Origin of the sequence: Rhodococcus sp. IEGM 1406 (assembly GCF_030056745.1) — a bacterium.
Classification (GTDB): domain Bacteria; phylum Actinomycetota; class Actinomycetes; order Mycobacteriales; family Mycobacteriaceae; genus Rhodococcus_F; species Rhodococcus_F erythropolis.
In genome coordinates this window covers 1,375,072-1,490,414 of sequence record NZ_JASHKO010000001.1, presented here as the reverse complement: position 1 = coordinate 1,490,414, position 115,343 = coordinate 1,375,072, and the positions used below count along the sequence as shown (strand labels likewise).

Here is a 115,343-nt window from a genome sequence, read left to right as displayed (position 1 = left end):
CTGATCGCCCACTGGCCCAAGGGGATCGACAAGCCAGGCATCAGGGAGCAATGGCATCACTGCGTCGACATCACGCCGACAATCCTGGAAGCTGCCGGCATTCCGGCACCGACCAGCGTCGACGGGGTCACCCAGAAACCGATGGAAGGCGTGGCGATGAACTACACCTTCGCCGAGCCCGACGCCGAAGAGCGCCACACCACACAGTATTTCGAGATCTTCGGCAACCGCGGAATCTACGATCACGGTTGGACCGCAGTCACGGCCCACCGCGCACCCTGGCTGATGGCCACTCACGGCCTCGAGCTCACACCGATGAGCGAAGACCGCTGGGAGCTGTACGACACCTCGGTCGACTGGTCGCAGGCCCGCGATCTCGCGGACGAGCATCCCGAGATCCTGGCCCGGCTCAAGGAAAAGTTCCTCGTCGAGGCGGCCAAATATCAGGTGTTGCCGCTGGACGACAGAACGGTCGGTCGCCACGCCACCGCGGAATCACGACCCCCGCATCCGATGATGGGCCGCAAGACCCTCACGCTGTACCCACACATGAACGGTCTGGTCGAGAAAGCCGCGCCGACGTTCTTCAACCGCTCGTACACGCTGACCGCGAGTCTGGGTAGCGTCGCCGACGGCATGCTGGTCAGCCTCGGTGGCCGGTTCGGCGGATTCGCTTTGTACATACTCGATTCCGTCCCCGTCTACTGCTACAACTTCAGCGGCGGTGGTCGGACCTTCGTGCGTGGGCGCAACCCGCTGGCACCCGATGCGCGCGAGGTGTCCGTCCACTTCGAGTACGACGGCGGCGGAATCGGCAAGGGTGGAACCGCAACCCTGAGCGTCGACGACGAGGTGGTCTCCGAGGGTCGGATCGAGAAGACCACTCGGGCGATCTTCAGCATGAACGAACAGCTCGACGTCGGCATCAACCGGGGAAGCCCGGTCGCGGAAGAGTTCGCGGACAAGGGCGCGTTCCGCTACGGCGGCAAACTCAACAGCGTGACGATCGACTTACGCTCCACCCGCGACGTGGTGTCCGCGGAGGAACGGGAGAAAATCTCACTCGCCGTGCACTGATCGAACAGGCGACGCTCGCCGATTGTGCAGCCGCGCGCGATATCTGCCGTGCGGCTGCACAATCGCCCTGCGTCTATCCGGCCGTGTACATCTGCAGGCACGGCCCGACCGGGCGAGCTTCCAGGATGTCGCGCGCCTTCTCACGCGCTGCGTTGAACTCCCAGGGCGCAGTGGTACCCGGCACTCCGAATCGATATCTGCTCAAGGCACATGAACGCTGCGGTTCCGGTAGACGATCCAAGGCAGGTACCGCGTCGACGGAGAGCCCGCGTAAGTAGGAAACGTCGATGCTCTTGCCGCCCTCGAACCGCTCCACGTTCTTTTGCGCGATGTACGCATCGGGGTTGAACACCGCGAAGGCCAGCAGCGCGACGGCCGAAGTGGCGAGAACGGCTGTGGGCAGCCACTTCCCGGACATCCGAATACCTGCGACGAGCAACAACACGAACACGAAGCCCAGAAGCAGCTCTGTCGCGAAGACGCTGACCCGGAGCACCGTGAAACCGTACTGATTCTCGTACAACCACATCCGGTGCACAGCGGATGCCACGATCACCAGACTGAAGAGGCACAGTGCACCCAACAGTCCGCGGGCAAGACGCCTCGATCCAGCGTCGCGGCGGTCGATGTACCGCACTGCGACGGCGATGACGAGCAGCGTCAGCACGGTAACCGCCATGAGCTGCCAGAAACCCTCACGCGCGTAGTCCGCGTAGGTCAGTCCGTCGGTCACCTGTACGTGCTCGTCTCCCCCGAACAGCGTCTTCGTCTGTACTGCAACAAAACCGAGGAACAGCACGTTGAGCACTCCGAGCGGGACCGCCCACTCCCACATCGGCAACGGCGTCGCCGGCGCAGGTGCAAACGCGTCCACCGTCGGCGTTCTGCGACGCAGGTACACCGCAACCAGCGTGCCGAACGCCATCACGACGCCGGCAAAGATCCGTGCTCCCGGGTTCGACACCGAGATGGCAGGAGCGAAGCCGCCGAAGATCTTCGCGAACTCCGGATCCGCACTCACGAACAAAGATCCGAAAATCAGCAGGAGAAGAATCGACACTGCGCTCACGACGACAACTCGCGCCGCCGGCACCCGCGGAGCGGAGCGGGTAGCAAGTTTTCGACGACGAACGAAGTTGACCGTACGGTGGGGTGCCCGCCAGGGAGCGACCGTTCCCAGAAGTATTCCGGTCCACGTCCGCCCGCCGATCAGAGTCCACGTGAACAGAACCCACGCAGCTACGACGCAGAGGAACACCAACCACTCCGCACCGCGAACGGCGGCAACGCCCAGAAGTGCGAGCATCCCCATCGCGGCGGCCCACTGCGTCGTAGACATCCGCGGCGGCGTCAGAATCCCGAACACGATCACCACGCCGACACCGACGATCACGTACGCGATACTCACGAACCCTGGATCGAGGATCAGGGCCGCCAGCGCCCCAACGCCGCTCGCGCCGACGAGCATCGAGCGGGTGGCCATCGACGTGCGATCGGGACGCCAGAACCGGCTGGGTCGCTTGGGTTTTGCAACCGGTATCGGCGCTTTCGGCGGAATGACTATTGGAGCGCTCATGTGATCTCCCATGTTTCGGGTTCAAATTTCGGGTTCGGAACTACGGGCGAATGCCTGATGAAGGCATGCGCCATCGCGAGATCTCTCGATCTCGTTGGAAACTTTGATTCAGCTCTGCGGCAGCACTACTCGAATGCAGCAGCCCGACGGGGCATCGACGACGGCGATCCTGCCGTCATGTAATTCGACCGCCCACTTCGCGATCGCGAGGCCGAGCCCGGTACCCCCGTCGGTCGATCCGCCGCGGATGAAGCGGTCGAACACTCGCTCACGGGCTTGTGGCTCGATGCCGGGGCCGTCGTCGTGGACATCGAGCACCAACTCCCCTGCACTGCCGGTACGCACTCGGATGACAACTTTCGTGTCGACGTTCCCGTGCTGAACCGCGTTGTCCACCAGGTTGGTCACCACCTGATGGAGGCGATCCGGATCTGCTACCACGGACAATTTCGGAGGCTTGACGTCTATCTCGATGTCGCCCGCACTCACACTCGACAGCTCACGTAGGAACGGCTCGACCTCGAAACGGCGGCGCTTCAACGGCATGGCGCCACCCTCGAGTTTCGAGAGGTCGAGAAGGTCGGCCACCAGCGCTCCCAGTCGTTCCGTCTGCCGCAACGCCGATTTCATCATCGCCGGATCCGGTTCTTCGACACCGTCGACGACGTTTTCGAGCATGGCTTGCAAAGCGGTGATGGGCGTCCGTAATTCGTGGGAGACGTTGCCGATCAACTCGCGGCGGTACCGGTCGTCGGCCCCGAGGTCCTCGGCCATCCGATTGAACGCATGGGCGAGTTCGCCTACTTCGTCGCGGGAAGTCGCTCGTACCCGCCGCGAATAATCGCCGCGCGCCATCGCCTTCGCCGCGGCTGTCATCTCGCGAAGCGGTGACGTCATTCCGTGTGCGAGCACTTGTGTAACTCCGAGAGCGACAACCAACGCCGTCAGGAGAGCAAAACGAAATGGTTGTTGCGACGTCAGCCAGAAACCGCCCGCGGCGAACAACAACGCTGCGACAACCAGGAGGCCGACCTTCACTTTGAACGATCGCATCGGGTCCAGCGGCCGCGGCCACCGTGCAAAGAGTCGGTCGACGCCGCTCATCGCGGCACGTCCCAGGCGTACCCGACGCCGTGAACGGTCCGGATCACGGAAGGTCCGAGCTTGCGTCGTAGAGCCTTGACGTGGCTGTCGACGGTCCGACTACCCGCTCCCTCACCCCAGCCCCAGATCTCCTCGAGCAGCGACTCCCGCGGGATCGCCGCTCGCGGCCGCTCCGCCAGGTAGGCGATGAGATCGAATTCGGTGCGAGTCAGGTGGACTTCCTGCGTATCACGACGCACTCGACGTTCGGTCAGGTCGATCACGACGTCGCCGAACTCGAGCAAGTCGGCCACCGGGCGAGCAGCGTGCTCCGCACGATCAGCGCGCCGAAGCAATGCCTGAACACGGGCGACGAGGACACGCATGCTGAACGGCTTGCTCAGATAATCGTCGGCCCCGACGCCGAGACCGATCAGCATGTCGGTTTCATCGGCACGAGCGGTCAACATCAGCACGGGCACCGGGCGCACGGCCTGGATGCGGCGGCAGACTTCGAGGCCGTCGAATCCCGGCATCATCACGTCGAGCACCACTAGGTCGGCGTCCATCTGCTCGCAGCGGGTCACAGCACTGGGACCGTCGAATGCCAACTCGACGTCGTAGCCCTCGGCACGCAGCCTCGCTGCGATGGACTCGCAGATACTGACCTCGTCGTCGACCACGAGCACTCTTCGCTGACTCATGGAACTGACTGTATTCGGCCCTCGTGGATGAACCTGGGAGGACTTGTGAAGGTTCTGTGCAGGTTCTAGAACCTGCGGATGTTGTTGATCGGCAGATCCGCCAGCGGCGTCAGTCCGGTCGGAACACCAACTCCGTAGGCGTTGAACACCATTCCGAATCCGGCGTAGATGCCGACGTGCGTCGCACCGGGGTAGAAGGTGATGACATCGCCGGGCGCGAGGGCCCACCGAGGAACCGGCTGTCCGACGTTGGCCTGCTGTTGGCTGGTCCTTGGCAGATTCACTCCCGCCTGCCGAAACGCCCATTGCACCAGCCCGGAGCAGTCCCACGAGTTCGGCCCGACTCCGCCCCATTGGTAGGGCTTTCCGGTCTGAGTGCTCGCTGCTGCCAGCGCGATCAGGCCTGCCGGACTCGGAATGGGGAGGGCGGCTGATCCGCTGCTGATGCTTCCTGCGCTTCCCAGGCTGCCGGAGCTCCCGCTACTGCCGCCGCTACCGAGGCTCCCCGGGTCGGCCGAGGCGGGGGCAGCGGAGAGCAACAGGACGCTTCCGGTCAGCAGAGCAGCGACCGTTCCCGTGCGGAGTGTCGACTTCTTCATGCATCCGTCCTTCGTGGGAGTCGTTTCGGCGCGCGGCAGCGCACCTCGATAGCCGTGAACTGGTAAGACACGTGAAAACAAACACTTCGTTCGGATGTTAACGGCGTAGACGTGGTGTTCGGACAGGAATCATTGATCCCATTTGTCGGTTTTCGACAAACAGGCCTTACGTCCCGGCCTGGCAAAGATCAGGGAATGATCGGGGATTTCCTGGATCCGTCGGAGCCGGCGGATCCCTAGATTCGAAATCATGCGCTCATACGTCCTTGTCGCCGCGGTCATCATCGGAGCCACCACGGCGCTGATCGGTTGCTCGACGCTCCAGCGCGCAGTGGAGATTCAATCGGATCTCGACGGACTCACCAGGTCGGGTGTCGTCGGGTCGATCGCAACACTCGACGACGGCACCACGACGGCTGTCATGACCAGCGGCGTACCCAATCGGACCAACGGCGATTCGATCGGCAAGAATGATCGGGTCCGGATCGGAAGTGTGACAAAGACATTCACCGCTTCACTCGTCCTGCAGTTGGTGGCCGAAGGCAAGGTCGACCTCGACGCACCGATCGAGCAGTACCTCCCGGGCCTACTGCACGGCAGTGACATGGACGGCAGTGACATGGACGGCAGTGGCACAGACGGTAGCGCAATCACCGTGCGGCAACTGTTGCAACATCGCAGCGGCCTACCCGAGTTCGCCGGAGAACCCGGCGCCGACGAATGGATTGCCGCAAACGAGGACCGAACGCTGACGCCGTCCGCCGCGGTCGCCATCGCCCTCGGCAAACCGGCGCAATTCGTCCCCGGAACGTCGTTCGTCTACACCAACACCAACTACATCGTTCTCGGAATGCTCGTCGAATCGGTGACCGGCCGCAGCTACGCCGACGAACTTCAGTCTCGGATACTCGACCCGCTGGACCTGGAAGACACGTACCTCCCGGCAGCCGGTGAGCGCGACATCAGGGGCGATCACCTGACGGGCTATCAGGATCTCGATGGTGGCCTGACCGATGTTTCCCGCACGGAACCGTCGATCCCCTGGTCTGCCGGAGCGATGGTCTCGACAGGCACAGACCTGAACGCCTTCTGGCGTGCGCTACTCGACGGGCAGGTGGTGCCGGCCGAGCAGCTTGCCGAGATGACCACCCTTCAGGTCGGCGCCACCGAAGCCGAGGGGCTCGGGTACGGGATGGGCGTCGGCGCCACCGAACTTCCCTGCGGCGTCACCTATACCGGCCACAGTGGCGGGATCTACGGGTACTACACGCTGTCCGGTGCGACGCCGGATCGTGCGTTCACCGTGACGCTGACGTCGACGCCGAAGGACCAGCCGGACACCGTCGCGATACTCTCGCACGCGCTCTGCCCCTGACGCTGTTACCAGTACTGATGACGCTGCCCGTCGGTATCCGCGACGAAGATGACCGCGTCGGCGCCGTCCAACTCCGAAGGTTTCAGCGGCAGATGCCCTGGCAGGATCGCTTCTCCCGCGGTGATCGACGGGCCGAGCGCGGCTCGCAGGGCCGGAGTCGAGAACAGGGCACGCCGACCGGTCGCATCGGCCAACGCTCCCTGAAGCGTGCCCGGATCACTGTCGGGGTTGGCGTCGGTTGCCAAAAATACGTAACGCTCCCCGAGGAGAAGTCCGACAAGTGAGCCGGCGCTCCCCCAACTGACCACGTTGCCGTTGACCGGCATGTCGGACGGCATTCGCAAGAGATGGGCATTGTGTGCGAACAGCAGGCTAGGCCCGCGTCGCTGCTCCTGGGCGATGACCGCCAGCAGGTTCTCGGCCATCATCTCGGCACGCAGACTGAGCAGTGTTCCAATGCGATCAGGAGCGGAACTCGCCATCGCGGAGTGATACCGCAAGAGCCCCAGAGCGGTGCGTGAATGTGCAAGGGCCAGGTCGTACCCGGCAGGGTCGGCGGGTCGCAGCACTGGTGCGGCGCGCCGAAGGACGCTGCCGAGGTCGTCCGCAATGATGCGCAGGGCGCGAGCATGATCGGAGTTGCCGACGGACGCAGCCGGATCGAACATCGCCGCCGGGTTGGTCCAGTCGGCGTCCTGCCCCAGGAAGAGGTCGGCGTCGTCGAGAGATTGTGGCCGCAACGCGGCGGGCAGGAAGTCACCTGCCGCAGACAGTGCGCGGCGCGGGCTCGGTGCACCGGAGTACTCCACCGGAGCGTCGAAGCCGTAGAAGCGAACTCGGTCAGCCGGAGCGCGACCGTCGTTGTACTCGCGTAGCCATTCGACGAGTTCGCGGTTACCCGGTACCGCACCGAATCCGTGGCTGAAGCCTGTGGCGAGCACCTTCTCGATGTCCGCCTCTCCCCCGTTCACGTAGCCGTCGACAAGCAATGCCGCAAAGGCATCTGTTTCGAGCACGATCGACCGATATCCTCGTTCGACCAGTTGGCCGAGAAGTTCGTTGCGCAGCAACGGAAAAGCCTTGATCCCATGAGTCGGCTCGCCGAGAGCGAGCAGAGCCGGCACCTCGGTTCGTGCTGCGAGCACTTCGTCGACGGCACGACCAAGACTTGCCGCGTCTTCGAGTTGGCGGCCGAACTCACTCAGCGCTGGGGCAGTGGACATGATCATCCCTTTCGAAGGTGGACTGCCTTCGAAAGTATCGTTGAAGATTCGAGTGAAACTTTTACAACAATTACCTGGGGTATACCGTGAAAAGCCTCAATCGGAGGTGATCAGTGCGGCCCATCGACCTTGCCCGTGAACACGGGTTGTCCGCACAGGCGATCCGCAATTACGACGACGCCGGCGTCCTTCCTCCGACCGATCGCAGCAACGCCGGCTACCGGCGATACACCCCAGTGCACGCGCAGGCCCTGCGAACTTTCCTCGCATTGCGCGGCGGTCACGGCCACCAGCGGGCCACGGAAATCATGCGTGCGACCAACCAGGGCGACACCGAGTCCGCCTACCGCCTGATCGACAGTGCACACGTGACACTGCTCGCCGAGCGAGGAACTCGCACCGAGGTAGCCGCAACGCTGGGGACTCTGTCCACCATGGCACCGGCACTGGTCCACGGTCCAGCGCTGACGGTCGGTGAGCTCGCGCGCCGTCTCGGCGTTCATCCGGCGACACTGCGCACGTGGGAAGAGCACGGCATCCTGCACCCCGAGCGCGAACGAGCAACGGGTTATCGCGAATACGGTCCGGAGTGTGTGCGCGACGCCGAGATCGCGCGGCAGCTGCGGCGCGGCGGCTACCGACTGTCGCAAGTCGCCCAGTTTCTCGATTCGCTGCGCGAGGCCGGCGGAGCGGACTCATTGGCAGCGTTCCTCGAATCCTGGCAAGACCGGCTGACCACACGCAGTCGCAACCTTCTCGCCGGCGCGGCTCAGCTCGATGCCTATCTCACGATGCTGGATCAGACCTCGCCTGGTTGCCGATCAGCAAACGGTTGAGGCGTCAGTTCACAAGCCGCGCAAGGCTCCTCACCATCTCACCGACGGTGTCGGTCGACGGCCACGGGAATTCCGGGAGATCGGCCCGCAACATCACCCGTCCGTGCAGCGAAGTCCAGATCGATACCGCATCGACAAAAGTGTCTGTGCTGGCGGACCTCCCAGCGGCGACGCACGCGTCGAGGTTGGTCACCAGCGTGTTGAAGGCGGCCAGTCCTCGCGTATCCGATTGTGGTGACTGACCTTTCGGCCTGGACCACCCGAACAAGACCCGATACCGAGCGGGCTCGGAAATGCCGAACTCGACGTATGCCGAGCACCCGGCATACAGACCCTCGACCGGGTCGGGGTGTGCGGAAACGGCGTCGGCCACGGCGAGATGCAACTGCTCCAGCGATTCGGAGACCACCGCTTCGACAATGGCATCGCGATCGGAAAAGTGTCCGTAGATAGATGGTGCGGATATCCCGACTTCGCGAGCGACTGATCGGAGCGTCACCGCCTGATCCGATCCGGTGCGGGCGATGAGCGTCGCCGCTGCGGCGACGATCTCTCCGCGGAGCCGTGCGCCGCTTCCTCTCGGATTTCGGGCGCGAGTACTCCGAGAACCACTCGTCCCAGTTTCATCGGCATCTTCGGAAACATCACTCACCCGACAAACTTTACACATGTAAGGCGAGGGGGTACGTTCTCATCACTAAACATTCGTAAGGTTACATTCGTAAGGACATGATGAATTCCCTCGAACCCACTGACCGGCGACGATGGGCAGCACTGGGCGCCCTCTGCACATCCCTCGTCGTAGTCACGATCGACAACACCATCCTCAACACCGCTATCCCGACCCTTGCCCGCGAACTGCGGGCGACCACCGTCGACCTGCAATGGATCACCAACGCATACACATTGGCGTTCGCCGCCCTGCTCATCACGGCAGGTGGACTCGGCGCGAGATTCGGTCACCGTCGGATACTTCTGACCGGCCTCACCTTGTTCGCTCTCGGGTCAGCCTTCGCTGCCCTCTCTCACACGTCGTTGCAGCTGATCGGCTGGAGAACAGTGATGGGGGCAGCCGCCGCACTGGTCATGCCGGCGACGCTGTCACTTGTCGTCTCGATGTTCGCCCCGCACGAGAGAGGCCGGGCAATAGGAATCTGGTCTGCAACCGCCGGACTGGGAATCGCGATCGGCCCCGTGGCCGGTGGCGTACTTCTCGAACATTTCAGTTGGGGAAGCGTCTTCTGGATAAACGTCCCACTGGTCGCCGTTGTGATAGCCGCGACGGTTTCTCTTGTGCCCTCAGCAGGAGGAATGGTCAAGGGTTCCTTCGACACCCCCGGACTCCTGTTGTCCGCCGGCGGACTGGCTTTGATCGTGGATGCCCTCACCCAAGCAAGCCTTCGCGGATGGTCGTCGCCCATCACGGTGCTGGAGATCGTCAGCGCAACAGCACTTCTCGCCGGGTTCGTCTGGTGGGAGCTGCGGGCCCCGGCGCCGATGACAGACGTGCGCATCTTCACCAGCCGAGTGTTCAGCATCTCCAATGCCATCTTGGCCGCAACGTTCTTCGCCTTGTTCGGTGTTCTCTTCACGTACACGCAATACCTCCAATTCGTTCGCGGTTACGGTCCATTGGTTGCCGGCGTCGGTGCAGTTCCGTTTGCACTGGTGATGGCGGCTGTCGCCTCCAGCAGCGATCGTGTGGTGGGCCGACTCGGGGTGCGCAGTTCGATCGCGGGCGGCCTCGCGGTCATGTCCGTGGGACTGTTGGTCTTGTCGATCGCCGCGGGTAGGTACGCACCGTTCGGGGTCCTGGCTGCGATCATGGCACTGGTTGGCGCCGGGATGGGGTCGGTCATGGCTCCGGCAACAACTGCGTCGATGTCGTCGGTTGCGCCCCAGCAGGCTTCGATGGCGAGTTCGATAAACAGTGTCGTACGGGAATTGGGTGGAGTTCTGGGCGTCGCCGTCGTCGGGACAGTCGTAGCAACGGTTTTCCGGTCCCGCTTCGAACCCGGAGTCGGCACTTCCACAGTCGATCTGGCGCAGATCCACGCCGACGCTACCCCGGTGAGCATTGTGGCCGAGGCAGCGAATCAGGCTTACACTTCGGCGATGTGCATGGGGATCCAGATCTGTGCCGCAGCAGCGTTCCTCGGTGCGTTAGCCGTTATTGCCTTGTTTCCCGCACCACGTCGCCCGGCTTCTTGTCCTCCCGCAGACCCCGCCAACTCGGATGGCGAAGGCGTCCGGTCGCCGTCCAATCCATGAACCGCGCCTCACCGACGAGTTCAGGCCTCACCCACACCGCACCCTTGCGGTCATCTGCTGGAAGTTCCGCCTCGAACGGACTTTCCTTCTGACGCAACGGTTCCAGCAACGCAAGCAGTGACTCCAAATCACGATCACTGAAGCCGGTACCGACGCGTCCCACGTAGGTCAATCCATCCTCACCCGGAATTCCCATGAGCAGCGCCCCGATCCCTTGCGCTCGATTGCCCTGCCCGGTGCGCCACCCACCGATCACCGCCTCTTGGGTGCGCCAGTTCTTCACCTTGATCCAACTCGACCCCCGCCGCCCTGGAAGGTAGACCGATGCACGACGTTTGGCGACAATCCCTTCCCACCCGGCATCGGTGCTCACCTCCAAGGCGTTCTCCGCCGTGCCCTCGATCTGCGGTGGTACCTCGAGCTCACCGACCTTGCCCGCCAACGCATTCAACACGGTGCGGCGATCCGAATAGGACTTCCGCAGCAAAGACACTCCGTCGAGGTACAGAAGATCGAAGGCCAGGAACACCGGTTCCCCACCTCGCTGGAGGAGGCCGAAATCTGTAACTCCCGCGTCGTTGTATGCCACCACCTCACCGTCGAGAACCACGTCATGACCGTCCAGCACCGCGGCCAACCCGGCAAGGGCTGGATAGTCCCGGGTCTTGTCGTTACCCGCGCGACTGCGAAGCGACATTGTGCCCGAATGATATTCGAGAATCACTCGAATCCCGTCCCACTTTCCTTCGAAGGCCCACTCCTGCGGGTCGAGACCTTCGAGCTTTCCAGCGGTGGCAAGCATCGGCTCGAGATTCTTGGGAAACTCCGTTCCGAAACTCGCGTTCTGATCCTTCATCAGATGCATCAACCACTGATCACCCTTTGTCCGGATCAGCGCGAAGCGTCCCTGCACCCGCTCCCCACTCAAGCGCACGATCACCTCGTCTTCACGCCACTTCTCGGTCTCGTATGTCCCGGAATCCCAGATCGTCATCGAACCGCCGCCGTACTCCCCTTTCGGAATCGTGCCCGAGAATGTGGCGTATTCGAGCGGATGATCCTCGGTGTGCACGGCCAACCGATTTTCTCCGGCACTGGTCGGCACACCCTTCGGGACTGCCCAGGACACGAGCACACCATCCCGCTCGAGACGAACGTCGTAATGCAATCGTCTGGCGTGATGTTCTTGAATCACAAAGGTATTGCCCGCTGTCTCCTTGTCCACTGCAGCAGGGATCGGCTCCGGAGTCCGGTCGGCCGACCTCTTGTTGCGGTAGTGCGTCAACGTATCGGCTACAGACGCCGAGACCGGCGGATCCAGATCGCCCAGCAGATCACCGTCGGATTCGACGCGCTCCAGAACCTCGTCGAACAGCAGGTGGCGCAGTTTCGGATCGTCGAGTTCGTCCCAACTGCGCGGCGCGGCAACATAGGGTTGATCGCGACCACGCATCGAATACGGCGCAATGGTGGTCTTGGCTGCGTTGTTCTGACTCCAGTCCACGAAGATCTTGCCTGCCCGGACATTTCGCGCCATCGTCGCGGTGACGAGATCCGGGTGAAGCTTCTCGAGCCCGGTGGCGATCTGCTTGGCGACAGTCGACGCACCACTGCCGTCCAACGCTCGATCCAATGGAACGTAGAGGTGGATTCCCTTGCTACCACTGGTTACCGGATAGGCCGTCCACCCCAGAGTTGCGACCAGATCTCGAATCGACCTCGCCACCTCGGCGCACTCGGTCAATCCGACACCCTCACCCGGGTCGAGATCGAATACCAGTCGTGTCGCCGGACCACGCTCGGAACCGTCGAATCGCCATTGGGGAACGTGTAATTCGAGTGCCGCCTGTTGCCCCAGCCACGCCAGGGATGCAACGGAATCGAAAATCGGGTAAGTGACGACGCGATCAGAATGTTGCAGCGACGCACGCGTGAGCCACTGAGGGGCAGACGACGCCAGGTTCTTCTCGAAGAAGGACTGACCGTCCACACCGTTGGGCCAACGCTTACGAGTACCAGGTCTACCGACGACATGTGGAAGCATGACTGCGGCGATACGGGTGTAGTAGTCGATGACTTCGGCCTTCGTGGTGCCGCTCTCGGGGTAGAGGATCTTGCCCAGATTGGTCACGGACACGGTTGTGCCGTCGAGAGTGATCTGACCCCGATCCGTCGTTGCCATTTCCTCATTGTGCTGGATAGCGCTGTGTCTGGATAGCGCTGCGTCTGGCAGTAGAAATCTGATGGATCGGAAACCTGCCGCTGCGCCAGGCCACGGGCAAGACTGGATTCTCGATGGGAGAGGAGACCACGATGACAGTTCGCAGTTCCGTGGAGCCGTTGGTGGACAACAACTGGCGGATGTTCGCCACCTGTAAAACAGTGGACCCGGCGGTGTTCTATTCGCCGGGTGAAGAGCGCGGACGCAATCGGGCTGCACGGGAGAGTTCCGCGAAGCAGGTGTGCTTCCGCTGCCCGGTCATTCGGGACTGCCTGACCTTTGCACTCGAGACCGCTGAACCGCACGGAGTCTGGGGTGGGACGACACCGTCGGAGCGCCTTGCACTGCGACGCTCAGCTGCGTGAACTCCGCTCACACGAGACCCCCGTCACGTCCAGACCGGACAAACAGGCAAGATGGCCTAGTGCCTATGACACGACGCGCAGTTGCCGTGACCGCGATCTTCGCTTCCTCGATCTTGTTGGGCTCGTGTTCGTCGCAGCCGGAGGCACCTGCGGCAGCAGACACCACCACCACGGTTCCCGAGGCGTTCACCAAACTTCCCTCGACCACCGCAGTGGACAAGTGCGGACCCCAGAGCGGGACCACCCTCGAAGACGGTGTCCTGACCATCGCCACTGACTCACCGGCGTACGCGCCGTGGTTCGTCGACAACGATCCGTCGAACGGCAAAGGCCTCGAGGGTGCGGTGGCCCGGGCGGTCGTCGACAAGCTCGGGTACAACACCGACCAGGTTCGCTTCACTACTGTCGCCTTCAACGACGCATTGAAACCAGGCCCCAAGGATTTCGACTTCGACGTCAATCAGTTCACGATTTCCGGGGATCGCCGCGCGAACGTCGACTTCAGCTCGCCGTATTACGCAGTGGCGCAGTCGGTGATCGCCTCACGCGGAAGCAAGGCCGCCGGTGCAAAGAATCTTGCGGATCTGGCCGGCTACCGTTTGGGCGCTCAGACCGGTTCCACCAGCCTCGCGGCGATCACCGACACGATTGTTCCGACCACTGCGCCACGCGAGTTCGCGACCACGGACGACGCGAAAGCTGCGCTGGCCGAGGGCGAGATCGACGCATTGGTCGTCGACATCCCGACCGGATTCCACATCACCGAGAACGAACTGCCCGGGTCGGTCATCGTGGGTCAGTTTCCGCGGCCCAACGCAGTCACCGAATTCTTCGGTTTGGTGCTCGAGAAGAACAGTCCGCTGACCGAGTGCGTCTCCGCGGCAGTCGATGCGCTCTACGCCGACGGAACCCTCGAGAAGCTCGCAACCGAATGGATTACCGACAGCGCCGACGCACCCGTTCTCGAGTAGTTCAGCCGGCGCGCCCACTGATCGCGCCGACGAAGACCTTCGGGATGTCTGCCGGTGTCGGAGCGAAGTGACTGTTACCGCCGGTGAGAGTCGAAATCTGCTCGAGCACATCGGTATCGGCATCATCGGTGACACCGATGGTGATGATCGGTACCGGCCGCGTCGGGTCCTGCTCGCGAGTCAGGGTGTCGAGAAGTTCCTGCAGGGCGATACCCGACGGATCGTCGTTGGCACCGTCGGTAAGCAGAATCACCGAATTGATCGAGGCCGGATCGTAGGACTGTTGCATGGACCGATACGCGGCGAGAACGCTGTCGTACAAACCTGTTCCGCCGCCGACGATCGAAGAGAGGTTGTCGATCCGAGACAGCAGTTTGCTCCGATGATCCGTGCCACCTTCAGTTGCATCCATACGGGCGACAGGTTCGAGTTCGCGGTAGTCCGTCCCGTCACCGAGGTCTACGGAGAACGCCCAGAGACCCAATTGTGCGTTGGCAGGAAACATTCGGATCGCGATGTCACCGGCCTGCGCCGTCGCGGCCATTCGAGTGACCCCGTCCTGCATGTAGTCCATGGGCCCCGAGACGTCGACAACTGCCAGCGCGCGGGAAGGCCTGGACAGAATCTCGTACCGCGCAAGCGCTTTGGTGACCACAGACGGATCGGACGGCACCAGCGAGCCAACCTGTCCCACTCCACCGGCGACCGGTGGGGCCTGATCCGCGCCGCGGAACCCGAGGCCGGCAAGTACGGAACGCCCGGTGTCCGATGCCAGCGCTGCCGCCAGCAGTTTGCCGGCGTCGTCCGCCGCCGACGAGTCTGCACCCACACTTGCCATCGGGTAGTCCATGAAGACCGAACCGGACGACGGTACCGACGCGGTGAGTCGACTGTCCGCATGTGCGGCGAGATAAGCCTCGAAGGTCTGCTCGGTAGTCACCGCGGTTCCACCGGACGCGTCCACGGTTTGGATGCGCCCGGTCGAACCGGTTTCCTTCAGATTTCCGTACTGCGCTTGTGCCACCGGCACCAGGGCTGCCGAAATGGATGTGAGGTCCCCGCCCCGCGACTGGGTCTCGGCAAAGGCCGCCACGATCGGCGCGCTGGAGACGGCACTGGTCAGGGGATCGCCGATGTGCAGCGATGGAGCGCCGAGGACATCCGTCCATGCGCCGGGTGCCTCGGTACCCGGCGCAGAGACGGCGACAACCGGGGTGGAGGCGACCGAGTTACTGATCCGGCGAATCTCCTGCCCGCTCGCCGAAACCTTGTCCAGCCATTCGCTCGAATCAGGGATCCACAGTGCGGGCGCCGTACCGTCGGCGATCGCCGCGACGGTGAGCACGGGATCTTGCGGCGTCACGCTGAGCGAGCTGCATCCGAGATCCGCGGCGGGGATGGCAGCGGCGACAGCTTCGAGTCCCGAGGCGATCGACGGATCGGCCGCCACGGTCACGGTTTCCGGGTTGTCACAGTTGGTTGCCGTCGCAGCTGCAGCGGCGCCCGCACCGAGTTCTCCCTTGTCGCTGACGCTTTTGAACGTCACGGCGAATGCTGCCGTTCCACCGACTGCAACTACCGCCAAGAGTCCGATCAGAACCTGCACGGATCGAGGCATGGACGCAGGTGGTGCGCCGTACCCATGACGAGACGACATTGATCGAATCCTTTCCGGCGGGACCCGCATCAATAACCAACTGATGCCCGGTTTATCCCGCCGAAAAGAATCCTAACTCATGTTAGCGGTGAAGTAGCTCTATGTGGAAATCTCCACAAACTAGGTGTAGATCTGGACAAACTGGGCCAGTGACTTCTCCACATCGCCTTTGAGCGCCCGCGCCACACTCGAACCGATCGGGCCGAACAACGGCGCGCCGCCCAACTCGACTGTCAGCGCGAGTTCCGACCCGTCGCCCTTTGCCTTCACGTCGAGTTCGAGACCGAGCTTGACCCCGCCCTTGCCGTCTCCCTTGAGTGAGATCGCCTTCGGGACGTCGTACTTCTTGATGGTCCACCGAACACGGTTGCGCAGGCCTTTCACCGTCACGACCGAGCTGATCTCGGTGCCGACACCCAATTGCTCGGGAAGTTCACTGCGCCATCCGTCGTGAACCACGAGCCAGTTTTCGTAGCCGCTGAGATCGGAGGCCTTGTCCCACACTTCTTGAGGAGGAAGCGGGACGTCGATTTTCACTGTGAGCTTTGCCATGGCAGAACAATAAGCCCCGTGCGCTTTTTCCGTAACCAGAGGTACCAGAAAGACGCACGGGGCTTTGCCCCTCTTAGTGGCTGACAGCCTTTTCGACGCCGACGCCGGTGAGGGAGCGAACTTCCATCTCCGCCTGCTTTGCCGGATCTTCGATCTTGTTGCGTCCGATGTACGTACCGACGATGCCGAGGACGAATGCCAGCGGGATCGAGACGATGCCGGGGTTCGAGAGCGGGAACCAGGCGAAGTCGGAGTTCGGGAACATCGACGACGGCTTGCCCGACACTGCCGGGGAGAACACGATCAGCGTCAAGCAGCTGACCAAACCGCCGTAGATGCTGAAGAGCGCACCGGTGGTGTTGAACTTCTTCCAGAACAGCGAGTACAGCAGGGTGGGCAGGTTCGCCGAGGCCGCCACTGCGAAGGCGAGGGCCACCAGGAAGGCGATGTTCTGCCCCATCGCCATGATGCCGAGAACGATGGAGACGAGTCCGATGACCACGACGGTGATTCGAGAAACTCGAACCTGCTGCTCCTCGGTTGCGTTGCCGCGCTTGATGACACTGGCGTAGATGTCGTGAGCGAACGACGCCGAAGCAGTGATCGCGAGACCGGCAACGACGGCGAGGATGGTCGCGAACGCCACCGCGGAGATGATGCCGAGGAAGATGGTGCCACCGAGCTCGAAGGCGAGCAACGGAGCGGCCGCGTTCTCCTTACCTGGCGCTGCCAAGATCTTGTCCGGTCCGACCATGCTGGCCGCGCCGTAGCCGAGAACCAATGTGAAGAGGTAGAAGGCACCGATCAGCGCGATCGCCCAGGTCACCGAGCGGCGAGCTTCCTTGGCAGTGGGCACCGTGTAGAAGCGCATCAGCACGTGCGGCAGGCCCGCAGTGCCGAGCACCAAAGCGATTCCGAGAGAGATGAAGTCGAGCTTCGTCATTCCGGAAAGACCGTACTTGGCACCGGGTCCGAGGATGTCTCGTCCCTGCACACCCTTGGTGGTGGAACTGTTGACCATGTCCTGCGCATTGGCGAGCAACTGAGAGAAGTTGCCGCGCACTGCCCACAGAACGAGTACGAACATGATTCCGGCTCCGGCAACCAGCAGAACTGCCTTGACCATCTGTACGTAGGTGGTGCCCTTCATGCCGCCGACCAAGACGTACACGATCATCAGCACACCCACGATCGCGACGACGATCGACTGTCCCACCTTGCCGTCGATGTTGAGCAGCAGGGCGACAAGTCCACCGGCGCCGGCCATCTGGGCAAGAAGGTAGAAGAGGGAAACGGCCAGGGTGGACAGGGCTGCCGCCATGCGCACCGGACGCTGCTTGAGCCTGAAGCTCAGGACGTCGGCCATCGTGAATCTGCCGGTGTTCCTGAGCAATTCGGCGACCAGGAGCAATGCAACCAACCAGGCGACAAGAAATCCGATGGAGTACAGGAAGCCATCGTAGCCGTACACGGCGATCGCACCTGCGATACCGAGGAACGATGCCGCCGAGAGGTAGTCGCCGGCGATGGCGAACCCGTTCTGCGGGCCGGTGAACTGCCCACCGCCGGTGTAGAAGTCGGACGCCTTCTTGGTGGTCCGGCTGGCGCGGATGACCAGCGTCATGGTCACGACGACAAACGCGAGGAAGATCGCGATGTTGAAGGCGGGGTTTCCTACGTCCGTTCCGGACGCGGCGAGTGTGGTGATCACTGTGCGGGACCTTCCAGTTCTTCACGGATGGCGGCGGAGCGGGGATCGAGCTCACGACCGGCGAACTTCACGTACCACGCGGTGATGGCGAAGGTCGTGACGAACTGCCCGAGGCCGAGGATGATGCCGAGATTGATGTTGCCGAGGACCTTGGTGGCCATGAAGTCGTGGGCATAGGTAGCCAGGACGACGTACACCGCATACCAGAGCAGGAAGAATGCAGTGATGGGGAAAACGAACTTGCGCAGACGCGTTCGGAGTTCCTGGAATTCGGGACTCGCTTGCATGTCTATGAATGCCTGGGCATCCGGGGTACGTCGCTCTTGCGGCGACCCCTCACTGATTTCTGCTGTGGACACTGCCGGCTCCTCGCCTCGCGTGTGAAGTGAACTACGCACAGACGTTAGTGAGATCGGAGTCACATGAAGATGCTGTGGCGCCAGTCACACGGTGAGCAGTCGCGCGCTGCGCCGAACGGTCAGGCAGGCGCGACCAACGGCAGAGGGTTCGGGCGGTGAAAGTCAGGGTTGGCGGAGATCGTCTTCGCGATCGGAGCCCATTCCGAGCCGTTCCGGGGCGTGCATCCGCGTGAAGATTCGCGCAATATCTGCCGGTATCTGCTTCGACGACACCTTGCTCACGACGATCATCGTGAGGAACGCCAGCGGCACGCTCACCGCGGCCGGGAACGCGAAAATGGCTGCCGGCCAGCCACCGAGGACGTCCTCCGACAAACCACCCAGGACGGCGACAGTGGCGGCGGTGCCCGCAACACATCCACCGACAACCATCCCCGCCCCCGCGCCGACGGCAGTCAGACCGCGCCACCAGATACCCAACACCAGCAGTGGGCAGAGCGTCGACGCGGCGACCGCGAACACCAACCCGACGGTTCTCGAGAGGTCGACCGACACCACCGCCAGCGACAGCACGAGCGGAACGAGCCCGGCCAGGAGCGCTGCAATACGGAAGTCTCGAACTCGTCCGCGGAGAACATCGGTACTGACGACGCCCGCGATGCTGACGAGCAATCCGGACGACGTCGACAAGAAGGCGGCAATGGCACCGGACGCCACGAGGGCTGCCAGCAGTTGTCCGCCCCACCCCGAGAACACCGAGCCCGGCAGCAGCAACACCGCGGCGTCGGAGGTGCCGGTGATCAGAAGTTGCGGAACGTACAGGCGAGCGAAGACGCCGAGGAGTGTCGGAAACAGGTAGAACACACTGACCAGACCGACAACTGCAAGCGAGGTCAGACGAGCGGCCCGGCCGTCGGGGTTGGTGTAGAACCGGACGAGAACGTGAGGCAGACCGAGCGTTCCGAGGAAGGTCGCGAGCATCAGCGAGTACACCTGATACATCGGGTGCGGCCCACCGAAACCCCAACCCGGGGTGATCCAATCCGAGTTCTGCGCAGGCGCTCCCGCGATGACGGGAACCGCGGCTCCCGCGTCGAGAACCATGGACATGCCTTCACCGAGGGTGTGCTCCCCCGGGCCCAGTGTCACGGTTCCTTCGACCACTCGCCCGTCGACTGTGCCGCCGCTGACCGCCACCGGCTCGGATACCTGGACGACGACGTCGGTGGTGATGTCGACGGTCGTCGCAGTGGTGACCGTCGGCGGCATCGACGCGCCGACGTCGTGATGATCGCCGAAGAAGTAGAAGGTCAGTGCCACAGCGGGAATCGCGACGGCAGTCAGTTTCAGCCAGTACTGGAAGGCCTGAACGAAGGTGATCGAGCGCATCCCGCCGCCGACGACGTTGGCGATGACGATGACCCCGACAGCAACGCCGCCGATCCAGCTGGGAACCCCGAGCAGAATGTTGAGCGTCAGTCCCGCGCCTTGGAACTGTGGAATCAGATACAGGATGCACACCATCGCGACGACGAGCATTGCGAGCTTGCGCAATCGCGGTGAGCCGAGACGGAATTCGGCGAAATCGGGGACGGTGTATGCACCGGAACGCCGAAGCGGTGCTGCGACGAACAGCAGCAGGGCGAGGTATCCGGCGGTGAAACCGATGGGATACCAGAGGGCGTCGGCGCCGTATTTCGCGACCAGCCCGGCCACGCCGAGAAACGAAGCAGCGGAGAGGTACTCACCGGAGATGGCCGTCGCATTCCACCGCGCGCTGACGGTTCTGGACGCGACGAGAAAGTCCGAGGTGGTACGAGCGAGCCGAACGCCGTAGATTCCGATAGCCACGGTTGCCACGGCAGCCGCAACGATGCCGAGCACTGTCAGCACCGGGATAGGTTGTCCTCCCACAGCGCCGCGCTCAGTCGTCCACGATGTCGTTGAAGTCCTGCTCGTTTCGCTCCGCACGACGCACGAACACCCAGCCGGTGGTCAACAGCAAGGGATACACGGCGCCACCCATCACGAGCCACGGCAACCGGATGCCCAGGACTGCGACCTCCGACAGTGTCGGGAAGAGGTGCGTCAGAAGCGGTACTGCACACAGGAGCCCGGCTGCGACGACGGCAAGGCGAATCGCCAGCCCCAACTGCGCGCGAACGAGACCGCGGATCATGGCGTCACCGACTTCGGTCTGTTCCTGCACCTCCACCCGCGTACGGACGATCCGTGCGCCACTACGTTGCGCCAACACAACGCGCTCACGCTGCGGAGGATCGGACTGCGACGTCACCGTGACAACCAGCTCTGCTTGGGCGCACGAACCAGTCGATCCTTGAGTTCACGGGTGTGTCTGCGGCTGACCGGAAGTTCGACGGGAGGCTTGTCTCCGTGCGGGCGCAGACAGACCACCAATCCGCTGCCTACTGTGCGGATGCCGGTGACCAGCGCCAAAGACACCAGGTAGGAGCGGTGCACGCGCAAGAAGCCCGCGTCGGCCCAGCGTGATTCGAGCGTCGAGATCGGGATGCGCACCAGGTGCGACTTCCCGGCGGTGTGCAAACGCGCGTAGTCCCCGTCGGCTTCCACCCACTCCACCGAGGAACGTTGAACGAGCGTCGTGACGCCGCCCAGTTCCACCGGGATCACCTCGTCGGCGGACGCAGCTTCGGGCTTGTTCTCGCTCTTGGTGCGCCCGGCCAACCCCACGATCCGTTGAACGGCCTGAGCGAGACGCTCCTCGCGGAGCGGTTTGAGTAGATAGTCGACGGCACCGAGGTCGAAGGCATCAACAGCTCGATCGTCGTGCGCTGTCACGAACACCACGGGTGGTGGCGTCGCGAAATTGGAGAGGATGCCGGCCAGTTCGAGACCGTCGAGTCCGGGCATGTTGATGTCGAGAAATACCGCGTCGATGCTTCCACCGCGCAGTATCCGCAACGCAGTCGTCGCATCCGATGCCGTGTGAACGTGCGCCACCGAGTCCTCGGCGCGCAGCAAGAAGGCCAGCTCGTCGAGGGCTGGTTTCTCGTCGTCGACGGCAAGGACGGTCAGCTGGGCATCAGTGTCAGTCTCGTTCACAACAGGTCCATGTTCCCACGACGGTTTCAGCCTGATCATCGAAGGCGAGAATCAGACGTGAATACCCTGCTTGAACTTGGGAACACGCATGCTGACCTTCGTACCGGCACCCGGCGCTGTCTCCACCACGAGTCCGTAGTCGTTGCCGAACGCGGCACGAAGTCTGTCGTCGACGTTGGCCAAACCGACGTGAGCAGCTTCGCGTGCGCTGGGTCGTCCCGATCCCGACTCGATGGCGTCAAGTGAGCCGGAACGCAGTAGTTCAGGGTCCATCCCCACACCGTCGTCCTCGACGCTGATGATGCAGTCAGGTCCCTCGTCCGCGGCCACGATGCTCACGGTCCCGCCCTCCGGCTTACTCGAAATACCGTGACGAACCGCGTTCTCGACCAGCGGCTGGAGAGCCAGGAACGGAAGAACCACGTTGAGCACTTCGGGTGCTATCTGAAGGCGGACGTTCAGCGCCTCCCCGAATCGCGCGCGTTCGAGGGTCAGGTAACGATCGATGTTGCGTAGCTCGTCGGCAAGCAGGGTGAACTCACCCGCAGATCGGAACGAGTACCGGGTGAAGTCCGCGAACTCGAGGATCAGTTCTCTGGCCCGCGCCGGGTCGGTTCGGACGAACGACGCGACCGTGTTGAGCGCGTTGTAGATGAAATGGGGACTGATCTGCGCGCGGAGGGCACGCACTTCGGCGCGATCCAACAGGGCTCTGGACGCGTCGAGGTCGGCGAGTTCGATCTGGCTGCAGGCGTATCGAGCCACCTCGGTGACCGCTCCGAGCATTCCCGGCCACGGGTCTTCGCTGGTGACGATTCCCAGCACGCCGACCACGCCGATGTCCTCGATCAGCAGGGGCTGAGCGATCAGCGCTCGCACATGGTGATCGCTCGGTCCGCGCACCAGGTCCGAGTGGGTGACGAGCACCCGGCGTTCGCCTTCGATCGCGCGAATGGCGGCGTCGTGGAATTGATCGGACAACGCTTCGTGACGGCCGTCCCACGCCAGCAGATTTCCCGACGCGTCTGCGAGGCCCAGACCGGAACCGCCGGTCAGCTCGCGTAGGTGAGGCGCCGCCTCGGCGGCCGAATTCTTGTCGAGTCCACGCCGAAGTGGCCGCGCGGCAAGTGAAGCCGTATGGAGCGCGGCATGGACGGCACGCTCGGTCGGGGTGGTCACCTCACGTCTGGTGCGCATCCACACCGCTGTCAGTGCCCCGGCCACTGCGAGAATCAGCACGCTGAGAAGCGCGACCACGGCCGGACTCAACGCGAATCCTCGTCCAGTTTCCGGATCAGTGTTTTCGGAGCCACCGTGCGGTACGCATCTTCGACGACGTCGGCTACGTCGTTCCAGAATTTCTCGTCCTCGGTCTCGTCGGCACTCGGAACGTCGAGGTACACACCGATCCATCCCCGGCCACCCACGTACGGGGGGACGAAGAACCTCGTCGGATCGCGACTGACCCAATCTGCCTGCGCCCCAGGTGGGGCCGCGGCCCAGATCGCGAGGCGATCGTCGTGGTGGTGATCTGCCATGGTGACGAACTGCGGCGCTTTGCGCACGAACCACGACGATTCACCGTGGCTGACCCGCTCGGTTGCCTCTGGCAATGCCAGTGCAAGTGCGCGGATTCGTGCCGACGCCGTCATCGATTCACGACCCGCAGGTATTCGGTACCGGAACACCTGCAAATCGATCCTTCACCCACGCAACAGCTCCCGGCACAGCGGCGCCGTCCGCGTGACCTTCGCCCGGTCGCGCCTGGAATTCGATGACGTCACCCTCGGCGCAGGCACGTTCGACGGCCGCCTCGGTCCATTCCGGACGGATGAGGTTGTCATTGGTACCGACGACTACGTACATCGGACCGCTCGCGCGTTGACGTGGGAGAGCAACGTCGCTGAGCCACGCGTGAATTCGGTCCGCGTCCTCGGCGGTAGCTGGCCGGGTGTCGGCGGGCGTCACCTTTCCGACAAGACCCAACTTCTCCGTCGCGCGAGAGGTCAGGCACGAGGTGAGCAGGTCGTAGTTCTGCTCGAATGCGCCGCGCACGTAGTCGGTTCGTTCGAGCTCCGGATGGGTGAGGGACAGCCCTTCGAGTACATAGGGCAGCAGCAGTTGCTGAGGCAGTGACAGATTCACCTCGGAATCACTCGAGATGATCGGCGAGATGTCCGCTGCCGGGGACAGGTTTGCTGCACCGACGAATTCCAGTCCGTCGCCGTAGGTGTCGGCTTCCTCGGCCGCTGCCCAGGAAGCCTGCCCGCCTTGGGAAAGCCCCAGAGTTGCCCACCGAGTCGAGGTGTCCGGAACGACGTTGCGCGCCGCTCGAACCGCGTCGATGACGTTGAACGCCGCGGTGTCCGGTTGCAGGTAAGGATGCGGGTCCGGAGTGCCGAGGCCCTCGAAGTCGGATACAGCGACCACGTATCCCGAGTCGAGGAACGGCGCGACCAGGCCGATCGTGCCGAAGAGGGTCGGCGAGGTCGACGGCGCGCAGTCGTCCGAAATACCCGTCGTGCCATGTCCGATGGAGACGATCGGCCACCCGCCCTCCGGCGGCGTTCCAGGCGGTGTGAACACGGTTCCCGATACCTGGGTCTCCCGGCCGTCGATACCGGAGGTAGAGCCGTACAGGATTTTCACCGCGCTCGCTCCGGACGCCGCCACTTCGGCTGTGCTGGTGAAGGGTTCACTGTCGAACACGACGCCGCGTTGCGCGCTGTTCTCGACCGGCGGGGTAGTCGTGGTTGCGTTGTCGGTGACAGAGACATCTGGCGAGGCATCCGATCCGCAGCCGACGCTCACGAGGAGCGCGCTCGCCACCACGACTCCCCAGCCTGCGCGAACCCTCGAACTCCGAACCGTCATACGCAGTGTTCCCCTCTATTTGCCCGCGCTGCCTGCTCGGCGACGCCTGACACGTTCCTCGGCTGCGGCCTCTTCGATGTCGAGTCCTTCCAATACGGTACGCAATACCTCGTCGTCGAGATCTCCGTCGTCGCGCGCGGCGATCAGTGCGACTCGTTGCGAGCGAAGGGATTGATGCCGGAATTTGTCGAAGAGCGCTCCCGCATTCCACAAGGCGGCCTCGCGATCGGCGTCCTCGTCGACCTCCTGGAGTTGAAGCCTCGCCTGCATCGAGCGGCGTACGCGCTCGACAATTGCCTGTAATTCCTTTCCGTCGATCCCCGACGGAGGGTGCGCAGCCGCGTCGGCCAACGCCTTCTCACCGGCTTTGCGAGAAATGTTGCGTGCCAACTCCATCTGTTCCTGAGTACGCAATTGTTCATAGGGATCCGCGACGTCGAGACGACGAATCAGGAACGGCAAGGTCGATCCCTGGATGAGCAGTGTCCCGACCGCGACGATGAACGCGATCGCCTGAATGACGCCGCGTCCGGGGAACGGCTCGCCGGACGAGAGCGCGAACGGGATACCGCCGGCCGCGGCAAGAGTGACGACACCACGCATTCCCGCCCACGAGACCACCAGATTCTGTTTCCACGTCAGTTGATTCTCGCGATCACGGCGCAGGGTTACACCGAATCGCACACGGGAGTAGCTCAGGAACAGCCACACCGGCCGAATCACGATGACCACGGCCAGGACTGCCAGACCGTACGCGAACACGTGAAGCACCGGAAGCCCGTCGGCGACAACATCGTCGATCACGAAGCTCAGTTGCAGCCCCATGTACGCGAAGACGAACATCTCGAGGAGCGTGTCCAGGCTCGACCACACCGAGCGCTCCTGCAGCCTGGTCATGATCGACGCGTCCGTCGAATAGTGTCCGATCACCAGACCAGCAACCACGACGGCCAGAACACCGGACGCGTGTAGTTCTTCAGCGGCCAGGTAGGCAGCGAACGGAAGGACCAGCCCCAAGCCGGTTTCGAGTGGAGAGTCGTACATGCGGGCGCGAACGAACTTGACGACAAACGCGAGCACCAAGCCGACGACAACGCCGCCGATTACTTCGTACGCGAAGAACAACAGGGGGGAATCCGTCGCAATTCGCGTTCCGGTCACGGCAGCGACCGCGACGGTGAAGAGGGTCAGCGCGGTCGCGTCGTTGACGAGCCCTTCGCCCGTGAGGATGGCGATGACTCGTTTCGGGAGCCCGAGTTTCTGACCGACCGCCACCGCGCTGACGGCATCGGTCGGCGCGATCACAGCTCCGAGCACGAGGGCAGCGCCGATAGTGAACTCGGGAACCATCCATTCGGCGAAGAAGGCAACCACGAACGCCGTCACCAGTACCATTCCGACGCCGAGACGCAGAATGGGCGCAAGGTTGCGTTTGAAGGTCGCGACCGAGAACTTGAGAGCGGCCGAGTAGAGAAGCGGCGGCAGGACCACACCGAGAATGACGTGGGGGTCCAGTTCGGGCCGCGGCATACCGGGGATGAAGGAGGCGACCGAGCCCACGGTCACCAGGACCAGCGGGGCCTGCAGGTTTCGTCGATTGGACAGCCCGGTGACTGCGATGGCGGCAATGACAACCAGCAGAATCCAGGTGAAGTTCACGCGTTCATTCTGCCCGCCGACCCTGGGAGTTCACCCAGCGGACGCACAGAAGCCCGCAACCTTTTCGGTTACGGGCCCCTGAGCAACGGTATGGCCGAATCCGGTTTTACTGCTTTTCGGGAACAGCCTTCTTGGCGGCCTCGGCTGCCTTGTCGATCTGATCGCCGTACTTGTTGCCGGTCTTGTCGTCGGCGATGTCGGCCACCTTGTCGATCGCGTCGTGAACCTTGTCGGAGTTCTCCGCTGCGAGCTCCTGGCCCTTTTCGACCAATCCCTTGACGTTGTCCAAGAAACCCATGTCCGTGTCCTCTCCCGGTGCTGACGCACATCCTTCGGCGGAATCGTTCCTCCGCGCCCTTCGATTCTCACAGGTCGACGGCCTCTACGCCAGAAAGCAGGTCCGTGCGTTCGAGCCGCGCGCAACTCGAGGTAGCGTTAACCCGCCAATAGCTGATTGATCACCCATCGACATCGACAGGTGCCCGGATTGAATGCAGGACTGCGCGGGACGGGGAGCGACCCCCACCCCACGCGTGAACTGCTGTCCCGGTGGTGGTCGGATCGCACCGATTACACCTGGCTCCCCCGATTCCTCGACACTCGCGGGCTGACCGTTCCCGGACGCAAATTAGTCGCGGTGTGGTGTTTTCTCTTCGCGCTGATCGCGGCGACCATGCAGTTGAGCCGCTTCGGTTCCGATTCCGCCCTTGCACGGTCCATCCTCGCAGTCGGGACCATCAGCGGGGTCTATGCCGGTTGCCGTTGGGTGCGAAACGAATCGTGGCCCACCTGGCGCCAATCCGTGGCCTTTGTCGTCTGGGCCGACCTCTGGCTCGCCGTCACGCTCTTCTTCGCGGTTCGCACAGCGTTCGTCGGAACGCTGGGTTGCGTCCTGTTCATCATGATCGGCTTCTACACGGCGATAGTTCACAGTCCGCGTGTTGCCGTGACCCACATCGGCTGGGCTCTTGCTGTCTGCACGACGCTCGCTGCCATGGCGATGTCCGAGCCGGTCAACGACGACTGGGTGGTCGTGAATCTCTATCTGATGGTTGCCGGTGTGGTTTTCTCCACCGCGTGGATTCTGCAGATCGTCTGGCTGCGCCTGACCGACGACGCACGAAACGCTCACCGGGACTACCTCACCGCGACACTCAATCGCCGCGGACTCCAGGACGAGGCACAGCATCTGCTGCGCAGTGATCGAACGCAGGCTCTGATCGCACTGCTCATCGACGTCGACTCGTTCAAAATCCTCAACGACACGCACGGTCACGTAGCAGGTGACGACGCGTTGACCGCTGTCGCTGACCGCCTCATCGCTGCCGCCGGGCCCGAGGCAGTGGTGGCGCGAATCGGCGGCGACGAGTTCGTCGTCCTGCGCGGAGTCGATCGAGGAGATATCGAACAGGTCGCCACCGAGATACATTCGGCGGTCTCGTCCGACTCCGATCCCTATCCCGTATCCGCCAGTACCGGCGTCAGCGTCTACCTCTGTCCCGAGACGGACTTACCGGATCGGGCTGTCAACGAACTGATCGAGCACGCAGACAATGCGATGTACCGGGCCAAGAAGCGCGGCGGCGATCGCATTGCCTGGGTGCAGATGTTCAGACGCTGAAACTACTTACTCACTGTGGGCGTGGTGATGCTCGCCGGGCAGGTCGTCGGGCGTCGCGAAAATCTTCCGCTTCTCCCCGTGCAGGCGTGCGCTGATCCACCACGAGAGTTCCACGAGCACAACGCCGATAGCGCCGAGGGTGATCGCGAGCGTCGTCGCAGCGACGTTGCTCGGATCAAGCTTGAAGAACTCACGAGTGAACGGCAGCGCGAACAGGATGAGGTACCCGGCAACCGAACCGCCGATCAGAACGAGCTTCCACCACACGTACGGCCGAGCAACGACGGCCAGGACCCACACGGCGATCATGATCAACGTGATGAGTGCACTGGTTCCGGCCTGGATCTTCTGGGTCTCCGTCTGGTCGGGGCCTTGGTAAGCCAACACGTAGGAGATGAACGTGGTGATGCCGATGATCAGGCCCGACGGCAACGCCAGACGCATCACGCGGGAGACGAAACCGGTTCGCGCGCGCTCGTTGTTGGGTGCCAGAGACAAGATGAAGGCCGGGATACCGATCGTGAACCACGCCGCGATCGTGACGTGGCGGGGCAGGAACGGGTACGGCAGCGGTTCGAAGTCGAAGACCTGGGACAGGACGCCGGTGATGCCGATCAGGAACGCGAGCACCACCGAGTAGACGGTCTTGGTCAGGAACAGATTCGACACACGCTCGATGTTGCCGATCACTCGGCGGCCTTCCGCGACGACGTACGGGAGCGTCGCGAACTTGTTGTCCAGCAGCACGATCTGGGCCACGGCTCGGGTAGCCGGGCTGCCCGAACCCATCGAGACTCCGATGTCGGCGTCCTTGAGGGCGAGCACGTCGTTGACGCCGTCACCGGTCATCGCGACGGTATGTCCGCGAGACTGCAAGGCAGCGACCATTTCCCGCTTCTGATCCGGTCGTACTCGACCGAACGTCGTTGCTCCGTCGAGAGTGTCCGCCAGCTTTTCCTGATCGCTGGGAAGATCCCGCGCGTCGATGGGACGGTCACCACCCTCGAGCCCGAGGGAACCGGCAACGGCACCGACGGAAACCGCGTTGTCGCCGGAAATGACCTTGACCGCGACCTTCTGGCTCGCGAAGTACTCCAACGTCTCCTGTGCGTCCGGACGCACCTTCTGCTCGAGTACGACCAGAGCCTCAGGGGTGACGGTGCCCGGCGCGTCGGCGTCGTCGACGGGAAGGTTGCTGCTGCCGAGCATGAGGACACGAAGTCCGCTCGAACCCACTTCTTCTGCCTTGCGGGCCATCTCCGAGTCGGGATCGAGCAGCACGTCCGGGGCACCGAGCACCCAGTTGCCGTGACTGCCGTACGACTGGCCACTCCACTTCTTCGCCGAGGAGAACGGCGCGAGCGCGGTGGCTTCGCCCCAACCGGAATCGTCGGAGAGAGACTCGCGAATCGCCAGAACGCTCGCGTTGGGGCGAGGGTCGGACGCAGCCATCGCGCTCAACGCTGACTTGACTGCAGACTCCCCTGATCCACCCGGCGCCACGTCGACCTCGGACAGGCGCATGCCGTTCTCGGTCAGCGTTCCGGTCTTGTCCGCGCACACCACGTCGACACGGGCCAAGCCTTCGATCGCCGGCAACTCCTGAACGAGGCACTGGCGCTTGCCCAATCGGATGACACCGACCGCAAAAGCAATGGACGTCATGAGCACAAGGCCTTCGGGAACCATCGGAACCAGCGCTGCCACCATGCCGTTGAGCGCGGGTCGGATCGGCAAGCCGATCGTGAAGAGCTGATTGAAGATGATCAGCGCTCCCGCCGGAATCATCAGATAGGTGATGAATTTCAGGATCTTGTCGATACCGCTGCGCAGTTCCGAATGCACGAGGGTGAACTTGCTCGCCTCTTCGGCCAGCTTGGCCGCGTATGCATCTCCACCGACCTTGGTGGCGCGGTACGCGCCGCTACCTGCGGCAACGAAACTGCCCGACAGCACTTGCTGGCCGCTCGCCTTGTGAACCGGATCAGCCTCACCGGTGAGCAGCGATTCGTCGACCTCGAGTGCGGCAGAACTGACCACCTCACCGTCGACGACTATCTGGTCACCGGATCCGAGTTCGATAATGTCATCGAGCACAACATCTTTGGGCGCCATTGCCACGGCGACGCCGTCACGCCTGACCATGGGCTTGGCCTGACTCACGATGGCCAGAGCGTCGAGCGTGCGCTTGGCGCGGATCTCCTGGATGATGCCGATACCGCTGTTCGCGATGATCAACAACCCGAACATGCCGTCAATGATCGAGCCCGTCGCGAGCACGATCACCAACAACACGGTCAGGATCGCGTTGATGCGTGTGAAGACGTTGCCGCGGATGATGTCCTTGACCGAGCGGGACGCCCGGTCCGGTACATCGTTGGTTTGTCCCGACGCGATCCTTGCTGCAACCTGATCGGCGGTAAGACCGCGGGCGACGTCTACGTCGTCCGGCAATCGCTCAGGCGCTACCGCCACTGCTGTCTCTTCTGAACTGGTGTGCTCGTGAGCCATGGTCAAAGATTACGCACCCGGAGCAACTAATCAGGGTCGGACTCGTGTGGCAATGACGGCTACACGAAGATCACACCCGTGGGCCGCGGTTCTGCGATGCTGGCCGGAACGAGCAGAGAAGGCCATCGAGGAACGGTATGAAATACGTCTACAACGGTCTCGACGAGGCGCTTCGGTGCGAACGGCCCGTCGACCTGCCGATTACTCTCGACCTCAACCGGACCGACAACGTGGTTGTCTGGTTGTCGGCGATTCGGGTTTACTCGTTCGGGATGATGTTCGCGATTGATGCCCGCTACGGAGATCCGGCACTCTCGCTGAGTCTCGGCACTTACGACGGGCGTCCCACGTTCACACATTTCAGCGCGCCGCTACTCCTCGGCCTCGGTTTCGCGGACGGATCATCGGTGACCACCGCGCAAAGAACGCGAGGCTCGCTGCTGGAGTTACGCACGGCTGAAAGCCGCTCGGGCTCAGTGCGCGGTGAGTATTTGCTGGCTCCGATACCGCCTGCCGGGCCGATCGATGTCGCAACTGCATGGCCTCAGCTGGGAATGGACGAGAAGGTTGTCACCCTCGACGGAGAAGGCATCGCATCCGCATCCGAAAGTGTCACACAACTATGGGAACCGAAACGACAACCCGATCCCGACCTCACCAGCGAACAAGTGACGCATCAACTGCAGTACCAACGTGGGGGTTGGTTCGGAATCCGACTGGATTGAGGAAGATCCCGGGTGACTTTCGAGCAAGGGCCGCAGTCAGCCCAGCGGTATCCACCACTTCGACGGCGGTGTCGGTGACAACGCGTCGATCCTGCCGCCAGGCATCGGGACCGACACTGTTGTGCCCGCCTCTGCGGCCGACTCGTTGAGGCGAATGATCGGCTCCGACCACGAGTGAAACGCGAGGTTGAAGGTCGCCCAGTGGATCGGGACGAAGACACCGCGCGATCCGTCGCCCTTGTTGAGGTCGATGTGTGTCTGCACTGCCTCTTCCGGATTCATGTGAATGTCCGGCCAGCGCACGTCGTACGCGCCCACGGGGAGAAGCGTCAGATCGAAAGGCCCATAGGTTTCACCCAACTGTTCGAAACGTGATGTGTATCCGCTGTCTCCGCCGAAGAACACCCGGTGCTTCGGACCGGCGAATACCCACGACGCCCACTGCGTCGTGTTCCGGACGAGGCCACGACCGGAGAAGTGACGAGCCTCGGTGCACGTGAGAACCAGGTCGTCGATTTTTGTCGACTCGTCCCAGTCCAATTCCACGATCCGGTTCTCTGGCACCTTCCAGTGCCGCAGGTGAGCCCCGATACCGATCGGAACGACAAACGGAGCGGTCTGGGTGCGAGTCAGAATCTTGACCGTCGCCATGTCGAGGTGGTCGTAATGATCATGCGAGATGACTATCGCATCTACCGTCGGTAGATCAGCCAAGGCCACTGGAGTGGGATGCATCCGTGCGGGACCTACTGTGGCCGAGGGTGATACGCGTTCGCTCCACACCGGATCGGCGAGAACGCGGTAACCGTCGACCTCGACGAGAACACTCGAATGGCCGTACCACGTCACGGCCGCGTCACCCGCTACCGACGGCGCCAGCGGAGTGGCCAACGGAATCGGCTGACGCGGCCGACCCGTCGACCCCCGTGTAGCCATCGACTTGAACATCCCGGCATCGGTGCCCGGAATCAGAGTGCTGCTGGGCTCCGAGTTGTGGAACTGGCGGTCCCGGTATCGCGGGGACATCGCCGCATACGGTTGCACTGTGTTTCGCGACGCCCCGATCTGCGTCGGGATTCCCCATGCGGCTCGCGCCACCCACCCTGTCGCCGCGGCAACAGCCGCAACTCCGAGAACCGTCGTCTTCTTCATTCAGACGAGCGTAGCCACTATCTGTCCCGCGTGCCTGGTGCCTGTTTTCCCTGCAACGAGCTTTACTTTCCCTTGAATACGGGAGGGCGGTTCTCGATGCGGGCGGCGCGGGCTTCCTGGACGTCCTCGCTGAGCCAGGCGGCGTGGAGGGCGTCGAGTTGCTCGGGAGACTGTGCCTCCATGGTGCCGTCGTCGTTGAGAACCATCTTCATGTGCCGCAACGACAGCGGTGCGAGATTGGCGATGCGGTGCGCCCATTCCTGAGCGTCGTCGAGGGTTCCGAGCTTGTTGGCGAGACCGCGCGTGAAAGCTTCCTCGGCGCCGATCTGTTCGATGCCGAGCAGAATGGTACGCGCCGGACCGCCGCCGACCAGCGACGCGAGCCGACGCATGGTCCACTTGTCCACCGAGACTCCGAGGGTGGCCGCGGGGATTCCGAAGCGAGCGGTCGGTGCCACGACGCGCAGATCCGACGCGATGGCCAGCTGGGTACCGGCGCCGATGGCCGGACCGTTGACAGCGGCAATCACGGGGATGGGCGCCGTGTCGATCGACCGGAGCATTTCGAACAAGCGGTCGGTGAAGCCCTCCATGTAGACGTCGCCGGACAGGTCCGCGCCTGCACAGAACGCCGATCCCTCACCGGTGATGACGACAACGTGCGCATGCTCGGCGACTGCCGCGTTCATCGCGTCCCGTATTGCGATGCAGAGTTCGGCGCTGAGCGCATTACGACGCTCGTGACGCTGCAACTCGATGGTCACGACGTTGCCGTCACGGGAGAACCCGATCATGTCCGCTCACTTTCGTTTCTGGAAGGCTCGACACACAGGAGTTCCGAGGCGCCGCTACCGTCCGCGTACTTCTCTGCAGCTAAGTTCTGTACATCAGGAGGTTAGATTACCGATGAGTACAGACGACCTTGCCGCACAGCAACCACACCCGGTTGACGTGGTGGTGATCGGCGCGGGACAGGCCGGACTCTCCGCCGCGTACTACCTGCGCAAGTTCGGAATCGAACCCGAATCGGGGTTCGTGGTGCTCGATCATGCGTCCGGTCCGGGCGGAGCGTGGCAGTTCCGATGGCCGAGCCTGACACTGAGCACCGTCAACGGTGTGCACGACCTCCCGGGAATGTCCTTCGCGGAAACCACCGGTACAGACGCCGAACAAGTGCCTGCATCGGTGGCGGTCCCCCATTACTTCGAACTGTACGAAAAGCAATTCGAACTTCCCGTCCACCGCCCGGTACACACACGGGTGGTGTGTCCGAGGGAAGAGCGACTGCGAATCGAAACCGACCAGGGAGTGTTCGCGGCGCGAGGCTTGATCAACGCGACGGGAACCTGGGAGCGCCCCTTCATCCCCCACTATCGCGGGGCCGAGTCCTTCCGTGGCCGACAACTCCATACGAAGGACTATCGAACCGCTGCGGAGTTCGAAGGCAAACATGTTGTGGTGGTCGGCGGCGGTATCTCGGCCGTCCAACTGCTCGACGAGATCTCACGCGTCACGACCACTACCTGGGTGACGCGGCGCGAACCCGAGTTCCGCGACGAGCCGTTCACGCCGGACATCGGCCGCGCTGCGGTTGCCATGGTCGAAGATCGTGTACGACGCGGCCTGCCACCGGGATCCGTTGTCTCGGTGACCGGCCTCCCCGTGACGCCTGCCATCCAGGCAGCGCGAGAGCGCGGTGTGATGAATCGTCTGCCGATGTTCTCCGAAATCCTTCCGAACGGCGTGAAGTGGGCCGACGGTACCGTCGTCGACGCCGATGTCATCTTGTGGTGCACCGGTTTTCGTAGCTCACTCGATCACCTGGCGCCGTTGCACCTGCGCGGACCGGGTGGCGGAATCCCGATGACCGGGCGCCTCGCCACGCAGGTCGAAGCCGACCCTCGCGTACACCTGGTGGGATACGGACCGTCGTCGTCGACGATCGGAGCCAACCGCGCCGGCCAAGCGGCGGCGCGCGAACTGACCGCGTACCTGGGAATCGGCGAATGAACAGAATACTGATTCCGGGCGAAACCTGCTGGCGCATCGAACCGGCCGACAATCTTGCCTGCATCGTCGACGCCGCTGACTACTTTCATCATGCGAAGTCCGCAATGCTGCAAGCCGAGAATCGAATCATGTTGATCGGCTGGGACTTCGACACGCGCATCAAACTCGAACCAGGCAAGCAGACGCTCGACGGCCCCAACCGATTGGGAATGTTCCTCCGCTGGCTGGTCCGCGAGAAACCCGACCTCGAAATCCTCGTACTCAAATGGAACATCGGCGCGTTCACCGCAATTGGGCGCGGCATGACTCCCGTCTTCGTGTCCAACTGGCTGACCGACGAGCGCCTTCGGTTCGAGATCGACGGTGCCCACCCGGTTGGTGCGGCGCACCATCAGAAAATCATCGTCATCGACGACGCTCTGGCATTCTGCGGCGGCATCGACATGACGGTGGACCGCTGGGACACCTCGGATCACGTCGACCGCAACGACTACCGGATCACACCGAGCGGAAGACGTTACGGCCCTTGGCATGACGCAACCACGGCGGTCGACGGCAATGCTGCCGCGGCCATCGGCGAATTAGCGCGGGCACGCTGGAAATCCGCAACCGGAGAGGACCTCCCACCGGTCCAGAGCACTGCGACGCCGTGGCCGGTCAATTTGGCTCCCACCTTGCGCGTCGTCGACGTGGCCATCGCCAGAACGCTGCCGGAACTCGGCGAACGCACAGAGGTACGCGAGATCGAGGCGCTCTATCTCGCGGCCATCGCCGGGGCAGAACACACGCTGTACATCGAAAGCCAATACCTCGCCTCACGCACGCTGGCCGAGGCGATTGCCGCGCGTCTACGTGAGGCCGACGGGCCGGAGATCGTTCTGGTCATTCCGCGCAATGCCGATGGATGGCTCGAACAAAAGGTGATGGACGGGGCACGCCACGACCTGCTGCATTTGCTGTGGTCGGCCGATATCCACGACCGATTCGGTGCGTTCTATCCCGTGACCTCTTCCGGCGCACCAATTTACGTGCATGCCAAGGTCCTCGTGATGGACGATCGCCTCCTGCGAATCGGGTCGTCGAACCTCAACAACCGTTCGATGGGCTTCGACACCGAGTGCGACATCGCCGTCGAATCCGACGACGACGCAGATGTCGAGTTGCGCGCCTCGATCATCGGATTGAGGCGCCGGCTACTCAGCGAGCACCTCGACGTCACCGAGGAAGAAGTCGACGACGCGTTGGGTGAGCAGTCACTGTTGTCGACGGTTCGCGCTCTCTCGACCTCCGACGCTCGCAGTCTGCGCGAATTCGACCGGAATACAGTCGACGGCGAAGACCACGTGCTCGCTGAAAATGCACTGATGGATCCCGAGCGCACGCCGCCCAGACTGAGCGATCGAATCGAAGGATTGCGCCGCCTGCTCGGCAAACGCTGAGACTCTAGAACACGCGCACGCAGTGCCCGGCTGCCAGCGCGAGTTCGACGAGTGTTGCACCGTGAACACTCGGGACGAGCGCGATGAGAAACGTATCGCTGTCGCTGTCGAGCCAGGCAAGTGAAACGCCCGTCTCGGTGATGTTGTCGCCGACTCGAGCGAGAAGCGATTCGAGTCCGGCAGCTCGATCGAAGGTCATGGCAAGACTCTGCGCCCACTCCCACGATCCTGTCGGCGCCGACGCGAGCGCTCTCAGCTGACCGAGAACCTCGGCAGCGTCCTCGTTCCAGTCCACCCAGACCAGGAGTTTTCGGTCGTGCAACGCGTCGACGAGAGCAAACCACCCCAATTCCGGGTGCGGCTTCTCGAGCGTCTGTGAGTACAGCTCGTTCTGTACTTCGACATACCGTTCCGGATAGTCGATCGCGAGAGTGACACGGTCGATGACGACAGTGCTGTCAGGGGCGAGCAGTTCGGCGATCGCGCGCAACGCGTCGCGAGCAGGTCCACCCACTATGGCTCCAAGGTTCGATTCGGTCATCGGTGCGGTTTCCACAGTCTGACATGCGAGTGCGACTCGTTCGGACGTGTCTTCGATGTCAGGTCCTGAGTCAGATCCCTCCGGAGATTCCCGCGCGCCGCATATCAACGAGTCGACGAGTTACCGAATCGAACAACCCGACTATCCCATTCGCCGCACTTGTCCGTTTACCCTTTCACCTGGCCTTACAATCCGGATATAGTCATCGGCGATCCATGAAGCCAACTGGGATGTAGCGAGCCAGCGAACAGTCTGTTACCGTTCAGCTAACTACCCCTTCTGGTCAAACCGGATTGAAGGGGTTCGGGCAATGACCCACGGGGGGTTGACGTGAAGGGGCCATGTTCCGCATGAAACACGATTCACACACGACAACCTCTTGGTGGTCGATCGGCGAATGGCGCCTGGGATGGAAGGTCATCGCCGTTCTCGCATTGCCGATGATCGTCGCCGTCGTCCTCGGCGCACTTCGAGTTCAGACAGAACTCGAAGAAGCCGCACAGCTGAGTTCCTCGTCCGAGCGTGCCCTCGCAGTGCCCGCGGCGATCAACCTCGAATCCGCACTGTACGAACTCGCCGAAGCCGCATCGGCACGCACTGACACCGGCCCGGCAACACAAGCAGTTTCGGACGCAATGGACCAACTGGTAGACGCCGCGCGCGCGTTCCAGTCCGACGGCGACCTCAACGACCAAGTGACTTCGGCGCTCGCCGAGAGCCGTTCCATCACCGAGGAGATCGCCGCCGGCGCGGTGGCTCCCGCACGCTTGGTTTCGCGGGTCGGCGAAGTCTCGCGCGCACTCTCGAGCACCTTCACCAGCGTCGTCGAGCATTCTCAACGCCCTGTCCTGCGCGAACAAGGTGGTCGACTCTCCGCACTCTGGGAAGCGCGACGAGCGCTGGCCGAACAACGAATCCTCTTCGGCTCCGGTGATCCGGACCAGCAAGCTCGTACGTCGATGGTCAGTGCTGCCGGTGCCGAACTGGTCGCTCTGAACAACATTCTGGCCATCGACGGGAGTAACGACACCGTCCAGACCCTCAGCAACTCTGCTCAGAACCGGATCAACGCCCTCGGATCAACTCCGTCGACCTCTCCTCTGGGGAGCCGCGTCGGCGCCGATCTGAAATCCGGCAACGACCAGTACAACAGCCTGACCGACACCACCGTCACCGAGTTCGGCGACACCGTCACCGCCGAATCCAATGCAGCACGAACCGCAGCACTCCGTGACACTGCAATCGTGCTCGGCGCGGTCCTGCTGGCACTGGCCATCGCCCTCGTCATCAGCCGATCGCTCATCGATCCGATCCGCCGGTTGCGATTTGCCGCATTGCAGGCCGCACGACGCGGACTCCCCGACGCGATCGAACGAATTCGCGCAGGTGCCAGTACCGACGAACTCGACTTCGCCCGTGTCCCGATCCGCACCCACGAGGAAATCGGCGAGCTTGCACGCGCGGTGGACGACATGCACGGTCAGGCCATCACGCTTGCCGGCGAGCAGGCCACCCTGCGGCGCCAGGTCAACGACATGTTCGAAACGCTGTCGCGGCGTAACAAGTCCCTCGTCGACCAGCAACTCGGTTTGATCGAACAGTTGGAGCAGGACGAAGACGACCCGCGTCGCCTCGAGAATCTGTTCCGGCTCGACCACATCGCCGCGAGAATGCGTCGAAACGGCGACAACTTGCTGGTTCTCGCCGGAACCGATGTACGCCGCGCCAGGACCGCCCCCGTCGCTCTCGGCGATACCCTTCGCGCCGCGGTATCCGGCGTCGAGGAGTATCGACGCGTCGAACTCGGGCAGATCCCGCCCGGAGTCGTCACCGGTCATGCTGCCCCGGACGTCGTTCACCTCATCGCTGAGCTGCTCGACAATTCTCTGCGGTACTCCCCACCGGAGACCACCGTCTCCATCAACGCTGCCCGCACTATCGACGGCTCCATGATCGTCGAGATCGCAGATCTCGGTATCGGCATGTCGCCTGCCGATATCCTCGATGCCAACGAGCGCCTCGCCGCCGGCGGCGAGATGAGCGCGGATACAGCGCGTCGCATGGGTTTGTTCGTCGTGAGCCGAATCAGCCGTCGCTACAACATCTCTGTGCGCCTGCGCCCGACGGCAACGTCATCGACGCACAGCGGCATCACCGCAACGGTGCTCCTACCGACGTCGATACTCGATTCGTCTCGGGGACCCGAGATCCGCACGCCGCGAACCGGACCCGTTCCCACGCTCGATCGGACTCCCCCTCCCACACCGCCTGCACCGTCATGGTCACAGCCCGTCCCGACCGAATCCGCACCCCCGCGGCCTGCGACCAGAAGTTTCGCTGATCTCCCGCGTCGAACGCCCGGTAACAGTACCGATCGGACCGAGACGTTCGCCCCGATCACACCGCAATCCACTCCTACGGCAACAGCGCCTTCGGGATTGCCACGTCGCACTCCGGGCACAAGTGGAGTACCGGCAGTCAGCACCTCGACTCCGACCACTGCTGCACCCGCCACCTCGGTGTCGTCCTTCGCTCCTCTGCCCGATCCCGAGGGCACAAGCACATCGACGTCCCTTCCCGTTCGTACTCCGTCGCCGGAATTCGCCTCGCCGGCACAGGGTCCCGAGATCCCGGTGGGTCCACAACCGTCGACAACCCCGCCGCCGCGGCACCGGCTCTCAGCCCCGACGCCGACAAATACTGCGGCATTCTTCTCCTCACGCACCCGTGACGGGCTCTCTGCTCGCGCATCGGCGAGGGCTGACGGCGCGGGCGACGGCAACTCGAACGGCGTACCCTCTGCTCCGACCACGATGCCGATTTTCGCCCGGATGGTGTCGGAGTGGCTCGTGGATCCGACGGCGGAGACTTCAGCGGCTTCCACCGGCAGTTCGTGGACCACCGACGCGGATCAAGGCTGGCTGGCCGCTCGGACCTCGTTCGAGATGCCGGTCACCAAGATCGCCGATTCCGGTCTGCCCATTCGAGACCGCGGAGCCCGCCTGGTTCCTGGTGCCGTCGGCGGAGGCGGTACGACACAGCGCCATGCATCCAATCCGGCGGACGTCCAACGTGGTTGGAGCAGTTACCAATCCGGAGTACAACGAGGGCGTCGGCGCGCCGCCGACCATCAGCCCGATGGCGGACAGTCTTTCGAATCGTCCACGATGTTGCACAACGATGAAGGAGAACAGTGAACACTGTCGGAGCCCAAGAGACTCCCCGCGCACTCGACTGGCTGGTTTCGGCTTTTGCCCGAGACGTGCCGGGTGTGAGTCACGCGATCATCGTCTCAGCCGACGGGTTGTTGACCGCCTCGAGCACACACCTTCCGCTCGATCGGGCGGATCAATTGGCCGCTGTCACTTCCGGACTCGCCAGCCTGTCCGCGGGGGCGTCACGCCTCTTCGACGGTGGGGCCGTCATGCAGTCCGTCGTCGAGATGGAGAACGGCTACCTGCTTCTCATGGGCGTCGGTAGCGGCGCTTACCTTGCCGCCCTCGCTGTCGCCGGATGCGACATCGGCCAGATCGGTTACGAAATGGCGACTCTCGTCGATCGCGTCGGGACCACGATGGACATTGCCCCGCGAACGTCGCAGGGTATTTGAGTTCGATGCCTCACCATCAATCCGAGTACGACGACGCCGAACCCAGCTTGGTCCGGCCGTACGCGCTCACCGAAGGTCGGACCCTGCCGTCCATCGACCTCCCGCTCGAAGCGATCATCGCGACGATCGAGGACGTGGTCTCGAACAATCTTGCACCGCAGGATATTCGTGCATCGATCGTCGCACTCTGCGAGCAGCGGATCTCGATTGCCGAGATCGCTGCCCACCTCGGTGTTCCGATCGGAGTCGTGCGGGTACTGGTTGCCGACCTCGTAGTAGCCGGATCACTGGAAATACATGCCACTCTGCGAAGCGACGCATCTCGAGTCGAGCGACGCGAACTGATCGAAAGGACCCTCAGTGGACTTCGGGCACTCTGACTCATCGTCTCGCGTGAAATCGACAAAAATCGTGATCGCCGGGGGTTTCGGTGTTGGCAAGACAACGCTTGTGGGGACCGTCTCCGAAATCGTCCCCCTTCGCACGGAGGCAATGGTCACCGACGCCAGCGACGGTATCGACAATCTCGGTTCCACTCCCGACAAGAGCACCACGACGGTCGCGATGGACTTCGGGCGCATCACTCTCGCCGACGACCTGGTCCTCTATCTGTTCGGAACCCCGGGACAGCGCCGCTTCTGGTTCATGTGGGACGACTTGATCACCGGTGCGATCGGTGCGGTCATTCTGGTCGACACGCGCCGTCTGGAAGACAGCTTCGCTGCAGTCGACTTCTTCGAGGCGCGAGGGCTCCCGTTCATTGTGGCGGTCAACCGTTTCGACGGCGCACCAATCCATTCGGCGAGCGATCTCCGGCAGGCATTGGCGCTACCCAACCGCGTTCCCATGATCGAGATCGACGCCCGAAACCGCGAATCGGCCAAACGCGCGCTGATCGCCGTCACCGAGTACTCCCTCGAACGACTTGCAGCTGAAGCAGTCGTCTAGATGAATCACCAGATGCGAATCGTCGCCGAAAGGAACTGGCATGTCGGATGAAATGCACCATTTCTCGATGGGAATCTGGCTGCTCGGGCTCGCCTACGTCGTGTCCGTGGTCGGGTCGGTAGTCGGCCTGGCGTGCACCAGGCATTCAGCGTCGGCGACGACAACCGCCACACGCATGCGATGGCTAGCCATGGCTGCCCTGTCGATCGGTGGTGTCGCCATCTGGCTGATGCACTTCATCGCCATGCTCGGCTTCGCAGTCCCCGGCAGTCCCATTCGATACAACCTCGGATGGACCGTGATCTCCGCGATAATCTCAGTAGGTGCTGTTTTTGTCGGTCTGCTGATCATCGGGACCGAATTCCGCTGGACGCGGCTTCTGATCGGCGGCGTGGTGACCGGTCTCGCCGTGAACATCATGCATTACACCGGCATGCGCGCCTTGCGCTTTCAGGGTGAGATCCACTACGACCTGCTCTTCGTTGCATTGTCGGTTCTCATCGCAGTCGTCGCCGGAACCGCTGCACTGTGGTTCACCATGGTGCTCGAGTCCACGATTCTGCGTTTTGTCGCCGGAATCATCATGGGCATCGCCGTCGTCGGTATGCACTACACCGGAATGGCCGCAGTCGAGGTTGTTCACGACGCGGCAGCCCCGGCGCCGCAGGGACTCGAAGTGTTCTCATTCCTCTTCCCCGTCTTCGTTCTCGGCCTGCTGGCGTTGGCAGTTCCGATTGTCGCCGTGCTGACAGCACCCAACCGTGCGACGGCACGGATGGAATCCGCCGCCGACGACCTGGCGTTCGAAGCACGAGAGTTCGCGACCTCGAACTGAGAGGAGTACGGGGCGAGTCGATGTGAATCGACGACGCCCCGTACATTGCGGGGATGGTGGATGCCGTACACAACCCCCAGCCGTCGGCCGACGCGGCACTGGTCGTGATCGGTGGTTTGCCGGCCACCGGCAAATCGACGATCGCGCGGGTGCTTGCTCAGCATCACAAGATCCCCTACGTGCGGATCGATACCATCGAACAGTCGCTGATCCGCAGCGGTATCGCTGATGTATCCGGGACCGCCGGATACATCACCGGGTACGCGCTCGCCGCCGAACAATTGCGACTGGGACTCTCGGTCGTGGTCGAATGCGTCAACCCAGTCGAGGCGACACGAAACGCCTGGTCCGCTACCGCACAACATAATTCGGCGCGCTTGCTCAGTGTCGAAGTCATCTGTTCGGATCCCGACGAGCATCGCAGACGCGCAGAACGGCGAGTCGTCGACATCCCGGATCTTGTACTACCTACGTGGCAGGAAATCCTGGATCGAGACTACGAGCCGTGGACCACGGAACGGCTCGTGCTCGACACCGCAATCATGAACTCCGAGAGCGCAGTACGACGAATAACTGCCAGAATGTTCACCGAATGAGAGCTGCTCACAGGGTGAGAACGAAGAATGCACTGTTCGGATCTTCGCGGTAGTTTCCGAACGGTGGAGACGGGACGAACCCGAATCTCGCATACAGTCGGCGTGCCGGATCGAAGAAGTCCTGTGTGCCGGTCTCCAATTCGAGTTGCCGGTAACCTCGTTGTCTCGACTCGTCCACGACGTGTTGAAGAAGTCGCGTACCCACGCCACGCCCTCGAGCTACCGATGAGGTTCGCATCGACTTGATCTCGCCACCGGTCGACGACCGTTCCTTGAGTGCAACACAACCGAGTAGATCGTCACCTTCGCTCCACAGCGTCCACATGGTCACGGAGCTATCCGTCAGCCCGGTGATGTCCAGCGCGTGAACGCTGTCCGCGGGCGAGGTCGCATGCATGTCGGCGAGATGTTCGGTTAGTAGAGCACGGACCACATCCCGACTCAGGTCGTCAATTTCGATTCGCACGGATCCTCACTGTCCTCTTCGCTTCCGGCAGCATCGAATGAAAGTATGACTGGCCATCACTTCGGCGAAGGCTTGGCCCGTACGTGGATGCGTTCTCCTTGGGGGCCGAACAGACTCAGTACCTCGACCGGGCCGCCGCCGTCACTACCGAACCAATGCGGGTTTCGGGTGTCGAATTCAGCAGCTTCACCCGTACCCATCACGATGTCGTGATCGGCCAACACCAACCGCAACCTCCCCGACAAGACGTACAGCCATTCGTAGCCGTCGTGCACTTGCGGGTCGGGGTCCGTCTGGCTTGCCGGGATGGTCATCTTGAATGCCTGCAGCCCACCGGGTTGCCGAGTCAGCGGCAATACCGTTCGCCCACTGACGCTTCGAGGCGCACTCTGGATACGTGGATCGGCGACCTGTGGTGCCGCAACCAGTTGGTCCAACGGCACTTGGTGGGCAAGCGCGATCGGAAGCAGCAACTCCAGACTGGGTCGACGCTCCCCCGCTTCGAGCCTCGACAGGGTGCTCTTCGAAATACCGGTGGACTCGGACAGCGCTGTGAGCGTGACGTTCCTCTGTGTACGAATGCGTTTGAGGCGCGCGCCGATCTGCGAGATGGCGGCATCGATGTGCGGACCGTTGACATTCATGGTGCCGAGTCTGACGACGATTCCCAGAAATGGCAACATTAGTTGCTGACGAACCTCCTCCGCGAGCAATCTGTGCTCATGCGAACACACACTGAAACAGAGATCCTCGACGCCGTGATCGTCGGCGGTGGCGCCGCCGGACTCAGTGCAGCCCTGGTGTTGGGTCGTGCTCGGCGCTCGGTCGCCGTCATCGATTCCGGCAAACCGCGCAACACACCGGCAGCACACATGCACGGCTTCCTCTCGCGAGACGGCATGGCGCCAGGTGAGTTGCTCGCCGTCGGACGCAGCGAATTACAGACGTACGGAGTCGAATTCAAACGCGACGACGTAGTCGACATCTCCTGGCGCGGTATCGAACCCGGCTTTGTCGTCGAACTGTCGGGAGGCACGACGCTCGAAACTCGCACTGTGCTGGTTGCCACCGGCCTACGGGATTCACTCCCGGAAATACCAGGAATCCAGGAGCTTTGGGGGCAAAGCGTGCTCCATTGCCCGTACTGCCATGCGTACGAGATCAGCGACCAACCGATCGGCGTTCTCGGCGGCGACGCTCGCGAGATGTCACTTCACCAGGCGTTTCTACTCCGACAGTGGTCGTCGGATGTGACGTTCTTCCCCGACAAGATCTCGCTCACCCCCGACGAACGCGCGCGACTGGCTGCCCGAGGAGTGACGGTTGCCGACGGATCGGTATCTGGATTGGTCTGCGAGAAAAGCAAACTGAAAGCCGTCGAACTCGACAACGGCCAACTGGTTGCGCGCTCAGCACTGTTCGTTGCGCCGCGTTTCGTTCCGAACGACGCACATCTGACGCGACTCGGCTGCAAAGCCAGCCCCACGGGATTCGTGGCTGTCGATCATTCCGGCGCCACCAGTGTTCCCGGTATCTGGGGCGCCGGCAACGTCGTCGACCCTCGCGCACAGGTAATCAATGCTGCGGCTGCAGGTTCAACCGCGGCGATCGCAATCAACGGATACCTGGTAGAGCAGGACGTCGAATCGGCTCTTCGCTCGACCGACCCTGAAGGTGGTTTCTCGGCGGCCATGGAGCAGGGCGTCTGCGAGATGAACGGCGGCAGCGCCCTTCACGGCATCTGACCGAAGCGTCTAGGTCGCGGGGCCGCCGTGCAACTTCTCGTAGGCGGCCTTCTCGGCGTCGTGGCGCGAGATCTTCTTCGGGTTCTCGAGGTCGGAAGGCAAACCGTGACGCTCGAGGCGACGCGACCTGTTCTGAGCCATGTAGGAGACCGAATAGAACAGCGCCAGAAGCACTCCGAGCAGCACCATCGACGCCCGCAGGGCCCACGGCCCGGGGAAGAGCATGAAGGCCGCGAAGACGGGAATGAACGGCACCATGCTGCGGATCAGGTGACGTGGCACAGCCCAGTCACCGATCAGGTCGTTTCGCACCCAGTCCTGCATCGAATCGGGCAACTTGCGCCCGACTGAATAACCCAACCACTGAAGGGGATTCGGGCTCGTGCGTTGGTTTTTGGAAGTCACGGAAGTCACCTGTTCGGTACGCATCGGTCTTGACGCAGTCGTCACGTTTCTTTCAGATGTGGTCATCACATTTCTCTCATTGGTCCAAAGCGCCGGCGCGGAGCGCGGCCTCGTTGACCCGCGTCAGAACGTTGTGGAGTTCTTCGAGTTCGGCGAGGCTGACGCCGAGCTTCGCGACAACCGCCGGCGGGATCTTCTCCGCCTCGTCACGCAGTGCCACACCGGCTTCGGTGAGGTCGACGTCGAGTTGACGTTCGTCGGCGCGGCTACGGGTTCGCGTGATCAACCCGGACGCCTCGAGTCGCTTGAGGAGCGGCGAGAGTGTCGGCGAATCGAGCTGCAATGCCTGCCCGATTTCCTTGACCGCCATCGGCGACTTCCCCCACAGGGCAAGCATCACCAGATACTGGGGATGTGTGAGGCCCATCGGCTCGAGCAGTGGCCGGTAGACGGACAGGACTGCCCGGTTCGCGACCGCAAGTGCAAAACACACCTGCCGGTCGAGAGCCAGCGGATCGTCCATCTGCGTCTGCGGAGCCTTCGTCGTCATGAATCCGATGTTACCAGATTGATTAGTGCAGTAACTATTATCGCACTAATCAATCTGGCGACGATCGTCACTCTTCTCCAACGTCGACGTGGGTTGCCCGGTGAGGCCCACGTGCGCTTCCGCCCTCATTCGCTCCACCATGTGCGGGTAGTGCAGCTCGAACGCCGGACGCTCGCTACGGATGCGCGGCAACTCGGTGAAGTTGTGACGCGGCGGTGGGCAGGTGGTCGCCCACTCCAGCGAGTTTCCGTAACCCCACGGATCGTCGACGGTGACCACCTCGCCGTAGCGGTAACTCTTGAAAACGTTCCAGATGAACGGCAGTGTCGACGCGCCGAGCACGAAGGCGAAGATCGTGGACACCGAGTTCAGCACCGTGAATCCGTCCGAGGGCAGGTAGTCGGCGTAACGACGGGGCATACCTTCGCCACCGAGCCAGTGCTGGACGAGGAAAGTGCCGTGGAAGCCGACGAACGTGGTCCAGAAGTGCCACTTGCCGAGGCGCTCGTCCATCATGCGACCGGTCATCTTCGGGAACCAGAAGTAGATACCGGCGTACGTGGCGAACACGACCGTACCGAAGACCACGTAGTGGAAGTGGGCGACAACAAAATACGTGTCGGTGACGTGGAAGTCGATCGGCGGACTCGCGAGAATAACGCCCGACAGACCACCGAAGAGGAAGGTGATCAGGAAGCCGACCGAGAACAGCATCGGCGATTCGAAGGTCAACTGCCCCTTCCACATCGTGCCGATCCAGTTGAAGATCTTCACACCTGTCGGCACGGCGATCAGGAACGTCATGAACGAGAAGTAGGGCAGGAGAACAGCACCCGTCGCATACATGTGGTGAGCCCACACCGCGATGGACAGAGCTGAGATCGCCAGTGTCGCGTAAACCAAACCGGTGTATCCGAAGATCGGCTTACGGCTGAAGACCGGGAAGATCTCCGAGACGATGCCGAAGAACGGCAGCGCAATGATATACACCTCGGGGTGCCCGAAGAACCAGAACAGGTGCTGCCACAACAGAACTCCACCTGACGCTGGGTCGAAGATGTGTCCACCGAGATGGCGGTCGACGAACAGTCCCATGAATGCGGCGGTCAGTAGCGGGAACGCCATCAAGATCAGGATGCTGGTGATGAAGATATTCCAGGTGAAGATCGACATCCGGAACATCGTCATGCCTGGTGCGCGCAAACAGATCACCGTGGTGATCATGTTGACCGCACCGAGAATAGTGCCGAGACCGCCTACTGTCAGTCCGAAGACCCACAGGTCGGCTCCGACGCCGGGGCTGTGCACCGCACCCGACAGCGGGGTGTACGCAGTCCAACCGAAGTCGGCAGCGCCGCCCGGCGTGAGGAATCCGCCGAGTACGATCAAACCACCAAAAGTGAAGAGCCAGAAGCCGAATGCGTTCAAGCGCGGGAAGGCCACGTCCGGGGCACCGATTTGCAGCGGAAGTATGTAGTTCGCGAAGCCGAAAACGACGGGCGTCGCGTACAGCAGCAACATGATCGTGCCGTGCATGGTGAACAACTGGTTGAACTGCTCGTTCGAGAGGAACTGCATCCCGGGGACAGCCAGTTCCGCACGCATGAACAGGGCCATCAGGCCGCCGATCAAGAAGAACACGAAAGCCGTGATCATGTACATGATCCCGATCTTCTTGTGATCGGTGGTCTTGATCATGTCGAACATCCACGACCCCTTGGGATCACGACGCTTCGGGTACGGCCGCTCCGGAATCGGCTCCAGCTCTCCGGTCCGCTCGTCCGGCACCGTTGTTGTCATGCTCGCGCGTCCTCTTTCGTGCTCGATACCACCCTCAAGAACTTTCCGCACGACCATATCGCATGTTAATAGTTAATGCACAAACTAAGTTGGTCGACGTGGACATCAATCGAAAACCGAACGTACGCAACCTTTTGCAGATTTCGGTGAGATAAAGTCAGGCGGCGGAATAGGTCAAGGGTCCGCCGCGTTGAACAAACCCGTGACTCTTCCCGACACATCGACAGCACCCGAGGCCCCCGCGTTGCGCGGCCTCTTCGAGCCTTTCGAGGTCAAATCACTCTCGTTGCGCAACCGTTTTGCGATGGCCCCGATGACTCGCGCCTTCTCTCCTGACGGAATCCCCGGCGCCGACGTGGCCGAGTACTACCGTCGTCGCGCAGCGGGCGGGGTCGGCCTGATCATCACGGAAGGCACCTATATCCCGGACCCGGCAGCCGGCCCGCACACCCGCGTACCGCGCATCTACGGTGATTCGAGCCTGGGCGGCTGGAAGTCGGTAGTCGACGCCGTGCACGCCGAGGGTGGATCGATCATTCCTCAGCTGTGGCACCTCGGAGTCGAGCGCGGCGAAAACTCGCGTCTGAACCCCGAGGTCGAGACCGTCAGCCCCTCCGGCCTGGCGCTGGACGGCACCCGTCTGGGACGAGAATTCACCACCTCGGATCTCGACACCTTGAAGCAGTCGTGGGTCGACGCCGCACTCAACGCGAAGAACACCGGTTTCGACGGGCTCGAGTTGCACGGAGCGCACGGCTACCTGCTCGACGAATTCCTGTGGGCCGGAACCAATGTCCGCACCGATGAATACGGCGGATCACTGGAAGCCCGCACCCGTTTCCCGGCCGAGGTCGTCGCCGCAATCCGAGAGGCTGTCGGAAACGAGTTCGCGATCGTCTACCGATTCTCGCAGTGGAAGTCCGGCCACTACGACGCTCGTATCGCCCAGAGCCCGGCTGAACTCGGCCGCATCCTCACTCCCCTGGTCGACGCCGGCGTCGACGTTCTGCATCCGTCGACGAGGCGCCACTGGGAACCGGCGTTCGCTGAACTCGACGGTGAAGACGGCAAGCTCGGCCTCGCCGGCTGGACGAAGAAGCTGACCGGGTTGCCGACCATCACCGTCGGCTCGGTCGGACTCGACTCCGTGTTCACGACGGCATTCACCGGCGACGCCGCATCGGCTGTCACGGGGCTGGAGCGTCTCGAAGCTCAGTACGATAGGGGTGAATTCGACATGGTTGCCATCGGACGCGCGCTGCTCGCCGATCCCGAGTGGGTCGAGAAGCTCCGCACCGGACGCGCGGACGAGCACATCGCATTCACTGCAGAACATCGCACGCACCTGAACTGACCTCGCACGACAGAACGGCACTCCCGCGATTGCGGGAGTGCCGTTTGTGGGTCTACCGGAAGTTCTAGCTGCCGAGCGTGACCGGGTCGGGGCCGATGCGGCCGGCCGGGTCGTCGACCACACCGATCGCGTTGATCTGTTCCGGCGTCAGTTCGAATCCGAAGACATCGAAGTTTGCGGCGATACGTTCGGGGGTCACCGACTTCGGAATCACCACGTTTCCGATCTGCAGGTGCCAGCGAATGATCACCTGAGCCGCGGTGACGCCATGAGCGTCGGCGATAGCGGTGATGACGGGGTCACCGAGAACAGTTCCCTGGCCGAGCGGGCTCCACGCTTCCGTCGCGATTCCCTTGCCGGTGTGGAAGGCGCGCAGTTCGGCTTGGTTGAACTTGGGGTGAAGCTCGATCTGGTTGAGGACCGGCACCTCACCGGTTTCACCGATGACACGCTCGAGGTTCTCGATGGTGAAGTTGGAGACGCCGATGGATCGAACCCGTCCGTCCGCCTTGAGCTTCTGGAATGCCTTGAAGGTCTCGACGTACAGGTCCTTGGACGGAACCGGCCAGTGGATCAGGTACAGATCGAGGTAGTCGAGACCCAACTTGTCGAGGCTGGCGTCGAAGGCGGCAAGCGTCGAGTCGTAGCCCTGATCGTCGTTCCACAGTTTTGTCGTGATGTACAGGTCTTCGCGGGCGATGCCGGATTCGGCGATCGCGCGGCCGACGCCCACCTCGTTGCCGTAGATCTTGGCGGTGTCGATACTGCGGTAGCCGGTCTTCAGGGCGGTGGAGACGGCTTCCTGCGTCTCGTCGTCCGGAACCTGGAACACACCGAATCCCAGTGCGGGGATCGTCTTACCGTCGTTCAGAACAATGGTCGGTACAGAGGTCACATCGTTGGTCTCGGTCATATGTGGATCCAACGCACGGGCGCCAGGAGGCATTCCCCACCGAACCTCCTCTTCGCACCCTTGTCGCACCCGAAATGCCGGTCTACCTTGGAATACAAGTAATCGAATCGCCTCGAGAAAAGAGAGAGCGATGAATCTCGGATATCGTCTCGCATACAAGGTCGGCGTCACTCCCTGGGAGCACACCGGTCACGGCTTCGACGCTCAACTGTCCGGCCTTCTGGATGCGATTCCCCTCCCTGAAGGTGGCCGTGCACTCGATATCGGTTGCGGCACCGGACGCCATTCCATCGAGCTGGCGCAACGCGGGTGGCACGTCACCGGCGTCGACGCCGAACAGGAACCGCTGGACAAAGCGCGCATTCACGCGCGTGAAGCACACGTCGACGTCCGGTTCCTCCACGAGGACGCGGCAGACCTGCACATTGCTGTCGACGGCGGGCACATGCTGGTGCTCGACATCGGCTGCTTTCACGGGCTCACCGATCATCAACGACGCGACTACGGGAGGTCGGTCAACGCGATCACCGCACCCGGGGCGTCCATGGTGATGTTCGCATTCGGGCCAGGTCACCGTTGGCCGATGCCACATGGCGTCTCCGAGGAGGACGTCATGCGAGTATTCGACGGTTGGTCGATGGCCTCGAGTACGGCTGCCGACGTGAGTGAATCGCCACTTCCGGTCCGTGCGGCACATCCGTGCTGGTACCACCTGGTCCGTGACTGACTGCTGTGCGCCTTTATTAACCGCCCGCGGTTAATAAAGGCGCACAGCACCGATTAACACAGGCGCACAGCTCCGGGGATACTTCTCAGGTGACTGCAACACTGCGCATCAGCGGCCTCTCTGCCTCCCGGGGAGAACGCACTCTGTTCTCCGACCTCGATCTCACCATCGCGCCCGGCGACGTCATCGGCCTCGTCGGCGCGAACGGCGCCGGCAAGTCGACGCTTCTCACTGCACTGGCGGGAATCGGAACTGCCGACGTCGAAGGTTCGATCATCCTCAGCCCGCCAGACGCTGCGGTGGGCTATCTCGCGCAGGAACCCGACCGCATCGAAGGCGAGACCGTCCTCGAGTTCCTCGGCCGACGCACCGGCGTCGCGCACGCCGAGGCGGTCATGAACGCCGCGGCCGAAACCCTGGCTGAAGCGGAGGAGGATCTGTACTCTCCGGCTCTCGAACGCTGGCTGGCTCTCGGCGGCGCCGATCTGTTCGAGCGCGCTGAGAAGGTGGTCGAAGAACTCGGGCTCGGAGTTCCGCTCGATGCTCACATGACGGCGTTGTCCGGCGGTCAGGCCGCACGCGCCGGGCTCGCGTCGCTGTTGCTCTCGCGCTACGACATTCTCCTGTTGGACGAACCCACCAACGATCTCGACCTGCGGGGTCTCGAGCAGTTGGAGCGATTTGTCGCCGAGACCCGAGCGGCGCTGGTTGTCGTGAGCCACGATCGCGAGTTCCTCTCGCGCACCGTCACGGGGATCGTGGAACTCGATCTGGCACAACAGGACATCGCCGTTTACGACGGCGGCTACGAGTCGTACCTCGCCGAACGCGAGATCGCCCGCCAGCACGCACGCGAGGCGTTCGAGGAATACGCAGGCACCCGCTCCGATCTCGAAGATCGCGCACAGATGCAGCGCAACTGGATGGAACACGGCGTCCGCAATGCGCGTCGTAAGGCCAAGGACAACGACAAGATCGGACGCGGATTGCGGACCGAGTCGACGGAGAAGCAAGCCGCGAAGGCACGCCAGACCCAACGTCGCATCGAGCGACTCGAAGTGGTCGAGGAACCGCGCAAGGAGTGGGAACTTCGCATGGAGATCGCAGCAGCTCCGCGGTCCGGATCCGTTGTCGCAACCACGAATGGTGCCAAGGTAACTCGCGGTCAGTTCACGTTCGGTCCGGTCACGACACAGATCGACTGGGGCGATCGAATCCTCGTCACGGGCGCGAACGGAGCCGGCAAGACCACCCTCCTGAACGTCCTGCTCGGCAAACTCGTCCCGGACGAGGGCATCGCGTCGCTGGGCTCCGGTGTCGCGATCGGTGAGATCGATCAGGCGCGTGGATTGTTCGAAGGTGATCAACCAGTCGTGGAGGCCTTCGGCGCTCAGGTTCCGGACTGGCCCGATGCCGATGTCCGTACTCTGCTCGCCAAGTTCGGCCTGCGCGGACACCACGTACTCCGATCTGCCGCTTCATTGTCCCCCGGCGAAAGAACAAGGGCTGCACTTGCTTTGCTCCAAGCTCGCGGCGTGAACCTACTGGTACTGGACGAGCCGACGAACCATCTCGACCTTCCGGCGATCGAACAGCTCGAGCAGGCGATGGAATCCTTCGAAGGGACCCTCCTCCTGGTCACTCACGATCGACGCATGCTGCAGTCCACCCGAAGCACGCGCCGGTGGCGAATGGAGAACGGACAGCTCTTCGAGGAGTAGCCAACCGACTCTGCTTGCGCAGACAACCCGCGTGTGCAACTATTTATCAGGCGCACGCAATAGTTGCATGCGCGGCATAGGTGGGCACGGGCGACACGATCGCCCGTCGAACCGCCACACCCAGTCTTGAAAGGCGCTCTTCAATGTTGTCGATCCCCGACCGCACACTGACTCACGGAACCACCGGCGAACCGATCACCATCCCGCAACTCGGGTACGGCGTTTTCCAGGTACCGGACGCACAGACCGAAGAGGTCACTGCCACCGCTCTCGAGATCGGCTACCGCCACATCGACACGGCCGCAATCTACGGAAACGAAGCCGGTGTCGGCCGCGCCATCGCTAGTTCGGGTGTTCCGAGGTCAGAGCTTTTTGTCACCACCAAGTTGTGGAATGACGATCAGGGCCACGACCGAGCGCTCGCCGCGTTCGACACGAGCCTCGACAAGCTCGGCCTCGACTTCGTCGACCTGTATCTGATCCACTGGCCGGCACCGGCAAAGGGCCTGTTCGTGGAGACGTGGGCCGCTTTCGAGGAGATCCTCGCCTCCGGCCGTGCCCGTGCGATCGGCGTGTCCAACTTCCTGCCCGAGCACCTCGAACTGCTGGCCGAGCACAGCTCGATCACCCCGGCCGTCAACCAGATCGAATTGCACCCCAGACTGCAACAGCACGCGTCACGGGAATACGCGCGAAGTCGCGGCATCGAAATCGAGGCATGGAGCCCACTGGGACAGGGAACTATCCTCGACGACCCGACCATCGGGAAAATCGCTGCAGCACACGGAAAGAGCCCAGCGCAGATCATTCTGCGCTGGCATCTCGAACAGGGACACACCGTTCTGTCGAAGTCGGTGACACCTGCCCGCATGCGCGACAACGCCGCAATCTTCGACTTCGCACTCGATACCGACGAGTCAGCTGCCATCGCAGCGCTGAACACCGACAGCCGTGTCGGACCCGATCCAGTCGAATTGAACTGAATCGAAACGGCTTCAGAAATTTTCGTGGGGAGTCAACGTCAGCAGCACGGAATCGACGGACTGCTCGGCCAGGAGCGCGTCCAACGGTAAGTGACGGAACAACGCTCGGTAATAGATCGGCGACGCCAGGGCATCCAGGACGAAGTCCAGGTCGAAGTCGCTCCGAATGTCGCCGCGTAGCCGCGCCGATTCCAGCACTGCCGCAGTGGAATCGCGTCGTGGCTGAAAGAATGCCGACTGGAAATCCCGCGCCAATTCCGGGTCCGCCGCCAGATCCGCGACCAACGCGGGCAGGATCCGCCCAACTACCGTTTCACTCAGCCCCACAACCAATGTCGTGATGCCGGCGACCAGGTCTGCCCTGAGATCGCCGGTGTCCGGCGTTGGATCAGTGCCGATGTGCGCCACGACGACGTCGACCACCAGATGCCGCTTCGACGGCCATCTCCGGTAGATGGCGGGCCGGTGCACGCCAGCTCTCGTCGCCACCGAACCGATCGACAGCTCCGCATAACCGTTCTCCCCCAACAACTCCAGGGTTGCCGCCAGTACGGCGTCGTCGATCCGCTCGTCGCGGGCGCGCACCATCTACAGCACCGGTCGCGGCATGAGCACCAGACGCCAGCCGTCGGGATCTTCGAAAGTCATCCCCGCATTCTCCTCCCAGTACGGATTCTCGGCGCCAACGGGTTCGTGCCCTGCTTCACCCAACCGCTGAACTACCTCGTACATCGCCGATTCGCCGGCGAAGTAGAGCACCAACAGGTTGTCCTGCGTCGGCGCCGGGCACGGGCTTCCGTCTTCGTGGGTCGTGAATTCGAGGTGATAGTTCGAATCCGGCAGCCCCAGCATGATTCCGTCGTACCCGGCATGACCGGAGAACCGGTAGAGCTCGGGCAATCCCAGACAGTCGCGATAGAACGCAATCACGTCGTCGAGCCTGTCGGTGGGTCGCGCTACGCGCACTTGCACTACTGCGAGGTCGTTCGGCCAAGTTGTCATTCCCAAACAGTACAGTACGTACCGTAATGTTTCGAGAAGATGGCCGCCAGCCTCCCGACGCCAGCTCGCTGCAACTACAAGCGATCATTCTCCGGAAACGCCGCTTTGGGCATGAACTTCGGCCTGGCGAACAGCACAGAGAGATTGGTGGGCTGCGACTCAACCGGGCGATCGGACCGATACAGCAAGGCCTGCTGCGGGGTACTCACCCATTCGCTGGCGAAAATCTCACCGATACGGCCCACCGGCACGTGCGATCCATCCTCGAGTCGAACGGTGACGTCTGCCCCGGCGTCCGACTGGCCGTACACGACCCACCACGATTCACCCTCAACGTCCCCTGGAGTGTGCTGACCGATACCGATGACGGCACCTTTTTCCATCGCATCGCGCCAGACCACTTCACGCCCTTGCGGTCCCACGCTGTAGCTACCGTCCTCGCGCACCTGCACGACGAGGCAGGACTTCTCGAGCACCAACTTTTCGACCACCATGCGACGCCCTTTCTGTTGCCCGAACCCTATCCGCCGACACCACCCAGAAACGACATCTTCGCGGTTCATGTTGACAAACTGTTGGGTTTTTACAACACTTTGATGCATGAGCCCAGTCCGACGGGGAGACGCGCTCCCCATCTTCAATCGCATCGGAGTGCTTCGCGCCGAGCGGAAGATGAGTCGGGCCCAGCTTGCACAACTCGTCGACGTCAACCCGCAGACGGTGGGGGCGCTCGAACGCGGCGATCACTACCCCAGCCTGGATCTCGCGTTCAGGATCTGCTGGGTGTTCGACCTTCCGGTCGAAGCGGTGTTCTCCCGGACGGAGTTCGGGCCGCTGTCGACGGAGGTCTACCGGAATGCACCGTCGACGGAGGTCTACCGGAATGCACCGTCGACGGAGGTCTACCGATCTGACCGCACTACCGAGGGGAGTGAAAAGCCCAGTGCCTGAATCAAATCTGATCGACCGCTACCAGGCCCACCGCACTCGGCGGTTCCTGCAGAACGAGGAGACGTTCCGACATTGGCTCCCGAATTGGCGAACCCGTCGACGTCGGCGGATGCTCGTCATCGCCCTCGGAGTCCTGTTCGCCACGATGGTTGCCATCGGCATAGCGTGCCTGTTCAACCCCCTGTTCGCGGTGGCGTGGCCGGTCCTCACCCTGTTGTTCCTACCGACGTGGTCTTCACTTCAAATCGTGTCGGGCAGGCAAGGGGATGCGCCGCGGCATGCTCTGGACGAATGGGAGATCCAGCAACGCAACGACGCCCGTTCCGTCGGGTTGAGCGTGACTCAATCGTTGGTCTTCATTGTCGCCATTTTCCTCATTTTCACCTCGTCGGTGCAGTGGAATGTAGAGAGACTGCCTTACTCGGGAGGTTTATTGGCACTGACTGCAATGCTGATCGGCGCGTGCACGCCCGCGATGATTCTCTCGTGGACCAATCCAGACCCGGATCCGATTGATTCCGAAGAGTTCGACCTCTGACCCGTATTACCGAAGCGCACCACTCGACCGATGGGAAGGACCCATGTCAGCCACCCTCACGATCGACGGCATCTCGAAACGCTACGGCGACGTCGTTGCACTCGACAACCTGAGTTTCGAAGTGCGACCAGGCGAGATCTTCGGATTCGTCGGCAGCAACGGCGCCGGCAAGACGACCACGATGCGCATTGCGCTGGGTGTGCTCGGAGCAGATTCGGGGGAAGTTCGCCTCGGCGGCAAACCCGTCGACCTCGACGTGCGTCGCACTATCGGATACATGCCGGAGGAACGCGGCCTCTACCCCAAGATGAAGGTGGGCGCGCAACTTTCCTATCTGGCCGAGCTACATGGGCTCTCGAAAGCCGACGCGCACGCGGCGACAGAGCGATGGACCGAACGTCTGGGTATCGCCGAACGCGTCAAGGACACCGTCGACTCCCTGTCCCTCGGTAATCAGCAACGTGTGCAGCTCGCGGCCGCGCTGGTTCACGATCCAGCGGTACTCGTTCTGGACGAACCGTTTTCGGGCCTTGACCCCGTAGCGGTCGATGTCATGAGTGACGTGTTGGTCGAGAAGGCTCGCACCGGTGTTCCCGTAATCTTCTCCAGCCATCAGCTGGATCTGGTGGAGCGCTTGTGCGATCGCGTGGGCATCATCAGCCGCGGCAGCATGCGAGAGATCGGAACCGTCGACGAACTACGAGGCAAGGGCGACGGCCGAATCGAAGTCTTCGCCCCTGACGCGCCGGTCGGCTGGGCACACCACCTGATCGGTGTCACCACACTGAGCCACCTCGACGGTCGAACGCTCCTGAGCGTCGACGGAACCGCCGACGATCAGCAGATCCTGCATGCAGCGTTGAAAACCGGACCGGTGCACGAGTTCACGCTACGACGTCCGTCACTGACCGATCTGTTCCGAGAGGTAGTAGCCGCATGAGCAACCAGTTGAGCGGAGGTCGAGCCATCGGGTTGGTCGCCCGACGCGAATTCATGACGCAGATCTCGAAGAAGAGTTTTGTGATCAGCAACGTCATCATTCTGGTCGCGATCGTCGGCGGCATCATCGCCTTCTCACTCTTCTCCGGCGGCGACGAGGACAAGTCGAAGATCGGCTTGGTCGGCAACCAATCACTCAGTGCCACGATGGTGTCCATCGGCGACACCCTCGGAAATCCGGTGACGGTGACGGAGGTTTCCGACGACGGAACCGCGCGTAACCAGGTCAAGGACGGCGACCTCGACGTGGCCGTGATCGCTGGATCGGGCGGCGGCGTCACTGTCGTGACCAAGAAGGAAGTGCCCACGAATCTGCGCGCCGTCATCGAGAGTTCCGTTGCACAACAGGCACAATCGAATGCGCTCTCCGCCGCGGGGATCGATCCGGCACAGCTCGCCGAAGCCACGTCCACCGCAGTGGTCACCATCGATGCCATCGATCCCCCGGATCCCGAACAGGGCCAACGCATAGCGATGTCGATCGCTGCTGTGGTGCTCCTGTACATGCAGATCCTGCTGTTCGGAACGTACGTGGCGATGGGCGTCGTCGAGGAGAAGTCCAGTCGCGTGGTCGAGCTGCTGCTCTCCACTCTTCGTCCGCTGCAGTTGTTGTGGGGCAAGGTTCTCGGAATCGGTGCTGTCGGCCTGATGCAGATGGCTGCCTATGCCGTCGCGGGCGTCGCCACCGGACTGGCGACGGGCGTCCTGACCGTGACGGGCACCGCAATCGGCGTTCTGTTCGGCACTCTCGGGTGGTTCATTCTCGGCTTCCTCTTCTTCGCCGTGCTGTACGCCGCCGCCGGGTCCATGGTCTCGCGGCAGGAGGACGTCAACGCCACCGCGATGCCTCTCGCGCTGCTCGTCATGGCGATGGTCAGCGTGGCTTTCGTTTCGGTGAGCAATCCAGAAGGAACCCTGAGCAACGTGTTGAGTTGGATTCCGCCGTTCTCGGCAATCCTCATGCCCCTGCGCATTTCCGCCGGTGTTGCTTCTCCGTTCCAGATCGTGGGAACCATTCTGCTGATGCTGGTCGTGACTGCTGCGCTGTCGATGATCGCGGCAAAGATCTACCAGCGCTCCATCCTTCGTATCGGCAAGGTCGTTTCATGGAAAGAGGCGTTCGGACGCTGATTCTCCGGCGCACAACTGGCGCCACGCGATCCCGACGGCACCCCGTCCAGGTAGGTTCATCCTGGACGGGGTGCTGCTTACTTGGAGGACGTTGTGCGAATCTCGGCCGAAGAACTACTCACTGCGGTACTCGATTCCGAGAGCTTCGTCTCTTGGGACTCCCCGCCCGTCGACGTCGGACCTGGCCCGAAATACGCAGAAGACCTGGCGAAGGCCCGCGAGAAGAGCGGAGTGGACGAGTCCGTCGTCACCGGTGTCGGTACGGTTCGGGGCCGTCGAGTCGCGGTAATTGCCTGTGAATTCAGCTTTCTCGCCGGTTCCATCGGAGTCGCCGCGGCCGAGCGGATCGTGACCGCCGTCGAACGTGCTACGGCAGAACAACTCCCGCTGCTCGCCTCGCCCACCTCCGGCGGAACGCGGATGCAGGAGGGCACCGTCGCCTTCGTTCAGATGGTGAAGATCGCTGCGGCAGTGGCTGTTCACAAAGCGGCACACCTGCCCTACCTGGTATACCTGCGCAATCCCACCACCGGCGGGGTCTTTGCCTCGTGGGGATCCCTCGGCCACATCACCGTCGCGGAACCCGGTGCTCTGGTGGGATTCCTCGGACCCCGTGTCTACGAATCGCTGTACGGCGAAAAGTTTCCCGACGGTATCCAGACGTCCGAAAACTTGTATCGCAACGGCGTTATCGACGGCGTCGTACCCGTCGACCGCCTCCGTCTGCTGGTCAATCGAGCGTTGTGCGTGCTCACCGATCCCCCGGCCCCGGCGGCCACGGACCCGATTCCCTCACCCGAGATTCCCGATGTTCCCGCCTGGCAGTCGGTGATGCTCTCGCGCCGGGCCGATCGACCCGGCATCCGGCAGTTGCTCCGCCATGCCGCAACTGAGCAGGTGCCGCTCAGCGGCACCGGGCAGGGTGAAACCGACAAGACGATCTTGCTCTCGCTCGCCCGCTTCCGAGGCTTTCCGTGCATCCTGCTCGGCCAGGACCGCAGTGGCCAATCCGCGCTCACCACGATGGGACCGGCCGCGCTCAGGGAAGCGCGACGGGGCATGAAACTTGCCGAAGAACTACAACTCCCGCTGGTCCTCGTGATCGACACTTTGGGCGCCTCGCTGTCCAAAGAAGCTGAAGAACGTGGACTGGCCCCTGAGATCGCCCGTTGCATCGCCGACCTCGTGACGCTGAAGACCCCGACAGTGTCGGTGTTGCTCGGTCAGGGAACAGGCGGCGGGGCGCTCGCGCTGCTGCCCGCCGATCGGGTACTCGCGGCACAGAACGGGTGGCTCGCTCCCCTGCCGCCGGAAGGCGCAAGCGCGATCGTACATCGCGACATCAGTCACGCACCGGAGATGGCGGCAGCGCAGGGCATTCGTTCGTTGGATCTGCTTCGAGACGGCGTAATCGACGCGATCATTCCCGAAACGCCTGACGCGGCCGACGAACCCGTGGAATTCTCCAAGAGGGTAGGGGCTGCGATAGCGCACGAACTCTTCGTGCTTGCCGAAGAGTCGGACACCGATCGCCAGTCCTCCCGTATCGCGCGCTATCGAAACCTGGGAGTTCCGCAATGACGACGAAGGACCGGAATGCGCTGACGCTGCCGCACAGTTACGACCGCGCGGCACTCGCTCGTTTCGAATTGTTCCTGTTCGCGGGCATCGCCACCGTGTTGATCACCCGCGCTTATCTGGCGGCAACGGGCTATCCCCAGATCGGGGGCGGCGCCCTCCACATCGCACACGTTCTCTGGGGCGGATTGCTGATGGCCGTCGCCATCGTCGCGACCGCCATCACCGAAGGCTCTCGCACGCGTGACCTGGCCACGCTCGTCGGCGGAATCGGGTTCGGTCTCTTCATCGACGAGGTCGGAAAATTCGTCACCGCCGACGTTGATTACTTCTACCAGCCTGCCATCGCGATCATGTACGTCGTCTTCGTTCTCTTCTATCTTGCCGCGCGCGAGGTGGTGATTCGGCGCGGAATGAATGATCGTCATCGGCTCGCCATCGGGGCGCGAGCGCTCTCGGACCTCGCTCTCGGTCAGCTCGACGAGATCCAGTACAACCACGCCCTCCGCGTACTCGACGGCGTCGAAGACCGCAGCCTCACCGACCTCGTCGATTCGATCAAAGCCGGCCTGCATTCACAGACTCCGCCGACCGGCGGTATCGAATCGAAGATCACTCGTGGCCGCAACGCGTTCTTCCACCGCGCCGAGGAACTGCTCCGGCACCGTGTCGTCCGCCGACTGGTACTGACCCTGTTCGTACTGCAGGCTCTTCTGGCGATTGTCCAGGTGATCTACGCGTTGGTGTCCGAGAACGTCGTCGAGGCCGACGACGTCTCCGACCTGGTGGTCCAGATCTCCACCGTCGCAACCGGAGTTCTTGTGGTTCTGGGAGTGTGGTTCCTCTTCCGCGGCCCGTACCTGCGAGCCCTGAGACTCCTGCGTGCATCCCTCATCGTGAGCCTCCTGGTGACGCAGGTCTATCTGTTCACGCAGGACCAGTTCGGCGCGCTTTTCGGTTTCGCAGTGTCACTGTTCATGCTCGCGACACTTCGCATCGCGATTCGAAGCGAAGAGGCCGCCGCGGCTCTACCGCAGTAATTCTCTACCGCAGTGAGATCGCGGGCCGACTCGGTAGATCGCGGATTCCGCGGAGCGGGCTGAAGAGCAGGACCAATCCGCACGGCGCGATCAGGCAGGCCATGATCCACATCGTCCCGCGCGGTCCCACCGCGTCGCCGAGGTAGCCTGCCGTCAGCGCACCGAGCGGAATGCTGCTGTGCAGCAGGAACATACTCGTTGCCACTACTCGTCCGAGGCGGTCCGGCGGACAGTAACTTTGACGGAAACTGCCGAGCACCACGTTGCACGACACGACACCCGCAACCATCACCATGCCGCCGATGCAGAACCAGAACAGGCCGGCACCGTATGTCGTCAGAGGCGCCAACAGGATGAACGGTCCCGTCACCAACTGACAGATGAGAACGCTTCGGGCAGTGCCGAATCTGCGGCCGAGCGGGCGCGCGATCATCGATCCGACAATTCCGCCCACCCCGGCAATCGCCAAGAGAAGCCCGAGTCCGAACTCCCCCACACCAACCGTCTTTTCCAAGAACACGATCTGAATCGTGGTGTACCCGGTGAGACCGAAATTGAGCAGAGTGCCGTAGACGACGATCGACCGCAGATACGGATCACCGGCAACGAATCGCAGTCCGAGCGCAATCTGCCGTCGCAACGGTTCTCGCTGATTCTGTCCGCGATGGACGGTCTCCTGCACACGAATCAGCCAGATGCATACGAAGCAGAAGGCGAACGTGAACGCGTCGACAACCAGACCGGCCGCGAGCCCGACAGTTGCAACCACCAGCCCACCGACGCTTGGGCCGATCACCCGAGTTGCGGCCTCGGCGCCCTGAATCTTCGAGTTCCCTTCGACAAGATCCGCTTCGGCGAGCACCGTGGGGAGATACGAGTGATAGGCCGCCTGGAAGAAGACCGTGGCTGTACCGGTGAGCAGCGCGACCAGGAGCAGGTGGCCGTATGTCATCGCCTCCAGGAGGCCCGCGATCGCGAGGCTCGCGAAGAGCAGCGCGCACGCAGCGTTTGCGATCATCATGATCGGACGCCGTGGCAGCCGGTCGATCCAGGCACCGGCAGGTAGTCCGACGATCAACCACGGCAACCACACTGCCGATGCCAGCACACCGATCTGGAAGCTACTCGCGTCCAGTTCGCGAAGCGCGACCAGCGGCAGTACGACGGTCGTGACACCGTTTCCGATACCGCTGACTGCGTCGCCGGTCCACAGCAGTCGGAAGTCACGCAGAGCGAGGACTCCCCAGAAGCCTGCGCGTTGCGCTGCACCTGTCACATCGATCCCCCTTTCCGTCCCTGGCTTATCCCACCCCTACGCGCCACTGGCCGACGGGACAGGCCCGCCCGGCGCAAAGGGACGGTACCCGCACCGCTACTGAGGCGCACCGCACTGACGGTGACCTAAGGTGTTTCAGGTCACCGGTAAGCGAAGTTCACGAGAGGACACACGTCGATGAGCTCTTCCGAGCAGGCGTCCCACACCACGTATGCCGACGCATATCGCGAGAGCATGGATCAGCCGGAGAAGTTCTGGCTCGACGCTGCGCGGGCCGTCGACTGGGATGTCGCCCCCACGAAGGCTCTCGACGATTCTGCCGCGCCGATCTATCGCTGGTTCCCGGATGCTTCGCTCAACACCAGCTTCAATGCCCTCGATCGGCACGTCCGCGACGGTCGCGGCGATCAGACCGCGTTGATCTTCGACTCCGCGATGGTCCCCACCAAGGCCACGTACACCTACGCCGAATTGCTCGAGCAGGTCTCACTCTTCGCCGGCGTCTTGAAAGATCAGGGTGTGGTGGCGGGCGACCGCGTGATCATCTACATGCCGATGATCCCCGAGGCCGCGATCGCGATGCTCGCGTGTGCGCGAATCGGCGCGGTGCATTCGGTGGTGTTCGGCGGCTTTGCGGCCAAGGAACTCGCAACCCGTATCGACGACGCCGGTCCAGTGGTGCTCGTGACGGCGTCCGGCGGCCTCGAACCCGGACGAACAATCGAGTACCTGCCGATGGTCGAAAAGGCTCTGCAACTGTCCACCACGCCCGCGCACACCGTGATCGTGAAGAATCGCGAGCAGATTCCCGGCGTAGCTGCCGACTACAAGTCAAGTGCCGCAGCCTGGTTCGACTGGGACGAACTGATCACTGATGCCACTCCTGCCGACCCGGTGTCGGTCGCCGCGACGGATCCGCTCTACATCCTCTACACCTCGGGAACGACCGGTAAGCCCAAGGGCGTCGTCCGGGACAACGGTGGCCATGCCGTTGCCCTGACGTGGACGATGAAGAATCTCTACGACATCAGCCCCGGCCAGGTCTGGTGGACCGCCTCAGACGTCGGCTGGGTGGTCGGCCACTCCTACATCGTCTACGGGCCATTGCTCGCCGGAGCTACGACGGTCATGTACGAAGGCAAGCCCGTCGGGACCCCCGATGCAGGTGCATTCTGGCGCATCATTTCCGAATACAAAGTGTCGGCACTCTTCACCGCTCCGACAGCGATCCGCGCGGTCCGCAAGGCCGACCCGGATGCAAAAGAGCTTGCCAAGTACGACATCTCGTCGCTCGACACACTGTTCGCGGCCGGCGAGCGCTTGGATCCCGACACCTACGAGTGGGCTACTCGGATTCTCGATCGCCCGGTGGTCGATCACTGGTGGCAGACCGAAACCGGTTGGGCCATCTGCGCGAACCTGCGCGGCCTCGAACCGATGGAGATCAAAGCAGGCTCACCCACCGTCGCCTGCCCCGGATACCGCGTCGAAATCGTCGACGGCAAGGGCGAACTCGTGGGTCCGGGCACCGAGGGCAACATCGTGATCGGCCTGCCGCTTCCTCCCGGAACACTCGCCGGACTGTGGCGTGACGAGGACCGATACGTGAAGTCCTACCTGTCGACTTTCGAAGGCTATTACCTCACCGGCGACTCCGGATACATCGACGAGGACAACTACGTCTTCGTGCTCGGACGAAGTGACGACGTGATCAACGTTGCCGGACATCGCCTTTCGACCGGATGCATGGAGGCCGTCGTCGCCGGCCACCCGGCTGTCGCCGAATGCGCGGTCATCGGCATTCACGACGAACTCAAGGGGCAACGCCCCAGCGGCTACGTCGTGCTCAAGTCCGGCGTCGACATCGATCCCGAAACACTCCGACAGGAACTGGTCGCCCGGGTGCGAGACCAGATCGGTGCCGTCGCCACGTTCCGGGACGTCACCGTCGTCGCTGCACTACCGAAGACTCGTTCCGGCAAGATCCTCCGCAAGACCATGCGGCAGATTGCCGACAACGAGGAGTACACGGTCCCGTCGACCATCGAGGACGCGAGCGTACTGGACGAGTTGTCCAAACTCCTTCGCGGATAAGGATTCAGAGAATTCCCCTGCCTGGCTCGCACCGAACGTAGCAGTATGAACACGTTCCAGTTTTCAACGATTCAGACGGGCAGGGGAAGTTCGATGGGCAATTTGGACGGTCAGGTCGCATTCATCACCGGAGCGGCGCGCGGTCAAGGGCGCGCACATGCCGTCAAGCTCGCGTCCGAGGGCGCGGACATCATCGCGGTGGATCTGTGCGCGCCGGTCGCAACGGCGGGGTACGACATGGCCACCGAAGCCGACCTCGACCAGACCGTCGCCCTGGTCGAAGCTCAGGGCCGGCGCATCGTCGCATCCGTCGCGGACACTCGCGACCTCGATGCCCTGAAATCAGCGGTCGACGCCGGAGTCGAGAAACTCGGCCGACTGGACATCGTGATCGCCAACGCGGGAATCGCGGCGTCGGCGAAATTGTCCTGGGACCTGAGCGCCGAAGAGTTCCGCGAGCTGATGGACATCAACGTCACCGGCGTTTGGTTGACGACCAAGGTGTCGATTCCGCACATCATGAACGGCAATCGAGGTGGATCCATCGTGTTGATCAGCTCGATGGCCGGGCTTCGAGGCGTGCCGGGTATCGCACACTATTCCGCGTCGAAGCACGCCGTTCGGGGGTTGGCGAAGTCTCTGGCCAACGAACTCGGCTGGGCGGACATTCGGGTCAACTCTGTACACCCGGGCAATGTGCGAACGACGATGATCGACAACGAACCGATGGTTCGTGCGTTCCGTCCAGACTTGGAGAATCCTGTCCTCGCCGATACCGCTCCGATCATGTCGAAGCTGAATCTGCTGCCCCACCCGTGGGTCGACCCCGAAGTGATTGCGGATGCGGTGTTCTATCTGGTGGGGCCGGCCGGGCGCGGGATCACCGGCATCGCGTTGCCGATCGATCTCGGCACCTCGGAAAAATTCGCCGGCGGCTGAAGGCCCGAACTGATGCAGAATTGCCTCTGCCGGATGGGTCTCGAGCACCATCCGGCAGAGGCAATTCCGGCTTGATCAAGCCTTCGTAGCAACAGAACAAGTAGTCGACAACCTCATAGGCGCTCCTCGTCTGGCGTGGGAAAAACCGTTGTGGGATGCGCAACAAACCCAAGACCCAGCGTAGAAGCATTTGGCCGCAAACGCGCGTCATTCGGCACTATTTTTTTGGATTCGGGCATACTGGACAACGCTCCCACCACGTATTATGGACCCAAGTTCACACTTACAGGGGGTAGGCACAGTGACGGTCAAATACGCCGTAATGGACCCGATTCACGGAAAAGTCGAGATCTCGTTCGATGTCGACACGGGGGTCGTCGACGTCCGAAACGGCAACTCACACGCTCTGTTGACGCGTCGAGTCGATGCCCCGCGCCGCGAAGGCACACCCATCGGAACGCGCGCCGCCGCCGACTTGTTCTTCACTGTCGGTGGCGACGAAGTCGAACTCACTGTCGGCAAAGGGTTTCTGTCCCGTCGCTCGTACTCTGTCTCGGCACTCGTCGACGGCGTGAGTTTGAACTTCGCCCCAGTCGACGACGCGAACAGTGCATTCACCCGCGACGGATTGCGGATCGGGCACTTCTCCAAGAACGAGGAATCCGATCCCAGACAGACCGACGCAGTCTGGTCGAGCACGCCGAGCACCGACGAACTTGTCATCGGATACGCCCTGGCCGAAGCCTTCGATTGTGGAGCACTCAACGGGGCTTTTGCGTTGATCGAATCACTGGTGCTCGGCGGCGGATAGAGCACTCAGAGCAGGTGGATTACCAGCAGAACAACGGCAATAACTGGGAAAAGCATCTGCACGACGGCTGCGCGGGCTTTGTCGGGAGACGAGAGAATCAGCACCAATCCCGCGGCAACCATCGATCCTGTGCCCGCCAGGACGAGGGCAATTCCGACCGACGCGGAGCCGGTCGCCGCAATCACGATGCCGACCGCCGACACGATCGCCAGGAAAAGGTTGTAAAAGCCCTGGTTGAAGGCGAGCGGCTGCGTAGTGATCGCCTCTTCCTCGGACTTCACGCCGAACGTGGCGCGGGTCTTCGGTGCCGTCCAGAGAATCGATTCGAGGACAAAAATGTATACGTGCACTGCTGCGGCCAGTCCCGCGAAGATGTAGCCGGCGACGTTCATCGGTGAACTCCTGTTGCTTCGAGTGAATTCTGTATCGTTCGGTCCAATATATACTGGACCGAACGATACAGAAAGAGCGAGGCTTTGATGGGCAGATCACAAGAATTCGACACAACAGCCGTGGTCGCTGCCGCTTTGGACGTTTTCTGGGCACGCGGATACGAAGGCGCCTCACTCGGAGACCTCGAATCCGCGACGGGGCTGAGTCGGTCAAGTCTCTACAACTCGTTCACCAACAAGCGCGGATTGTTCGACGCCGCCGTGCAGATGTACCTCGAACATGTCATCCGGCCACGTCTGCGCGGCCTCACGACAAATCCCGGGGCAGACGCCGTCGACGACTACCTTTACTCGCTTGAGCACGCGATCGGCACCATGACCGCCGACTCGCCTCGGCGCGGTTGCCTACTTCTCAATACGGCTGCCGGACTCGGCGCGCACGACGATGCGGTGGCAGCCGTGATCCGCGCCTATCGGCAAGAACTTGCCGTTGCAATTCGCAGCGGGCTACAAGCCACATTTCCGACCGCGACAGACGCCACCCTGAAGGATCGCACTCGAATCATTCTCTCCTGCACAGTAAGTGCACTGGTCCTCGCGCGAGTTGATACCGAAGAGGCGATCGCAACTCTGGAATCCGCGCGCCGCCTGAACGAAGAGTGGCAGAGCCGGAACACGTAGGCTGTAACCGCACTGTCCGAGTGGGCATTCCGCGAAGTAGGGTTTCATCGATTGGAACTCGCACACTCGATCCACAACCCACGATCGTGCCGAGTCGCCACCAAAGCAGGCTTCAGCGAAGAAGGTGTTCGACGAGGCTCCGCCAGGCACGCCGACGGCTGGCACGACATGCACGTCCACGCCCGGCTACGCAGCGATCAGCCTTCGGCACCGACCCGCGCCGCGAGCGCAAGTGTCTGATCCACTAATTCCGCAACTCGCTGCGGCGCGACCGGTTCGAGGTCGAACAGAATTCGGTAGATGATCGGTGCAACCACGTGGTCCACTACCGAATCACCATCCACGTCAGCAGCTTCCGGCCAACGAGCTAGTATCACGTCGATCTGTGTCCGACAGAAAAAGGCGCACTTGAACTTCTTCGTGCCGTCCGGTGCGTGCGTCTGGTCGTCGCTCATCAGCACATCTCGCAGCGATGCGCGACCGACGGGTGCAGACATCTCCTCCAGATAGTCCTGCGCCCAGATCGTCAGATCCCCTCGGAGCGAACCCGTTTCACGCGGGTCGGCGTCCGGTCGCAATCTCTCGATCGAGACATCGGCAAAGACTTCGTTGATGTCGCCCCACCGCCGATAGATGGTCGACGGGGTCACACCCGCATCGGTTGCGATCATCGGCACCGTGATCTCTGCCCGATCACGCTGTTCCAACAACTTACGCGCCGACGCATGCACTGCCTGTTGGATGCGCGCACTGCGGCCACCGGGGCGCGGACCTGCGGACGGACTCATAAATCAATACTAACGCAAAGATGTTGCATTAGGCTACGGCCAGGCGTAGCGTCCCAAACGCAAAGTATTTGCGTTTGAAGTCTTCACCACCCGCACGGGAAGCGCTACGACAATGACAACGACCATTTCACCACCGACCGAGAGCACTTCACGCCCACGCTTGGGGCGAGGCGCCGCTTTCACACTCATCGCCGTCATCATCGCTACGTTCCTGGGCGCCTCCGCGACCCCGACACCGTTGTACGAGCACTATCAACAGTTGTGGGGATTCTCCTCGCTCGCGTCGACGCTCGTGTTCGGCATCTACGCTCTCGCATTGCTCGCCACGCTCTTGACCGCCGGATCCCTGTCCGATCACATCGGCAGGCGCCCGGTCCTGCTCGGAGCGCTCGCATTGGAGGCGGTCTCGCTCGCCCTGTTCGCCTCGGCCGACGGTTTGACCATTCTGCTGATTGCCCGGGTCGTGCAAGGTGTTGCCACCGGCGCTGCAATCAGCGCTTTGGGTTCGGCGTTGATCGACCTCGAACGCACTCCGGGCCGCGGATCGATCATCAACAGCGTCGCTCCGACAGTGGGGCTTGCCGTCGGAGCCGTGGGTTCGAGTCTCATCAGCGAGCACCTGCCCAGGCCAACCAGCACTGTCTACCTGGTCCTTCTCGTACTCGTCGTCCTCGAGATCCTCGGGGTTTGGGCCGCTCCCGAGACTTCGGGCGGACGCCCCGGAGCCTGGCAGTCGCTACGCCCCACCCTTGCTGTTCCTCGCGAGGCCCGAACCATGATTGCGCTCACAGCACCGTGCCTGATCGCGGTCTGGGCGCTGGGCGGTTTCTACCTCTCACTCGGACCGGCGCTGGCGCGCAACGCACTTGACGTTCACAGCTCCCTCATCGGTGCCATCATGGTCGCAACACTGACGGGATTCGGAGCCGCAGCGGTGCTCACCTTCCGCAAACTCGGCGGCCGAACCGTGATGCTGATCGGAACAACCGCCTTGGTGCTCGGGGTGGCCGTCACACTCATCGGTGCTGAAACATCCTCTGCAGTATTGATTCTGGTTGGTACGGCTGTTGCCGGGATCGGCTTCGGAGCAGGATTCCAGGGAACCATCCTCACTGTCATGCCGCTGGCCGAGAACCACGAACGCGCGGGGTTGTTGTCCACCGTCTACGTCATCGCATATCTGGCCAACAGCCTTCCGGCATTGCTGGCCGGCTACCTGGTCGGCAAGGTGGGGTTGGTGGATACGACGCGTGGCTACGGCGCACTCGTCATGGTTCTCGCGGCCGCCGCACTGATCGGACTGCTGGTCACCGGCGAGCGAAAGGTCGAAGCTGTCTCCGTGTCGGAGTAGGTGTCCCCCGATCGGTGGACACACCGTTCCTCCTGCACAGGGTCCCGGAAGTGGACATACGACATCGATCCACTCCGACATAGTTGTCTTCGAGAGAGCCAACCGAACGCTCACCCGGACAAAGGACACCGACGATGACGAACCCACGCTACGTAGTTGCCGCAATCACAGCTCTGGCCGCCGGCGCCCTCACTTTGGGATTGAGCGGAATCGCCAGTGCCGGAACTCTTCCCACGACCGGCAACACCATCACGATGACGATCAGCAACGACACCGAACAGACAATTCATCTCGAAGGCGCCGACAACCCCTACGGACAGTGGATGCAGAGCCCACGCCAGTCGCTCGCGCCCCACGAGACCGAGATCGTCACGGCATACAACCAGGACCCGCGCGGCCTGACGGTCGACGTCGTCTATTCCACTCCCGGCGGCGGACAAGCCGTCTTCATGGCCAACGACTATCCCCAGTTCGACACCGACGGAACTCGCACCACCGACCCTGATCACTACTTCATCTCGAGCTACATCGACGGCTACTACCCGAACCTGAGCGTCGGGTACCACCTCAGTGCGGTGTGACTGCAGCAGTCGTCATAAGTAATCCATCTGCCTCTCAGACGCACTCGTTCTTGGACATTCGTCCGGCGCGCGGGAAGTGTTGAACACGGCCCCGCACGACCAGGCACACGCCCCGCTGCCGGTGGCCCGAACATCAACGGGAGAGGGAAAACCACAGTGCGACTACCCAACCAGTTTCTGATCTACGTCAGCGATGCCGCCTCCGCAGCAGCGTTCTACGGCGAATTGTTCGACGCGAAGCCTGAGGTCCTCAGCCCTCGGTACATGACCTTCGACCTCGGCGGCGGCGTGGTCCTTGCACTGTGGAGCGGCAAGTCCCGCGACCTCGATCCCGCGACTCCGCGCAATTTCGAAGTCGGCATATTGGTCGACGGCGGGAGCAATGAAATTCGGGCGATCTACGACGAGTGGGTGGCCAAGGGTGTCGAGGTCGTCGAAGAGCCAAACGAAGATGTCTTCGGTCTGACATTCGTCATTTCAGATCTGGACGGAAACCGCCTCCGCGTAGCGCCCGCAGATCACTGAGCACTCAGCCCTTGATCTCGCCGTACCGGCGCAAGGCTTCCTCACGCTCATGCGCGTGATCGACGATCGGGTCCGGGTAGTCGACCGGGCGCATCGCCTTCAACGAGTGGACGGCCTTCCCGGGAACATCGCGGAGTTCGGGAACCCACCGACGGACGTATGTGCCGTCGGGATCGAACTTCTCTCCCTGCGTGATGGGGTTGAAGACGCGGAAGAAGGGCGAAGCATCTGTGCCCGACCCTGCAGTCCACTGCCACCCGTGCTGATTGGAGGCCAAGTCACCGTCCACCAGATGCGACATGAAGAACCGTGCGCCACGCCACCACGGAATGTGTAGGTCCTTCACCAGAAAAGACGCGACGATCATTCGCACCCGATTATGCATCCAGTTCTCAGCCGCGAGTTGCCGCATGCCGGCATCCACGATCGGGAAGCCGGTCTTGCCCTCACACCAGGCCGTGAAGGCGGCGTCTGCGTCCACTCCACCGTCGTGACGTAAACGGTCGAACTTGTCGTCGTAGTTTTTCCGCGCGCTGTCGGGGCGTTGAAACAGGATGTCTGCGTAGAAGTCTCGCCACGCCAACTGGCGACGGTAAGCCTGAGCGCCGTCGCCCAGTCGCTTGGAGAGATCTGCCAACATCGTTCGCGGATGGATCGTGCCGTACTTGAGCGGAATCGACATCCGGCTCGTGGTGTCGAGGTCAGGCCGATTTCGTTCGTCGTCGTACCGGTCAAGATCGTTCGCACAGTATTCTTTCCACTGTTCGAGGGCGCCGACCTCACCGACGAAATCGCTGACGGCGGCGGATGGCGCGGGGATACTCACCCGGCGCGGGCCACCCTCCTTGTCGCTCGGATCGAACCAACGGACCGTCTGCGCATCGGTCGACGCGGGGCCCCGCCAACCGTGTTCCATCCACTGACGGAAGTACGGCGTGAACACCTTGTACGGATCACCGTCCGCCTTGGTGACGCGTCCGGGCGCCACGGCATACGGAGATCCGGTGGCGATCAACTCCACCTGCTCCGCCACGGCCGCGTCGCGCCGTCGGCCGTAGGGTCCGTAGTCGGCACTGATGTGAACTTCTTCGGCGCCAACGGATTCCGCTACACGGGGCACCACGTCCGCCGGATCACCTCGAACAACCATCAGTTTTCCGTCGAGTTGATGATCGAGCGCCGTCAAGTTGGCGAACAGTTGATCCTGACGGGGTGAGCCTGCCGGTCCGAGCAGGTTCTCGTCGAGAACGAACAAACCCAACGTCCGCCCGCCGGCATCCGACGCTGCACTCAGGGTGGGAAGGTCACCTACCCTCAGATCACGTCGAAACCAGACCACAGAGTTACTCACCCAGTCGAGCCTACCGATCAGATCCCAGAACGCATCCCACCGCACGAGCTGCAAGTTGCGCAGCTCGTTCTGCTGTCGGTTCGGAAGCGAGCCCGAGCAGTCGCTGCCGGTGCTCCTCCCCGAGCAGCAACGTGTACAACTGATCCGCGCACAGCGCAGCCTTCTGGCCGTGCTGATCGATCAATATCTTCTCCAGAAAGGCAATCGACTTGGCCGGGCCGGATTCGTAGAACGCGGCGGCCAGTTCCGGGAACTGCACGGCCTCGCCGATCATCATGCGGTGCAGCGCAATCGAGTTGTCGCTGTGCAGTGCGACGACGATGTCCACTGCAGCGGCGAGCAGGTCCGACTGGTCGCCACCGGCGTTCTCGACATACGCGTGCTGACGCGAAACAGCAGCAGCAAAGACCGCGGATTTGTCGCCGAAATAGCTGTACACGGTGCGCTTGGCGACGCCGGCCGCTGTGGCAATGGCGTCGATGGTCGTTCGAGCGAACCCGACTTCTCGAAACGAGTCGACCGCAACGTCGAGAATCTCGTTGCGTCGATCAGCTCGCTCCGCGTCGCTGGTTCTCCCACGTCTGCGCGGTTGCTCCATCAAGTCCCCTACTACCGTGCCACTCAATTAATGCTACGTTGACGTTTCATTATTTCGAACACTACAGGAGCACTGCATGACCGGACAACGACTCGTCCACGTCGCCATCGCCGACGACTGGGAAGCATGCAAGCGTTTCGGTGAGTACGAGGTCTCGACGCGCGGAATCAGTTACGACGAGGCGGGATTCATTCGCGCAACCACCCCGGACGCGCTCGCTTCGGTGCTCGATCTGGTGTTCGGCGACCTCACGTTGCCACTGATCGTCGCCGTCATCGACCAGGACGCTGTGACCTCCGCAGGCATCGACGTCGAATGGGAGGCGGGAAAGCCCCGAATCCTCCGACCTCTACCGATGGACGAGGACACCGTGGTCGTCGAACTGGTCGTGGAACGCGTTGACGGGGCCTGGCCGATTCCCGACCTGACCCCGTACGCAAGCCCCGCCGGCTAGACCAGCGCAGCCTCGGGTTCGACCACGGGGGTCGACGCCTTCTTCCGGCCGGCGGCGACGCACAGCGCGATCCCGACGGCAATCCAGCACACCAGCACCAGAAGTGGCGTGGCGGCGCCATGGCCGTCGAAGAACGCCATCGAACGGACGGATGCTCCTGCGGCGCCAGGTGGGAGCAACTGCCCCAATGCACCCCAGCCTGCGGGCAACCACGCGGCAGTTGTCGACATCCCCGAGAGTGGGTTTCCGATGAACATCATCGTGACGGCACCCAACGCGAATCCCTTCATCCCGAGCAGGGATTCGAGTCCCAGAATGGGCAGCGAGATGGCCGACATGCCCATGGTGAGTGCGAGCGCGGTGAGCAGGTAGTTTCCGTCAAGACTGTTGGTGCCGAACTGCAGAATGGCAGTCAGTGCAAAACCCGCGACAACCGCGACGCCGGCAGCGCCCAACACTCGCTTGACAATGCTGCGCGGAAACAGTTGCACGAGAACAACAGCAGGCATGATTCCGCCGAACACCAAGGGCAAGGCCAATGCCGTGAGCCCAGCACCGGTCGGGTCGCCCGCAGTCAGCGGCACAACGTCTTCGACGGGCACCTTTGCCCCCGAGGCCTCCGAGAGGCCGTTGGCCACCCCGGTCAGGGTCTGGGCGATCGGGGTTCCGCCTGCAGTCGCGATCAACACGTGAGGACCGTTGGCATCAACGGCGATTCCGCCGACCACGTCGCGATTCCGAATCGCGTCACGCAGGGCGTCGGCGTCAGCGAATTCTCGAGTATCGAAGGCGCCTTGCTTACCCGCCTCGAGCGAGGTGCTGATCTGTTCGGTTGCCGGAGCTGGACCGGTGATGCCCAACTTCAGTTCGTGCGGGCCACTGTTGACCGAGGGCAGTACGAAGGCAAGCAGCATCAGCCCGATCACGGCGGACAAGCCCAACACCACAGCCACCAACTTCTTGCGGTCCCGTGCTTCAACTTCGGCGTTCATAACTACCTTCCCTAAGTGGAAGTTTTTCCTCCACTATTTGTGGAAGATATTCCTCCGGTTATGATGAACTGTCAATACCGGAGGTGAATGTGCGAGCCGATGCACGTGAACGCAGAAACGCAATAGTCGACGCCGCACGAGCGGTGTTCACCGAGCGCGGGCACGACGCGCCCCTCGACGCAGTCGCAGAACTCGCGAAAGTGGGCATCGCCACGCTGTATCGAAACTTTCCGACGCGCGAGGACCTCGTGACCGCCGTCGCCGTCGCAACACTGACCGATGTCCGCGAGGCTGCCGACATCGCACTCACGGCAATGTCCACCGATCCCACAAACGCGTGGCACACGCTGGTGGACCGCCTCGTGGAACTGCGCCTGGGTGCGCTCATTCCTGCACTGGTGGAACGCAGTTTCACCGAGCTGGCGCCCGAAGTTCTGGCGGTGCGTGAGGTGACGAAATCGAAGATGACCGCGACGATCGGCGCCGCTCAGAGCGCCGGACTGGTTCGCGCCGATCTGCAACCGCTCGAATTCGTCATGGCTCTGGCCAAACTGACGCGCCCGCAAATCGAATTGTCCGACGAGGCCATGCCGAACCTGGTCCCGCGGTTGGTCGCGGTGTTCATGGCCGGTCTGCGTCCGGACGGTACCGACTTGCCGGTCTGATCGGCGAAACCCGACGTACCAGGCAAGGCACAATGGGGCTGTGACCGAGATACCGAAAATCCTCGTAGTCGACGACGACGCAGACGTCCTGACCTCACTCGAACGCGGATTGCGGCTCTCGGGATTCACCGTACTGACGGCAGTGGACGGCGCCGACGCGCTCCGAGTGATCTCCGACAAGCGACCGGACGCGGTAGTCCTCGACATCAACATGCCGGTGCTCGACGGCACCGGTGTGGTGACGGCGCTTCGTGCCGCCGGCAACGAAATCCCGATCTGCGTGCTCAGCGCACGCAACTCGGTCGACGATCGCATCGCCGGGCTCGAATCCGGCGCAGACGACTACATGGTCAAACCGTTTGTCCTCGCCGAACTGGTTGCCCGGATCCGCGCAATGCTCCGTCGCAGTAACACTCCGGCGGGCGATCACTCCGAGGGAACGAACACCCTGCGGGTCGGAAACCTCGACATCGACCTCTCCGGTCGCCGGGTTCGTGTCGACGGCAAGGAAGTACCGCTCACCAAACGCGAATTCGAGCTACTCGAAGTGCTCGCACACAATTCCGGCATCGTGCTTACTCGCGAACGTCTCCTCGAACTCGTGTGGGGCTACGACTTCGTGGCCGACACCAACGTCGTGGACGTCTTCATCGGCTACCTGCGTCGAAAGTTCGAATCCGGCGGTTCACCTCGTCTGCTGCATACCGTTCGCGGCGTCGGGTTCGTGCTTCGGGAGAACCCGTGAAGCGTCGCCGCTTCTCACTACGAACTCGCGTTGCCGCGGCCGCGGCACTGGGGGCGACGTTCATCGTCATCGCACTCGGCGTGGTCGTTGCACTGGCTATCGCACGAAACAATCTGGCGCAGTTGGACCGTCGCTTGGAGACGGCATCGACGGTCATCGTGGCCAATGCGGCAACAGCGGGACCTTTTCTCGGCGCGTTCGGAGACGGCGGAGCGTTCTCCGTGACCATCCGCTCCGATACCGACGGAACCGTCAAATCCAGTACCCCGACGCGACTGCCCGAATTACCGGTCGGCTCAGCGACCGTCGACGTGGACGGTACGAAGTACCGGGCTTACACCGCCGAGGCCGACGGGATCAATGCCCTGGTCTCGCTGGCGGTTCCCTATGCCGAGGCGCGGGACATCACGGTCGACCAACAGCGTCAGGTTGCGTTCTTCGGCGTCGGAGCCGTAGCGGCCGCAGCCGCGTTGGGATGGTTGTTCGGTGGCCCGGCGGTGCGCCCACTCGTGGAATTGACCCGCCGGATCGCCAGGCGAGATCCCGATCTCGCCACCGAGGTTTCCGGCATCCGTGAAGCGGACGAGCTTGCCGCAGCAGCCGAATCGATGCTCAGCGACGTCGCCCGGGCACAGGCCGCGACCAACTCGGCCCTTGCTGCCGCTCGGGACTTTGCTTCCGCGTCGGCTCACGAACTCCGAACTCCGTTGACGGCGATGCGAACCGACATCGAAGTGTTGTCCATTCACGATCTCGACCACGAGCAGCGACGTGAGATCCTCACAGATCTGGCCCGCGCACAGGGCCGCGTCGAATCGACTCTCCGGGACCTGGAGCGACTGGCGAAGGGCGAGTTGTCGACGGCTGAGGACTTCAAGGACACCGATTTGACCGAGGTATGCGACATCGCGGCCGACGATGCACGACGCCACCACCCGAGCGTCGATGTCAGTGTCGTCACGGTGGATTCCCCACTCCCCTATTGCATCCGGGCCCTTCCCGGCGGAATCCGGTTGATCCTCGACAACGCGATCACCAATGCAGTCCGCCACGGCGGCGCGAGCACGGTGCGCATCACCCTCGCGCGCCCGGTCGATTCACCGGACACCGTCACGATCACGATCGACGACAACGGTTGCGGAATACCGGCCGAGGAACGCTCGAGCGTCTTCGAACGCTTCACTCGCGGATCGACGGCAGGCAAGACGGGTTCCGGTTTGGGCCTGGCACTGGTGGCGCAGCAGGCGGCCCTGCACGGCGGACGTACGACATTTCACGACAGTCCGCTCGGCGGGGCTCGCCTGCTGGTCGAACTCAGGGATCAGCCCGGACCCGAATAGCCCCTTCAGGTCTCGATCAACTCGCCGATCCCTGACGCTGTCACTTCGATGACCCGAGCCGAGCCGATGTCGAAGAACAGTCCGGCGATACGCAGGCGACCGTCCACACGGGCCTGACCGACCAGAGGATGGCGTTCGAGAGTCTGCAATTGGACTGCAACATTGACCATTCCGAGCTGATCGACCTCCGAGAAACCCGCCTCGGCCGCAGCACGCGCCACCGGATGGCCACTCGTATATGCCTGCAAGCTCGTCTCCGCATGCCTCAACCACTCACCGACAACTCCCGCTTCCGACGAACTGTTCGTCAGGAGTGCCTGCATCGCGCCGCAACCCGAGTGTCCGCACACGATCACCGAACTGACACCCAACTCGTCGATCCCGAAGGCCAGTGCCGCTTCCACCGACGTATCGCGGCCGCCGGCAGGAACCAAGTTTCCGACGTTGCGCACAGTGAACAGGTCACCTGGGCCACTGCTCGTGATGATGTTCGGCACCACTCGCGAATCTGCGCAGGTAAGGAAAAGAGAGTCGGGATTCTGGCCGTCGCGCAACTGATCCATGTGCGGCCGTATCGCTTCGGCGCGATGGCGATGATAGTTGGACACCCCGTCGAGAATGGGTCGCAAGGCTGGCGGGCTGCTCAGATTCCTTCCCGAAGCCTGTGGTTGCCAACTACCCCACGGAGCGAGCAATCCGCGCAGGTCGGTGACTGCGGCGCCGCGCTTCGGCGGACCGGTGGTCGCGCTCTCCATACTCACCGAGCCAACTTCGTCGATGATCACCGAACCACCTGCCAACTCGTACTGCCTCGCCCACTCTTCGATGACGTCGAAGACGGCATGGTCGAGGAAGTCGACGGACAACTCGACGGTGACGTCGGACCGCGGCGGGATGCCGGCGAGTACCGAGGTGAGCTTGGGCAGCACCAGGAAGGTGCACGACCCTTCGACCAGCACCCGCCACTTCCCGGAATCCTTGTCACCCAACTCTTCTGCCGTGACCGATGCGCGGATGACACGCCACACCAGGAGGGCGATCGCCAACGCCAATCCGATCAGCACGCCCTCGAGCAGGTTCAAGAACACGACGCCGACCACCGTGATGCCGTACACCCACAGATCACCGGTCCGTCGCGCCAACCGAATGTGCGCCAGCTTGACCAGTTGAATGCCGATGACGATCAACAGTCCGGCAAGCGCAGACTTCGGAATCTGCTGCACCAACCCGGCGAGCGCAGCCGAGAACAGCAGAATCCACAGGCCGTGCATGATCGACGACGCACGGGACTTCGCCCCGGCTTCGACATTGGTGGCGCTGCGTACGATCACACCCGTGACGGGCAGGCCGCCAATCGCCCCGGACACCATGTTCGCAGTACCTTGGCCGAGCATCTCGCGATCGAAGTTCGAGCGCGGGCCCGAGTGCATCTTGTCCACAGCCACGGCCGAGAGCAGACTCTCGACGCTGGCGATCAGGGCGATGGTCAGGATGCCGGTTGCGACGCCGAGCCACTGGCCGTCGGGCAGAGCGGGAAGTCCGATCGAGTCCAGCAGGGACCCGTCGAGAGCAATACGTTCGACGTCGATCGGCAGCAGGAGCGAAGCGAGAGTTGCCAATACGATGCCGACCAATGCCGCCGGCACCTTCCGGACGCCCGCGGGGAGATAGCGCCACCCGAGAAGAGTGGCGATGACAACGAGTCCGATCATCAAGTCCTCGACGTGCAGGGCACCGATCTGTGCGGGCAACTGCCGTAGATTGTCCAGCGCCGAACTGGCCGAGCTTCCGCCCAACAACACGTGAACCTGTTGTAGCGCAATGGTGATGCCGATACCGGCGAGCATCGCATGCACCACCACCGGCGCAATAGCCAGTGCCGCACGGGCAATTCGGCTGAGCCCGAACACGATCTGCAGAATTCCGGCGCCGACGGTGATCAGGCAGGTGACTTTCCACCCGAACTTGCCGATCAGTTCGGCGACCACCACGGTCAGGCCGGCTGCGGGACCACTGACTTGCAGCGGTGAACCTCCCACCGCTCCGGCCACTACTCCGCCGACGATGGCGGCGATCAGACCTGCCATGATCGGTGCCCCGGAGGCGATAGCAATTCCCAAGGACAGGGGAAGCGCCACCAGGAAGACGACCAGCGACGCCGGCACGTCGTATCTGATCAGTTGCTCGAGATAACGCCGGCTTCCACCACCCGGCGGAGACGAATCCCCCACGACGGCTTCGTCTGCGGATGATTGTGCGTGCACTACGGACTGCGTCGACATAGATCTCCTCGCCGGACCCCGGATCCGGCTGCTGGGCAACATGTTCGAAGCGAATCGGCGATCGGTATCGCCGATCGACTGTGACCATGGTAACCGCGATTCCTTACTGTTCCCTTAGATGCGAACCCAGACGTGGTCGACGTCACCGCCGCCCGGCACTGTGACTCGAACCTGAACGTCGGTCCAGAAGAGCGATCGAATTGCTTTAACCCGCAAGCATTTTCGTACGGGTCGCCCGAGTGTTCAGCACACCTGAATGCCGTCGGCGATAATGGTCGGGAGTAAATGCTCAACCACAACGATGTGAAGGCAGGCACCATGTCCGATCAGTACGTCGCCGCGCAGGACCGCTACGAAGCCATGCCCTACCGCCGAACCGGTCGGAGCGGTCTCAAACTCCCGGCGATCTCGCTCGGGCTCTGGCACAACTTCGGCGACGACGTACCGATCGAGAACCAGCGCGCAGTCCTGCGGCGGGCATTCGACCTCGGAATCACGCACTTCGATCTGGCCAACAACTACGGGCCGCCGTACGGAAGCGCCGAGACGAACTTCGGCAGGATCCTGCGTGAGGATTTCTCTTCGTACCGCGAGGAATTGGTCATCTCGTCGAAGGCCGGGTGGGACATGTGGCCCGGTCCTTACGGGTTCGGCGGTTCCCGCAAGTACTTGCTGTCATCGCTCGACCAGTCGCTCGGCCGACTCGGAGTCGATTACGTCGACATCTTCTACAGCCATCGCCCCGACGCCGAGACTCCGATCGACGAGACCGCAGGCGCGCTGATCAGTGCCGTTCAGCAGGGCAAGGCGCTGTACGCGGGTATCAGTTCGTATTCGCCGGAGCGCACCCGTGAAATCGCCGCACTGCTCGCCGCTGCGGGGGTCCCTTTGTTGATCCACCAGCCGAGCTATTCGATGCTGAATCGGTGGATCGAGCAGGACCTGCTTTCGGCTGTCGACGATCTCGGAGTGGGCGTCATCGCGTTCTCGCCGCTCGCGCAAGGCATGCTCACCGACCGGTATCTGAACGGCGTCCCCGAGAATTCTCGCGCCGCCCAAGGTAAGTCACTCGATCCGTCGTGGTTGACCGACGACGCTCTCACCCACATCCGCGCGCTCAACGACATCGCGGCAGACCGCGGCCAGTCGCTGGCTCAGCTGGCACTGAGCTGGGCACTCCGCGATTCGCGGGTCACCTCGGTATTGATCGGTGCATCCAGCGTCGCCCAACTCGAAGCCAACGTCGGCGCGCTCGACAATCTCGAATTCAGCGCAGCCGAACTGGCCTCCATAGATCAGCACGCAAAGGACAGCGGCATCAATCTGTGGGCAGAGGCCAGTTCGATCTGAGCGATCATCTGCGCTAGAGCTGAGGCAACTCCACGTTCACGTGCTCGCCCTCTTCGAATACGGCCGAAGCAGGCCCGACGATCAAGGGATCCGGAGTACCGACTGCCCGGTGATCCTTGTTGGGATAGTCGAAGCTGGCGAGCACGTGACGCATCGCTTCGAGGCGGGCGCGCTTCTTGTCGTTGCTCTTGATCACCGTCCAGGGCGCATCCCCGGTATCGGTGTAGAAGAACATCGCTTCCTTGGCCTGCGTGTAGTCGTCCCACTTGTCGAGCGAAGCCAGATCAGTCGGTGAGAGCTTCCACTGACGCACCGGGTCTGTTCGACGGGCTGCGAATCGCGCCAACTGCTCTTCCCGGCTGACCGAGAACCACAGCTTGTGCAGATGGATCCCGGAGTTGACGAGCATCCGCTCGAAGTCCGGGGTCTCTCTCATGAACTCGAGGTACTGAGTCGGCGTGCAGTAACCCATCACTCGTTCGACACCGGCGCGGTTGTACCAGGACCGGTCCATCATCACGATCTCGCCGCCGCTGGGTAGGTGTGCGACATACCGCTGGAAGTACCACTGCGTTCGCTCGATGTCTGTGGGCTTCTCGAGCGCGACGACCCGGGCACCACGAGGATTGAGATGCTCGGTGAACCTCTTGATCGACCCGCCCTTACCGGCAGCATCGCGACCTTCGAAGATAATGAGCACTTTCTGCCCGGTTTCCTTGACCCACAGCTGCAGCTTGAGCAACTCGATCTGCAGACGCCGCTTCTTCCGCTCGTACTCGCGGCGCGACATTTTCTTCTCGTACGGATAGCCCTGCTTCCAGGCATCCGCGAACTCTGAGGGCTCGAGTCCGCCGAGCTTGTGCTTGAGACTCGAGAGCTCGTCGATCTCGGCCGCATAGTCCTCGGTGACGGAAATTCTGGTCGACGGGGTCGGCAGGTCAGGAACCCGACCGTCCACACCGCTGGAGTCGGGGCTCATGAATACGCACTCCCTGTCGTCGAAATGAACGAACGTCCGGAAAGTGAATTTTACGCGCCGAAGCCCTCCGCCGCGGGGCCGAAGCGAATGTTGCTTGGCATCGAGGAGGTAACGACAGGTCCGGCTTCCCAGGCGCCGAACCCCCACGCGGTACCTTGATCGAGGTAACTGAGACGGTCGGTAACCCCCGAGAGAAGAGAGTTCTGGCGAGATGCGAGTAGACGGACGGGAGATCCCGGTAACGGGAAGCCTCCTGCCACCACTGCACCGCCGTACGAGCGACATCATGCGGGTCGCGATCGCTGCCGTGCTGCTCGGCGGCGTCATCGCGGGCTCTCTGATCACCCGAAGTCAGTGGGACGCCCTCGAAACGTCGGTGTCCAACATCGTCGGAGTGCTGTCGCCGAGCCTGTCCGACACTGTGTACCTCCTCTACGGCATCGCAATCCTGGCGCTACCGTTTGCCATTCTGATCGGGCTCATCGTGGGGCGCCGATGGAAGTTGCTGGCCGGATACGCCGCTGCCGGCCTGTGCGCCGGACTCGCGCTGTCGTTCACCGGTACAGGACTCGCCGCACCCAAGTGGCACCTCGACGTCCCCGACCGACTCGACGCCACGTTCCTGTCCCAATTTCTCGACGATCCGCGGTGGATTGCGATGCTCGCGGCGGTGCTCACCGTCTCGGGTCCGTGGCTACCGAAAAAGTGGCGACGAGCCTGGTGGACGCTGCTTCTGCTGTTTGCGCCCATTCACCTGATCGTCAGCTCGATCGTTCCCGCCCGATCGATGCTGGGTCTCGCCGTCGGCTATCTGATCGGCGCGGTGATCGTTCTTGCCGTCGGCACACCTGCCCTCGAAGTGCCGTTGGACTCTGCAGTACGCGTGCTCGCGCGGCGTGGTTACCGCGTCACCGCTTTCCGCGTCGTGAGTCCCTCGGGAATCGGCCCGCTGGTCATGTCCGCCGACATCGACAAGGCTCCGGACGACGAACCGTTCGACGAACTGATTGTCGAGTTGTACGGACAGAACCAGCGAAGCAGCGGAGCAATTCGACAGACGTTCCGCTGGATCTCGTTCCGGAACCGTGAAACTCCTCCCCCTTACGGATCGCTTCGGCGCGCCGTCGAACATCGCGCGCTGATGGGTATCGCGTTCGCCGACATCGGTCTGGCCAGTTCCAAAGCCGTCGCCATCTCGGTGCTCGATCGCGGATGGGAGATGTACGCCCGCCCGAGCCCCCGCGGTATCCCACTTGCCGTCGCCGTCGAAAACCAGGCGGACGAGGAAGAATCCTCCAAACTGATCGACGCGTTGTGGCAAACACTGCACACCATTCACGTACATCAGATGGCGCACGGTGACCTGCGCGCTTCCGAGATTCGCGTCGAGGGCGGAACGATCCTCTTCGGCGGCTACGCGTACTCCGAATTCGGCGCCACCGAAGTTCAGATGCAGTCCGACAACGCCCAACTTCTTTTTGCCACCGCATCACTGTTCGGCGTCGACGCAGCGGTGGACGCCGCGATTCGTGCGCAAGGCGCAGACACGATTCTCGCTGCCTCCGGCCGATTGACCACCTCGGCGTTGCCCAACCGAATTCGGCGGACCGCCGAGGATTCCGCAAAATTGATGACCGAGATCCGAGACGAGGTCGGCGCGAAGAACGGGATCGAAAAGGTCGCTCCCGCACAGGTCACCCGGTTCAGTCGCAATCAACTGATCCAGCTCGTTCTGCTCATCGGATTGGTCTACGTCGCCTATCCGTTCATCAGCCAGGTACCCGCATTCATCACGGAGTTGAAGACAGCCAACTGGTGGTGGGCACTGCTCGGCCTCGGCGTCTCCGCACTGACGTACGTCGGCGCGGCAGCGGCCCTGTGGGCCTGTGCGTCGTCGATGGTCAGTTACCGCAACCTCCTGATCATGCAGGTGGCCAACACCTTTGCCGCGACGACTACTCCGGCCGGAGTCGGCGGGCTCGCCCTGAGTGTGCGGTTCCTGCAGAAGGGCGGGCTTGGTACCGTCCGTGCAACGGCCGCAGTCGCGCTTCAACAGACGGTTCAGGTGGTCACCCACGTCGGCTTGCTGATCTTCTTCTCGATCGTCGCCGGACGCGATACAAACCTCTCGCACTTCATCCCGGGATCCACTGTTCTGTATCTGGCGGGTGGCGTCGCGCTCGGAGTTCTCGGTGCATTCATGTTCATTCCGAAACTTCGTGGGTGGCTGCGCGACGATCTGCGTCCTCAGATCACCGAGGTGTTGGGTGAACTGAGCCAACTCGCACGAAACCCGACCCGATTCCTCATCATCGTGGGCGGCAGCGCTGCAACAACTCTCGGTGCCGCCCTGGCTCTGTGGGCAAGCGTCGAGGCATTCGGCGGCGGAACGACGTTCATCACCGTGACCATCGTGACGATGATCGGTGGAACCCTCGCCTCGGCAGCTCCGACACCGGGTGGCGTCGGAGCCGTCGAGGCCGCCCTCATCGGTGGCCTGTCCGCGTTCGGATTGCCGGCAAGCATCGCTGTGCCGTCGGTTCTGCTCTACCGAGTCCTGACCTGCTGGCTCCCGGTGTTCTGCGGCTGGCCGACCCTGCGATGGCTGCAGAAGAACGACATGGTCTGAGCGTTCCCGCTACTGCCGGCGAACGATGTGGGCCTGCAACGCTTCACCGTCGTCGTCGACCCAGCCCTTGCTTTGGGCGTAGTCGACCATCGCCGCCACTCCGTCGACGTCAGTGGTGCTCTCGCGAACACGGGCTACCGAGATGAATGCACTTCCGCCGCTGACGTATCCGTAATTCCGAAGGCGCAAGAGCTCGTCCAGTTCGGAATCGGCGATGTCGCCGGTCACCTCGACGTGAAAGGCCTTCAGGTTGTCCACATCGCGGACGCTGACGCGGCCGTTGTCCACCAGTACATACATGGCTTTCCTTTCCTGGATCACTCACGACGGTGAGTGCGTACCGAATACACGCCGGTGATAGGTCAGTGGATTCGCCTCGCAGTGCCAGGCGTCGTCCACCGATCCTGTCACGATCTTGTGATCACCACCGTCCACGACGGCGTCCACGGTGCACACGATCCAGATGGGAGCCTGCCCCTCCCTGACGGCATGCGCGTGAGCGCGGACAGCATAAGCACTACTTCAAAAAAACGGACAACTTCGCTGCCTACCAGCACTGTTGATGCCGATAACCGATACTGAGCTTTATGTCGGAACTCGGAAATGAACCAGACTCGAAGCAGAAGGCGGTGCTCGAGCGACACGCGTCATGGATCGAATTGTTCTTCGACCTGGTCGTGGTAGCCGGTATCGGTCAGCTGGCTCACCTGCTCCACGGTTCGCCGTCGTGGTCGGATGTCGCGCTCTACGCCTTGCTCTATCTCGCGTTCTGGACCGCATGGGCGACGTTCACGATGTACGGCAACGTTGCCGGCGACCGCGTCCGAATCCCGAGCATGCTGATCGCCATGTTCGGACTGGCAGTCATGATGGCGGCCGTGGCCGGCATCCACGACAACCATGCGCTGGCCTTCGCTGTCGCCTACGTGGCCGTACGTCTGCTCGCGAGTCGGGTGTGGCACAACGGCCAGATCGTCGTGGACTGGCCGATCGCCCAGATGTCTCTCGGTGTGATCCCGTGGATCGTCTCGTTCTGGTTCGAGGGTGAAACTCGGTTCTGGCTCTGGACTGCCGGTGTGACCATCGATCTGCTGATCATGTTCGTCGTCTCCGGCAGCGCGATCATGGAAGACGCGCAGGAAAAGCTCGACCGCATCATCAAGGTTCGCGGGTTCAAGGACGACCGGATGCCCGAACTCGAAGCCCTGCACTCCGATCGGGCTCATCTTGCCGAGCGGCTGGGCCTGTACGTCATCATCGTATTGGGCGAGGGTGTGATCCTCGTGATCTCTGCGGCCTCGAAGCTCACCTGGGACTCCACGGTCGTCAGCCTCGCAGTCGGATCGTTTGTCCTGCTCTCGGGTATGTGGGCACTCTCGCTTCTCTACGGCCACGCCGGTGTTCCGCACCTGCAGCCCGAGAAGTTTCCCGCTCGCATCGACATGGCACTGCACTGTTTCACCACCGGCGCTATCGCGGTTCTGGTCGCAGGACTCGGAGCGGCAACCGAACACGGCGCGGAACACACACCCGCGAACCTGCGGTGGTTGTTGTGCGGAAGCATCGCAGTCTATTTCGGAATCAGCACCGTGGCGGGGCTGTTTGCGCGATCGGACCGACGGTGGCTGCTCGGCTGGGCGCTCCCCTGCACCGCCATCCCCATCGTCATGGGCATTGTCGGCACGCACATGAGCGCCACGTGGATCATCTGGGTGCTGGTGGCCACCGTGACCTGGCAGAACGGCTACGAGTATGCGCAGGTGCGGCGTTCGCGCCGCTCTGCTGTGCGCCTTTATTAACCCCCCGCGGTTAATAAAGGCGCACAGCAGGGACGATTTTTACCCGCACCGCCGGGTCGAAGCGATAGGGCTGAGCCAGCACGATTCCAGCCAATCGCTTACGCAACCTCGACATCTCGGCCCGGACGGTCACCGACTTACGCGGATCGCCGAACAACTCTGAGGCGAGCTGCGAGGCCGTGAGACCCTCGGGCGCCTGTGTCAGAGCCAGGAGGATCTGCGAATGGCGCGGGCTGAGGTCGATACTCCAACCTCCCAAGTCCGAGGAGTACCGCAGTTCCATCGCATTCGGATCTCGCAGGTCCAATTCGACTTCGGCACAGACATTTCCAGACGCCGGGTTCACCTGAGGACGGATGAGCCAGCCGCCCGGCAGTGGCTCGCACATACACAATCCGAGTGACGGGAGCCAATGCTCGCCGCTGCTCATCGCTTTCGGTAGTGCAATTCGGTAGATCGGCGCCATCGAGTCCACCGCAGCAACCCAGCCACTACGGTCCACAACCATTGTCGGCTGACTCGCGCGAGCCAGCGTCGACGCCGAGATCATCCGAAGCCGATCCAATCCGATTCGATGCTTCTCCCGCAGTGCGGATTCCGCCAGCCTGGCCACACTGTCCACCAAAGCGAGAGTCGACGGGTGGACAGTGCCTGCGGCGCCGGCGACGTTGACGACGGCGAGCGCCCGGCGACTACGCGGATCCCGAACCGTCGCCCCGGAGCAAGTCCACGGATGCTGCGAGCGCGAGTAGTGCTCGGCCGAGAACACCTGCACTGCCGAACCTGATGCCAACGAAGTACCGATCCCGTTGGTACCGACAGCTTCCTCGGTCCACGACGCACCCTCGATCATCCCGAGGCGTTCGGCCCGATCCAGCATTCGACCGGGCCCGTGGCGCCAGAGAATGCGACCCTGTCGGTCCGCCACCACGATCAAATTCGCGTCGTCCGGGCCGACGAGCGGTGCCAGACCGCGTACCGCCTCGTCGAAGATCTCCGTCATTCCGGCCGCACCCCGACTCTCTTCGATCTCCGAGGCACGAGTGGTCTTCGTGATCGAACACCGCTCCGGATCGAGACCGAGGGCGCGCAGACGCGACCACGAATCGGCGATCACGGAGCGCGGGCGCGCGGGCGGTTTGCGCCCGGACATCGTTGCTTCGTACACGGATTCGAGAACACGTGCGTACTGCGCCGGGTCTTCACCACTACCCAGGGCCGGTTCGAGTCGATTCGTTGCGCCGATCACACTCCAGTCCTATGTGATGGGGTCATCGAAAGCGAGCGTTGCACCCGGTTGCAGAGTTGTCCGCGTGCGTGAACGTAGGACGACGTTCACGCACGCGGACTGTGCTCATGCGTTGAGGGGTCTCCCCAGTGCCGAGAGCACAGACTCGTGCATTGCCTCCGAGAGCGTCGGATGAGCAAACACGACCTCGGCGAGATCATCGCCGGTGGCTTCGAGGGATCGGGCGATACCGAAACCCTGGATCTGCTCGGTCACATCCGGACCGACCATGTGCGCGCCGAGCAGTTCCCCGGTATCGGCGTCGAAGATCGTCTTGACGAAGCCTTCGGCCTCGCCGATCGCCAATGCCTTGCCGTTCGCCTGCAGGTCGAAGTGTCCGACCCGCAGCGTGCGACCAGTACCGGTGCACTGCTTCTCCGTCAGACCCAGACTCGCCACCTGCGGGCGGGCATACGTGCATCCCGGAACGTAGTCGCGATCGAGCGGATGAACATCGGGCACGCCTGCCAGCTTTTCGACGCACAGGACAGCTTCGTGACTTGCCTTGTGCGCCAGACATGGAGCGCCCGCCACGTCACCGATTGCGTAGATCCCGAAGGCACTGGTACGGCACCACTGGTCGGTGACGATCGCACCACGCTCGATCTCGACGCCCAGAGCCTCCAACCCCAGATCCTCGACGTTGCCGGTGATCCCGGCAGCCACCAACACCCGGTCCACGGTCACCGCCTGGACACCGTCGCTCGTCTGCACGTTCACTTCGACGGCGTCGGCGCCGACGGTCACCGCCGACACCGAGGCTCCGGTGTGAATCGTGATGCCACGCTTCTCGAACTGCTTGCGAACGAACGCCGAAATCTCTTCGTCCTCGACCGGCATGATGTGTGGTGCCATCTCGACAATGGTCACCTCGGTGCCGAGATCGCGGTACAGGCTGGCGAATTCGACTCCGATCGCGCCGGACCCGATCACGAGCAGCGACTTCGGTAGTTCCTTCGGGACGAGCGCCTCGAAGTAGGTCCACACCCGATCACCGTCGGGGGCAACCCCGGGAATCGAACGCGGCCGGGCGCCGGTTGCAATGATCACGTGGTCGGCTCGATACGTCTGACCTTCCACGGACACGACGCCCTTGTCCACCAACTTCGCGGTGCCTGAGATGACGTCTACGCCGTTCTTCTTCATCAGGTAGGCAACACCGCCGGACAATTTCTCCGAAACCCCTCGGCTGAACGACACCAACTTCGAGATGTCGAACTGGACAGACGCCGAACTGAATCCGTATTTGTCGAGTTCGCTCAAGGTATGCGCGACGTCCGCGCCGTGAAGCATCGCTTTGGTGGGGATACAACCCCAGTTGAGGCAGATGCCGCCGAGGCGATCACGTTCTACCAGCGCAACGTTCAACCCCAACTGGGCGGCCCGGATCGCCGCCACGTAACCACCGGGGCCACCACCGATGACAAGAACGTCGTACTTCTTCGACGTATTGCTTTCCACCACAGCCCCTTACACCAACATCAGCGCGGGAGAAGCGACAAAGCGCTGGAGCTCCCGAAGGAAGGTCGCGCCCAAGGCTCCGTCGATCACCCGGTGATCGCACGAGAGGGTCACGGTCATCACGGTCCGGACGGAAACACTGTCGCCGACCACCACGGCCCGCTTCTCCCCCGCACCTACGGCCAGGATCGCTCCCTGGGGCGGGTTGATGATCGCGTCGAATGCCTTGATCCCGAACATGCCGAGGTTGGACACCGTGAACGTTCCGCCTTGGAATTCTTCGGGACGGAGTTTGCCGGTCTTCGCCTTGGTGGCCAACGAGAGCACCTCACCGGAGATGTCCGCCAACGACTTGGTGTTCGCGCCACGCACGATGGGCGTGATCAGTCCGGTCGGAAGTGCAACTGCCACCGAGACATCCGCCGACGCGAATCGAAGAACCGATTCGTTCGCTGCATCGAATTGGACGTTCACGTCCGGCACCTTCATCAGCGCAGCCGCGCAGGCCTTCACGATGAAGTCGTTGACCGACAGCTTGACCGCCGGGACAGTCGAATTGATCTCCTTGCGCAGAGCTAGGAGCGCATCGAGCTCGAGATCCGCCGTGAGCCGGAAATGGGGAGCCTGCTGCTTGGACGCCTGCAACCTGCCCGCGATTTCCGATCGCATGGGCGTGAACGGAATTGTGTCGTACTCGGGTTCGACGGCAATGGTTCCCGTCTGAGCCGCCACCTCAGGCAGGAGCTGCGCGGAACGAGCGGCGTCGTGCACGTCGGCGACGCAGACGCGTCCCCGCGAGCCTGTCGGACGACAGTCGTGCAGGTTGACGCCCAGCGATCGGGCAGTTCTGCGTGCGACTGGGGTGGCAGGCACGGCACTGTCGTCGGCGGTTGATCGCAGCGGGAGGCCGGATCTCGTGGCCGGCGCTGCTGTCGCAACAGTGCCACCGGCGTCACGAATCGCGTCGTCGATGTCTCGGACACTGATCCGCCCGAGTGGGCCGGTACCCACTACGGCGGCGAGATCGATTCCGAGCGCTTCGGCACGTCGGAGTGCTCGAGGACTCGCAAACACGTCGCTCTGCGTCGTGCCCTGCAGAACACTCGGTACGACGGTGGAACCGGTTGGTGCAGGTTTCGCTGCAACAACCACCTTCGCAGCGGGTGTAGCCGTAGGTGTCGCGGGAGCCTCCGGTTCGGCAGCTGGTGACGGTGCCGGCTCTTCCGCCGGCGCGGTTGCGCCGCGAGCGGCGAGGAACTGCTCGATCTCCGCATCCGTCGTGGACGCATCGGCGGACACACCGATCACGGCACCGACGGGCAGAGTCTGCCCCGGTATGCCGACGATCTTGCGGAGAACACCGTCGAACGGCGCCTCCAGTTCGTTGGTGATCTTGCTGGTCTCGATCTCACAGATCAACTGGCCCTTGGTGAACGAGTCACCTTCCTCGATGAGCCACGCGTTGACCAACCCCTCCTCCATGGAGAGCCCCCATTTGGGGATGTCGATAGCTTTGATGTCAGCCATGATCAGGCTCTCACCAGCTTGCGAACCGACTCTTCGATGCGCGCAACGTCAGGCAGCCAGGCAGTTTCGAGGGTCGGTGAGAACGGAACCGGAGTATGTGGCGGCGTGATCAGTTCGATCGGCGCTTTCAGGTAGTTGAATCCCTTGGTGGCGATCAGCGCGGCCACGTCGTGCCCGAAACCGCAGCGGGCGGCGGATTCGTCGACGATCACGACGCGCCCGGTCGATGCGACGGATTCGAGGATGCCGTCCTCGTCCAATGGTGAGACGGTACGAGGATCGACGACCTCGACCGAAATACCCTCGGCGGCCAGCTTGTCCGCTACGTCGTTGGCACGGTTCACCATTGCGGACAAAGCGATGATCGTGACGTCGTCGCCCTGCCTGGTGTAGTTGGCGACGCCGAACGGAATCGCGTACGGCTCGTCCGGCACCTCGCCCTTGAGGTCGTAGAGCACCTTGTGCTCGCAGAACACAACAGGATCGTCGTCCCGGATGGCCTGGATGAGAAGGCCTTTGGCGTCGTAGGCGTTGGACGGCGCGACCACTTTCAGGCCAGGCACCGCGGCAAACACGTTGTACGGAGACTGAGAGTGCTGCGCAGCGGCGGAGAAGCCGGCGCCGATCATGCCTCGCACCACCAGCGGAGTTCTGGCTTTGCCACCGAACATGTAGCGGAACTTGGCAGCCTGGTTGTAGAGCGCGTCGTAGGAGACTCCGAAGAAGTCCATGAACATCAGCTCGGCGACCGGCCTCAGCCCGGTCAGTGCGGCTCCGGCAGCCATTCCGATGATCGCGGATTCGGTGATCGGGGTATCGATTACACGCTCCGATCCGAACTCCGTCCACAATCCCTTGGTGACACCCAGGACACCGCCGAATGCCTCGATCTTCTTCGTCTCCAGATCGGGATTGGTACCGGCATGCCCACCGCGTACGTCCTCACCGATCAGGACGACGCTCGGATCTCGTTGCATTTCTTGAGCGATGGCCTCTTTGACGGCCTCGCGGTAGGTCTTCTTCGACACGTTCTCGGCTTCCACGCTTGTCATCTCGGGCTCCTCAGTACGACACGTAGACATCGGTCAGCAGATTTTCGACTGGTGGGTACGCTGCGGCGCGCGCCTTCGCCACCGCCTCGTCCACCAGCACTCGCGACTGCTCGTCCACCGCGTCCAGATCAGCGGTGCTGACCTTCTTCGCATCCACACTGCTACGGAAATTCTTGAGCGGATCCTCGGTTTCCCGCAGTTGCGCAACCTGTTCCGCCGTGCGATACAGCTGCGCGTCACCCTCGAAGTGGCCGTGCCAACGGAATGCGGCCGCCTCGATCGTGGTGGGGCCACCGCCGGTCCTGGCTCGCTCGGATGCTTCCGCCATTGCGTCGTAGACCGCGAAGAAGTCGGTGCCGTCCACCTTGACGGCAGGCATTCCGAAGGATGCAGCGCGGGCGGCGATGTCGGGTGCGCCCACCGCGTAGTCGGTTCCTGTTGCTTCACCGAATCCGTTGTTCTCGATCACGAAGACGATCGGAAGATCCAGCACCACAGCCATGTTCATCGCCTCGAAGACGGTTCCCTGGTTGGATCCACCGTCTCCCGTGAACGACGCTGCGATGACGCCGTTTCGAAGTGTCTTGCCACTCAGTGCAGCGCCGATCGCCAACGACGGTGCTCCGCCGACAATCGCATTGGCACCCAGCATTCCCACGGACAGGTCGGCGATGTGCATCGACCCACCCTTACCGCGGCACAAGCCGTCGTCCTTGCCGAAGATCTCGGCCATCATGCCGTTCAGATCGCAGCCCTTGGCGATGCAGTGCCCGTGACCGCGGTGAGTGGATCCGATGTAGTCGGCGTCGCTCAGGTTCTCGCACACTCCCACCGCGATGGCTTCCTGGCCCGAGTAGAGGTGAATGAAGCCGGGGATGTCACCGGTTGCATTCTCTTCGTGCAATCGATCCTCGAACGCGCGGATGCGCGACATCTTCTCGTACGCCTTCAGCAATGCATCCCGGTCCAGCCCTGAATGAGGCTTGGCCCCGGTCTTTTTCGATCCTGACGTTGCCGGCTTCTGCGCCGTCCGTTGAACCACCGTCACACTCCTCGTTCTCGATCACTCGTCGCCATGCAGTGTCGTGTAGGTCACGGGCGAAGAGAAAGAGTTGCGTGAGGTTGCCGGGAGTTGCGAAGGGTTGCAGCTGTTGACTTTCGAGCGTTGACTCAGGCGCCGCTGAGGCTGCCGCGTCTGATCTTGGACAGCGCGCGGTGTTGTACGAGTTCGACGGCGCTCGTTGTTGTTCTCAGTGACAGCGCCGTCTCGCGCACGTCGAAACCGACAACGATGCGAGCTACCAAGACATTGCGTTCGACGGCCGACAGATCGCCGAACGGCAGAGTGAGTCGACTGGATGCGGGTAGCGAATCGATTTCGCGACTGATCGCGTCGTACAGATGCGCGAGGAACGCTTCTCCGGCGCGTCGTCGTCGCTGGATATCGGCCAGGACGGAACCGCAAATGCCGACGGCAATACGGTCAGCGTCGACCGGTCGCAATTCGGCACGACAGCGCCGCGTCACCAGAGGCACGATGCGTTGAAGGAGTTCCGCAATCGCGTCACGATCCCCTCGGGACGCATCGTCGGCAACACCGTCGATCGAACGTCCACCTGCCCTGCTTGTCATTCCGATCTCCCCCTGGTTCCACCCTTGGTCGAATTCCCGACTACTGCTCAGGTTTCGAGCTCGCTAGGGGCGTATCGGCTCGGGGCAGATCCCGGTTTGTTCCCCGATGATGTTGATCTCGGCGTTGGAACGAGGGTCAGCGCCGTAGTTGATCTGGTCAGTGCACTTCTCGGGGGGTTCGACGGCACCGGATGGGAGCGGGGCCGGGCATGAACCCATCTGCTCTCCGATGCTGTTGATCTCTGCATTCGAACGAGGATCGCCCGCATAGTTGATCTGATCGGTGCACTTGGTCGACCCGGTAGCCGGACCAGGGGCCGCAGGGGCAACTGTGCTGGCCGAGACCGGCGTCCAGGCCGGTGCTGCTCCACCCGCCGGGACTCCCGGGGTGGATTCGTCCGCGCTGCCGGCCGAATTCGAATTTTCGACTGTCTCCGACGTAGGTGCCACCGTGGTCAGCGGGGGTGTGGTCGCGGACGCCGCGACCACTGACGTAGCCGTCGAACCGTTTTCAGGTGCAGTGGTGTCTTCACTCGAACACGCGGTCATGGCGCACGCGCTTCCGATCGTCAGTACGGCAAGGAACACTCGCAGGCGCCGAGACTTGTTGGTCAGCAAAACATCAGGCATGTGCTCTCACGCTCCTCGATACAGAAATTCGGGTCCGTTCACCTCAAATGGCGAACATCGACGTGACTCACTCTAAAAGCCTGATTCCATCGGTTTCGTAACAGAATTCCGGCGGTCGCGTACCAACTCTCAACGGTCCCGACATTCATACGATTACGTAACGGTGGGTGGCGAAACGCCGATATCGAGATCACGTGTGATCCTATGAAAAGTGCGCATGCCGATGAGACAGTTCGCACCGGCCGGGGAGGGGAAAGTGTTGTATCGGAATGAGATCTGCGAGGGCCGAACAGGCCGCACTCGCAGGCTGTTCGGTACGGCACTCGCGACAGCGGCCGTCGGAGCGTCCGTGATCACCGGATGCGGGTCCACTCAGGGTGTTGTGATCGAAGGCGATGTCGCTTCCACCGGATTGTCCGTCACACAGCCCGCCGACCTGGCCAGACGGGTTGCCGAGAATTCGAGGTTGGGCCGTGCGCTTCTCGACGACCCAAGGGTGTCGGAGGGCGTGAAGACAGAACTCCGATCGTGCCCGGACTGGTATCCGATCTCTGTCGGATCCATCCTTCTCGATCCAGGCGCACCTCGTATCGTGCCGGAGACCGAACTGGTCGTCATGAATGTGTATCCGTGCCAACCTGCCCACCAACCCGGGACCGGAGTATCGATTTCGGTCAACCTCGCCGGCTACGTCTACCGCAGCGGCAAGGCCGGTTCGAGTGAAGACAATCCCGAACTGGGTGAGCGCCTGTTCTCCGTCGAAGAGCGCGGAAAATTCATCGTCAGCGGTCAGCGCGCCGCGAGTTTGTCTGTCCTGGAAACGGATCCGCGACCACCGGAGTTCGAATGTTGCCCGCGTCCGCCGCTGCGAACCGAGTTCCACTGGGATGGAACGGAGTTCATCCGTGATTGATCGCCGTCGCCGCGCGATGCTCGCCGGTCTTTGCCTGCCGGTCGCGTTTGCTCTCGCCTCCTGTTCCACCGAGCCTGAATCAGAACCCACTCCGAATATCGCAGCATCACTCGACCCCTCGGATCTCTCACAGGGCTTGAGCATCGATCCTGTTGCCCTCCTCAGAGCAGACCCGGAAGTGTCCGATGCGGTCAAGGACAGTCTCCGACTGTGCGGGGATGCGAACTTCCCCTTCGAAATCCGGTACTCCCACGTGACGGACGCCGTTTGGCAAGATGCCGTCGTCAATGTCTTCACCTGCGAGTCTGTCGGCATCTGGGGACGACCGGCCCCACCGGTCAGCTTCATGGTCGCCGGATTCGTCTACCAGATCGACGAATCGGGCGCTCACAAAGTCTTCGGAGTGCAAGACCCAGGACGCTACGTCGTCGGCTCAACCGGAGGATTGTCGGTCATGGTCGACCTGTGCAAAGACCCCGGCATTCCGGAGTTCTGTCAATCGTCGACTGCATACAAGTGGACCGGTGAAGGGTTTGAGAGTGTTCCGTTCCCATGAAAGCGAAGGCCGATGACCGATCCGTTGATTTTGCTGGTCGAAGACGACGCTGTCATCCGCGAAGCAACGCAATTGAATCTCGAACGCAACGGGTTTCGGGTGATCACCGCGTCGGGTGGGTTGACCGGAATGGATTTGGCGGTCGACGCCAAGCCGGATATCGCCGTCCTCGACGTGATGCTTCCCGACCTGAACGGAATCAGCCTGTGCCGACGCATTCGTGAGGAACTGTCGGTGCCGGTCATCATGCTGTCCGCGCGCGACGACCCGGTCGACATCGTTCTCGGATTGGAAGCCGGTGCCGACGACTACGTCACCAAGCCCTTCGACAGCGGTGTCCTCGTGGCCCGTATCCGAAGTGTGCTCCGGCGGGTCGAATCCCATTCCGGTACGGAGAAAGACATCGTGACTCTCGGCGATCTGGAGATCGATCGCGAGTTGGTGACCGTCACGCGTTCGGGCGCCGAAGTGGCACTCACCCCCACTGAAATGAAGCTGCTCCTGGTCATGGTGAGTGTGCCGCGCAAAGTCTGGTCTCGCTCCGAACTGCTCTCGGACGTCTGGGATTACGACTGGGGCGGCGATACGCGCATCGTCGACGTTCACGTTCAGCGATTGCGCACGAAGATCGGCTCCGAACAGATCCGAACCGTCCGGGGGTTCGGCTACACGATGGACAACCATCGGTGAGATCGCGGGATCTCGCCGCCAAGCTCCCGTCCACCGGGAGGCGGTTGTCGTTTCAGTGGAAGATCGCTGCAGCGATCACGTTCGTGATTGCCGTCGCCTCGATCACGCTCAGTACCGTGATGCATCAAACCTTTTCACACAACCAAGAGGATGCAGCGCGGGCGGCAGCTGATCGCAATCTCCAACTGGTGTTGCAGGACGAAACGGGCAGCATGCGTGCGCTGTTCCGCGCCACCACAGATGGTCTCGACGTTCCGGAAGAGTTGCGTCAGGCCGTGGCGGGCGGCAAACGTGCCACCTACCTTGTCAACAGCGGGGACCAGCCATTTGTCTGGGCTGCTGCCGACGTCAACACTCAGGTGGTGGCGATTCGCGTCCCGTACACCGCGCAGCGGGAATCGATCGCCAGCGTCGATCGGACACTTCGCAACGCCACCATCGCAGTGATCGCAGCGGGTGCCGTCCTGGGTGTGCTGCTTGGACTCGCGATGTCGTATCGATTGCGCTCGGCCGCCCGTGCGGCTCGCAAAGTGTCCACCGGAGCGAACATCCGCGTCCGCTCGGTCACCTGGTCGCTTTTCGACGACGAGATCACCGAGCTGGCGGATGCGGTCGACGCAATGTCGGATGCGCTGCGGGGACAATTGGACGCCGAGAAGCGCGTGACAGCCAACATCGCGCATGATCTCAGAACACCCATCTCCGGACTGGTCGGCGCCGCAGAGCTTCTGCCGCCAGGTAGGCCTACCGAATTGGTGCGCGACGGCGTCCATAAACTCAGGAGGCTTGCCGAGGACGTCATCGAAGTGGCCCGCCTCGACACCACGTCCGAGCAGGCTGACATCCAATCGGTGGAACTGGCACCGGTGGTTCACCACGCGATTTCCACCACCGGGGTGGAGTGCGAAGTGAGAGTTCACGGGACCCCTGTGTCGCACACCGACGCACGTCGGCTCGAGCGGATCATCGCCAACCTGATCTTGAATGCTCGAAATCACGGAAAGCCGCCGATCAATGTCGACGTCGACCACTCCCGCATCACGGTGCGGGATCGGGGCAGCGGGTTCACTGAAGAGTGGCTTCGTCAGGGGCCGAAGAGATTTCAGACCGATTGCGTCGAACGCGGCCCGAACTCGGGCCTGGGCCTCGGCTTGACGATCGTAGTCGGGCAAGCGGCGGTCATCGGCGCTCGTATCAACTTCTCGAACCATCCGAACGGCGGCGCTGTGGTGACGATCGACCTCCCCGAATGCCCGCCAGACGAGTTCGCTTGACACCGAGCCAGTTCGGCCGATCGGCCGGGACGCAGTGCCCCGGCCGATCAGTGGTGTCTCAGGTTCAAACCTGTCCGACAGTGACTCCGGTGCGAACGTCCGGTGCACCAAGGCGCGCCGCATCAGCGGTCAGGTCATCGGGCTGCTCCTGCGATTCCCGCTCGGCTGCAACACGCAACCGGTAGTGTTCGATCTCCTCGGCAATGTGCTCGGGAGTCCAACCCAGCACCGGCGCAACCAGTTCGGCTACTTCCGCGGCTGCCGCGTCGCCGCGGTCGGTCACCTCGATGGAGATGCGGGTACGACGGGTGAGGATGTCGTCGAGATGCTGCGCACCCTCGTGACTCGCGGCGTAGTGAATCTCCGCCTTGAGGTACTCAGTGGCGGAGTCCAACGGCTGCCCCAGTTCAGGCCTCGCCTCGATGAGTTCGAACAACTCGTCAGCCAAAGTGCCGTACCGCCCGAGTAGGTGCTCGATGGTCGAAACGTGGAGCCCGGTGCGCTCAGCGGTGAGATGCCGATTGTTGTGTGCGGCAAAATAGCCATCGGCACCCACCAGCTGGATACGCTCGGTGCAGGACTTCGGCACCTTCTGTTCGAGTCCGTGTACCGCGGAATCGACTGCGTCCTTGGCCATCACGCGGTAGGTCGTGTACTTGCCACCGGCGACCACCGTCAACCCTCGAACCGGACTCGACACCGCGTGCTCACGCGAGAGAGTGCTGGTCGAGTCCGATTCGCCGAACAACAACGGACGCAGTCCCGCGTACACACCGACAACGTCCTCGTGCGTCAACTCGTCCTGGAGCAGCTTGTTGACATGTCCGAGGATGTAGTCGATATCGCTTCGGCTCGCTGCCGGATGCGCGAGGTCGAGGTTCCAGTCGGTGTCCGTCGTACCGATGATCCAGTGGCTTCCCCACGGGATCACGAACAGCAGACTCTTCTCGGTCCGCGTGATGATTCCGGTAGAGGAGTTGATGCGGTTTCGCGGGACGACCAGGTGCACACCTTTCGAAGCGCGAACCTGGAATTGCCCTCGCCCACCGACCATTTCCTGGATCTCGTCGGTCCAGACCCCGGCGGCGTTGATGACCTGACGAGCACGGATCTCGAACGCGCGACCCGTTTCCAGATCCACTGCCTTCACTCCGACAACGCGGTCCTCCTCACGGAGAAAACCGATTACGCGGGTGCTGTTCACGCACAGTGCGCCGTATTCGGCTGCTGTGCGCGCCAGCATCATCGTGTGGCGGGCGTCATCTACCTGGCCCTCGTAGAACTTGACCGAACCCCTGATAGCAGAGCGCTTTCCGGAAGGGAACGACTCGAGAGTCTTCTTCTTTCCCACATGCTTGTGGTGTGAGGGAACCCCGCGGCCTGCGCCCATCACGTCGTAGACGCCGATGCCCAGACCGACGTACGGCCGGTCGATCAACTTCTCGAGCGGGTAGATGAACGGCACCGGCTTCGCGAGATGCGGGCACAGCGAGTTCAGAACCAGCGACCGCTCACGCAGTGCCTCGAACACGAGCGCAAAATTGAACTGCTCCAGGTAACGCAGTCCGCCGTGGAACAACTTGCTGGACCTGCTCGAGGTTCCGGACGCGAAGTCACGAGCCTCCACCAAGCCCACCTTCAGACCACGAGTTGCGGCATCGAGCGCGCTACCCGCGCCGACCACGCCACCGCCGATGACCAGGACGTCGAGTTCGGTTTCTTCCAACTTCTTCAGCGACTCCGCCCGCGAGGACGGACTCAATGCTTGTGCTGTGCTCATGAAAAGGGTTCCTTCACTTGAAAATAGGTAGAAATTCGGGCGCCGCTATCAGTCTGCGTCGACCCAGTCGAGTGTCCGAGTGACGGCTTTCTGCCAGCCTGCGTACAGCCGCTCACGCTCGGCCGAATCCATCGACGGCGTCCAGCTCTTGTCCTTCGCCCAGTTGCTGCGAATGTCGTCCTCGCTCTCCCAGTACCCGACCGCGAGACCAGCGGCGTACGCAGCGCCCAATGCCGTGGTCTCCGCAACGACAGGGCGGATCACCTCGACGTCGAGCAGATCGGCCTGGAATTGCATGAGGAGTTCGTTCGCGACCATTCCGCCGTCGACCTTGAGTACCTTCAAGTCGACGCCCGAGTCGAGGTTCATCGCCTCGATCACCTCACGGCTTTGGTACGCAGTCGCTTCGAGTACCGCCCGGGCAAGGTGCCCCTTGTTCACGAACCGGGTCAGACCGACGATGGCACCGCGGGCATCCGCGCGCCAGTGCGGTGCGAACAGACCCGAGAACGCAGGCACGAAGTACGCGCCACCGTTGTCGTCCACAGAGCGCGCATTGACCTCGATGTCGGCCGCGTTGTCGATCATGCCGAGGTTGTCCCGAAGCCACTGGACCAGCGAACCGGTCACGGCGATCGATCCTTCCAGCGCGTAAACCGTTGGCTGCTCACCGATCTTGTAGCAGACCGTAGTCAACAAACCGTTCTTGCTCATCACCTTTTCGGTGCCGGTGTTGAGGAGCACGAAGTTGCCGGTTCCGTAGGTGTTCTTCGCTTCTCCGGGTGAGAGGCAGGCCTGACCGAAAGTCGCTGCTTGCTGATCACCGAGGATTCCGGCGATCGGCACGCCGGACAACGTTCCGCGTTCGCGCACGAATCCGAAAGTTTCGGACGAGCTGCGAATCTCGGGGAGCATCGATTCGGGGATGCCCATGTCGGCGCAGATCGCCGAATCCCAAGCGAGAGTGTCGAGATCCATCAACAGGGTGCGCGACGCATTGGTGGGGTCGGTTGCGTGCACTCCGCCGTCGACGCCGCCGGTCATGTTCCACAGCACCCAGGTGTCCATCGTGCCGAAGCACAACTCTCCTGCTTCGGCCTTCTCACGCGCCCCCTCGACGTTGTCGAGAATCCACTTGACCTTGGGACCCGAGAAGTACGTGGCCAAAGGCAATCCGGTGACTTCGGTGTACTTCTTCGGCCCGTCCTCGCCGGCGAGTGCAGTACAGATTCGATCGGTGCGTGTGTCCTGCCAGACGATTGCGTTGTAGACGGGTTTTCCGGTGGCGCGTTCCCACACCACCGCTGTCTCACGCTGATTGGTGATGCCGACGGACGCGATATCGGCCGCGGTCAGGTCTGCGTTTGCCAAAGCGCCCGCGGTGACGTTGCGGACGTTGTCCCAAATTTCGATCGGATCGTGTTCGACCCAGCCTGCCTGCGGAAAGATCTGTGTGTGCTCGTGCTGTTCGACAGCGACTACGTGCCCACTGTGATCGAAGATCATGCAACGTGTGGAGGTGGTTCCCTGGTCTATCGCGGCTACGAACTGCGTCATCGTGCTACCCCTTTGGTATCGAAAGAAAGTACGAGAGATTGACTGTCAGAGATAATGTTTCGCGGTCACGCCGGTATCGACGCCGGCTCTTCGGTCGCTTCCTCCGCCGACTCGTCGTCAGGCAGGAATCTTCCAACCAGCTTGTCGTAGAGGAACACTCCGATCGGAGCGCCGATCAGGGGTCCCACGATGGGCACCCAGAAATACAAGCTCCCGTACTGATCTCGCCAGGCGCTGCCGTAGCCGGTGATGAAGGACGCCAGTCGTGGCCCGAAGTCGCGCGCCGGGTTGATGGCGTACCCCGCGTTGGTCGCCCAGGCGAATCCGATTCCCACCACGATCAATCCGACGACAAACGGCGCGAGATTCGCGAGCGGCGGAGTTCCACGAGAATCGGTGACTGCAACGATGAGGAACAACAGGATGGCGGTGCCGATGATCTGATCGATCAGAGCCGAGCCGAGACTGACCGGAAGCGTTCCGTTTCCGGGCATCGTCGAGAAGATCGTCTGGGTGGCGGTTGTGTGTCCGGGATCGATCGCATTGAGCATGTCGTTGTAATTCCACCGGACTATCAACGCGGCGACAAAGGCTCCAGCGGTCTGCGCCAGGGTGTGCGGCAGCACCTTGCGCCAGGAGAATCCCCGGAAGATCGCGAAGGCGAAGGTCACTGCGGGGTTCAGATGAGCACCCGTCACCCGGCCTGCGACATAGATGCCGAACATGACGCCGAGTCCCCAGGCCCACGCAATACTGTCGTGTCCGCCGAGACCCCCACCGCTCCCGCCGGACACAACCTGCGCCACAACTCCGACGCCGAACAAGATCAAGATCATCGTTCCGGCGAACTCGGCTGCCAACTCGCCTGGAAGCCCCAATCGCTTGGCTTTCTCCATCCCCACCCTCACTTCGTTGTGATGCATGTCATAGTTTGGATTGCTGCACCCGTAGCGTAAAGCCGATTGCACATTCACGCATAGCTCGTGCACATATGTGCAAATGCGTCATTTGCGCACCGTAACGCGGGTAACAGACACACTTCTGGGACTTTGCGTGATCGAGCGGCTCAACCTGGTTCTACTCGGATAAGATTCGGTTCAGTGCTCTTGCACGTACGTGCAGACAGGACGAACCCATGGAAACTCCCACTTCCGACTCCGCTACCTCCGATCCGGCGGACCCTCGCATCGCCGACGCCGTTCAGGCCGCACGCCTCTATTACTTCCAGGACCAGACCATGGCTGCCATCGGCCGCGACATGGGGGTGTCCCGATCCACCGTCTCCCGATTGATCACCTACGCGCGCACCTCAGGCCTCGTCGAGATCAAGATCAGCACCCCGCACGGCCAGGCCCCTCGCATCGAACGCGAGTTCTCGGAACGGTACGGAGTGCGTGCCCACGTGGTGACGGTGCCGGAACTGGTGGGCGATCTCGAGCGACTAGAGAAGGTCGCAACCTTTGCCGGACGCCTGCTCGCGTCGTTCTTCGACAGCGACATGGTGATGGGGATCGCCTGGGGAACCACTCTCAGTGAAGTCAGCAAGCACCTTGCCCCCAAACGCACGTACAACTCGTACGTCGTGCAACTCAACGGCGCCGCGAATACTCGCACCACCGGAATCTCGTACGCCAGCGACATCATCAGAACCATCGCCGACGCCTACGGCGCTCTCCCCCAAGGATTTCCGGTCCCCGCATTCTTCGACTACCCGGAGACCCGGGAGCAGTTGTGGCGCGAACGAAGTATCAAACGCGTACTGGACATGCAAAAGCGAATGGACCTGGCAGTCTTCAGCATCGGCGTACCGGGCGGCAACGTCCCGAGTCACGTCTACACCGCCGGATACCTCGAACCCGATGAAGCAGAAGCACTTCGACGCGACGGAGTAGTCGGCGACATCGCAACCGTGTTCTTCCGGTCAGACGGGAGCTACCGCGGAATCGAACTCAACGAGCGCGCGAGCGGCCCACGACTGGACCTTTTCGAGAAGGTCGCCAGGCGCGTGTGCATCGTCGCCGGAACAGCAAAACTGCCCGCGCTGGAGGGCGCACTACGGGGCGGGCTGATCACCGACCTGATCATCGACGACGTCAGTGCCACCGCGCTGGTGTCCTGACCGCTGCACCAGCTTCTCGATTCCGTCGAGCAGTAAGCCAAGCGAGAAACTGAAATCGAAGGCATCGTCGCCGGCGGCCTCACCCTCCGGGCTGCCGTCCTCGAAGCCGCCCTCCTCGATTGCGGCACTCAGGTGGGGGAATTCCTCCCGATTGATGACACGAGCAATGAGAGCACCGTATGCGACGTCGTCATCTTCCGACTGCGCTGAACGAGTAGCCAGGTCAGCCGAGAATCGGGCGCGGCCGATGACGAACAACGACACGTTGGTCACCACCTGGAACTTCGACGCGGCACTCAGAGCGACACCGTCGAGGGCGCTCAGACCCGCGTCGAGCCACGCCATGTTGTTGGGCCCGGTCGGTGGAGCCGTGATGGGCAGCTTGAGCCACCACGGTCGACTCAGCATCGTGGCATACTCCTGATTCGCCCACGCCTCGAGCTTGACGCGCCAGGTCACGCCGTCGGGAATCACCGGCGGTGGCCCGATCACCCGATCCGAAATCAGTTCGATCAGTTCGTCTTTGCTTGCCACGTAGCGGTAGAGCGACATGGTCGTGAACCCGAGCGCTTTGGCCACGCGGCCCATCGACAGAGCCGTGACACCTTCCGCGTCGGCCAACTCGATCGCGGTGTCGAGAATTTGCTCGAGACTGAGTCCCTTCTTGGGACCCCGCGTTCCCGGCTGGTCCAGTCCCCAGGCCAGTTCAACTGCTCTCGGTAGCGCTCCGCGATCCATAAGCTCCCACTCTTCACTCTTGCCATCATCCTAGAACTGTGTACGCTATAAACACGAGTTTATGACATACACAGTTCTTACTTGGAGGTCTCGATGTCAGGAACGATCCCAGCAATCTCGGTCCGCGGACTACGTAAGCGCTACGGCGATCAACAAGTACTGGGTGGACTCGACCTGTCGGTCCCGGCCGGATCGGTGTACGCACTCCTCGGCGCGAACGGCGCCGGAAAGACCACGGCCGTAAGAATTCTCACCACCCTCATCCCCTTCGACGGAGGCGAGGTCACGGTCGCGGGGCATTCACTGCCCGGAGATCCACAGAACGTTCGGCGGCGCATCAGCGTGACGGGGCAGTACGCGGCCGTCGACACCTTGCTGACCGGATTCGAGAACCTGACCCTACTGGGCGAACTGAATCACCTGGGCCGGAAGAACTCCCGTCGCCGTGCCGAGGAATTGCTCGACCAGTTCGATTTGACGGACTTCGGCGACAAACGCGCCGGCGACTACTCAGGCGGCATGCTCAGACGACTCGACATCGCAATGAGCCTCGTCGCCCGACCGGACGTCGTCTTTCTCGACGAACCCACCACCGGCCTGGACCCGCGGAGCCGCCACGAAATGTGGTCGATCGTTCGAGAACTTACAGCGTCAGGCGTCACCATCTTCCTCACCACCCAATACCTCGACGAGGCAGACGAATTGGCCGATACAGTCGGCGTGCTGAGCGGCGGTCGCCTCGTCGCCGAGGGAACACCGGACGAACTCAAACGCCTTGTTCCCGGCGGCCATGTCGCTCTGCAATTCGAGAACCTGGCCCAACTCGAACTCGCCGCGGCATCACTGCCGCAGGCGCATTCGAATGCCGAGACCTTGACCCTGCACATCCCTTCCGACGGGGCGGTTCCGTCGATCAAAGCCATCCTCAACTCGATCGACGATCCGTCGATCACCGTCGAGAAGTTCTCCGTTCACACTCCGGATCTGGACGACGTGTTCTTCGCGCTCACCGGATCAGGCCAACCCGAGATTGCGAGCGTTCGATGACCTCCACCATTGCAATCGATTCCGCGGTGATGCTCCGCCGGAATCTCAAACACGTTCTGCGCAGTCCGGATTCGATGATCACCGCGATAGCCCTTCCGGTCATGCTCATGCTGCTGTTCGTCTACGTCTTCGGCGGCGCCATCAACACCGGTAGCGAGTACATCGACTACGTCGTGCCAGGAATCATCCTTCTGTGCGCCGGATTCGGCGCCTCGACCACCGCGGTCAGCGTCTCGAGCGACATGAAGGACGGGATCATCGACCGTTTCCGGACCTTGGCGATCTCTCCGTCGTCGGTCCTGACCGGTCATGTACTGGCCAGCGTCGTCCGCAACGTCCTGACTACGGCGATCGTGGTCGTCGTTGCGCTGATCATGGGATTTCGCCCGACCAGCGATCCGTTGCGCTGGCTCGGCGTCGCCGCTGTGATCGTCGCCTTCGTCTTTGCCATGTCGTACCTCTCGACAGCTTTGGGGCTCTTGGCCAAGAACCCGGAGGCTGCAAGCGGATTCACCTTCGCCATCATGTTCCTGCCCTACGTCAGCACTGCTTTCGTACCGGCTGAGACCATGCCGTCCTGGCTGCAGGGATTTGCCCGGCACCAACCGGTAACCCCGATCATCGAGACGGTGCGCGGACTCCTGATGGGCACGCCGATCGGGAACAGCGCGGCCATCGCCCTCGCGTGGTGTCTGGGCATCGCCGCCGCGGGATTCGTGTGGTCGAACTGGCTCTACCGACGAAAGACCGCGAGCTGACCACACAAGAAAGCCCCACACCTGACGGTGCGGGGCTGCTTGTGCTGTGCGCCTTTATTAACCGCGGGGGGTTAATAAAGGCGCACAGTGAATTACTTGGCTTCCAGCAGGTCGATCACGAAGACCAAGGTCTTGCCGGAAAGCTGGTGCCCTGCACCGGCGGGGCCGTATGCCAGCTCCGGCGGAATGGTGAGCTGGCGACGTCCGCCGACCTTCATGCCCGGGATGCCGTCCTGCCAACCCTTGATCAGGCCACGAAGCGGGAACTGAATGGACTCGCCACGGCTCCAGGAAGAGTCGAACTCTTCACCGGACTCGAACTCGACACCGACGTAGTGAACGTCGACGGTGCCACCGGGAACGGCTTCGGCGCCTTCTCCGACAACCAGATCCTTGATGACCAGATCGGTCGGCGCGGGGCCTTCCTGGAACTCGATTACGGGCTTGCTACTCATGGGTCCTCCTCGTTGAGGCGAATATAGGGGGCAGAAAGCTAGCGGGTTGTAATATCGCTAGGTCCGCGTCAGCGGGACGTAATGTCTCTGTAGTCACGCTCGGTGTAGCCGGTGTAGATCTGGCGCGGGCGGCCGATCTTCGTAGCCGGATCCTCGTGCATTTCACGCCAGTGCGCAATCCAACCGGGCAGACGGCCCATGGCGAACAGCACCGTGAACATGCGCGGCGGGAAGCCCATCGCGCGGTAGATGAGGCCGGTGTAGAAGTCGACGTTCGGGTAGAGCTTGCGCTCGATGAAGTAGTCGTCCGTGAGGGCGGCCTCTTCGAGTTGCATTGCGATGTTGAGCAGTTCGTCGTCGCCGCCGAGCTTGGCGAGGATGGTGTGCGCGGTTTCGCGGACCAGCGCAGCGCGCGGATCGTAGTTGCGGTAGACGCGGTGCCCGAAGCCCATGAGCTTCACGCCGTCTTCCTTGTTCTTGACCTTGCGGACGAACTCGGCTGCGGTGCTGCCGCTGGCCTTGATCTCGTCGAGCATCTCGAGCACTGCCTGGTTCGCGCCACCGTGCAGCGGGCCCCACAGTGCGTTGATGCCGGCAGAGACGGAGGTGAACAGGTTGGCGTCCGACGAGCCGACCATGCGCACGGTCGACGTGGAGCAGTTCTGCTCGTGGTCCGCGTGCAGGATCAGCAGCATGTCGAGTGCCTTGGCGACCTCGGGATCACCCTGGTACGGCTCGGCCGGGAAGCCGAACGTCATACGCATGAAGTTCTCGACCAGGTTCAACGAGTTGTCCGGGTACAGGAACGGCTGTCCGACGGACTTCTTGTACGCGTACGCAGCGATGGTCGGCAGCTTCGCAAGAAGACGGATGGTGGACAGTTCCACCTGCTCCGGATCCTCGGGATCGAGCGAATCCTGGTAGTACGCCGACAGTGCGTTCACTGCGGACGAGAGAACCGGCATCGGGTGAGCGTTGCGCGGGAATCCGTCGAAGAACCGCTTGAGGTCCTCGTGGAGCAGGGTGTGTCGACGAATGCGGTCCGTGAAGGACTCGAGCTGGGCGTCGGTCGGCAGTTCGCCGTAGATCAGCAGGTAGCTGACCTCGATGAACGTCGACTTACCTGCCAACTGCTCGATGGGATATCCGCGGTAACGCAGGATTCCCTTCTCACCGTCGATGTATGTGATTGCAGAACTGGTGGATGCAGTGTTCACAAAACCGGGGTCAAGGGTGGTGTACCCCGTTGTGGCCAGCAGCTTTCCCAGCTCGATGCCGTCATTGCCCTCTGTTGCCCTGGCAATGGACATCGTGTACTCACCACCGGGGTAAGTAAGCGTGGGCTTTGTGTCATTGTCAGCGGGCACGAAGGATCCCTCTCAAGCTCGAACCAACGAGTAACTACATGCGATCAACTAGAAACTAGTCGCACGGGAGAGATCGTGCCGAAGGAGGGTCGCTCCACGGCTATTTTTCGGGTACTCACGAACCCGACATACCCACCGAAACTGAAACACGTTCCAGGCTGGGTTTTCCCACTCGCATGACCGGTACTCCAGTCTACGGAATCGCGCATTTACCCACACTGATCTGCAAATCTCGGCAGCTATCCGAGAATGGGACCAATGTCGGACCGTCCGGAGCACTGACACGAGGTACCGAAAACCGATCGTTATCGCCTGATGCCTACTCGGCGTTACACGATCCCACGGTATGAGAGCCGGATCACAGAGCCTTGATGCCCCAGCTACCCGTCCACGTCTGCCCCGGGTGAAGCACCAGGAGGTCGATGCCCGAATTGAAGGCGTCAGGCGGGCAGGTCATCGGTTCCAAAGCCAATGCGCGGCCGCGATCGGGATACCCCTTGTCGTTGGCGGGATCTGCGATGAAGGCCTGAATCCACGGGAACTCGCGGTTGGTCCACAGGGCAGTGCCCGTTCCATCCGGAGCCAGCAGCTCATGTTGCGTCCGACCACTGCCGTCGACGACGTCCAATGCGCTGTACGGCGTGTCCAACTGAACCCCGTCGAGCGGTCTCGGTGTCCGGAAGTCGTAATCCGTACCGGCGACTGCCTGCGAATACGCGTTCGGCAGCATCCTCGCCGGATCGATCGGCAACCGCGTGCCTGCGGCCAGATGCAGTGCACATTCGTCGAGCGGAAAGTCGCCGGCGCGAATGAAGGTGTGCATTCCGAGCCCGAACGGAGACGAGGTCGCACCCTTGTTCGTGGCCGTATGCGTGACGGTCAACCCGTCGGCACCGACCTCATAGGCGATCGTCAGCTGCAACGGATACGGCCAACCCTTGTGCAGTCCGACGTCCACCGACAGTTCGACGCGCTCGTAGGTGTGGTCCACGAGGCTCCAATTGCGACGACGGACGAACCCGTGGCTCGCGTTCCCCAGCGCAGGTTCGGTGATCTCGAGTTGATGCTCGATCCCGTCGAACATGAAGTGCCCGTCGCGAATTCGGTTGGGCCACGGCGCGAGAACCAATCCGGCCGACAGCGGCGGCTTCGATCCGAGTGCCCAGGTCTCGGTCAGCGCGCGCTGACCGTTCGGTCCTTCGTGGTCGAGAAGCCGCAACCCGGCACCGGCCGCGGCGATCTCGGCTCGATAGCCGCCACCACGGATCTCGAACCCTCCCCTACCCGTGCTGTGCGGCGCAGTCATACGTACCAGTTTCCACCACGAGCGACCGGTTAACCAGGACGTCAGACGGCGCGTCCCACCTTGTAGCGAACGAACGCCGGAAATGCGAGGGCAGAAAGGACAACACCGACAATCACCAGGAAGCCGCCGCCCGCTGCCGCGACACCGGTCCCGAACAGGAAGGCCGCACCGCCGTGCAGGACGTCACCGATACGCGGACCACCAGCCACGACCACGATGAACACGCCCTGCAGTCGTCCGCGCATGTCGTCGGTTGCCACTTGCTGAAGCATCGTGCTGCGGAATGCGGCCGAGACCATGTCGACGGCGCCGCCGAATGCCAGGAACGCAACCGCCACCCAGAGCAGAATCACACTGGAACCGGGACTCGCGAAGTACACCGCTACTCCGAAGCCGACCATGGACAGCCCCCACAGTGCGATGCAGACCAGCACGGCCCGCCCCTGGTACTGAACCCGTGGCAACCAACCCGAGAACACTCCGCCCAGAACGGCTCCCACCGACATCGCCGCGAACAGCAGTCCGAGCGCAAAACCGCCGCTGGCGGGGTCACCGAAGGATTCGTGTGCGATCTCCGGGAACAGTGCTCGCGACATCCCGAACACCATCGCGATGATGTCCACCACGAACGACGCGAGCAGAACCTTCTGCGTCGCGAGATACGTGAAACCGCCCAGAACCTCGCTGAGCCCGGCCCGCCGAGACGTGCCGGTCGGCGGAATCGCCGGGAGCTTCCACACTGCCCACAACGTGGCGATCAGAAAGATCGAGTCGAGCAGGTACAGCAGTTGCAGACCGGCCGACGGTATGAGGACACCCGCCAGTAGCGGGCCGGCTATCGCACCGAACTGCACGACAGTCATGTTCAGCGAGTTCGCGGCAGGTAACTGCCTGCCCGGGATCAACCGAGGGATGATCGCCGCTCGCGTCGGTTGGTTCACCGCGAAGAACGCCTGTTGAACCGAGAACAATCCGAGCACCAACCACACGTTGTTCACGTTCAGAGCAGCCTGGATCCAGAACAGCACCGACGTGACACCGAGTCCGACCGAGGTGATCATCAACAGCCGTCGTCGATCCATGACGTCGGCCAGTGCGCCGCCCCACAGACCGAAAACGACCAGCGGGACCAGACCGAAGATTCCCGTCAGACCGACGTAGGCCGAGCTTCGGGTGATCTCGTACACCTGTTGCGGTACGGCGACCACACTGAGCTGAGCGCCGATGACGGTGACGATGCCGGCCGTCCACAGCCGTCGATAGTCGCGATTCTCGAGCGGAGTCGTGTCCGCGAGTAACCGGCTCACGGCTGGAGACGGACGGCGGACCACTGTCCGTCGACCAGGCTCGTGCGAACTCGATTGTGCATGCGGTTGGCGCGTCCTTGCCAGAACTCGACGGACTCGGGCCGAATCAGAATCCCGCCCCAGTTCGGTGGCACCGGAATCTCACCGTCCACGCCGAATCGCGCGGCGACCTCACGCAGTTGCTCGTCGAGATCGGCACGCGAGTCGATCGGACGAGACTGCGACGACGCCCACGCGCCGAGCTGCGATCCACGAGGCCTGGTTCGCCAATAATCCTGCGTCAGTTGAGCACTCACGCGCTCGGTGGTGCCGCGGACGATCACCTGCCTGGCAAGGGTCAGCCACGTGAAGTTGGCCGACGCGTACGGGTGCGCGTCGAGGTGACGAGCCTTGTCGGATCCGTAGTTGGTGAAGAAGAGGACACCGTCTTCGCTGAGCCCTTTGCAAAGCACGGTCCGCGACGCCGGACGGCCACCGTCGTCCACCGTCGACAGAGTCATGGCGTTGGGCTCCGGCGCGTCAGCTTCGACGGCGTCCACGAGCCATTGACGCATGAGGGGCAGCCAACCGGTCTCGACGACCGAGGTATCCAATTCCGCACTCATGCGGTCCTCGACGGACTCCGATTCGCTGCCTGCTTGCGGATAGCCCACACGCATGGCCGCGAGTTCGTTGTCCACCGCCTGCGGGTCCTGACGTTCATTCGACACAGCCGAGAACGCTACTCCCGGGTACTCACTGGCCAACGGCTACGCGGCACGCGCTAAAGTTTGCCGTGGCTAGACCCGACCCGGACCGCGAGCCGCACCAGCGACAGCAACCGAATCGGGACGAGACGATTGCGCAGTACAAAACACGGTGCGTGCTCATCCCTGCGAGCACCGAGGCGCAGTCACTGAAGCTGAGGCAGTGCGACTGTAGACCTGGCGCACTCGAACGAGGAGAGTCCACGAGAATGGCAGCGAGCGCAGCAATACCGGACGATTTTGTGAGCGGACTCGAAGGCGTCGTCGCCTTCACCAGCGATATCGCAGAACCCGACAAGGACGGCGGCGCACTGCGCTACCGCGGTGTCGACATCGAAGACCTGGTCGGCCAGAGGGTCACCTTCGGCAACGTATGGGCCCTTCTCGTCGACGGCCGCTTCGGCCCCGGCCTCCCGCCGGCCGAGCCCTTCCCCCTCCCCATTCACACCGGCGACGTCCGTGTCGACGTCCAGGCCGGACTGGCGATGCTGGCTCCCATCTGGGGATACCAGCCGCTCCTCGACATCGATGACGAGACCGCCCGCGACCAGCTCGCCCGCGCATCCGTCATGGCACTGTCGTACGTCGCGCAGTCCGCTCGCGGCATCTACCAGCCTGCAGTCCCCCAGAGCCGCATCGACGAGGCCAAGACGGTCACCGAGCGCTTCATGGTTCGCTGGAAGGGTGAGCCCGATCCGGCACACGTCGAGGCAATCGACGCGTACTGGGTCTCGGCAGCCGAGCACGGCATGAACGCCTCCACCTTCACGGCCCGCGTCATCGCCTCCACCGGCGCCGACGTCGCTGCCTCGCTTTCCGGCGCCATCGGCGCGATGTCCGGCCCGCTGCACGGCGGCGCACCGGCCCGCGTTCTTCCGATGATCGAAGAGACCGAGAAGACCGGCGACGCCCGCGCACTGGTCAAGGGAATCCTCGACCGCAAGGAAAAGCTCATGGGCTTCGGACACCGCGTCTACCGCGCCGAAGATCCCCGTGCACGCGTGCTCCGCGCTACCGCGAAGCGCCTCAACGCTCCCCGCTACGAAGCTGCCGCAGCTCTCGAGCAGGCTGCACTGGCAGAACTGCGTGAGCGTCGTCCCGATCGCGCGATCGAGACCAACGTCGAGTTCTGGGCCGCCGTCATCCTCGACTTCGCCGAGGTTCCCGCGCACATGATGCCTGCCATGTTCACCTGTGGCCGCACCGCCGGCTGGTGTGCACACATCCTCGAGCAGAAGCGTCTCGGTAAACTGGTACGCCCGGCCGCCATCTACACCGGCCCGGCGCCCCGTACTCCGGAGTCGGTCGAGGGCTGGGACCAGATCAGCCACGCGTAGTACCCCGCTCGAATTCGCCAATCACGGTAGTACAGAACACAAGTGAAGGAACAGAAAGAAGCGATGACCTCCACACCGATCATCCCCGCCGACCTCAAGCCCGCCGACGGACGCTTCGGCTGCGGTCCTTCCAAGGTTCGCCCCGAGCAGCTGCAGTCCCTGGTCGAGGTGGGCGCTTCGGTGTTCGGCACCAGCCATCGCCAGAAGCCGGTCAAGAACGTTGTGGCCAGCATTCGTTCCGGCCTCGCCGATCTGTTCTCACTGCCCGAGGGCTACGAGGTCGTCCTCGGCAACGGCGGAACCACTGCGTTCTGGGATGCGGCCGCATTCGGCCTCATCCGCGAGAAGTCGCTGCACCTGACCAACGGCGAATTCAGCTCCAAGTTCGCTTCGGTCGCCAAGGCCAACCCGTTCATCGGTGACCCGATCGTCGTTTCCGCCGATCCGGGCAGCGCACCGGTGCCGGTCTCCGACCCGTCCGTCGATCTCATCGGCTGGGCGCACAACGAGACCTCCACCGGTGTGTCGATCCCCGTCTCGCGCCCCGCGGGTTCGGAGAACGCACTGATCGCCATCGACGCCACCTCGGGCGCCGGTGGACTTCCGGTCAACGTCGCCGATTCCGACGTCTACTACTTCGCTCCGCAGAAGTGCTTCGCCGCAGACGGCGGACTGTGGATCGCGCTGATGAGCCCGGCCGCCCTCGAGCGCGTCGCGGAGATCAAGGATTCGGGACGCTGGACTCCTGACTTCCTCTCACTGCCCATCGCCGTGGACAACAGCTCCAAGGATCAGACGTACAACACCCCGGCCCTGGCCACCCTGTTGCTCTTCGCCAACCAGATCGAGTGGATGAACAGCAACGGCGGCCTCGACTGGACCACCGCACGCACCGCGGATTCGTCCTCGCGCCTGTACAACTGGGCCGAGGCCAGCGAGTTCGCAACGCCGTTCGTCGCTGATCCGGCACACCGCTCGCAGGTTGTCGGCACCATCGACTTCAAGGACGACGTCGACGCTGCCGAGGTGGCAAAGATCCTGCGCGCCAACGGAATCGTCGATACCGAGCCGTACCGCAAGCTCGGCCGCAACCAGCTGCGCGTCGGCATGTTCCCGGCCATCGACCCCGATGACGTCACCGCTCTCACCAAGAGCATCGACTGGGTCGTTTCTCAGCTCGGCTGATTTTCATACTGCTTCACCGCTCGGCCCCCGACATGATGTCGGGGGCCGAGCGTCGTTTGCGCCAGGCCTTGTGAGCTACCACACCGGTGGTCGGATCCGAGGTCATCTCGCCCTGCGTGTCCTGCCGAGTCCATGGTCACGAATGAATTACAGTTGAGCGCGGCGCAAAGTCGCGAGCCGGCGCGATAAGGAGGTCAATGTGCGAGAGCTTCGAGTGATCGGACTTGAACCCGATGGATCGCATGTGGTGTGCGCAGATGCTGAAACCGGCCAGAAATTCCGGCTTCCCGCCGATGACAAACTTCGTGCAGCTTCCCGCGGAGACGTGGCTCGACTCGGCCAGATTGAGATCGAAATGGAAAGCCAACTCCGTCCCCGCGAAATTCAGGCGCGCATTCGTTCCGGTGCTTCCGTAGAGCAGGTCGCCGAAGAAGCGAAGATCCCCATCAGCAAGGTCGAGCGCTTTGCGTACCCCGTTCTGCTCGAGCGTTCCCGCGCCGCGGAAATGGCGCAGGGCGGACACCCGGTACGCGACAACGGCCCGACGGTTCCCACCCTCTCCGAAATCGTGACCCACGCATTCCGCGCCCGCGGCCACAGCATCGACGAGGCCACCTGGGATGCCTGGCGCGACGAGGACAATCAGTGGGTCGCGCAGTTGCAGTGGCAGGCCGGCCGCACCACCAACGCCGCACACTGGCGCTACCAGCCCGACGCGCACGGCGGAACGATCGTCGCACTCGACGACGCGGCATTCGACTTGATCGATCCCGACTTCGGTCGCCCGCTCCGCGGCCTGGTACCGGTGGTTTCGAACGAGCCGCAGCAGCTTGAACTGTCCCGATTCGACGTCGAACCGGTGGCGGAGATCGAGCCGGAGCCCGCAGCAGTTTCCGAGCGAACAGCAGTTTCCGAGCGGACAGCAGCTTCCGAGCGAACGGTGGTGGCGGAACGAATCGTGGCGCCCGAGCCGATTGCTGTCGAGCCGGAAACAGTCGTCGACGAAGAGGTTCCCGAGCCTGCGCCGGACGTGACCCCGAAAACCGCTCCGCAGCAGACGCAGACCAAGGACAAGCGCGGACGGCCTGCTCTTCCCTCGTGGGACGACGTACTCCTCGGGGTCCGCAGCAGCGGTCGCTGACCCGAAGGAAAGTATTCTTCTTTCGAGCGAGGCTGAGGAGAGAGGGCTGCCGGTGGCTGCACGGGTATCGACGATCTGGTTTCTGGGCGGCGCAGACGCTCGCACCGAATTGAGCAAGTACCCACAGCCGGATCAGACCGAGGCGCTGAAAATCGCCATGTCGCTGTACCCGGACAAGGAGTTCGAGTCTCTCGGCCCTCAGCCGCTGTCGATGGCCGCGACGGTGAGCCCCGGCTACGTCTTCGTCGGCGCGTACGGCCGAGTGAGCGTCGTCTGCAGTTCCGAACTCAGCACATTTGTCCCCTCGAAACTGCCTGAGTCCTGGCACCTTTCGGCCGAGGGTGGCTCGACGCTGTTGATCAGCTCCGTCCCCGAAACCGCGCAGGGTTCGTTTGCACTGTGGGAGAACGGCGAGCTACGACGCTCGTTCAGTGCCATCCCGATCGACATCGTCGAAAATCTGGGGATCCCGCAGACGTGGGAACTGGAATTCTGGGCCGGCAACCATCCCCTGCGTTACCCGCCCGGGATCCTGCCCGATCCGCAGTCACTTCCGTTCCACCCGCAGCAGTTCGCGGAGTCCGCCAACCTCGAGTGGCTGGGATTCCGATACACCGGCGCGCCGCGAGAACACGAACTCGACACAACGCAGATTCTCCTGTGGGGCTTCAAGATTCACCGCCCCGGCGAGGCACCCAAACCTGCGCCCCCAGCTCCCGTACCGGTACCCGAGCAGGCGCCGACAGAGATACCCATGCCCGAAAACATGCCGCCGATCCACGACGCACCCGTGGCCAAGCCGCGCGGTCGCCTCGCCCGGTACTTCGGGTTCAAGTAGCGCGAACAAGCATCACACAGTCACGCGGCTATCGCTGCGATCCACCCGAGCGGAACGCCGACTACCGCGCCGTAGACCACCCATCGCCACACGGGGACGGCTCGCCAGCGCCAGACGGTCGGCGCAAGTCCGCCTACCGCAATGATATTGACGACAACCGCCAGGAGCACGTTCACGTTGCCGAGCGCGACGCAGAACGCCGCGACGGCGCTGGTCGAGAGCATCGCGGCGAATACCGACACCGCGATTCCGGTGAACCAGGGCGTGCGGTCCAGAGTCACCGGCCGGTCCTGACACGTTCGTAGAAGGCCATCGCCGCTGCGGTCGCGACGTTGAGCGAATCGGTACCAGGTGCCATCGGTATCTTGGCACGAATGTCGGTGGCCCGCATCGCATGTTCGGTCAGACCTGGCCCCTCGGCGCCCAGCAGTAGCGCCACCTTCTCCCCGGTCATCGCATCGGCCAAAGTGACCGCTTCCGGATTCGGAGTCAAGGATATGAGCTGAAAACCGTTGCCACGCAGCTCATCCAAGTCATGTGGCCACTTTGCCACATGCGCGAAGGGCACTCGCAGCACGTGCCCCATCGACACACGGACCGACCGCCGGTACAGCGGGTCAGCACAACCCTTCCCGAACAGAACGGCGTCGACGCCGAGCCCTGCAGCGTTGCGGAACATCGAGCCGAGGTTCTCGTGATCGTTGACGCCTTCGAGGACCACGACGGTCTTTGCGTCCTTCAGCACGTCCGAGACCGCGAGTGGTGCCGGGCGCGCTGCTGCAGCGAGGACGCCACGGTTCAGGTGGAATCCGACGACCTCGGCCATCACTTCGGCGCTCGTACGGTAGAACGGCACGTCCACACCGTCGAGATCGTCAGCGAGCTCCAGGAGCCGTCGTTCGACGCCGAGAAGACTGATCGGCTGGAACCGCGACGTCAGCAGTCGCTGAGTGACGAACACTCCTTCGGCGATGACCAGTCCCTTGCCCTCCGGCAGGTCGGGGCGCCGATCCGAGGAGTTGAGATCGCGAAAGTCATCCAACCGGGGGTCGGCGGGATCTGAGATGTCGATGACGTGAACCACGGGTCTATCGTGCCGTACGCACCGCGGGCCCCCGCCACTACTCCCGACCTAGCGCAGCAGCGTAGCGAAATGCGCGTCGAGCACCTGGCCGATCACCTGCGGATTGGTTCGCTCGGGATTGTCGACGCCGTGCGACGCGAGCCCGTCGGCGAGCGCATGCAACCTCATCGCCTCGATGTCGACCGAAGCGTCCGGCTGCAGGAATCCTGCATCATGTACGGCCTCGACAAATGTTCGATAGTGCTCGAACAGCGTCCGGTCCGTCTCGTCACGCACTGCCGTCAACGTCGAATCGGTCTGGGCGGCAGCAGCAAACGCCTCCCAGACCTGCATTTCTTCACGCCGATCTTCGTCGAGGGGAACGAACTGATCGGTGAACTGGCGGATCGCGCGGCGGATGTCGGGATCGAAGTCGATGCCGGCGATTCTCTTCTCCACTCGGACGGTCACGAGCGTCATCGCGAACAGCAAGAGTTCGGACTGCGTCGCGAAGAAGTGCCTTAGCGACCCCGTCGACATCTTCGCCTCGTCCGCGACGGCCCGGACGCTCGCGCTCGCCACACCATCGCGACGGATCACACGCCAGACAGCCTCGGCGATCTCTTCCCGTCGCTCATCGGGGCTGCTTCGTTTCACCACTTCACAAAGCTAACACAGTTGTGCTAGTTTTCGATCACTAACACAGTCGTACTAGAAATGAGCTGATGTCATGATCGTCCATCTGATCATCGCGTGCGAAATCATGTTCTGGGTGTTCATCGCCGCCGGTCTCGCCGCCCGCTATCTGCTGCGCCGCAAGACGCTGGGTGCCGCACTGCTCATCTGCGCACCCCTGGTCGACGTCG

General features: G+C 62.6%; 115 protein-coding genes (2 of these 115 only partly in view). 54 read left to right on the top strand and 61 right to left on the bottom strand.

The genetic code is table 11. From position 1 onward, the window contains the following. On the top strand, window positions 1-1,077 hold the 3' end of the coding sequence (locus QM596_RS07210) for an arylsulfatase (RefSeq protein ID WP_283308478.1). 1,260 nt of this gene lie to the left of the window's left edge; the window shows 1,077 of its 2,337 coding nt (coding positions 1,261-2,337); its start codon lies off the left edge, out of view; it ends in the stop codon at window positions 1,075-1,077. Between the two features lie 73 nt (window positions 1,078-1,150). Here the strand turns inward: QM596_RS07210 and QM596_RS07205 are convergent, their stop codons facing one another. From QM596_RS07205 to QM596_RS07190, 4 genes are all read right to left on the bottom strand, one after another. Continuing rightward, window positions 1,151-2,653, bottom strand: a complete 1,503-nt coding sequence (locus QM596_RS07205) for a DUF4153 domain-containing protein (protein ID WP_283308476.1) — start codon at window positions 2,651-2,653, stop codon at window positions 1,151-1,153. 108 nt (window positions 2,654-2,761) lie between these two features. Then, window positions 2,762-3,757: a HAMP domain-containing sensor histidine kinase gene (locus tag QM596_RS07200; protein ID WP_020908707.1), complete on the bottom strand. Its 996-nt coding sequence runs from the start codon at window positions 3,755-3,757 to the stop codon at window positions 2,762-2,764. Beyond that, window positions 3,754-4,440 carry a response regulator transcription factor gene (locus tag QM596_RS07195; RefSeq protein WP_020908708.1) on the bottom strand — a complete coding sequence of 229 codons (687 nt, stop codon included), beginning with the start codon at window positions 4,438-4,440 and terminating at the stop codon, window positions 3,754-3,756. The genes QM596_RS07200 and QM596_RS07195 overlap by 4 nt, the downstream gene beginning before the upstream one ends. 65 nt (window positions 4,441-4,505) lie before the next feature. Further along, entirely contained in the window at window positions 4,506-5,039 is a 534-nt protein-coding gene (locus QM596_RS07190) for an NlpC/P60 family protein (protein WP_029255974.1), read from the bottom strand. A gap of 250 nt (window positions 5,040-5,289) precedes the next feature. On the opposite strand from QM596_RS07190, the gene QM596_RS07185 reads away from it, so the two are divergent. After that, the gene (locus tag QM596_RS07185; RefSeq protein ID WP_283308474.1) at window positions 5,290-6,414 is read left to right on the top strand and encodes a serine hydrolase domain-containing protein; all 1,125 of its coding nucleotides are present in this window, start codon (window positions 5,290-5,292) and stop codon (window positions 6,412-6,414) included. A gap of 5 nt (window positions 6,415-6,419) precedes the next feature. Here the strand turns inward: QM596_RS07185 and QM596_RS07180 are convergent, their stop codons facing one another. After that, complete coding sequence (locus QM596_RS07180; protein WP_141488560.1) at window positions 6,420-7,643, bottom strand: erythromycin esterase family protein; 1,224 nt, start codon at window positions 7,641-7,643, stop codon at window positions 6,420-6,422. Window positions 7,644-7,750: 107 nt separating this feature from the next. Between QM596_RS07180 and QM596_RS07175 the strand changes: the two genes are divergently transcribed. Continuing rightward, window positions 7,751-8,473: a TioE family transcriptional regulator gene (locus QM596_RS07175; protein ID WP_019744829.1), complete on the top strand. Its 723-nt coding sequence runs from the start codon at window positions 7,751-7,753 to the stop codon at window positions 8,471-8,473. 4 nt (window positions 8,474-8,477) lie between these two features. Here the strand turns inward: QM596_RS07175 and QM596_RS07170 are convergent, their stop codons facing one another. Beyond that, window positions 8,478-9,125 carry a TetR/AcrR family transcriptional regulator gene (locus QM596_RS07170; RefSeq protein ID WP_283308471.1) on the bottom strand — a complete coding sequence of 216 codons (648 nt, stop codon included), beginning with the start codon at window positions 9,123-9,125 and terminating at the stop codon, window positions 8,478-8,480. A 77-nt stretch (window positions 9,126-9,202) separates the two neighbouring features. On the opposite strand from QM596_RS07170, the gene QM596_RS07165 reads away from it, so the two are divergent. Next, entirely contained in the window at window positions 9,203-10,744 is a 1,542-nt protein-coding gene (locus QM596_RS07165; RefSeq protein WP_283308470.1) for an MFS transporter, read from the top strand. Here QM596_RS07165 and QM596_RS07160 read toward each other — a convergent pair. Further along, complete coding sequence (locus QM596_RS07160) at window positions 10,644-12,926, bottom strand: ATP-dependent DNA ligase (protein ID WP_283308469.1); 2,283 nt, start codon at window positions 12,924-12,926, stop codon at window positions 10,644-10,646. The genes QM596_RS07165 and QM596_RS07160 overlap by 101 nt on opposite strands. A gap of 131 nt (window positions 12,927-13,057) precedes the next feature. Here QM596_RS07160 and QM596_RS07155 point away from each other — a divergent pair, with 131 nt between their 5' ends. After that, window positions 13,058-13,330 carry a WhiB family transcriptional regulator gene (locus QM596_RS07155; protein ID WP_019744832.1) on the top strand — a complete coding sequence of 91 codons (273 nt, stop codon included), beginning with the start codon at window positions 13,058-13,060 and terminating at the stop codon, window positions 13,328-13,330. Between the two features lie 65 nt (window positions 13,331-13,395). Further along, a complete protein-coding gene (locus QM596_RS07150; protein WP_283308468.1) occupies window positions 13,396-14,301 on the top strand; it encodes an ABC transporter substrate-binding protein in 906 nt (301 codons plus the stop codon). 1 nt (window position 14,302) lies between these two features. Here QM596_RS07150 and QM596_RS07145 read toward each other — a convergent pair whose 3' ends face one another. The 12 genes from QM596_RS07145 to QM596_RS07090 all read right to left on the bottom strand — a co-directional run bounded on the left by QM596_RS07145 (window position 14,303) and on the right by QM596_RS07090 (window position 26,495). Beyond that, on the bottom strand, window positions 14,303-15,958 hold the full coding sequence (locus QM596_RS07145) for a substrate-binding domain-containing protein (protein ID WP_283308466.1): 1,656 nt from the start codon (window positions 15,956-15,958) through the stop codon (window positions 14,303-14,305). A 120-nt stretch (window positions 15,959-16,078) separates the two neighbouring features. Continuing rightward, complete coding sequence (locus tag QM596_RS07140; RefSeq protein WP_003939735.1) at window positions 16,079-16,510, bottom strand: type II toxin-antitoxin system Rv0910 family toxin; 432 nt, start codon at window positions 16,508-16,510, stop codon at window positions 16,079-16,081. A 73-nt stretch (window positions 16,511-16,583) separates the two neighbouring features. Continuing rightward, on the bottom strand, window positions 16,584-18,221 hold the full coding sequence (locus tag QM596_RS07135; RefSeq protein ID WP_003939876.1) for a monocarboxylic acid transporter: 1,638 nt from the start codon (window positions 18,219-18,221) through the stop codon (window positions 16,584-16,586). Further along, window positions 18,218-18,580, bottom strand: coding sequence for a DUF485 domain-containing protein (locus QM596_RS07130; protein WP_003939976.1), 363 nt, complete (start codon window positions 18,578-18,580; stop codon window positions 18,218-18,220). Before QM596_RS07130 ends, QM596_RS07135 begins: the two co-directional genes overlap by 4 nt. A 162-nt stretch (window positions 18,581-18,742) precedes the next feature. Continuing rightward, window positions 18,743-20,494: a sodium/solute symporter gene (locus tag QM596_RS07125; RefSeq protein WP_283308463.1), complete on the bottom strand. Its 1,752-nt coding sequence runs from the start codon at window positions 20,492-20,494 to the stop codon at window positions 18,743-18,745. A 10-nt stretch (window positions 20,495-20,504) separates the two neighbouring features. Beyond that, window positions 20,505-20,876, bottom strand: coding sequence for a membrane protein (locus QM596_RS07120; RefSeq protein WP_003939880.1), 372 nt, complete (start codon window positions 20,874-20,876; stop codon window positions 20,505-20,507). Further along, complete coding sequence (locus tag QM596_RS07115; RefSeq protein WP_042952657.1) at window positions 20,873-21,664, bottom strand: LytR/AlgR family response regulator transcription factor; 792 nt, start codon at window positions 21,662-21,664, stop codon at window positions 20,873-20,875. The genes QM596_RS07120 and QM596_RS07115 overlap by 4 nt, the downstream gene beginning before the upstream one ends. Before the next feature lie 51 nt (window positions 21,665-21,715). Next, on the bottom strand, window positions 21,716-22,933 hold the full coding sequence (locus QM596_RS07110) for a sensor histidine kinase (RefSeq protein ID WP_019744838.1): 1,218 nt from the start codon (window positions 22,931-22,933) through the stop codon (window positions 21,716-21,718). After that, window positions 22,930-23,316 carry an MmcQ/YjbR family DNA-binding protein gene (locus QM596_RS07105; RefSeq protein WP_020970430.1) on the bottom strand — a complete coding sequence of 129 codons (387 nt, stop codon included), beginning with the start codon at window positions 23,314-23,316 and terminating at the stop codon, window positions 22,930-22,932. The genes QM596_RS07110 and QM596_RS07105 overlap by 4 nt, the downstream gene beginning before the upstream one ends. A 4-nt stretch (window positions 23,317-23,320) precedes the next feature. Next, complete coding sequence (locus QM596_RS07100; protein WP_283308459.1) at window positions 23,321-24,538, bottom strand: lipase family protein; 1,218 nt, start codon at window positions 24,536-24,538, stop codon at window positions 23,321-23,323. Window positions 24,539-24,553: 15 nt separating this feature from the next. Beyond that, on the bottom strand, window positions 24,554-26,197 hold the full coding sequence (locus QM596_RS07095) for a Na+/H+ antiporter (RefSeq protein WP_019744841.1): 1,644 nt from the start codon (window positions 26,195-26,197) through the stop codon (window positions 24,554-24,556). 106 nt (window positions 26,198-26,303) lie between these two features. Beyond that, complete coding sequence (locus QM596_RS07090) at window positions 26,304-26,495, bottom strand: antitoxin (RefSeq protein ID WP_003940164.1); 192 nt, start codon at window positions 26,493-26,495, stop codon at window positions 26,304-26,306. Between the two features lie 180 nt (window positions 26,496-26,675). On the opposite strand from QM596_RS07090, the gene QM596_RS07085 reads away from it, so the two are divergent. Continuing rightward, entirely contained in the window at window positions 26,676-27,818 is a 1,143-nt protein-coding gene (locus QM596_RS07085) for a GGDEF domain-containing protein (RefSeq protein WP_046379031.1), read from the top strand. A gap of 6 nt (window positions 27,819-27,824) precedes the next feature. On the opposite strand, the gene QM596_RS07080 is transcribed toward QM596_RS07085, so the two are convergent. Continuing rightward, window positions 27,825-30,329: an HAD-IC family P-type ATPase gene (locus tag QM596_RS07080; RefSeq protein ID WP_019744843.1), complete on the bottom strand. Its 2,505-nt coding sequence runs from the start codon at window positions 30,327-30,329 to the stop codon at window positions 27,825-27,827. 137 nt (window positions 30,330-30,466) lie between these two features. On the opposite strand from QM596_RS07080, the gene QM596_RS07075 reads away from it, so the two are divergent. Beyond that, entirely contained in the window at window positions 30,467-31,054 is a 588-nt protein-coding gene (locus QM596_RS07075) for a hypothetical protein (protein WP_283308455.1), read from the top strand. 36 nt (window positions 31,055-31,090) lie between these two features. On the opposite strand, the gene QM596_RS07070 is transcribed toward QM596_RS07075, so the two are convergent. Both QM596_RS07070 and QM596_RS07065 read right to left on the bottom strand, forming a co-directional pair. Then, complete coding sequence (locus QM596_RS07070) at window positions 31,091-32,206, bottom strand: MBL fold metallo-hydrolase (protein WP_092763063.1); 1,116 nt, start codon at window positions 32,204-32,206, stop codon at window positions 31,091-31,093. Between the two features lie 62 nt (window positions 32,207-32,268). Next, entirely contained in the window at window positions 32,269-33,000 is a 732-nt protein-coding gene (locus QM596_RS07065) for an enoyl-CoA hydratase (RefSeq protein WP_020908724.1), read from the bottom strand. 112 nt (window positions 33,001-33,112) lie between these two features. Here QM596_RS07065 and QM596_RS07060 point away from each other — a divergent pair, with 112 nt between their 5' ends. Together QM596_RS07060 and QM596_RS07055 are read left to right on the top strand one after the other, a co-directional pair. Beyond that, window positions 33,113-34,216 carry an NAD(P)-binding domain-containing protein gene (locus tag QM596_RS07060; protein WP_046379033.1) on the top strand — a complete coding sequence of 368 codons (1,104 nt, stop codon included), beginning with the start codon at window positions 33,113-33,115 and terminating at the stop codon, window positions 34,214-34,216. Then, entirely contained in the window at window positions 34,213-35,655 is a 1,443-nt protein-coding gene (locus QM596_RS07055) for a phospholipase D-like domain-containing protein (RefSeq protein WP_283308453.1), read from the top strand. The genes QM596_RS07060 and QM596_RS07055 overlap by 4 nt, the downstream gene beginning before the upstream one ends. A 4-nt stretch (window positions 35,656-35,659) precedes the next feature. On the opposite strand, the gene QM596_RS07050 is transcribed toward QM596_RS07055, so the two are convergent. Continuing rightward, window positions 35,660-36,196 carry a DUF6630 family protein gene (locus QM596_RS07050; protein ID WP_232816879.1) on the bottom strand — a complete coding sequence of 179 codons (537 nt, stop codon included), beginning with the start codon at window positions 36,194-36,196 and terminating at the stop codon, window positions 35,660-35,662. A gap of 350 nt (window positions 36,197-36,546) precedes the next feature. Between QM596_RS07050 and QM596_RS07045 the strand changes: the two genes are divergently transcribed. The 6 genes from QM596_RS07045 to QM596_RS07020 are packed head-to-tail and all read left to right on the top strand — an operon-like array spanning window position 36,547 to window position 42,185. Further along, on the top strand, window positions 36,547-39,393 hold the full coding sequence (locus tag QM596_RS07045) for an ATP-binding protein (RefSeq protein WP_229756535.1): 2,847 nt from the start codon (window positions 36,547-36,549) through the stop codon (window positions 39,391-39,393). After that, entirely contained in the window at window positions 39,390-39,806 is a 417-nt protein-coding gene (locus QM596_RS07040) for a roadblock/LC7 domain-containing protein (RefSeq protein WP_003940329.1), read from the top strand. The genes QM596_RS07045 and QM596_RS07040 overlap by 4 nt, the downstream gene beginning before the upstream one ends. A 5-nt stretch (window positions 39,807-39,811) precedes the next feature. Next, entirely contained in the window at window positions 39,812-40,186 is a 375-nt protein-coding gene (locus tag QM596_RS07035; protein ID WP_019744850.1) for a DUF742 domain-containing protein, read from the top strand. After that, window positions 40,167-40,754: a GTP-binding protein gene (locus QM596_RS07030; RefSeq protein WP_003940118.1), complete on the top strand. Its 588-nt coding sequence runs from the start codon at window positions 40,167-40,169 to the stop codon at window positions 40,752-40,754. Before QM596_RS07035 ends, QM596_RS07030 begins: the two co-directional genes overlap by 20 nt. Before the next feature lie 40 nt (window positions 40,755-40,794). After that, window positions 40,795-41,589 (top strand): MHYT domain-containing protein, encoded by a 795-nt coding sequence (locus tag QM596_RS07025; protein ID WP_019744851.1) that lies wholly within the window; start codon window positions 40,795-40,797, stop codon window positions 41,587-41,589. Window positions 41,590-41,642: 53 nt separating this feature from the next. Further along, complete coding sequence (locus tag QM596_RS07020; protein ID WP_029255988.1) at window positions 41,643-42,185, top strand: P-loop nucleotide/nucleoside kinase family protein; 543 nt, start codon at window positions 41,643-41,645, stop codon at window positions 42,183-42,185. A 7-nt stretch (window positions 42,186-42,192) separates the two neighbouring features. Here the strand turns inward: QM596_RS07020 and QM596_RS07015 are convergent, their stop codons facing one another. Further along, a complete protein-coding gene (locus QM596_RS07015; RefSeq protein ID WP_019744853.1) occupies window positions 42,193-42,651 on the bottom strand; it encodes a GNAT family N-acetyltransferase in 459 nt (152 codons plus the stop codon). 56 nt (window positions 42,652-42,707) lie between these two features. After that, window positions 42,708-43,334: a helix-turn-helix domain-containing protein gene (locus tag QM596_RS07010; RefSeq protein ID WP_019744854.1), complete on the bottom strand. Its 627-nt coding sequence runs from the start codon at window positions 43,332-43,334 to the stop codon at window positions 42,708-42,710. A gap of 33 nt (window positions 43,335-43,367) precedes the next feature. Here QM596_RS07010 and QM596_RS07005 point away from each other — a divergent pair, with 33 nt between their 5' ends. Continuing rightward, complete coding sequence (locus QM596_RS07005) at window positions 43,368-44,396, top strand: NAD(P)/FAD-dependent oxidoreductase (RefSeq protein ID WP_069146491.1); 1,029 nt, start codon at window positions 43,368-43,370, stop codon at window positions 44,394-44,396. Between the two features lie 9 nt (window positions 44,397-44,405). On the opposite strand, the gene QM596_RS07000 is transcribed toward QM596_RS07005, so the two are convergent. The 3 genes from QM596_RS07000 to ctaD are packed head-to-tail and all read right to left on the bottom strand — an operon-like array spanning window position 44,406 to window position 47,151. Continuing rightward, window positions 44,406-44,825 (bottom strand): DUF5313 family protein, encoded by a 420-nt coding sequence (locus QM596_RS07000; RefSeq protein ID WP_283308774.1) that lies wholly within the window; start codon window positions 44,823-44,825, stop codon window positions 44,406-44,408. Between the two features lie 52 nt (window positions 44,826-44,877). Then, window positions 44,878-45,351, bottom strand: coding sequence for a MarR family winged helix-turn-helix transcriptional regulator (locus QM596_RS06995; protein ID WP_019744857.1), 474 nt, complete (start codon window positions 45,349-45,351; stop codon window positions 44,878-44,880). 45 nt (window positions 45,352-45,396) lie between these two features. Continuing rightward, a complete protein-coding gene (gene ctaD, locus QM596_RS06990; RefSeq protein WP_046379038.1) occupies window positions 45,397-47,151 on the bottom strand; it encodes an aa3-type cytochrome oxidase subunit I in 1,755 nt (584 codons plus the stop codon). A gap of 202 nt (window positions 47,152-47,353) precedes the next feature. On the opposite strand from ctaD, the gene QM596_RS06985 reads away from it, so the two are divergent. After that, window positions 47,354-48,505: an NADH:flavin oxidoreductase gene (locus QM596_RS06985; protein WP_020908734.1), complete on the top strand. Its 1,152-nt coding sequence runs from the start codon at window positions 47,354-47,356 to the stop codon at window positions 48,503-48,505. Between the two features lie 64 nt (window positions 48,506-48,569). On the opposite strand, the gene QM596_RS06980 is transcribed toward QM596_RS06985, so the two are convergent. Beyond that, entirely contained in the window at window positions 48,570-49,418 is an 849-nt protein-coding gene (locus QM596_RS06980) for an aldo/keto reductase (RefSeq protein ID WP_283308447.1), read from the bottom strand. A gap of 130 nt (window positions 49,419-49,548) precedes the next feature. Here QM596_RS06980 and QM596_RS06975 point away from each other — a divergent pair, with 130 nt between their 5' ends. The 3 genes from QM596_RS06975 to QM596_RS06965 all read left to right on the top strand — a co-directional run bounded on the left by QM596_RS06975 (window position 49,549) and on the right by QM596_RS06965 (window position 52,849). Beyond that, window positions 49,549-50,145, top strand: a complete 597-nt coding sequence (locus QM596_RS06975; protein ID WP_020908736.1) for a class I SAM-dependent methyltransferase — start codon at window positions 49,549-49,551, stop codon at window positions 50,143-50,145. Between the two features lie 89 nt (window positions 50,146-50,234). After that, window positions 50,235-51,866 (top strand): ABC-F family ATP-binding cassette domain-containing protein, encoded by a 1,632-nt coding sequence (locus QM596_RS06970; protein ID WP_197941820.1) that lies wholly within the window; start codon window positions 50,235-50,237, stop codon window positions 51,864-51,866. A 143-nt stretch (window positions 51,867-52,009) separates the two neighbouring features. Beyond that, window positions 52,010-52,849: an aldo/keto reductase gene (locus QM596_RS06965; protein ID WP_020908738.1), complete on the top strand. Its 840-nt coding sequence runs from the start codon at window positions 52,010-52,012 to the stop codon at window positions 52,847-52,849. Window positions 52,850-52,861: 12 nt separating this feature from the next. Here QM596_RS06965 and QM596_RS06960 read toward each other — a convergent pair whose 3' ends face one another. From QM596_RS06960 to QM596_RS06950, 3 genes are all read right to left on the bottom strand, one after another. Beyond that, the gene (locus tag QM596_RS06960) at window positions 52,862-53,437 is read right to left on the bottom strand and encodes a TetR/AcrR family transcriptional regulator (RefSeq protein ID WP_283308442.1); all 576 of its coding nucleotides are present in this window, start codon (window positions 53,435-53,437) and stop codon (window positions 52,862-52,864) included. Beyond that, window positions 53,438-53,851: a VOC family protein gene (locus tag QM596_RS06955; protein WP_021332241.1), complete on the bottom strand. Its 414-nt coding sequence runs from the start codon at window positions 53,849-53,851 to the stop codon at window positions 53,438-53,440. Between the two features lie 74 nt (window positions 53,852-53,925). Beyond that, a complete protein-coding gene (locus tag QM596_RS06950) occupies window positions 53,926-54,345 on the bottom strand; it encodes a hypothetical protein (protein ID WP_029255992.1) in 420 nt (139 codons plus the stop codon). Between the two features lie 106 nt (window positions 54,346-54,451). On the opposite strand from QM596_RS06950, the gene QM596_RS06945 reads away from it, so the two are divergent. The 6 genes from QM596_RS06945 (at window position 54,452) to QM596_RS06920 (ending at window position 60,088) form a co-directional block, all read left to right on the top strand. Further along, window positions 54,452-54,802, top strand: a complete 351-nt coding sequence (locus QM596_RS06945; RefSeq protein ID WP_042952669.1) for a helix-turn-helix transcriptional regulator — start codon at window positions 54,452-54,454, stop codon at window positions 54,800-54,802. After that, a complete protein-coding gene (locus QM596_RS06940; RefSeq protein ID WP_020970450.1) occupies window positions 54,795-55,340 on the top strand; it encodes a hypothetical protein in 546 nt (181 codons plus the stop codon). The genes QM596_RS06945 and QM596_RS06940 overlap by 8 nt, the downstream gene beginning before the upstream one ends. A 43-nt stretch (window positions 55,341-55,383) precedes the next feature. Next, window positions 55,384-56,280, top strand: coding sequence for an ABC transporter ATP-binding protein (locus QM596_RS06935; RefSeq protein ID WP_019744869.1), 897 nt, complete (start codon window positions 55,384-55,386; stop codon window positions 56,278-56,280). Then, window positions 56,277-57,470, top strand: a complete 1,194-nt coding sequence (locus QM596_RS06930) for an ABC transporter permease (RefSeq protein ID WP_019744870.1) — start codon at window positions 56,277-56,279, stop codon at window positions 57,468-57,470. Before QM596_RS06935 ends, QM596_RS06930 begins: the two co-directional genes overlap by 4 nt. Window positions 57,471-57,563: 93 nt before the next feature. Beyond that, complete coding sequence (locus QM596_RS06925; RefSeq protein WP_070385558.1) at window positions 57,564-59,051, top strand: acetyl-coenzyme A carboxylase carboxyl transferase subunits beta/alpha; 1,488 nt, start codon at window positions 57,564-57,566, stop codon at window positions 59,049-59,051. Further along, the gene (locus QM596_RS06920) at window positions 59,048-60,088 is read left to right on the top strand and encodes a hypothetical protein (RefSeq protein ID WP_020908745.1); all 1,041 of its coding nucleotides are present in this window, start codon (window positions 59,048-59,050) and stop codon (window positions 60,086-60,088) included. Before QM596_RS06925 ends, QM596_RS06920 begins: the two co-directional genes overlap by 4 nt. A 4-nt stretch (window positions 60,089-60,092) precedes the next feature. Here QM596_RS06920 and QM596_RS06915 read toward each other — a convergent pair whose 3' ends face one another. After that, window positions 60,093-61,364, bottom strand: a complete 1,272-nt coding sequence (locus tag QM596_RS06915) for an MFS transporter (RefSeq protein ID WP_020970452.1) — start codon at window positions 61,362-61,364, stop codon at window positions 60,093-60,095. 177 nt (window positions 61,365-61,541) lie between these two features. On the opposite strand from QM596_RS06915, the gene QM596_RS06910 reads away from it, so the two are divergent. The 3 genes from QM596_RS06910 to QM596_RS06900 all read left to right on the top strand — a co-directional run bounded on the left by QM596_RS06910 (window position 61,542) and on the right by QM596_RS06900 (window position 65,208). Further along, window positions 61,542-63,458 carry a propionyl-CoA synthetase gene (locus tag QM596_RS06910; protein ID WP_283308436.1) on the top strand — a complete coding sequence of 639 codons (1,917 nt, stop codon included), beginning with the start codon at window positions 61,542-61,544 and terminating at the stop codon, window positions 63,456-63,458. Between the two features lie 93 nt (window positions 63,459-63,551). After that, complete coding sequence (locus tag QM596_RS06905; protein WP_020908748.1) at window positions 63,552-64,397, top strand: mycofactocin-coupled SDR family oxidoreductase; 846 nt, start codon at window positions 63,552-63,554, stop codon at window positions 64,395-64,397. 301 nt (window positions 64,398-64,698) lie between these two features. Beyond that, complete coding sequence (locus tag QM596_RS06900) at window positions 64,699-65,208, top strand: hypothetical protein (protein WP_223304422.1); 510 nt, start codon at window positions 64,699-64,701, stop codon at window positions 65,206-65,208. A 5-nt stretch (window positions 65,209-65,213) separates the two neighbouring features. Here QM596_RS06900 and QM596_RS06895 read toward each other — a convergent pair whose 3' ends face one another. Continuing rightward, on the bottom strand, window positions 65,214-65,600 hold the full coding sequence (locus QM596_RS06895) for a DUF1304 domain-containing protein (RefSeq protein WP_046379045.1): 387 nt from the start codon (window positions 65,598-65,600) through the stop codon (window positions 65,214-65,216). A gap of 87 nt (window positions 65,601-65,687) precedes the next feature. Between QM596_RS06895 and QM596_RS06890 the strand changes: the two genes are divergently transcribed. Both QM596_RS06890 and QM596_RS29700 read left to right on the top strand, forming a co-directional pair. Next, window positions 65,688-66,281: a TetR/AcrR family transcriptional regulator gene (locus QM596_RS06890; protein ID WP_283308434.1), complete on the top strand. Its 594-nt coding sequence runs from the start codon at window positions 65,688-65,690 to the stop codon at window positions 66,279-66,281. A gap of 12 nt (window positions 66,282-66,293) precedes the next feature. Further along, on the top strand, window positions 66,294-66,521 hold the full coding sequence (locus QM596_RS29700; RefSeq protein WP_290283637.1) for a GNAT family N-acetyltransferase: 228 nt from the start codon (window positions 66,294-66,296) through the stop codon (window positions 66,519-66,521). Here the strand turns inward: QM596_RS29700 and QM596_RS06885 are convergent. After that, window positions 66,479-67,069, bottom strand: coding sequence for a TetR/AcrR family transcriptional regulator (locus QM596_RS06885; RefSeq protein ID WP_020970457.1), 591 nt, complete (start codon window positions 67,067-67,069; stop codon window positions 66,479-66,481). The two genes, QM596_RS29700 and QM596_RS06885, sit on opposite strands and share 43 nt — an antisense overlap. Window positions 67,070-67,181: 112 nt before the next feature. Between QM596_RS06885 and QM596_RS06880 the strand changes: the two genes are divergently transcribed. The 3 genes from QM596_RS06880 to QM596_RS06870 all read left to right on the top strand — a co-directional run bounded on the left by QM596_RS06880 (window position 67,182) and on the right by QM596_RS06870 (window position 69,526). Beyond that, entirely contained in the window at window positions 67,182-68,420 is a 1,239-nt protein-coding gene (locus QM596_RS06880; protein WP_020908753.1) for an MFS transporter, read from the top strand. A 134-nt stretch (window positions 68,421-68,554) separates the two neighbouring features. Next, window positions 68,555-69,001 (top strand): hypothetical protein, encoded by a 447-nt coding sequence (locus QM596_RS06875; protein ID WP_020970459.1) that lies wholly within the window; start codon window positions 68,555-68,557, stop codon window positions 68,999-69,001. A 156-nt stretch (window positions 69,002-69,157) separates the two neighbouring features. Then, the gene (locus QM596_RS06870) at window positions 69,158-69,526 is read left to right on the top strand and encodes a VOC family protein (RefSeq protein ID WP_020970460.1); all 369 of its coding nucleotides are present in this window, start codon (window positions 69,158-69,160) and stop codon (window positions 69,524-69,526) included. A 4-nt stretch (window positions 69,527-69,530) separates the two neighbouring features. Here QM596_RS06870 and QM596_RS06865 read toward each other — a convergent pair whose 3' ends face one another. After that, the gene (locus tag QM596_RS06865) at window positions 69,531-70,877 is read right to left on the bottom strand and encodes a cryptochrome/photolyase family protein (RefSeq protein WP_283308432.1); all 1,347 of its coding nucleotides are present in this window, start codon (window positions 70,875-70,877) and stop codon (window positions 69,531-69,533) included. Window positions 70,878-70,887: 10 nt separating this feature from the next. Beyond that, a complete protein-coding gene (locus QM596_RS06860) occupies window positions 70,888-71,475 on the bottom strand; it encodes a TetR/AcrR family transcriptional regulator (protein WP_020908757.1) in 588 nt (195 codons plus the stop codon). Window positions 71,476-71,551: 76 nt separating this feature from the next. Here QM596_RS06860 and QM596_RS06855 point away from each other — a divergent pair, with 76 nt between their 5' ends. Then, complete coding sequence (locus QM596_RS06855) at window positions 71,552-71,929, top strand: DUF952 domain-containing protein (RefSeq protein WP_020970462.1); 378 nt, start codon at window positions 71,552-71,554, stop codon at window positions 71,927-71,929. On the opposite strand, the gene QM596_RS06850 is transcribed toward QM596_RS06855, so the two are convergent. Continuing rightward, on the bottom strand, window positions 71,926-72,921 hold the full coding sequence (locus tag QM596_RS06850; protein WP_283308430.1) for an ABC transporter permease: 996 nt from the start codon (window positions 72,919-72,921) through the stop codon (window positions 71,926-71,928). The genes QM596_RS06855 and QM596_RS06850 overlap by 4 nt on opposite strands. An 89-nt stretch (window positions 72,922-73,010) precedes the next feature. On the opposite strand from QM596_RS06850, the gene QM596_RS06845 reads away from it, so the two are divergent. Genes QM596_RS06845 through QM596_RS06835 form a run of 3 tightly spaced genes read left to right on the top strand, consistent with a single transcriptional unit; the run spans window position 73,011 to window position 75,671 of the window. After that, window positions 73,011-73,586, top strand: coding sequence for a TetR/AcrR family transcriptional regulator (locus QM596_RS06845; protein WP_020970464.1), 576 nt, complete (start codon window positions 73,011-73,013; stop codon window positions 73,584-73,586). A gap of 40 nt (window positions 73,587-73,626) precedes the next feature. Then, the gene (locus QM596_RS06840) at window positions 73,627-74,331 is read left to right on the top strand and encodes a response regulator transcription factor (RefSeq protein ID WP_003939853.1); all 705 of its coding nucleotides are present in this window, start codon (window positions 73,627-73,629) and stop codon (window positions 74,329-74,331) included. Next, the gene (locus QM596_RS06835) at window positions 74,328-75,671 is read left to right on the top strand and encodes a sensor histidine kinase (RefSeq protein WP_020908761.1); all 1,344 of its coding nucleotides are present in this window, start codon (window positions 74,328-74,330) and stop codon (window positions 75,669-75,671) included. Before QM596_RS06840 ends, QM596_RS06835 begins: the two co-directional genes overlap by 4 nt. Before the next feature lie 5 nt (window positions 75,672-75,676). Here QM596_RS06835 and QM596_RS06830 read toward each other — a convergent pair whose 3' ends face one another. Continuing rightward, a complete protein-coding gene (locus QM596_RS06830) occupies window positions 75,677-77,953 on the bottom strand; it encodes a SulP family inorganic anion transporter (protein ID WP_020908762.1) in 2,277 nt (758 codons plus the stop codon). Between the two features lie 318 nt (window positions 77,954-78,271). Between QM596_RS06830 and mgrA the strand changes: the two genes are divergently transcribed. Next, window positions 78,272-79,303 carry an L-glyceraldehyde 3-phosphate reductase gene (gene mgrA, locus QM596_RS06825; RefSeq protein ID WP_070796082.1) on the top strand — a complete coding sequence of 344 codons (1,032 nt, stop codon included), beginning with the start codon at window positions 78,272-78,274 and terminating at the stop codon, window positions 79,301-79,303. A gap of 13 nt (window positions 79,304-79,316) precedes the next feature. On the opposite strand, the gene ppk2 is transcribed toward mgrA, so the two are convergent. Further along, window positions 79,317-80,282: a polyphosphate kinase 2 gene (gene ppk2, locus QM596_RS06820; RefSeq protein WP_020970466.1), complete on the bottom strand. Its 966-nt coding sequence runs from the start codon at window positions 80,280-80,282 to the stop codon at window positions 79,317-79,319. Window positions 80,283-80,493: 211 nt separating this feature from the next. On the opposite strand from ppk2, the gene QM596_RS06815 reads away from it, so the two are divergent. After that, a complete protein-coding gene (locus QM596_RS06815; RefSeq protein WP_019744892.1) occupies window positions 80,494-82,911 on the top strand; it encodes a lysylphosphatidylglycerol synthase transmembrane domain-containing protein in 2,418 nt (805 codons plus the stop codon). Window positions 82,912-82,920: 9 nt separating this feature from the next. On the opposite strand, the gene QM596_RS06810 is transcribed toward QM596_RS06815, so the two are convergent. Together QM596_RS06810 and QM596_RS06805 are read right to left on the bottom strand one after the other, a co-directional pair. Further along, on the bottom strand, window positions 82,921-83,211 hold the full coding sequence (locus QM596_RS06810) for a Rossmann-fold NAD(P)-binding domain-containing protein (protein ID WP_080909255.1): 291 nt from the start codon (window positions 83,209-83,211) through the stop codon (window positions 82,921-82,923). Window positions 83,212-83,232: 21 nt separating this feature from the next. Continuing rightward, the gene (locus tag QM596_RS06805) at window positions 83,233-83,376 is read right to left on the bottom strand and encodes a flavin reductase (protein WP_283308773.1); all 144 of its coding nucleotides are present in this window, start codon (window positions 83,374-83,376) and stop codon (window positions 83,233-83,235) included. 122 nt (window positions 83,377-83,498) lie between these two features. Between QM596_RS06805 and QM596_RS06800 the strand changes: the two genes are divergently transcribed. Next, entirely contained in the window at window positions 83,499-84,710 is a 1,212-nt protein-coding gene (locus QM596_RS06800; RefSeq protein WP_080909115.1) for a low temperature requirement protein A, read from the top strand. 10 nt (window positions 84,711-84,720) lie between these two features. On the opposite strand, the gene QM596_RS06795 is transcribed toward QM596_RS06800, so the two are convergent. From QM596_RS06795 to QM596_RS06765, 7 genes are all read right to left on the bottom strand, one after another. Beyond that, window positions 84,721-85,959 carry a helix-turn-helix domain-containing protein gene (locus QM596_RS06795; RefSeq protein WP_283308426.1) on the bottom strand — a complete coding sequence of 413 codons (1,239 nt, stop codon included), beginning with the start codon at window positions 85,957-85,959 and terminating at the stop codon, window positions 84,721-84,723. 105 nt (window positions 85,960-86,064) lie between these two features. Then, window positions 86,065-87,462, bottom strand: a complete 1,398-nt coding sequence (gene lpdA / locus QM596_RS06790; RefSeq protein ID WP_349307320.1) for a dihydrolipoyl dehydrogenase — start codon at window positions 87,460-87,462, stop codon at window positions 86,065-86,067. A 6-nt stretch (window positions 87,463-87,468) separates the two neighbouring features. After that, window positions 87,469-88,986 (bottom strand): dihydrolipoamide acetyltransferase family protein, encoded by a 1,518-nt coding sequence (locus QM596_RS06785; protein ID WP_283308424.1) that lies wholly within the window; start codon window positions 88,984-88,986, stop codon window positions 87,469-87,471. Window positions 88,987-88,988: 2 nt separating this feature from the next. Beyond that, window positions 88,989-90,038 (bottom strand): alpha-ketoacid dehydrogenase subunit beta, encoded by a 1,050-nt coding sequence (locus QM596_RS06780; RefSeq protein WP_060938164.1) that lies wholly within the window; start codon window positions 90,036-90,038, stop codon window positions 88,989-88,991. A gap of 10 nt (window positions 90,039-90,048) precedes the next feature. Next, window positions 90,049-90,972 (bottom strand): thiamine pyrophosphate-dependent dehydrogenase E1 component subunit alpha, encoded by a 924-nt coding sequence (locus QM596_RS06775; protein WP_283308771.1) that lies wholly within the window; start codon window positions 90,970-90,972, stop codon window positions 90,049-90,051. Between the two features lie 236 nt (window positions 90,973-91,208). Next, the gene (locus QM596_RS06770; RefSeq protein WP_020970474.1) at window positions 91,209-91,670 is read right to left on the bottom strand and encodes an RNA polymerase sigma factor SigD; all 462 of its coding nucleotides are present in this window, start codon (window positions 91,668-91,670) and stop codon (window positions 91,209-91,211) included. A gap of 63 nt (window positions 91,671-91,733) precedes the next feature. Continuing rightward, window positions 91,734-92,300 (bottom strand): hypothetical protein, encoded by a 567-nt coding sequence (locus QM596_RS06765; RefSeq protein WP_020970475.1) that lies wholly within the window; start codon window positions 92,298-92,300, stop codon window positions 91,734-91,736. A gap of 256 nt (window positions 92,301-92,556) precedes the next feature. On the opposite strand from QM596_RS06765, the gene QM596_RS06760 reads away from it, so the two are divergent. From QM596_RS06760 to QM596_RS06745, 4 genes are read left to right on the top strand one after another with little or no spacing between them, the layout of a single operon-like run. Then, a complete protein-coding gene (locus QM596_RS06760) occupies window positions 92,557-93,213 on the top strand; it encodes a hypothetical protein (protein ID WP_283308423.1) in 657 nt (218 codons plus the stop codon). Next, window positions 93,206-93,769: a hypothetical protein gene (locus tag QM596_RS06755; RefSeq protein WP_020970477.1), complete on the top strand. Its 564-nt coding sequence runs from the start codon at window positions 93,206-93,208 to the stop codon at window positions 93,767-93,769. Before QM596_RS06760 ends, QM596_RS06755 begins: the two co-directional genes overlap by 8 nt. 12 nt (window positions 93,770-93,781) lie before the next feature. After that, window positions 93,782-94,459, top strand: coding sequence for a response regulator (locus QM596_RS06750; protein WP_029256009.1), 678 nt, complete (start codon window positions 93,782-93,784; stop codon window positions 94,457-94,459). After that, entirely contained in the window at window positions 94,456-95,733 is a 1,278-nt protein-coding gene (locus QM596_RS06745; protein ID WP_019744906.1) for a sensor histidine kinase, read from the top strand. The genes QM596_RS06750 and QM596_RS06745 overlap by 4 nt, the downstream gene beginning before the upstream one ends. 64 nt (window positions 95,734-95,797) lie before the next feature. Here QM596_RS06745 and QM596_RS06740 read toward each other — a convergent pair whose 3' ends face one another. The 3 genes from QM596_RS06740 to QM596_RS06730 form a co-directional block, all read right to left on the bottom strand. Next, window positions 95,798-97,513 carry a glycerol-3-phosphate dehydrogenase/oxidase gene (locus QM596_RS06740; protein ID WP_021332223.1) on the bottom strand — a complete coding sequence of 572 codons (1,716 nt, stop codon included), beginning with the start codon at window positions 97,511-97,513 and terminating at the stop codon, window positions 95,798-95,800. Between the two features lie 48 nt (window positions 97,514-97,561). Then, window positions 97,562-99,070 (bottom strand): glycerol kinase GlpK, encoded by a 1,509-nt coding sequence (glpK, locus tag QM596_RS06735; protein WP_020908780.1) that lies wholly within the window; start codon window positions 99,068-99,070, stop codon window positions 97,562-97,564. Window positions 99,071-99,135: 65 nt separating this feature from the next. After that, window positions 99,136-99,966: an MIP/aquaporin family protein gene (locus QM596_RS06730; protein ID WP_283308770.1), complete on the bottom strand. Its 831-nt coding sequence runs from the start codon at window positions 99,964-99,966 to the stop codon at window positions 99,136-99,138. Window positions 99,967-100,205: 239 nt separating this feature from the next. Between QM596_RS06730 and QM596_RS06725 the strand changes: the two genes are divergently transcribed. Then, a complete protein-coding gene (locus QM596_RS06725) occupies window positions 100,206-101,189 on the top strand; it encodes a sugar-binding transcriptional regulator (protein ID WP_007733475.1) in 984 nt (327 codons plus the stop codon). On the opposite strand, the gene QM596_RS06720 is transcribed toward QM596_RS06725, so the two are convergent. After that, window positions 101,124-101,927 carry a TetR/AcrR family transcriptional regulator gene (locus QM596_RS06720; protein WP_019744910.1) on the bottom strand — a complete coding sequence of 268 codons (804 nt, stop codon included), beginning with the start codon at window positions 101,925-101,927 and terminating at the stop codon, window positions 101,124-101,126. The genes QM596_RS06725 and QM596_RS06720 overlap by 66 nt on opposite strands. Window positions 101,928-102,020: 93 nt before the next feature. On the opposite strand from QM596_RS06720, the gene QM596_RS06715 reads away from it, so the two are divergent. Then, window positions 102,021-102,974 carry an ATP-binding cassette domain-containing protein gene (locus QM596_RS06715; protein ID WP_283308421.1) on the top strand — a complete coding sequence of 318 codons (954 nt, stop codon included), beginning with the start codon at window positions 102,021-102,023 and terminating at the stop codon, window positions 102,972-102,974. Then, a complete protein-coding gene (locus QM596_RS06710) occupies window positions 102,971-103,732 on the top strand; it encodes an ABC transporter permease (RefSeq protein ID WP_019744912.1) in 762 nt (253 codons plus the stop codon). The genes QM596_RS06715 and QM596_RS06710 overlap by 4 nt, the downstream gene beginning before the upstream one ends. Before the next feature lie 92 nt (window positions 103,733-103,824). Here the strand turns inward: QM596_RS06710 and QM596_RS06705 are convergent, their stop codons facing one another. From QM596_RS06705 to pdxH, 5 genes are all read right to left on the bottom strand, one after another. Continuing rightward, window positions 103,825-104,187 (bottom strand): FKBP-type peptidyl-prolyl cis-trans isomerase, encoded by a 363-nt coding sequence (locus QM596_RS06705; RefSeq protein ID WP_019744913.1) that lies wholly within the window; start codon window positions 104,185-104,187, stop codon window positions 103,825-103,827. A 68-nt stretch (window positions 104,188-104,255) separates the two neighbouring features. After that, window positions 104,256-105,554 carry a citrate synthase gene (locus tag QM596_RS06700; protein ID WP_003940509.1) on the bottom strand — a complete coding sequence of 433 codons (1,299 nt, stop codon included), beginning with the start codon at window positions 105,552-105,554 and terminating at the stop codon, window positions 104,256-104,258. Between the two features lie 358 nt (window positions 105,555-105,912). Beyond that, window positions 105,913-106,860: an aldose 1-epimerase family protein gene (locus QM596_RS06695; protein WP_046379061.1), complete on the bottom strand. Its 948-nt coding sequence runs from the start codon at window positions 106,858-106,860 to the stop codon at window positions 105,913-105,915. Window positions 106,861-106,901: 41 nt separating this feature from the next. Beyond that, window positions 106,902-108,167, bottom strand: coding sequence for an MFS transporter (locus tag QM596_RS06690; RefSeq protein WP_046379062.1), 1,266 nt, complete (start codon window positions 108,165-108,167; stop codon window positions 106,902-106,904). Beyond that, the gene (pdxH, locus tag QM596_RS06685) at window positions 108,164-108,877 is read right to left on the bottom strand and encodes a pyridoxamine 5'-phosphate oxidase (RefSeq protein WP_042952686.1); all 714 of its coding nucleotides are present in this window, start codon (window positions 108,875-108,877) and stop codon (window positions 108,164-108,166) included. The genes QM596_RS06690 and pdxH overlap by 4 nt, the downstream gene beginning before the upstream one ends. 245 nt (window positions 108,878-109,122) lie before the next feature. On the opposite strand from pdxH, the gene QM596_RS06680 reads away from it, so the two are divergent. The 4 genes from QM596_RS06680 to QM596_RS06665 all read left to right on the top strand — a co-directional run bounded on the left by QM596_RS06680 (window position 109,123) and on the right by QM596_RS06665 (window position 113,414). Continuing rightward, the gene (locus QM596_RS06680) at window positions 109,123-110,250 is read left to right on the top strand and encodes a citrate synthase 2 (protein ID WP_003940025.1); all 1,128 of its coding nucleotides are present in this window, start codon (window positions 109,123-109,125) and stop codon (window positions 110,248-110,250) included. Between the two features lie 63 nt (window positions 110,251-110,313). Further along, entirely contained in the window at window positions 110,314-111,435 is a 1,122-nt protein-coding gene (gene serC / locus QM596_RS06675) for a phosphoserine transaminase (RefSeq protein WP_029536908.1), read from the top strand. A gap of 199 nt (window positions 111,436-111,634) precedes the next feature. Beyond that, the gene (sepH, locus tag QM596_RS06670) at window positions 111,635-112,576 is read left to right on the top strand and encodes a septation protein SepH (protein ID WP_019744919.1); all 942 of its coding nucleotides are present in this window, start codon (window positions 111,635-111,637) and stop codon (window positions 112,574-112,576) included. Between the two features lie 52 nt (window positions 112,577-112,628). Further along, window positions 112,629-113,414, top strand: coding sequence for a DUF6928 family protein (locus tag QM596_RS06665; protein ID WP_046379063.1), 786 nt, complete (start codon window positions 112,629-112,631; stop codon window positions 113,412-113,414). A gap of 20 nt (window positions 113,415-113,434) precedes the next feature. Here the strand turns inward: QM596_RS06665 and QM596_RS06660 are convergent, their stop codons facing one another. Genes QM596_RS06660 through QM596_RS06650 form a run of 3 tightly spaced genes read right to left on the bottom strand, consistent with a single transcriptional unit; the run spans window position 113,435 to window position 115,137 of the window. Continuing rightward, complete coding sequence (locus QM596_RS06660; protein WP_019744921.1) at window positions 113,435-113,695, bottom strand: DUF2537 domain-containing protein; 261 nt, start codon at window positions 113,693-113,695, stop codon at window positions 113,435-113,437. After that, entirely contained in the window at window positions 113,692-114,498 is an 807-nt protein-coding gene (locus tag QM596_RS06655) for a TrmH family RNA methyltransferase (RefSeq protein ID WP_019744922.1), read from the bottom strand. The genes QM596_RS06660 and QM596_RS06655 overlap by 4 nt, the downstream gene beginning before the upstream one ends. A 48-nt stretch (window positions 114,499-114,546) precedes the next feature. Then, window positions 114,547-115,137 (bottom strand): TetR/AcrR family transcriptional regulator, encoded by a 591-nt coding sequence (locus tag QM596_RS06650; RefSeq protein ID WP_019744923.1) that lies wholly within the window; start codon window positions 115,135-115,137, stop codon window positions 114,547-114,549. Between the two features lie 70 nt (window positions 115,138-115,207). Here QM596_RS06650 and QM596_RS06645 point away from each other — a divergent pair, with 70 nt between their 5' ends. Further along, window positions 115,208-115,343 carry the 5' end (the start) of a hypothetical protein gene (locus QM596_RS06645; RefSeq protein ID WP_019744924.1) on the top strand. The gene runs 413 nt beyond the window's last position, so the window shows 136 of its 549 coding nt (coding positions 1-136); the start codon lies at window positions 115,208-115,210; its stop codon lies beyond the right edge, outside the window.

Coding starts and splice junctions, on each gene's coding strand:
- QM596_RS07205 (WP_283308476.1), bottom strand. CDS start 2,653: ATGAGCGCTCCAATAGTCATTCCGCCGAAAGCGCCGATACCGGTTGCA.
- QM596_RS07200 (WP_020908707.1), bottom strand. CDS start 3,757: ATGAGCGGCGTCGACCGACTCTTTGCACGGTGGCCGCGGCCGCTGGAC.
- QM596_RS07195 (WP_020908708.1), bottom strand. CDS start 4,440: ATGAGTCAGCGAAGAGTGCTCGTGGTCGACGACGAGGTCAGTATCTGC.
- QM596_RS07190 (WP_029255974.1), bottom strand. CDS start 5,039: ATGAAGAAGTCGACACTCCGCACGGGAACGGTCGCTGCTCTGCTGACC.
- QM596_RS07185 (WP_283308474.1), top strand. CDS start 5,290: ATGCGCTCATACGTCCTTGTCGCCGCGGTCATCATCGGAGCCACCACG.
- QM596_RS07180 (WP_141488560.1), bottom strand. CDS start 7,643: ATGATCATGTCCACTGCCCCAGCGCTGAGTGAGTTCGGCCGCCAACTC.
- QM596_RS07165 (WP_283308470.1), top strand. CDS start 9,203: ATGATGAATTCCCTCGAACCCACTGACCGGCGACGATGGGCAGCACTG.
- QM596_RS07160 (WP_283308469.1), bottom strand. CDS start 12,926: ATGGCAACGACGGATCGGGGTCAGATCACTCTCGACGGCACAACCGTG.
- QM596_RS07155 (WP_019744832.1), top strand. CDS start 13,058: ATGACAGTTCGCAGTTCCGTGGAGCCGTTGGTGGACAACAACTGGCGG.
- QM596_RS07150 (WP_283308468.1), top strand. CDS start 13,396: ATGACACGACGCGCAGTTGCCGTGACCGCGATCTTCGCTTCCTCGATC.
- QM596_RS07145 (WP_283308466.1), bottom strand. CDS start 15,958: ATGTCGTCTCGTCATGGGTACGGCGCACCACCTGCGTCCATGCCTCGA.
- QM596_RS07140 (WP_003939735.1), bottom strand. CDS start 16,510: ATGGCAAAGCTCACAGTGAAAATCGACGTCCCGCTTCCTCCTCAAGAA.
- QM596_RS07105 (WP_020970430.1), bottom strand. CDS start 23,316: ATGACGGCGTCGGCACGAATCCGCGCACTTGCACTGGCATTGCCAGAG.
- QM596_RS07100 (WP_283308459.1), bottom strand. CDS start 24,538: ATGACGGTTCGGAGTTCGAGGGTTCGCGCAGGCTGGGGAGTCGTGGTG.
- QM596_RS07090 (WP_003940164.1), bottom strand. CDS start 26,495: ATGGGTTTCTTGGACAACGTCAAGGGATTGGTCGAAAAGGGCCAGGAG.
- QM596_RS07080 (WP_019744843.1), bottom strand. CDS start 30,329: ATGGCTCACGAGCACACCAGTTCAGAAGAGACAGCAGTGGCGGTAGCG.
- QM596_RS07075 (WP_283308455.1), top strand. CDS start 30,467: ATGAAATACGTCTACAACGGTCTCGACGAGGCGCTTCGGTGCGAACGG.
- QM596_RS07070 (WP_092763063.1), bottom strand. CDS start 32,206: ATGAAGAAGACGACGGTTCTCGGAGTTGCGGCTGTTGCCGCGGCGACA.
- QM596_RS07065 (WP_020908724.1), bottom strand. CDS start 33,000: ATGATCGGGTTCTCCCGTGACGGCAACGTCGTGACCATCGAGTTGCAG.
- QM596_RS07060 (WP_046379033.1), top strand. CDS start 33,113: ATGAGTACAGACGACCTTGCCGCACAGCAACCACACCCGGTTGACGTG.
- QM596_RS07055 (WP_283308453.1), top strand. CDS start 34,213: ATGAACAGAATACTGATTCCGGGCGAAACCTGCTGGCGCATCGAACCG.
- QM596_RS07050 (WP_232816879.1), bottom strand. CDS start 36,196: ATGACCGAATCGAACCTTGGAGCCATAGTGGGTGGACCTGCTCGCGAC.
- QM596_RS07045 (WP_229756535.1), top strand. CDS start 36,547: ATGAAACACGATTCACACACGACAACCTCTTGGTGGTCGATCGGCGAA.
- QM596_RS07035 (WP_019744850.1), top strand. CDS start 39,812: ATGCCTCACCATCAATCCGAGTACGACGACGCCGAACCCAGCTTGGTC.
- QM596_RS07025 (WP_019744851.1), top strand. CDS start 40,795: ATGTCGGATGAAATGCACCATTTCTCGATGGGAATCTGGCTGCTCGGG.
- QM596_RS07020 (WP_029255988.1), top strand. CDS start 41,643: ATGGTGGATGCCGTACACAACCCCCAGCCGTCGGCCGACGCGGCACTG.
- QM596_RS07010 (WP_019744854.1), bottom strand. CDS start 43,334: ATGTTGCCATTTCTGGGAATCGTCGTCAGACTCGGCACCATGAATGTC.
- QM596_RS07000 (WP_283308774.1), bottom strand. CDS start 44,825: ATGCGTACCGAACAGGTGACTTCCGTGACTTCCAAAAACCAACGCACG.
- QM596_RS06995 (WP_019744857.1), bottom strand. CDS start 45,351: ATGACGACGAAGGCTCCGCAGACGCAGATGGACGATCCGCTGGCTCTC.
- ctaD (WP_046379038.1), bottom strand. CDS start 47,151: ATGACAACAACGGTGCCGGACGAGCGGACCGGAGAGCTGGAGCCGATT.
- QM596_RS06980 (WP_283308447.1), bottom strand. CDS start 49,418: ATGACCGAGACCAACGATGTGACCTCTGTACCGACCATTGTTCTGAAC.
- QM596_RS06975 (WP_020908736.1), top strand. CDS start 49,549: ATGAATCTCGGATATCGTCTCGCATACAAGGTCGGCGTCACTCCCTGG.
- QM596_RS06965 (WP_020908738.1), top strand. CDS start 52,010: ATGTTGTCGATCCCCGACCGCACACTGACTCACGGAACCACCGGCGAA.
- QM596_RS06960 (WP_283308442.1), bottom strand. CDS start 53,437: ATGGTGCGCGCCCGCGACGAGCGGATCGACGACGCCGTACTGGCGGCA.
- QM596_RS06955 (WP_021332241.1), bottom strand. CDS start 53,851: ATGACAACTTGGCCGAACGACCTCGCAGTAGTGCAAGTGCGCGTAGCG.
- QM596_RS06950 (WP_029255992.1), bottom strand. CDS start 54,345: ATGGTGGTCGAAAAGTTGGTGCTCGAGAAGTCCTGCCTCGTCGTGCAG.
- QM596_RS06945 (WP_042952669.1), top strand. CDS start 54,452: ATGAGCCCAGTCCGACGGGGAGACGCGCTCCCCATCTTCAATCGCATC.
- QM596_RS06935 (WP_019744869.1), top strand. CDS start 55,384: ATGTCAGCCACCCTCACGATCGACGGCATCTCGAAACGCTACGGCGAC.
- QM596_RS06930 (WP_019744870.1), top strand. CDS start 56,277: ATGAGCAACCAGTTGAGCGGAGGTCGAGCCATCGGGTTGGTCGCCCGA.
- QM596_RS06920 (WP_020908745.1), top strand. CDS start 59,048: ATGACGACGAAGGACCGGAATGCGCTGACGCTGCCGCACAGTTACGAC.
- QM596_RS06910 (WP_283308436.1), top strand. CDS start 61,542: ATGAGCTCTTCCGAGCAGGCGTCCCACACCACGTATGCCGACGCATAT.
- QM596_RS06905 (WP_020908748.1), top strand. CDS start 63,552: ATGGGCAATTTGGACGGTCAGGTCGCATTCATCACCGGAGCGGCGCGC.
- QM596_RS06895 (WP_046379045.1), bottom strand. CDS start 65,600: ATGAACGTCGCCGGCTACATCTTCGCGGGACTGGCCGCAGCAGTGCAC.
- QM596_RS06890 (WP_283308434.1), top strand. CDS start 65,688: ATGGGCAGATCACAAGAATTCGACACAACAGCCGTGGTCGCTGCCGCT.
- QM596_RS06885 (WP_020970457.1), bottom strand. CDS start 67,069: ATGAGTCCGTCCGCAGGTCCGCGCCCCGGTGGCCGCAGTGCGCGCATC.
- QM596_RS06880 (WP_020908753.1), top strand. CDS start 67,182: ATGACAACGACCATTTCACCACCGACCGAGAGCACTTCACGCCCACGC.
- QM596_RS06875 (WP_020970459.1), top strand. CDS start 68,555: ATGACGAACCCACGCTACGTAGTTGCCGCAATCACAGCTCTGGCCGCC.
- QM596_RS06860 (WP_020908757.1), bottom strand. CDS start 71,475: ATGGAGCAACCGCGCAGACGTGGGAGAACCAGCGACGCGGAGCGAGCT.
- QM596_RS06855 (WP_020970462.1), top strand. CDS start 71,552: ATGACCGGACAACGACTCGTCCACGTCGCCATCGCCGACGACTGGGAA.
- QM596_RS06850 (WP_283308430.1), bottom strand. CDS start 72,921: ATGAACGCCGAAGTTGAAGCACGGGACCGCAAGAAGTTGGTGGCTGTG.
- QM596_RS06830 (WP_020908762.1), bottom strand. CDS start 77,953: ATGTCGACGCAGTCCGTAGTGCACGCACAATCATCCGCAGACGAAGCC.
- mgrA (WP_070796082.1), top strand. CDS start 78,272: ATGTCCGATCAGTACGTCGCCGCGCAGGACCGCTACGAAGCCATGCCC.
- ppk2 (WP_020970466.1), bottom strand. CDS start 80,282: ATGAGCCCCGACTCCAGCGGTGTGGACGGTCGGGTTCCTGACCTGCCG.
- QM596_RS06815 (WP_019744892.1), top strand. CDS start 80,494: ATGCGAGTAGACGGACGGGAGATCCCGGTAACGGGAAGCCTCCTGCCA.
- QM596_RS06810 (WP_080909255.1), bottom strand. CDS start 83,211: ATGTATGTACTGGTGGACAACGGCCGCGTCAGCGTCCGCGATGTGGAC.
- QM596_RS06800 (WP_080909115.1), top strand. CDS start 83,499: ATGTCGGAACTCGGAAATGAACCAGACTCGAAGCAGAAGGCGGTGCTC.
- QM596_RS06785 (WP_283308424.1), bottom strand. CDS start 88,986: ATGGCTGACATCAAAGCTATCGACATCCCCAAATGGGGGCTCTCCATG.
- QM596_RS06780 (WP_060938164.1), bottom strand. CDS start 90,038: ATGACAAGCGTGGAAGCCGAGAACGTGTCGAAGAAGACCTACCGCGAG.
- QM596_RS06775 (WP_283308771.1), bottom strand. CDS start 90,972: ATGTCGCGCATCCGCGCGTTCGAGGATCGATTGCACGAAGAGAATGCA.
- QM596_RS06770 (WP_020970474.1), bottom strand. CDS start 91,670: ATGACAAGCAGGGCAGGTGGACGTTCGATCGACGGTGTTGCCGACGAT.
- QM596_RS06765 (WP_020970475.1), bottom strand. CDS start 92,300: ATGCCTGATGTTTTGCTGACCAACAAGTCTCGGCGCCTGCGAGTGTTC.
- QM596_RS06750 (WP_029256009.1), top strand. CDS start 93,782: ATGACCGATCCGTTGATTTTGCTGGTCGAAGACGACGCTGTCATCCGC.
- QM596_RS06740 (WP_021332223.1), bottom strand. CDS start 97,513: ATGAGCACAGCACAAGCATTGAGTCCGTCCTCGCGGGCGGAGTCGCTG.
- glpK (WP_020908780.1), bottom strand. CDS start 99,070: ATGACGCAGTTCGTAGCCGCGATAGACCAGGGAACCACCTCCACACGT.
- QM596_RS06730 (WP_283308770.1), bottom strand. CDS start 99,966: ATGGAGAAAGCCAAGCGATTGGGGCTTCCAGGCGAGTTGGCAGCCGAG.
- QM596_RS06725 (WP_007733475.1), top strand. CDS start 100,206: ATGGAAACTCCCACTTCCGACTCCGCTACCTCCGATCCGGCGGACCCT.
- QM596_RS06720 (WP_019744910.1), bottom strand. CDS start 101,927: ATGGATCGCGGAGCGCTACCGAGAGCAGTTGAACTGGCCTGGGGACTG.
- QM596_RS06715 (WP_283308421.1), top strand. CDS start 102,021: ATGTCAGGAACGATCCCAGCAATCTCGGTCCGCGGACTACGTAAGCGC.
- QM596_RS06710 (WP_019744912.1), top strand. CDS start 102,971: ATGACCTCCACCATTGCAATCGATTCCGCGGTGATGCTCCGCCGGAAT.
- QM596_RS06705 (WP_019744913.1), bottom strand. CDS start 104,187: ATGAGTAGCAAGCCCGTAATCGAGTTCCAGGAAGGCCCCGCGCCGACC.
- QM596_RS06695 (WP_046379061.1), bottom strand. CDS start 106,860: ATGACTGCGCCGCACAGCACGGGTAGGGGAGGGTTCGAGATCCGTGGT.
- QM596_RS06680 (WP_003940025.1), top strand. CDS start 109,123: ATGGCAGCGAGCGCAGCAATACCGGACGATTTTGTGAGCGGACTCGAA.
- serC (WP_029536908.1), top strand. CDS start 110,314: ATGACCTCCACACCGATCATCCCCGCCGACCTCAAGCCCGCCGACGGA.